We start from the raw sequence: 115,343 nt of genomic DNA on the forward strand, positions 1-115,343 counted from the left end.
GATGTGTATAAGAGACAGGCGGGGCGGCGCGGCGCGCGCGTCAGCGCAGGGTGCTGTGGCGGCGGCCGTAGGCCAGGTAGAGCAGGGCGCCGGCGACCATCCAGATGCCGAAGGCGATCCAGGTGGTGGTGCCGAGGAACACCGCGAGCAGCACGCAGCTCAGGGTGCCGAGGATCGGCACGACGGGGAACAGCGGCACCCGGTACGAGCGCTCCAGGTCGGGCTGCGAGCGGCGGAGCACGATGACGGACACGTTCACCAGGGCGAAGGCGACGAGGGTGCCGATGCTCGTGGCGTCGGCGAGTTCCCCGAGGGGCACGAGCGCGGCGACGATCGTCACGGCGATCCCGATGATGAGCGTGTTCGCGATCGGGGTGCCGGTGCGTCGGGAGACCCGGCCGAAGACCTTCGGCACCAGACCGTCGCGGGACATCGTGAGCAGGATGCGGGTCTGGCCGTACAGGACGGTGAGCACGACGCTGGCGATGGCGACGACGGCGCCGATCGAGAACACGAGGGCGACGAGCGGCTGCCCCGTGACGTCGACGACGATGCGGACGAGCGACGCCTCGGACGACGAGAACGCGGTCCACGAGCGGGCCCCGACGGCAGCGATCGCGACGAGGATGTACAGCGCGGTGATGAGCGCGATCGAGCCGATGATCGCCCGGGGCAGGTCGCGGCGGGGGTTCTTCGCCTCTTCACCGGCGGTCGAGGCGGCGTCGAAGCCGATGTACGAGAAGAAGAGCCGTGACGCGGCGGCGGTGACCCCGGCGGCGCCCATCGGGGCCAGCGGCTCGAAGTTCTGCGCCCGGAACGCCGTGAACGCCACGACGACGAAGAAGACCAGCAGGGCGATCTTCACGATCACCATGACGGTGTTCACCCAGGCGCTCTCGCGGGCACCGGGCAGCAGCACGGCGGTGGCGAGCAGGACCAGGACCGCCGCGGGCAGGTTGACCACGCCGCCGTCGACCGGGGGAGCCGAGAGCGCGGTGGGCAGATGCAGTCCGAACACGCGCAGGGTCTCGTCGACGTACTCGCTGGCACCGACGGCGACCGCGGCCACCGAGACGGCGTACTCGAGCACGAGGCACCATCCGCAGATCCAGGCGATGCCCTCGCCCATCGTGGCGTAGGTGTACGAGTAGCTGGACCCCGAGGTCGGGACGGCGCCCGCCATCTCGGCGTACGACAGCGCGGACAGCAGCGCGGCGATCCCCGCGACGACGAACGAGATCCAGACGGCGGGACCGGCGAGCGGGACCGCGGTGCCGAGGACGACCAGGATGCCGGTGCCGAGCGTGGCCCCGACGCTGATCATCGTCAGCTGCCAGACCCCGAGCGACCGACGGAGCGGTTCCCCGTTCACACCGCGGGAGGCTTCGGCCTGCAGCTGCTCGATCGGCTTGCGGCGGGCGAGCTGCGCCCCCAGGGACGTGGGACGTGACGGCGCGGACGACATGGGACCTCGGTGGTGCGGGGACGGGGACGGCACATGCTCGCACGCCCCCTGAACGGGGTCAAATACTGCGGGGCTGTGGACAGGGCGGTCGATGTCCGAGCGCGGGGCTACGGTGGCTCCATGAGCATGGGACACGGCGGGCGAGGCGGCGGTCCGCGCGGGGGTGGGCGCATCTCGAGCGGCGACTTCCGCGCGCAGAAGGCCGCCAACGCCGAGGCGCCGAGGATCCCGCACCTGGTCCGGCGCATCGCCGCGCTGTTCGAGCCGCACCGCCGGGCGATCATGCTCACGGTCGTCCTCGTGCTGATCGGTGCGGCCATCTCGGTCGTGCCGCCGCTGCTCACCCAGCAGGCGTTCGACCGCGGGCTGTTCCCGCCGTCGGGTCGCCCGGACGTGCCGGTGCTGATCGAGCTCGTGTCCGCGATGGTCCTGCTCTGGATCGCGAGCGCCGGGGTCGGCGTCTGGCAGACGTACCTGACCGCGACGGTCGGCAACAAGGTCATGGGTGCGATGCGGATGCGCCTGTTCGCGCACCTGCAGCGGATGGAGCTCGCGTTCTTCACCCGAACCAAGACCGGCGTCATCCAGTCGCGCCTGCAGAACGACGTCGGCGGCGTGGCGAGCGTGCTGAACAACACGATCTCGTCGGTGCTCGGCAACACCGTGACCGTGATCGCCGCTGTGGTCGCGATGCTCCTGCTGAGCTGGCAGATGACGCTGGTCGCCGTGGTCCTGCTGCCGCTCCTCGTGATCGCGCAGCGCCGCGTCGGCCAGGTCCGCGCCCGCATCGCCGCGCAGACGCAGGAGTCGCTGTCCGACATGACGGCCATCACCCAAGAGGCGCTGAGCGTCTCGGGCATCCTGCTGGCGAAGAGCTTCAACCAGCAGGCCAGTGAGACCCGCCGCTACGGGGACGAGAACCGCAACCAGATCACCCTGCAGGTGCGCCAGCAGATGTCCGGGCAGTGGTTCTTCGCGATCGTGCAGATCTTCCTGTCGATCATCCCGGCGATAATCTACGTCGTCGCCGCGTACCTGATCATCGGGGACGTCCCGATCACGGCCGGCACGATCGTCGCGTTCACGACGGTGCAGTCCCGGCTGCTGTTCCCGACGGTCGGGCTGCTGCGCGTGGTCCTCGACCTGCAGACCTCCGGTGCGCTCTTCGCCCGCATCTTCGAGTACTTCGACCTCAAGCCGGCCATCACGGACTCGCCGACCGCCCGGCCCGTGGACGAGTCGAAGGTCGGCCACGTCGCCTTCGACGACGTCGTCTTCACCTACCCCGACGGCGAAGCCGACAAGCCGACCCTGCGCGGGGTGTCGTTCGAGCTCCGCCCCGGGCAGTTCGCGGCCTTCGTCGGTCCCTCCGGCGCGGGCAAGACGACGGTGTCCTACCTGGTGCCCCGGCTGTACGAGGCGACCGAGGGATCGGTGCGGTTCGCCGGGCAGGACGTCCGCGACCTGGTGCACGAGGACCTGATGCGGCACGTCGGCATCGTCAGCCAGGAGACGTACCTGTTCCACGCCACGATCGGCGAGAACCTGCGGTACGCCAAGCCCGACGCCACCGACGACGAGCTCGAGCGTGCGGCCCGTGCGGCGAACATCCACGACACGATCGCGTCGTTCCCGGACGGCTACGACACCGTCGTGGGGGAGCGCGGCTACCGCCTGTCCGGTGGCGAGAAGCAGCGCATCGCCATCGCGCGGGTCATGCTGAAGGACCCGCCGGTGCTCGTCCTCGACGAGGCCACCAGTGCACTCGACTCCATCTCGGAACACGTCGTGCAGACGGCGCTCGACACTGCGGCGGCCGGCCGGACCACCATCTCGATCGCGCACCGGTTGTCGACGATCCGCGACGCCGACGTCATCTTCGTCCTGGACCACGGGCAGATCGTCGAGCAGGGCACGCACGACGAACTCCTCGCCCTCGACGGCACGTACGCCCAGCTGCACCGGCAGCAGAACACGTCGGCGGACGTCGTCCGGCCCTGACCGGTCGTGGTCGCGACCGGGCGCCGGACAGGAGGCCCGTGGCGGCGTCCGCACGGGCCTCCCGTCCGGCGCGCAGCGCGACCAGGGCACGTCGCCCGCCGCGGGATCACGGTGCGTTGTCCGCGCACGACACATCCCAGCGGGACGCGGGGACCGCGTCCTAGACTCGACGCCGTGCGTTACGCGAACTCCGTCGTCGACCTCGTCGGCGACACCCCGCTCGTCAAGCTCAACCGGGTGACCGAGGGGGTGCGGGCGACCATCCTGGTGAAGGTCGAGTACCTGAACCCCGGTGGGTCGTCCAAGGACCGCATCGCCACCCGGATCATCGACGCGGCCGAGGCCTCCGGTGACCTGCGCCCCGGCGGCACCATCGTCGAACCGACCTCCGGCAACACCGGCGTCGGTCTGGCCCTGGTCGCACAGCAGCGCGGCTACCGGTGCGTCTTCGTGCTGCCCGACAAGGTCGGCGAGGACAAGCGCAACGTGCTGACGGCGTACGGCGCCGAGATCGTCGTGACCCCGACCGCGGTCGCGCCGGAGCACCCCGAGTCCTACTACTCGGTGTCGGACCGGCTCGTGCAGGAGATCCCCGGCGCCTACAAGCCGAACCAGTACGCGAACCCGAACGGTCCCCGCAGCCACTACGAGACCACCGGTCCGGAGATCTGGCGCGACACCGAGGGGCAGATCACCCACTTCGTCGCGGGCGTCGGGACCGGCGGCACGATCTCGGGCACCGGACGGTACCTGAAGGAGGCGTCCGACGGCGGCGTCCGCATCGTCGGGGCCGACCCCGAGGGCTCCGTGTACTCCGGCGGCACCGGTCGCCCGTACCTGGTCGAGGGCGTCGGCGAGGACTTCTGGCCGAGCGCGTACGACGCCGGCGTGCCGGACGAGATCATCGCGGTGTCGGACGCCGACTCCTTCGCGATGACCCGGCGCCTGGCGCGCGAAGAAGGACTGCTCGTCGGCGGATCGAGCGGCATGGCCGTCGTCGCGGCGCTCCGCGCGGCCCGTGACCTGACCGAGGACGACGTCGTCGTCGTGCTGCTGCCGGACGGCGGCCGCGGGTACCTCGGCAAGATCTTCAACGACCGGTGGATGCGCTCCTACGGCTTCGCCGAGACCGACGACGAGCGCACCGTCGGCTCGCTCATCGCCGGCAAGGACGGCCGCCTGCCCGACCTCGTGCACGCGCACCCGGCGGACACCGTGCGCGACGTCGTCGACATCATGACCAAGTACGGCGTCTCGCAGATGCCCGTGCTCAGCGCGGAGCCGCCCGTCGTCATCGGCGAGGTCGTCGGCGCCGTCGAGGAGAAGGCGCTGCTCGAGCAGGTCTTCACCGGCACCGCGAAGATGTCGGACGCGCTCACCGGCTTCGTCGGCGACCCGCTGCCGCTCATCGGGGTCGGCGAGTCGGTCTCCGCGGCGCGTCGTGCGCTCGAGTCGGCCGACGCGCTCCTCGTCGTCGCGGACGGCAAGCCCGTCACCGTGCTGACCCGGCACGACCTCCTCACCTACCTCTCCGAGTAAGGAACCACCGAGCATGACCGAGTTCAGCACCCGGGCCGTCCACGCCGGCCAGGAGCCCGACGAGACCACCGGCGCCGTCATCCCGCCGATCCACCTGACGTCGACGTACGTGCAGGACGGCGTCGGCGGCATGCGCAACGGCTACGAGTACTCGCGCGCCGGCAACCCGACGCGTGACTCGCTGCAGGTGCTCCTGGCCGACCTCGACGGCGGCGTCGCGGCGTCGTCGTTCGCGTCCGGGCTCGCCGCCGAGGACGCCCTGCTCCGTGCCGCGCTGGTCCCCGGTGGCCGCGTCGTGATGGGCAACGACGTGTACGGCGGCACCCACCGCCTGGTGAGCCGGCTGCACGTGCCGTGGGGCGTCGAGCTCGTCGTCGTCGACATGAGCGACCTCGACCAGGTCCGTGCAGCCCTGCAGGGCGCACCGGCCACCACCGTGCTGTGGGTCGAGACGCCGACGAACCCGCTCATGAAGATCGCCGACATCGCCGCGCTCGCGACCCTCGGGCACGAGTCGGGCGCACTGGTGGTCGTCGACAACACGTTCGCGTCGCCGTACCTGCAGCAGCCGCTGTCGCTCGGCGCCGACGTCGTCGTGTACTCGACCACGAAGTACCTCGGCGGACACTCCGACGTCGTCGGCGGAGCCGTCGTGCTGGCGGACGAGGAGCTCGCGGCGAAGGTGCAGTTCCTGCAGTTCGGCGCGGGTGCGATCTCGTCGCCGTTCGACGCCTACCTGACCACCCGCGGCATCAAGACGCTCGCGGTGCGCATGGAGCGGCACTCGCGGAACGCGCAGGCCGTCGCCGAGGCGCTCGTCGTCGCGCCCGGTGTCGAGCGCGTCTACTACCCGGGCCTGCCCGACCACCCGGGGCACGACGTCGCCGCACGCCAGATGCGCGGCTTCGGCGGGATGCTCTCGGTCGCGCTTTCCGGCGGCGCCGAGGCGGCGAAGCGGTTCGCGGAGTCGACGGAGCTGTTCGCCCTGGCCGAGTCGCTCGGAGGAGTGGAGTCGCTCATCGGGTACCCGAGCGAGATGACCCACGCGTCGGTGAAGGGCACCGAGCTGGCCGTGCCGGAGAACGTGGTCCGCCTGTCGGTGGGCATCGAGGACGCCGGCGACCTGGTGGCGGACCTGGAGCAGGCGCTGGCGCGCTGAAGCGGGCCCTGCTGCCGCGGGACTCGGGGCGCGGGACGGGGGTCGCGGGACGCGGGACGCGGGACGCGCCACCGTGTCGTCGGCGCCCGCCCCTACGATGATCGGGTGAGCACAACGGCGTCGCGGACCAGCCTGCTGAGCGGGCCGTACGCCCTCGCGACGATCGGCATGGTCGCGATCGTCGGCGTCGCGGCGTTCCAGAACCTGGCGATGACGACGATCATGCCGGTGATCAGCCGCGACCTCGACGGCGAGACCCTGTACGCGCTCGCCTTCGCCGCGCCACTCGCCGCCGGGGTGCCCGGCATGGTCCTCGCCGGCAACTGGGCAGACCGCGCTGGCGGACGGATCGTGGCCTGGGTGTCGGCGGTGTTCTTCGCCGTGGGGACCGCCGTGGTGATGCTCGCGCCGACCATGGAGGTGTTCCTGGCCGGGCGGCTCATCGAGGGGTTCGGCGCCGGGGCGATCGACGTGGTGCTGTACGTGCTGGTCGCCCGGATCTTCCCCGCCGAGCTGCACGGACCGGTGTTCGCCGGGTTCGCTGCTGCCTGGGTCGTCCCAGCGCTGATCGGTCCCGCCCTGGCCGGCATCGTCACCGACACCTGGAACTGGCACTGGGTGTTCGCCGGGGCCCTGGTGATCGCGCTGGCCGCGTTCGTCCTGCTCGTGCCGACGCTCGGCCGGTTGCACGCCCCGGCCGCATCACTCCGCCCGCCGTGGCAGCGGGTCCGGATCGGGTGGTCGGTGGCGGCGGCCGTGTCGATCCTGCTGCTCAACGTGGCGCCGGACCTGACCCCGTGGGGCATGGTCGCGGCGGTCGTCGTCGGGCTGGTCGGCACCTGGTTCGCCCTGCGGCCGCTCCTGCCGACCGGCACGTTCCGGGCCGCGGCCGGGCTGCCGTCGGTCGTGCTGCTGCGCGGGCTCGTCGCCGCGTCGTTCTTCGGGAGCGAGGCGTACGTGCCGTTCCTGCTGCAGGCCGAACACGGGTTGTCGCCGTCGGCCGCCGGGCTCGCCCTGACGGTGGCGGCACTCAGCTGGGCCGCGTCGAGCTGGGCGCACGGCCGTCTGGGGGAGCGGCGGCTCACTGCCCGGCGCACCTTCGGGGTGGGGCTCACGCTGGTGCTCGTCAGCCTGGTGACCGCGCTCGCGGTCGCGACGTTCGACCTGTCGTGGTGGGTGCTGGTCGCCGGCTGGTTCGTCGGCGGTGCAGGCATGGGCGCGATCTACCCGCGCGCCTCGATGCTGACGCTGCGGTTCTCCGGCGAGGGCGACGACGGGTTCGCGAGCTCGGCCCTGACGATCGCTGATGCCGCGGGCAGCGTGATCGGCCTGGCGGTGACCGGCCTGCTCTTCACCGCGACCGGTGGCGCCGACGGCACGGTGTCGTTCCCCCTGGTGTTCGCGGCGATGGTCGGGTTCGCTGCGCTGGCGATCGCGGCCGTCCGACGGCTCGGCCCCGTGCCCGCGCCGGTGACGACCGCCCCGGCAGGCCCGGGCGGATCCGTCCCGTCGCGGACTCCGTCGTCGCACGGCCCGGCCGCCGGGTAGCGTGGCAGACCGGACCGAAGAGGAGACCACCGTGCTGCGCATCGTCGCCGTGACCGTCGCCCTGGCGGCGGCCCTGACCCTGGCCGGGTGCCAGGGCACGACGTCGGCTGCCCCCACACCCGTGCAGAGCACCGACCTGACGAGCTCCGACGGCGGTTTCGACCAGCAGGCCGTGATCGGTGTCGTCCTGGTCCACGACGACGCGGCCCTCGCCGACCGGCTCCGCACCGACCTGACCGACGCCGGGTTCCGGCCGGACGTCCGGGTCGCTCCGGCGTCGGGGGCAGCGGCGTCCCAGCGGACCGCGGTCGCCCAGCTCGTGCGGAAGGGGGCCAAGGCCCTGCTCGTGCACGCCGCCCGACCGTCCGCACTGACCGGCGTGATCCAGACCGCCCACGACGCCGGGGTCGTCGTGGTGTCCCTCGGTGATCCGCTGCCCGCGACCGGCACCGGCGGCGACGGGGTGTCCGCCGACTACCGCGTGCCGTCGGAGGGCGACGACGCCGACACCGCGGCGACGGCGGTCGACGTCGTGCAGTCCCTGCAGCGCGGCGAGAAGCCGGAGACCGACCCGACGGACGGCGACACGACGGACGCCGAGTAGGAACGGTCCGCTCAGCTCCACCACGCCGGGAACGACAGCGTGATCGTCTCGACCAGCGCCTTCCGCGACCGTCGGGGCCCGGCGAGCCAGGCCTCGATCGCCCCGACGAAGCCCTGCGCCACGAACCCCGCGGCGACGTCGTCGAGCAGGTCGGGCCGGTTTGCGGGGTCGAGCTCGCGGATGTGCAGGGCGCTCGACACCGTGAAGTGCTCGACGAGCAGCCGGTGCAGCGAGGCGTCGTTCGGGTCCGGCAGCGCCTTGCCGTAGATGTCGCGATGCGTCGTCACGTGCTCGACGACGGCGTTGATGCCGTGCCGGGTGATGGCCACGAGCTCATCGGCCCCGGCGCCCCGGTCGGCGGCGGCCCGGCGCTCGTCGGCGTCGTCCTGCCGGATGCGGTCGAGTTCCGGCGTCAGGACGTCGGCGAGCAGCGACCCGGGGGAGACGGCGTGCGAGTAGAACGTGGCCCGGTTGATGCCGGCGGCACGCGTGACGTCGGCGACGGTGATCTCCGAGACCGGTCGGTCCGCGGCGAGCCGCAGGATCGCCTCGCGCAGCGCTGCAGTGGTGTGCAGGATCCGGGCATCCACCATGACGCCCACCCCCTTCTGATCCGCTTCACCCGGAAGGCCCCCGAGCAACCCGACGCTACCGCATGGTCCGCGCCGGGCCGAGGGGCAGCACCAGCCGCTTCACGCGGGCGGCCCGCACCGGCGGCGCCGAGCACGCACCGGCGACCGTAGGATGGTTCCGCGGACGAATCGATTCGATCGACCCGCGATCACCCCCCGCCCCCTCATCGTCGAAGGACTCCTGTCTCGTGACCGCGCCCGCCACCACCGGTTCGCTCCGGGTCGTCCTGCACCCGGGAGACTCGCTCTCCCGCGGGCAGCGGCTCGTCTACGTCTTCGTCCTGGGCGCCCTCACGGCGCTCGGTCCGTTCACGATCGACCTGTACCTGCCGGCGTTCCCGGCGATCAAGGACCAGTTCAGCGTCACCGACGGCGCGGTCCAGCTGACGCTCACCGCGACGACGCTCGGCTTCGCCATCGGGCAGCTCCTGGTCGGCCCGTGGAGCGACAAGGTGGGCCGTCGACTGCCGCTGATCATCGCGACGACGGTGCACATCGCCGCGTCGATCGGCGCCGCGACCGCGCCGGACATCGAGCTGCTCGCGGTGTTCCGCGTGCTGCAGGGCATGGGCGCCGCAGCCGGCGGTGTCGTCGCGATGGCGACGGTGCGTGACCTGTTCGGCGGCAAGCCGCTGGTGCGCATGTTGTCCCGCCTGGCGATGGTGAACGGCCTCGCGCCGATCCTCGCGCCGCTCATCGGTTCGCAGATGCTGCAGTTCACCAGCTGGCGCGGCATCTTCGTCTTCCTCGCCTGTTACGGCCTGGCGGTGGTCATCGCCTCGATCCTGCTCATCGTCGAGACCCTGCCGCCGGCCCGCCGGCACGAGGCCGGGCACTCCACCATCGGCCAGCGCTACAAGGCGCTGTTCTCCGACCGGATCTTCGTCGGCGTCGCGCTCATCGGCGCCATGGTGTTCAGCGGACTGTTCTCGTACCTCAGCGCGTCACCGTTCCTGTTCCAACAGGTCTACGGGCTCGACGCGCAGCAGTACGGGCTGCTCTTCGCCGTCAACTCCGTCGGGGTCGTCCTCGGCGTGCAGATCTCGTCGCGGCTCGCCCAGCGGGTCGGTCCGCAGTGGATCCTGGCGTGCTCGACCGCGACCCTGCTGCTGGCGTCGCTCGCGATCATCGTCCTCGACCAGCTCGGGGCCGGTCTGGTCGGCGTGCTCGTCCCGCTGTGGTTCTTCATCGCCGCGTGCGGGTTCTCGTTCCCGCTCGTGCAGGTCATCGGTCTCGCCGCCCACGGGAAAGAGGCGGGAACAGCCGCCTCGGTGCTCGGCGCCCTGAACTTCGGCGTCGCCGGGCTCATCTCGCCGGTGGTCGGCTGGCTCGGCATCACGACGGCCACCCCGATGGCGATGGTGATGGCGTCGACCGCCGCCGTCGCGATCCTGATGCTCTGGTTCGTGGTCCGCCCGCGGACGGTCCCCGCGCTGACGCACTGACGACCCGGGCCGCCGCGGGCTCCGGTCCCTAGGCTGTGCCCATGAGCGACGCGACGGAGCGGGCACGGGCGGCTGCCGAGGCAGCGAGACAGGCCGCCGACGAGGCACGTCGGCTCGCCGACGAAGCGGCGCGGCGAGCCGAGGAGCTCGCCGCCGCACTGGCGGCGGAGGAGCAGGCGGTCCTCACCGCGGACGCGGAACCCGCGGTCGTCGGGTCCCCACCACCCACCGGCCTGGAGGCGCGGCTCGCGCCCGACGCGGAGCCCGCCCCTGCGGCCGCACCGGCTCCCACCACCCCTGCCGCGGCGGTCGACGCGACCGCCCCGGATCCGGTGGCGACGGCGGCGACCGGCACCGTGCCTCCCGTCCGTGCAGAAGCCGGCCCGCTCGGACCGGACGCGGTCGCGGCGATCCGTGACGGATACGCCGTCGACGGCGGTGCGATCGAACTCGGTTCCCTGGTCAACGGCGCAGCGGTGCCCGAGGTGCAGGTCCGGATCCCGCTCGCGATGCTGAACCGGCACGGGCTGGTGGCCGGGGCGACCGGCACCGGCAAGACCCGCACGCTGCAGGTGCTCGCCGAGCAGATCGCGGCGAACGGGGTGCCGGTGTTCGCCGCCGACATCAAGGGCGACCTGTCGGGTCTGGCCGTCGCGGGGCAGGCGAACGACAAGCTGCTCGACCGCGCCGCGGGCATCGGCCAGCAGTGGCAGGGTGTCGCGAGCCAGGCCGAGCTGTTCTCACTGGGCGGGCAGGGCACCGGCGTGCCGATCCGTGCCACCGTCTCCGGGTTCGGGCCGCTGCTGCTGTCGAAGGTGCTCGGCCTGAACGACACGCAGGAGTCCTCGCTCGGGCTGGTGTTCCACTACGCCACGCAGCAGGGCCTGGCGCTGGTGGACCTCGACGACCTGCGGAGCGTGCTGACGTTCCTGGTGAGCGAGCAGGGCAAGGGCGAGCTCGCCGAGCTCGGGGGCCTGTCGAAGCAGACCGCCGGGGTGATCCTGCGGGAGCTCGTCACCTTCGCCGACCAGGGGGCCGACCAGTTCTTCGGCGAGCCCGAGATCGACACGCAGGTGTTCCTGCGGACGGCGGCGGACGGGCGCGGGATCGTCAGCCTGCTCGAGGTGCCCGGGGTGCAGGACCGCCCGGAGGTCTTCTCGACGTTCCTGATGTGGCTGCTGGCGGACCTGTTCAACGAGCTGCCGGAGGTCGGCGACCAGGACGAGCCCAAGCTCGTGTTCTTCCTGGACGAGGCGCACCTGCTGTTCACCGGGGCGTCGAAGGACTTCACCGAGCAGATCGTGCGGACCGTGCGGCTCATCCGGTCGAAGGGCGTCGGGGTCTTCTTCGTGACGCAGACCCCGAAGGACGTGCCGAACGACGTGCTGGCGCAGCTCGGGTCGCGCATCCAGCACCAGCTGCGCGCCCACACCCCGGACGACGCGAAGGCGCTCCGGGCGACGGTGTCGACCTACCCGACGAGCGACTACGACCTGGGCGAGGTGCTCACGTCGCTCGCGACCGGCGAGGCGATCGTCACGGTGATGAACGAGCGGGGCGCGCCGACCCCCGTCGCGTGGACCCGGCTGCGCGCACCCCAGGGGTCGATGGACCCGATGCCGGCCGACGAGATGGCCGCACGGGTGCAGGCCTCACCGCTCCTGGCGACCTACGGCACCCGCGTCGATCCGGACTCGGCCCGCGAGGTGCTCGCGCGCCGGATGGAGTCGGCGGCCGCTGCGGCCGACGCCGCCGCTGCAGCCGACGAGGCCGCTGCTGCCGCGGCGGACGCGTCGGCGGACGCCCAGCAGGAGTACGAGCGGCAGCAGCGGGAGTTCGAGCGGGCCGAGCGAGCGTCGGAGGCGCGACGGTCCGGTCGGTCCGGTCGGTCCGGCGGCTCCGGTCGGTCGGGCGGGACGCAGCGGTCCGGGACGCGGCGATCCGCGGGGGACCCGCTGTCGGACCTGCTCGGCTCCGGGCTGGGCGGGACCATCGCGAAGGAAGTGGTGCGCGGGATCTTCTCGACGCTGCGGCGGCGGCGCTGAACGGTGCCGTGCGGTGGCCGCTGACCGGCCAGCCGGTGGGTCAGCGGGCGTTGAGACCGGCGAACTCGACGGCGAGCAGCCCGCCGACGACCAGCACGACGAGGCCGCCGACGAGCAGGAACGCCGACCGCTGCTCGTACCAGGCGCGGCTCGTCGGGTAGCGCTTCGCGAAGGTGCGGGCCGAGACCGGTCGAGCATCCTCGACGACCTGCACGCCGAGCGCGTCGACGACCCGGTCGAGCCCGTCGTCGCCCCACACATCGGCGCGGAGCCGGAAGAGGTGGGTGCCGGTCCGGTCGAAGGCGACGAGTTCCCGGACGGTCCGGTCCACCGACGAGCCGAAGGTCGTGGCGAGCACCAGGCTGTGCACGCGCTCGCGGGGGATCCGCCGGTGCGCCGTGAGGACCCCGCGGATCGTCAGGCCGTCGTCGTCGATCCCGATGAACGCGGTGTGCAGTCGGACGAACACGATGCCGACGGCCGCGGCCATCGCGACGACGATCCCGGCGAACACGGCCCACGTGCGGAACGGGAACGAGACCCAGACCAGGGCGACGGCGAGCGGTACGGCCGAGAAGGCGATGCTCAGCGCGGTGGAGCGGACGAGGGACCGGCGCGGACGGAGGACCGTGTCGAAGACGGCGGGCCGCACGGGTACTGCGGGCACGGTGGTGTCCCCCATGGCGCGTCTCCTCGTCCCCTCGGGTGTTCCGGGCACGCTGATCAGCACGCCCTCCGAGCGACGCCCCTGCCGCTCGATGCACCGCGGTCGGCTCGTCCCGGAGCCGTTCGCTCGGCCAGCATAGGCGACCGACGGGTACCGGGGACAGCCCGTTCCACCCCTGGTCAGCGTTTCCCGGCCAACCGAGGGGGAACAGGGCACGCGCTCGTCCGCAGGGTGGGGGACCGCACGGTCGTGGAACGACGAAGGACCCGCACCGATCGGTGCGGGTCCTTCGTGGTTGTTCGGCCTTGCTCGCTGCGGAGAATGGGGGATTCGAACCCCCGAGGGCTTGCACCCAACACGCTTTCCAAGCGTGCGCCATAGGCCACTAGGCGAATTCTCCTGACACCGTCTCGCGACGGCGACACCCAATGGTACAGGTTCTGCGCGGTGCTCACGACCGCATGTCGTCGGCGCCGGTGCTCCCAGATGTCGTGACATGTCCGGCGACTACCCTGGGCCTCGTGTCGACCCGCATCTACATCACGTCAGCAGAAGGGCACACGGGCAAGAGCACCGTCGCCCTCGGTGTCCTCGAGACCCTCGCCCGGTCCGTCGGCCGCGTCGGCGTGTTCCGGCCCGTCGCCAGATCGGTCGTCGAACCCGACTACGTGCTCGAGCTGCTGCTGCAGCACACGGCTGTCGGCATCTCGTACGACGACGCGGTCGGGGTCACCTACGACGACGTGCACGCCGACCCCGAGGCGGCGCTCGGCACCATCGTCACCCGGTTCGCCCAGGTCGAGCGGCAGTGCGACGCCGTCGTGGTGCTCGGGTCCGACTACACCGACGTGGGCAGCCCCACCGAGCTGTCCTTCAACGCGAAGGTCGCCGCGAACCTCGGCGCTCCGGTGCTCCTCGTGCTCGGTGGCCGCGACGCCGCCGAACGAGCGGCCCGCACCCCCGAGGGCATGGCGCAGGTGGCGGACGTCACGACGAGCGAGCTGCGGGCGGCACACGCGCAGCTGTTCGGCGTCGTGGTGAACCGTGCCGACCCGGACGCCCTCGCCGCCATCGTGACGAGCGTCGAGCAGGCCGTGCACGACGACCACCCCGACGTGCCGGTGTGGGCGATCCCCGAGGACCGCGTGCTCGTCGCCCCGACCGTCCGTGCCCTGCTGCAGGCCACCGGCGCCACCCTGGTCCGCGGTGACGACGCCCTGCTCGACCGCGAGGCCCTCGGTACCGTCGTCGCGGGCATGAGCATGGAGAACGTGCTGCCCCGGCTGATCGAGGGTGGCATCGTCGTCGTCCCCGGTGACCGGAGCGACGTCCTCATCGCCACGCTGCTCGCCAACCAGTCCGAGACGTTCCCGAGCCTGGCCGGCGTCATCCTGAACGGCGGGTTCGAGATCGCCCCGCAGGTGTCGCGGCTGCTCGAGGGCCTGTCGAGCTCGCTGCCGATCGCGCAGAACGACCTCGGCACGTACGACACCGCCCTCCGGATCACCCAGACCCGTGGCCGCCTGGCCGCCGACTCACCCCGGAAGGCCGACCTCGCGCTCGCCCTGTTCGAGCAGCACGTCGACGCCGAGGCCCTGCGCGACCGCCTGCAGCTCGCCCCGTCCGGGGTCGTCACCCCGCTCATGTTCGAGCACGGCCTGCTCGACCGGGCGCGCAGCTACGGCAAGCGCATCGTCCTGCCCGAGGGCGAGGACGACCGCATCCTCCGTGCCGCCTCCACCCTGCTGCAGCGTCAGGTCTGCGAGCTCACGATCCTCGGCGACCCCGCCGCGATCCGCACGCGGGCGACCGAGCTCGGCCTCGACCTCGAGGCCGCGCAGCTCGTGTCGCCGTTCGACCCCGAGCTGCGTGAGCGCTTCGCCGAGGAGTACACCCGGCTCCGCGCCCACAAGGGGATGTCGATCGAGCTCGCCCGCGACACCGTCACCGACGTCTCGTACTTCGGCACGATGATGGTGCAGCTCGGGCTCGCCGACGGCATGGTCTCCGGCGCGAAGCACACCACCGCGCACACCATCCGGCCGTCGTTCGAGATCATCAAGACCCGTCCGGACACCTCGATCGTGTCGAGCGTGTTCCTGATGGCGCTCGCCGACCGCGTGCTCGTCTACGGCGACTGCGCGGTGATCCCGGACCCGACGAGCGAGCAGCTCGCCGACATCGCGATCTCGTCCGCCGAGACCGCGACCCAGTTCGGCATCGACCCCCGCGTCGCGATGCTCAGCTACTCCACCGGCGACAGCGGCTCCGGCGCCGACGTCGACAAGGTGCGCGCCGGCACCGCGTTCGTGCGGGAACGCCGGCCCGACCTGCTCGTGGAGGGCCCGATCCAGTACGACGCCGCAGCCGACCCCACGGTCGCGTCGACGAAGATGCCGGACTCCCCGGTCGCCGGCCGCGCGACGGTGTTCATCTTCCCGGACCTCAACACCGGCAACAACACGTACAAGGCCGTGCAGCGCTCGGCCGGCGCCGTGGCGATCGGCCCGGTCCTGCAGGGCCTGCGCAAGCCGATCAACGACCTGTCGCGCGGCGCCCTGGTGGGCGACATCGTGAACACCGTCGCGATCACCGCGATCCAGGCCGGCACCGCGACCGACGCGGCCTGACCGCCCGACCCGCACCGCGCCTCCAGGCCCGACAGAAAGTGACCACCCCGTGACCGCAGCCCTCGTCGTCAACTCCGGCTCGAGTTCGTTCAAGTACCAGCTCATCGAGCTCGAGGACGAGCGCACGCTCGCCTCCGGGCTCGTGGAGCGCATCGGCGAGTCCGCCGGGGCCTGGAAGCACACCAACGCGCTGACGGGGGAGTCGTCGTCCAACGACGCCGCGTCGGTGCCCGACCACGCGGCCGGGTTCCAGGCGATGATCGACGCGTTCGCGAAGGTCGGGCCGTCGTTCGACGAGCACCCGCCCGCCGTCGTCGGCCACCGTGTCGTGCACGGCGGCACCACCTTCGACCGTGCGACGGTCGTCACGGATCAGGTCGAGCAGCAGATCGAGGACCTCAACAGCCTCGCGCCGCTGCACAACCCTGCGAACCTCGAGGGGATCCGCGCCGCGAAGCAGGTCTTCTCGGACGTCCCCCACGTCGCCGTGTTCGACACCGCGTTCCACCAGACGATGCCGCCGCACGCGTACACGTACGCAATCCCCGCCGACCTGGCCGCCGAGTACGGGATCCGCCGATACGGCATGCACGGCACCAGCCACAAGTACGTCTCCGAGCAGGCCGCGGAGTTCCTCGACCGGCCACTCGCCGAGCTCAAGACGATCGTGCTGCACCTGGGCAACGGCGCCTCGGTCGCGGCGATCGACGGCGGCAAGTCCATCGAGACCTCGATGGGGCTCACCCCGCTCGAGGGGCTCGTCATGGGCACCCGCTCCGGCGACCTCGACCCCGCGGTGCTCATCCACCTGCACCGCGAGGCCGGGATGACCTTCGACGAGCTCGACACCATGCTCAACAAGCGGTCCGGCCTGCTCGGCCTGACCGGCAACGGTGACATGCGCGACGTGCAGGACGCCGCCACCAAGGGCGACGAGCAGGCGGAGGCGGCGCTCGCCGTGTACCGCCACCGCATCCGTCGCTACGTGGGCGCCTACACGGCGCAGCTCGGTGGGCTCGACGCGGTCGTGTTCACCGCGGGGGTCGGCGAGAACAACGCGCTGCTGCGGCGGCGCGTGCTCGCGGGGCTCGAGCACCTGGGCATCGAGATCGATCCGGACCGGAACGAGCTGGCATCGCGGGACGCCCGCCGCATCTCCACCGACGGCTCACGGGTCGCGGTGCTCGTGATCCCGACGAACGAGGAGCTCGAGATCGCCCGGCAGTCGGCTGCGGTCGCGCTCTGACGCGTGGCGCCGCGGCGCCGCGCGGCGCGGCGTCGGGGCGTTGCGGCGGCACGGTGCGGTGTTAGTGGGCTGGTGCGGGGTTGCCTGCTGGGTGCGCGCTTGCAGCGCGGCACGGGGCGTGGAAGTCCGCACGGGGTGAGTAGGTGCGCACGGTGCGGACGGGAGGCGCGGGGCGGGCAGGTTCCGTGCCTCCCGTCCGTCGGTGGGTCGCGTCCGGTGCACGGTGCGGGGTTGCCTGGTGGGTGCGCGCTTGCAGCGCGGCACGGGGCGTGGAAGTCCGCACGGGGTGCGCAGGTGCGCACGGTGCGGACGGGAGGCGCGGGGCGGGCTGGCGCCGTGCCTCCCGTCCGGTGCACGGTGCGGTGTTTGTCGGTGGGTGCGGGGGTGCCTGCTGGGTGCGCGCTTGCAGCGCGGCACGGGGCGTGGAAGTCCGCACGGGGTGCGCAGGTGCGCACGGTGCGGACGGGAGGCGCGGGGCGGGCTGGCGCTGTGCCTCCCGTCCGCCGGTGGGTCGCGTCGCGGCGGCACGGTGCAGCATTCGTCGGTGGGTGCGGGGCTGACTGGTGGGTGCGCGCTTGCAGCGCGGCACGGGGCGTGGAAGTGCGCACGGGGTGAGCAGGGGCGCACGGTGCGCGGCCCGGCACCTTCGGCGAGGAGCCCGCACGGGGTGACGAAGCGCGCACGGTGCGCGCCGCGCGGACCGGTCAGGTGAGCGCGTTCAGCGCCGCCGGGATCGGGGTGTCGCCGCTGGTGACCTCGAACTGCACGCCGACTGCGGCGTCGTCGAGCAGTGCGTGCAGGACGACGGTCGCGACGTCCGCGCGGGGGATCGAGCCGCGCGGGACCGTCCGGCCGACGTGGACCGTGCCCTGCGGCGGCGTGTCGAGCAGGCCGCCGGGACGCACGATCGTCCAGCGGAGGCGTCGGGCCCGCAGGTTCGCGTCCGCCTCGGCCTTCGCCCGCAGGTAGACCTGGAACACCGCGGCGTCGTCCTGTGCGGGCACGACGGCGAGCTCGGGGTCGTAGGTGTCGGCCGCCATCGCGGAGATCATCACGTACCGCTCGATGCCGGCACGCTCGGCGGCGTCGGCGAGCAGGATCGCACCGTCACGATCGACGGTGAGCTTCCGTTCGGCGCCGCTGTTCGGCCCGGCACCGGCGGCGAAGACCACGGCATCGACACCGCGCAGGCGGAGCGCGAGGTCGTCGTCGCCGAGCTGCTCCAGGTCGGCGACGATCGCACGCGCCCCCTGTTGCTCGACGTCGGCCACGTGCGCGGGGTTGCGGACGATCGCGACGGCGTCGTGGCCGGCGTCGGTGATCTGGCGGGCGAGGAGCAGGGCGATCTGGCCGTGTCCTCCGGCGATGGCGATCTTCATGTGTTCGAGTCTGCCCGTTGCGTCCGGTAGACTTCTCGGCGGCTCCTCACGTGACGCCATCCAGGCCAACTCCCCCAGGGCGGAAACGCAGCAAGGGTAACCAGGCTCTGGCGGGTGCGTGAGGAGTCTTCTTCATTCCGGGTCGAGTCAGCTCCCCGGTGTCCGCCCCCCGTTCGGGAGGTCTCGCGTCCTTTTTCGTCGATGCTTGCGGACAGCTTCCTGATCATGTGTAAAGATCTGCCTCAGGAATCCCCAACCAGGGTTCCGACCCTCCACCGCCTCACCAGCGGAGGAGCCTCCGCCGCCTCACCAGCGGTGGATTCCGAGGATCAGGTGGCGGGCGCGCCCGCCAGGAAAAGAGACACGCATGCGCAGGCACGCGTCGCTGCCCGGTACCCCCGTACCCTCCGCAGCGGACGAACGGACACGACGGATCACCCGCGCCGACGGCCGAGCTCGAGGACGAGCGACGGACGGTCGGCGGTTCCTCCTGCGCGGCGGCGTCGTCGCCACGGTGACGGCGCTCATCGCCGCCACCGTGGCGATCCAACCCGCTGCGGCCGCCCAGAACGACGTCGCCGAGGCCGAGGGGCTGCTGCTCAGCGGCTCCGGCATCGTCGACGCCGACGCGGTCGCCCAGCTCGGCGGCGCGTACTCCGCGCGGGGTGCGACCTCGGGCGGCGGCACCACGAACCAGCCGCTCAACCTCACGGCGCTCAACGCCATCGGGGTGGACCTCGGCAACGACATCAACTTGCTCGGCCCGAACGGCATCCTGACCCTCGGCGTCGACGGCCAGTACGCCACGACCTCGGCCACGGGCGCGACGGCGTCGTCGGGGCTCCTGACGAACGACGGCGGCATCGGGGTCGGCACGGGGTCGGGCACCGGCGCCGCGACGGTCGACCTCAACCCGCTGTTCTCGCGCGTCGGCGCCGACACCACGGTGCTGTCGGACGCGCAGCTGGAGATCGGTGCCCTGGCCTCCCGGATCCAGGCGACGCGCGGCACCGCGGTCGAGACGACGACCGACTACCGCATCGCCGGTGCGGAGCTGGACCTGACGAGCCCGGCGGTCGCCGGACTCAGCACCGCGCTCCGGAACGACCTGCGCACCTTCTCGGGCACGGTCAACTCCGCGGTCGGCGCGGACGGGGCCCTCTCCGGCACCACGACCGCCCTGACCGCCGACATCCAGCGGCTGCTCCGTGGCACGAGCCTCGGCCTGGTGAACGTCAACGGCACGAACGTCACCGCGGCCGTGGACCTGAACCTCGACGACACCCTGACCCGGGTCCTGCAGGAACCCCTGACCGACGGCGCCGTGACGATCACACCGGCGACGGGCGCGATCACGGTCGACCTCGACCAGCTGACCACGCTGAACGGCCAGCCGGCGAACACGTCGGTGCTGACCGAGGCGGCGGTGAGCTCGATCAACCGGAGCATCACGACGATCCTCGGCACCCAGCTGCCGACCGCACTGCAGACGGCGGTCGTCAACACGATCAACTCGACCGCGGTCCGGGTGAACGTCACCGCGAACGTCAACCTCGCGGGCATCCCGCTCACCGCACTGGCCCTCCGCGCGGACACCATGCTCGGCGCCCTCGCCGGCACGTCTCCGGCCACCGCCACGGTGACGGCGACCGGTGGCCCCCTGGGGCTGAACGTGCTCGGCACCCTGCTCGCCCCGGCGGTCAACACCGTCGTCATCCCGGCACTGCAGACCATCGTGCGTCCCCTGGTGACGGGCACGGCCCTGACGAACCTCGGCACGACGCTCACGGCCACGACCTCGGCCGTCTCCACCCTGCTGAGCCCCGTCGTGCTGCTGCTCCGTCAGGTCGTCGACCTCACCGTGAACGCGCAGGACACCACCGGCTTCCGCGACCCCCGCGGGTACGACACCGGATCGCGGAGCGTGCACGCCCTGCGGCTCTCCGTGCTCCCCGGGGTGAACGTCGCCACCGTTGATCTCGCCACCTCGACCGTGCGCGCCACGGCGTTCGCGGCTCCGAGCATCACGGCGCCCACGGCCGGACAGCAGTTCACCGTGCCGTCGGCGAACTCGACCCGTAGCGTCGTCGTGAGCGGGGCCGGCGAGCCCGGCGCCGCCGTGGCCGTCAGCCTCGGCGGAGACCTGACCGGCACCGCGACCGTCGCTGCCGACGGGACCTGGACGACGACCATCGCCGACGTCCCCACCGGTGCGTACACCGCGACCGCGACCCAGACGGTCGGCGGCACCGCAGCAGGCACCGCGACGCAGGAGTTCTCCGTCGTCGCCCAGCGCGCCCTGACGATCACCACCCCCACGGCCGGTCAGACCTTCACCACCACGGGGGAGACCGCCCCGGTCACCCTGACGGGCACCGCGACGGCGAACGCGCGCATCGACGTCGACCTCGGCGGCGGCGTGACCGCGACGGGCACGGCGGACGACGCCGGCGCCTGGAGCGTCACCGTCCCCGAGGTCCCGGTCGGCGAGCAGACGGCGAGCGTCACGCAGACCGTGGGCGACACGACCTCGGCACCCGTGACCCGGTCCTTCCGGGTCGTGGCCGCAGCCGGCCTGACCGTCGACACCCCCACGGCGGACCAGGACTTCCCGCTCGCCGGCGACACCCGGTCCGTCCCGTTCTCCGGCAGCGCACAGGCCGGTGCCCGCGTCGACGTCGACCTCGGTGACGGCCTGACCGCCACCACCCGCGCGAACGCCGACGGCACCTGGTCGACGAGCGTCACGGACGTCCCGGCCGGGGAGTACTCGGCCGAGGTCACCCAGACCGTCGGCGGCACCACGAGCGCCGCGGTCACACGGGACTTCACCGTGACGGCGGCCCCCGCGCTCACCATCGACGAGCCGGCCGACGGCAGCACCATCACCGTCGCCGACGACAGCTCGACCACCCCGGTGACGGTGTCCGGCTCGGCGGCCCCGAACGCCCGGGTCACCGTCGGCATCGGTGGTTCCTTCACCGCCGCGGTCACCGCGGACGAGGACGGCGCCTGGACGACGACCTTCGCCGACGTCCCGGTCGGGGAGCGCACCGTCACGGCGCGTCAGAGCGTCGACGGCACCACGTCCGGCCCGGTGGAGACCACCTTCACCGTCGAGGCGGGCGACCCGCTCGCGATCACCGCGCCCGCGGACGGCGACGTGGTCACGGTCCTCGACGCCGACACCACCACCGACCTCGACCTGGCCGGCACGGCCGAGGCCGGCGCCGAGGTGCGGGTCTCGCTCGGCAACGGACTGACCGCCACCACGACGGCCGACGACGACGGCACCTGGACGCTGACCGTCACCGACGTCCCGGTCGGTCGGTACACGATCTCGGCGACGCAGACCGTCGGCGGGACCACCTCGCCGGCCGTCCGCCAGGTCGTCACGGTGCAGGCGGGCGCTCCGCTCGCCGTCACCGCTCCGGCGCAGGACGCCACCGTCACGGTCGCCACCGACGACTCCGTCGTCGACGTCACCGTGCGGGGCACCGCGCAGCCCGGCGCCCGCATCGAGGTCGTCCTGGACGACGGCGACGCGGTGTCCACCACCGCGAACCCGCAGGGGGCCTGGTCGGTGGTCCTCACCGACGTCGGCACCGGCGACCACACCGCGACGGTCACGCAAACCGTCGACGGTGCGACCTCGGCACCGGTCGACCGTGACTTCGCGGTCGAGGCCGGCGACGAGCTCGTCATCGTGGCACCGGGTGACGCCCAGGAGGTCCCCGCCGGCACCGGCGGGCAGGCCAACGTGGTCGTCCGCGGCACCGCGGAGCCCGGCGCGACCGTCGCCGTCACGATCGACGAGGGCGACCCCGTCGAGGTCGTCACGGACACGGCCGGCAACTGGGAGCTCCCGACCACGCAGCTCGGCATCGGCGAGCACACCGTCGAGGCCGTGCAGACCGTGAACGGCACCGACGGCCCGGTGGTCACGCGTGACTTCACCGTGGTCCCCGGCAACGCCATCGTCATCGACACCCCGGCGAGCGGCGCACGCTTCGTCGTGGTCGACGCCGACGCCACCGCGACCGTCCGGATCACCGGCACGGCCGAGCCCGGCGCCGCGGTGACCGTCTCGGTCGGCCCCGGCACCCGGTTCACCACCACGGCTGACGACGACGGGCGGTGGGCGGTCGACGCCACCGGTCTCGCCCCGACCGGCGTGTACACGGCGTCCGCCAGCCAGGAGGTCGAGGACGTCGTGACGAGCGCCGTCCCGATCACCTTCGAGGTCGTCACGGCCAACGCGCTGACGATCACCGGTCCGGCCACGGACCCGATCACGGTCGCCGGTCCGGACGTCGTGCGCGACGTCACGGTCACCGGCACCGGCCAGCCCGGTGCCGCCGTCACGGCGACCCTCGCCGGCTCCGAGGACCAGGAGACGACGGTCGGTGCCGACGGCACGTGGTCGGTCACGTTCCCCGACCTCGGCGTCGACGAGCACCAGGTCGCGGTCACCCAGACCCTGCCCGGCACCGTCTCCGACCCGCGCACCTCCGACCCGGTCGAGCGCACGGTGACGATCGAGGCCGCCGACGCCGTCACGATCACCGCGCCGGGGACCGACGTGGTCCTCCTCGTGCCGGACGCCGATGCGACGCGCGACGTCGTCGTCACGGGTTCGGCGGAGCCGGGCGCGCCGGTGACGGTGCGACTCGGCGACGACGAGGCGACCACCACCGCGGACGCGGACGGCGACTGGACGGTCACGTTCGGTGGGGTCGGTGTCGGCACACCGACGCTCACCGCCAGCCAGACGGTCGGCGGGACCACCGCCTCCAGTCCGGACCAGACCGTCACGGTGCGGGCCGGGACCGCGCTCGCCATCGTGACCCCGGAGGACGGCGACGTCCTGACGGTCGCCGACACGTCCGGCACCGCCGACGTCGAGGTGACCGGTCGGGCGCAGCCCGACGCCGAGGTGACGCTCCGGATCTCGACCGGCGAGACCGAGACGGTGACCGCGGACGAGGACGGCCGGTGGGAGACCACCTTCCAGGACGTCCCGGTCGGTGACCACCGCGTCACCGCGACGCAGGTCGTCGGCGGGCAGACCTCGACGCCGGTGACTGCGGCGGTGTCGGTCCGTGCCGGAGCCCCGCTCGTCGTGTCCACCCCGCGCGGTGCCACCACCGTCACGGTGGCGGACGACGAGGCCACCACCGGGGTCGACTTCGCGGGCACCGGTGAGCCGGGCGCGACCGTCACGGTCGACCTCGGCGACGGTGGGACCGCCACGGCGACCGTGGACGAGGACGGCCGCTGGACGACCACGGTCGAGGACGTGCCGACCGGCTCGTTCACGGCCTCGGTCACGCAGGCCCTGAACGGCACCACGAGCGCGGCGGTCGAACGACCGGTGTCCGTGGTCGCCGCCGCGGACCTCACCATCCGTGAGCCCGGCGACGACCCGGTCATGGTGGCCGACGGCGACGCGACGACGACCGTGACGGTCGCCGGTGACGCCCAGCCCGGCGCCACGGTGACGGTCACCGTCGACGACCGCGACCCCGTCGAGGTCACCGCCGGTGACGACGGCTCGTGGAGCGTCGACGTGCCGGACCTCGGTGTCGGCGAGCACACCGTCGAGGTGACGCAGACCGTGGACGGCTCGACCTCGACCACGCCGGTCGAGACGACCTTCGAGATCGAGGCGGGCGCGCCCGTCGTCATCACCGAGCCGACGGCCGACCAGGAGTACACGGTCGCCGACGGGGACGGCACGACGACGGTCGACGTCGCCGGCACCGCCGAGCCGGGCGCGACCATCGTGGTCGACCTGGGCGACGGTCGCACCGAGTCGACCACCGCGGACGACGACGGCGCGTGGAGCGTCTCGGTCCCCGGTGTGCCGGCCGGCACGACGACCGTGAGCGTCACGCAGCGCATCGACGGCACCGAGTCCGCGCCGGTGACGGTGGACGTCCGCGTCCTCGTCGCCGACCCGATCACGATCGCCACCCCGGCGGACGGCACCACGATCCGGGTCGCCCAGCGTGACTCCGTCGCGACCCTCACCGCCGTGGGGGCTGCCGAGCCCGGTGCCGAGGTCCGTGTCACGATCGACGGCGGCGACGCCCGGACCGTGGCCGCGACCGACGCCGGTACCTGGAGCGTCGAACTGCCGGACACCACCGTCGGCGAGCACACGATCCGGGCGACCCAGACGGTCGACGGCTCGACGTCCGCGGCGGTGCGCAGCACCTTCACCGTGGCACCCGGTGCCGCGCTGACGGTCACCGCACCGGCCGACGACACCACGTTCACCGTGCCGAGCACCGACCCCACCGCGACCGTCCCGGTCGGCGGCGAGGGCCAGCCCGGCGCGTCGGTCCGCGTCGTCCTCGACGACGCCGACCCGGTCGTGGTCCGTGTCGGCACCGACGGACGGTGGGAGACCACGCTGGCCGACGTGCCGGCGGGGGACCACACGCTCGTCGTCACCCAGGTCGTGAACGGCACGACGTCCGATGCGATCGAGCGCGACGTGACCGTCGTGGTCGCCGCCGCGGACGCGATCGTCGTGACCAGCCCGGCCGACGGCACCGACTACCGGGTGCTCGGCGGTTCGACCGACGTGCGGGTGACCGGTACCTCCGCACCGAACGCCGCTGTCTCGGTCCGCATCGACGACGGCACCGCGGTCGCCACGACCGCGGACGACGACGGTACGTGGTCCGTGACGGTGCGGGACGTCGCCGAGGGATCCCACACGGTCGCCGCCAGCCAGACGGTCGACGGTGCCACCACCGACGCTCCGCAGGTCGGCTTCACCGTGACGGCCGCGACGCCGGTCGTCATCTCGAGCCCGACCGACGGCCAGGCATTCCCGACCACGGGGTCGACGACGTCGGTCCCGGTGAGCGGCACCGCCGAGCCCGGCGCGACCGTCACGGTCGACGTCGACGGCCGGACCGCCACGACGACCGCCGGCGACGACGGTTCGTGGACGGTCACGATCGGTGGCGTCCCCCTCGGGGACCACACGGTGTCGGTGACGCAGACGGTCGGCGATCGGACCTCCGACCCGGTGACCGCCGACGTCACGGTCGTGGCTGCGCAGGAGACGGGCATCGTCATCACGAGCCCCGACGCCGGGCAGCTCATCCAGGCGGACGGCTTCGGTGACACCGGCTCGTTCACGGTGACCGGTCAGGCCACCCCCGGCGCCGCGGTGACGGTGACCCTGTCCACCGGGCAGGTCCGTACCACCACCGCCGACGACGAGGGGGCGTGGAGCGTCGTGTTCGAGCGTGTCCCCGAGGGGGAGTGGACGATCAGCGCCACGCAGTCGGTGAACGGCACGACCTCGGCGGCGCCGCAGGTGCCGATCGTGGTCGACACCCTGGAGCCGCTCGCGGTCACCTCGCCGACACCGGGTTCGCAGTACATGGCCGACGAGGACGGTGACCACGACCTGATGGTCACGGGCACCGCCGAGCCCGGCGCGACCGTCACCGTGCAGCCGATGGGCCGCGACGCGGTCGCCACGACGGCCGACGAGGACGGCGAGTGGTGGGTCATGGTGGCGCTGCCGGTCGGCGGGCACATGCTGCGCGTCACCCAGTCGGTCGGCGGGTTCACCTCGCAGGCGCAGATGCTCCGCGTCATGGTGATGGACGACGCCGTCGACCCGGAGGAGCCGGGCACGCCCGGCACCCCGGGGACGCCTGGGACGCCTGGGACGCCCGGGGCCCCCGGAACGCCGGGTGCGCCCGGTCTGCCCGGGACGCCGGGGACCGGCGGCGGCTCCGGCACCGGGACCGGAAACGGCTCCGGGAACGGCTCCGGCGCCGGGATCGGTGGCTCCGGCAACGGCACCGGTGCCCTCGCCTGGACCGGCGCGGACGTCGTCCCGATCGCCGGCACCGCGGCGGGCCTGGTGGCCCTCGGGTTCCTGCTGCTGGGGCTCTCCCGCCTCGCCGGCAGGCTCCGTCGCCGCACCCGCGGCTGAGTCCGCACCAGCGTCACACACCGCGCCTCCCGCCCGTCGACCAGACGGACGGGAGGCGCGGTGCCGTCCGGGCGCTCGGCCCACCGCCGACGGGTGGTCCGGCCCGGCAGGACGACCTGTGGACGGGCACGCGGGTTGTCGGTCGTGACGGCTACCCTTGTCGCGTGGTCACCGCCCTGTATCGCCGTTACCGGCCCGAGAACTTCGCCGAGCTGATCGGGCAGTCGCAGGTCACCGACCCGCTCCGCACGGCGCTCCGCACGAACCGCGTCAACCACGCCTACCTGTTCAGCGGGCCCCGTGGTTGCGGCAAGACGACGTCGGCCCGCATCCTGGCGCGCTGCCTGAACTGCGCCGAGGGCCCGACCGACACCCCGTGCGGCGTCTGCCCGAGCTGCGTGGAACTCGCCCGCGACGGCAGCGGTTCGCTCGACGTCATCGAGATCGACGCCGCGAGCCACAACGGCGTCGACGACGCGCGTGACCTGCGCGACCGTGCCGTGTTCGCGCCGGCTCGCGACCGCTACAAGATCTTCATCCTCGACGAAGCGCACATGGTGACGCCGCAGGGCTTCAACGCACTGCTCAAGCTGGTCGAGGAACCGCCGGAGCACGTCAAGTTCATCTTCGCGACGACCGAGCCCGAGAAGGTCATCGGCACCATCCGGTCGCGCACCCACCACTACCCGTTCCGGCTCGTCCCGCCCGCGGTGATGCTCGAGTACATCGAGCAGCTCTGCACGCAGGAGTCCGTGTCGGTGGCCCCCGGCGTCCTGCCCCTGGTGGTGCGTGCCGGCGGTGGATCCGTCCGTGACACCCTGTCGCTGCTCGACCAGCTGATGGCCGGCAGCGAAGACGGTGCGATCGCCTACGAGCGTGCCGTGGCCCTGCTCGGCTACACCGACGCCGCCCTGCTCGACGACGTCGTCGACGCCCTGGCCGTCGCCGACCCGGCGTCCGCGTTCGCCGCGATCGACCGCGTCGTGCAGACCGGACAGGACCCCCGCCGCTTCGTCGAGGACCTGCTCGAGCGCCTGCGCGACCTGATCGTCGTCGCGGCGACGAACGAGAGCGCTGCCGCCGTCCTGCGCGGGGTCTCGCCGGAAGAACTCGACACCATGAGCCGCCAGGCCGGGGTCTTCGGCGCGACCGGGCTCTCCCGTTCCGCCGACATCGCGAACCGGGCCCTCACCGAGATGACCGGCGCGACCTCGCCCCGGTTGCACCTCGAGCTCATGACGGCCCGGATGCTCGTGCCCGAGGCCGACGACACCCAGCGCGGAGCCCTCGCCCGGGTGGAGCGACTGGAACGTCGTGTCGGGGTGGGCGATGTCGGTGGACACCAGGCCGACGCCGGCGAGCAGTCCGCTCCCGCCGTCGCCGCTGCACCGCGTCGTGAGCAGCCGGCAGCCGCGGCTCCCGCAGCGCCTGCTCCCTCCCTCGCCCCGACGCCCGCTCCGGCAGCGGCTCGTGCGACGCCCGAGCGTGCCGTCGAGCAGCCCGCCGCGCCGCAGGCCGACTCCGGAGCCGTGGCTCGCGACGCCGCAGCGTCGTGGGCAGCGGTCGCTCCGAGCACCCCTGGAGCGCCCGGACAGACCTCGGCCGAGCCCGCGAAGTCCGAGCCCTCGAAGCCGGATCCCTCGAAGCCGGAGCCCTCGAAGCCCGCGGCCGAGCCGGTCAGCCCGTCGTCCACCGGTCAGGGCACGACGATCGGTGACGAGCCCGCCGTCCGGACCGTCGGCGCGGTCGGCTTCCAGCAGATGCGCGACTCCTGGCCGCAGATCGTCGAGCACGTGCAGCACGCCAAGCGTTCGGCGTGGTCCGTGGTCGTCACGGCGCAGGTCACCGCGCTCCGCGACGACGTGCTGACGCTGACGTTCCCGAGCCAGCAGGACGTCGCCTCGTTCAAGGAGATGTCCGACCCCTCGGCGAGCGTCAGCGAACTGCTCCGTGCCGCCATCGTGGACGTCCTCGGGCTCCGGGTGAAGTTCGTCGCCCGCGGGCCCGGACAGCAGCAGCGTCCCCAGCAGCAGCAGCAGCAGCAGCAGTCGGCTCCGGCACAGCAGGCCGCACCGGCCCAGCGTCCGGCGCCCGCTGCCCAGGCGCCCGCCGCCGCCGCGACCCCGGCTCCGGCTCCGGCTCCGGAGCCCACCGCACCGGAAGCCCCGGCGCCGGCGTCCGCTGCCGCCTCCACGGCGACGGCCGCCCCCGCCACGGAGCCGAAGGCCGCGTCGGCAGCACCCGAGCCGAAGGCAGCCCCGGCGCCGACGGCAGCGCCCGCGCCGAAGTCCGCGGCGGGGCCGAAGGCAGCTCCCGAGCCGGAGGCAGCGCCGACCGCGTCCGCCCCGCAGCGCGACCAGGCACCGGCCGAACCGGCCCCCGCTCCCTCCGGTGCGCCGGTGACGGACTGGGCGGTCGTGACCATCCCCGCCAGCGATCCCACCGCCGACGCCGTCCCGGAGTCCGTCGAGCCCAGCTGGGCAGCACCCTTCGGCACCGTGCCGGCGTCCGCGCCGGTCGCCCCCGCCGAGACGAGCACGCCCCAGCCGGCCGAGTCGGCACCGTCGGCCGCACCCGCGCGACCGGGCGCTGCCACGGCCGGGCAGCCCGACCAGCCGACCACTCCGGGGCCGCAGCCGGCGTCCGGAGCGGGAGCCGTGCCTCCCGGCGGTCCCGTCGTGCCGGGCGTCCCGGTCGACGACTACCCACTCGACGACGAACCGTACGACGACGGTGCCCCGTTCCCCGACCCGGGAATCGGACGCGGCGCAGCGCCCGCAGCCGCCGGGCCGGCAGCCCCGGCGCAGCAGCCCGCACCGCAGCGCGCGGCCCAGCCGACCGCCGCACCCGCGCGCACCGCACCGCCCGCACGCCGGGCCCCGGTCGCCGGCCGGTACGGCGAGGCCGTTGTGCGTGAGATCCTCAACGCCCAGTTCATCGAGGAGACCGCTCTCCACCAGGACGGTGCCTGATGTACGACGGGATCGTCCAGGACCTCATCGACGAGTTCGGTCGCCTGCCCGGTATCGGCCCGAAGTCGGCGCAGCGCATCGCCTTCCACATCCTGCAGACCGAGTCGTTCGACCCGAGCCGACTGTCCGAGTTGCTCGCCGACGTCAAGGAGCGGGTCCGCTTCTGCGAGATCTGCGGCAACGTCACCGAGAACGTCCAGTGCAGCATCTGCCGCGACCCGCGCCGCTCGCCGGCGACGATCTGCGTGGTGGAAGAGGCGAAGGACGTCGCGGCGATCGAGCGCACCCGGGAGTTCCGCGGGCTGTACCACGTGCTCGGCGGGGCGATCAGCCCGATCGACGGCATCGGTCCGGACGACCTCCGCATCCAGCAGCTCATGACACGTCTGGCCGACGGCACCGTGGCCGAGGTCATCATCGCGACCGATCCCAACCTCGAGGGCGAGGCGACGGCGACCTACCTCAGTCGGCTGCTCGTCCCCATGGGCATCCGCACCACCCGGCTCGCGTCGGGGCTGCCCGTCGGCGGCGACCTGGAGTACGCCGACGAGGTCACGCTCGGTCGTGCCTTCGAAGGGCGCCGCGTCGTCGGCGGCTGACCGCCACGCAGGATCCTTGCGTCGGGGCCCGCTCGCACGCAACATCCCCGAAACACCGACTACCATTGTGAGACCGCGAGACCTCGCGGTGTCGCCGTCTCCGGGAGTACCAGCCAGTGGCCTTGATCGTGCAGAAGTTCGGTGGTTCATCCGTCGCGGACGCCGAGAGCATCAAGCGCGTGGCGAAGCGGATCGTCGAGACGAAGAAGGCCGGCAACGACGTGGTCGTGGCGGTGTCGGCGATGGGCGACACCACCGACGAACTCGTCGACCTGGCGCACTCCGTCACGCCGATCCCCGCCGGCCGTGAGCTCGACATGCTCCTGACCGCGGGGGAGCGCATCTCGATGGCGCTGCTCGCGATGGCGATCAAGAGCCTCGGGGTCGAAGCGTCCTCCTACACCGGCAGCCAAGCCGGCATGCTCACCGACGCCCAGCACGGCAAGGCCCGCATCGTCGACGTCACCCCGAAGCGCGTGCGCGAGGCGCTCGACTCCGGCCACGTCGCGATCGTCGCCGGGTTCCAGGGCTTCAACCGCACCACGGGCGAGATCACCACGCTCGGCCGCGGCGGCTCGGACACCACGGCCGTCGCCCTCGCCGCAGCACTCGACGCCGACGTCTGCGAGATCTACACCGACGTCGACGGCATCTTCACCGCCGACCCCCGCGTCGTGCCGAAGGCCCGCAAGGTCGACCGCGTCACCAGTGAAGAGATGCTCGAGCTCGCAGCCTCGGGTGCCAAGGTCCTGTACATCCGCGCCGTCGAGTACGCCCGGCGGCACGGCGTCACCCTGCACGTCCGGTCCTCGTTCAACAACAACGAGGGCACCATCGTCTACAACCCTGCCGAGGGGGAAACCGTGGAAGAACCGATCATCACCGGGATCGCCGGAGACCTCTCCGAGGGCAAGATCACCGTCGTGGGGGTCCCGGACCAGCCGGGCAAGGCCGCCGAGATCTTCACCAACGTGGCACGCGCCGGGGCGAACATCGACATGATCGTCCAGAACGTGTCGGCAGCGTCGACCGGGCGGACGGACATCTCGTTCACCCTGCCGAAGGACCAGGGCCAGACCGTACTGACGGCGCTCGAGGTCGCGAAGGCCGACATCGGCTACGAGAGCATCCAGTACGACGACCAGATCGGCAAGCTCGCCCTGGTCGGCGCCGGCATGCGCACGAACGCCGGCGTCTCGGCACAGCTGTTCCGCGCCCTGCACGACGCGTCGATCAACATCGAGATGATCTCCACCTCCGAGATCCGCATCTCGGTCGTGACCCGCGCCGACACCCTGAACGAGGCGATGCGCGTCGTGCACAGCGCGTTCGGCCTCGACGCCGACGCCGAGGCCGTCGTCTACGCCGGCACCGGCCGCTGACGCCCGCCGACCCGTCGATCCGCTGAACCACCAGGAGCACCGCATGAGCACCCTCACCGTCGCCGTCGTCGGCGCCACCGGCCAGGTCGGCGCCGTGATGCGTCGCCTGCTCGAAGAGCGCGCGTTCCCGGCCGACCGGGTCCGCTTCTTCGCGAGCGCCCGTTCCGCCGGCACGACGCTGCCGTTCCGGGGCGAGCAGATCGTGGTCGAGGACTCCGAGCTCGCCGACCCGTCCGGCATCGACATCGCGCTGTTCTCCGCCGGGGCCACCGCCTCGCGGGCCCTCGCGCCGAAGTTCGCCGCCGCCGGGGCACTCGTCGTCGACAACTCGAGCGCCTGGCGTATGGACCCCGACGTCCCGCTCGTGGTGAGCGAGGTGAACCCGCACGCCATCGACCAGGCGCCGAAGGGGATCATCGCGAACCCGAACTGCACGACCATGGCGATCATGCCGGTGCTCAAGGTGCTCGACACCGAGTCCGGGCTCCGCCGACTCGTCGCCACGACCTACCAGGCGGTCTCGGGTTCCGGGCTCGCCGGGGTCGAGGAACTCCTGGGCCAGGCGAAGGCCGCGCTCGAGCAGGACACCGCTGCGCTGACGCACGACGGATCCGCCGTGACGTTCCCCGAGCCCGTCAAGTACGTCCGTCCGATCGCCTTCGACGTCGTGCCGCTCGCCGGCAGCATCGTCGAGGACGGCCTGGGTGAGACCGACGAGGAGAAGAAGCTCCGCAACGAGAGCCGGAAGATCCTCGAGCTGCCCGACCTGCTCGTCGCCGGCACCTGCGTGCGCGTCCCCGTGTTCACCGGGCACTCCATCTCGGTGCACGCCGAGTTCGAGCGTCCGCTGTCGCCCGAGCGTGCGACCGAGATCCTGTCGAGCGCGCCCGGTGTCGAGCTCTCCGACGTCCCGACCCCGTTGCAGGCCGCCGGCCAGGACCCGGCGTTCGTCGGCCGCATCCGCGCCGACCAGTCCGCGCCCGAGGGCCGCGGCCTCGTGCTGTTCGTCAGCAACGACAACCTGCGGAAGGGCGCCGCGCTCAACGCGGTGCAGATCGCCGAGACGATCGTCGCGCGCCGCTCCGTCGACGCGTAGCGCGCCCCGGGCGCGACCAGCAGACGGACAGGAGGCCCGTGGCGACACCGCCACGGGCCTCCTGTCCGTCTGTCGGGTGCCGCCGGTAGGATCGACGGGTGGCAGAGCAGCAGGTGGACCCCATCGACGTCGTCCTGATCGGCGGAGGCATCATGAGTGCCACGCTCGGGGCCATCATCCACAAGCTCGAGCCCAGCTGGAAGATCCGCGTGTACGAGCGGCTCGGCACGGTGGCGCAGGAGTCCTCGAACCCGTGGAACAACGCGGGCACCGGGCACTCGGCACTGTGCGAGCTGAACTACACGCCGGAACTGCCGGACGGCCGCGTCGACATCGCGAAGGCCGTCACGGTCAACGAGCAGTTCCAGGTCTCGCGGCAGTTCTGGGCGCACCTGGTCGAGACCGGCGTGCTGCCCGAACCCACGAACTTCATCAACCCCACGCCGCACATCTCCTTCGTGTGGGGCGAGGCCAACGTCGCGTACATGCGCGCCCGGTACGAGGCCATGCGTGACCACCCGCTCTTCGCGGGCATCGAGTTCTCGGACGACCCGGCGCAGATCCGGAAGTGGGCACCGGCGCTCATCCCCGGCCGCAAGAAGGACCAGCCGATCGCGGCGACCTACTCGGCAGCCGGCTCGGACGTCGACTTCGGGTCGCTCACCCGCCAGCTCTTCGACCAGCTCGAGATCGACGGTGTCGAGTTCGAACCCTCGCACCAGGTCACCAACCTGACCCGCTCGAAGGTGTCCGAGGGCTGGGTGCTCAACGTGCGCAACGAGATCGGCCGGTCGACGCAGCGCATCGCCGCGAAGTTCGTCTTCGTCGGCGCCGGCGGCGGAGCCCTGCACCTGCTGCAGAAGTCCGGCATCCCGGAGATCCGCGGCTACGGCGGCTTCCCGGTGTCGGGCGAGTTCCTGCGCACCGACGACCCCGAGGTGGTGCAGAAGCACTCCGCCAAGGTCTACGGCAAGGCCAGTGTCGGTGCCCCGCCGATGTCGGTGCCGCACCTCGACACCCGCATCGTCGACGGTGGGTCGTCGCTGATGTTCGGGCCGTACGCCGGGTTCAGCCCGAAGTTCCTGAAGCAGGGCTCGGTCCTCGACCTGTTCCGTTCGATCCGACCGCACAACCTCCGCCCGATGCTGAGCGTCGCGTTCTCGAACTTCGACCTGGTCCGCTACCTGGTCGGCCAGCTCCTCGCGTCGAAGCACACCAAGTTCGAGGCGCTCCGCGACTTCATGCCGAGCGCCGAGCCCGAGAACTGGCACCGCATCACCGCGGGGCAGCGCGTCCAGGTGATCAAGCCCGACAAGGACAAGGGCGGTGTGCTGCAGTTCGGCACCGAGGTCATCACCGCCGCCGACGGCTCGATCGCCGGCCTGCTCGGGGCGTCGCCGGGTGCCTCGACCGCCGTGCCGATCATGCTCACGATGCTGCGCCGGTGCTTCCCGGACCGGTGGGACGGCTGGCAGGACGACGTCCGCGCGATGGTGCCGACCTACGGGCAGGACCTCGGGGACGACCCGGCTCTGGCCGACGCCACGCTCGAGCGCACCGCGAAGGTGCTCGGCCTGCACCACTGAGGCCTGTCGTGGTCCGCGCCGGTTTGCGGTCTGTTCGAACGTGTGTTCGAATGACGACATGCGGTGGAGTGGACAGGCGATCGACGCCGAGCAGAGCGACGCGCTGCCCGGGATGGAATCGAACAGCGGGTTCGTCCGGAGCGTGACGACGCCCGAGTTCGCCGGGGTGACCTTCCACGAGGTCCTCGCGAAGAGCGCCCTGAACCGGGTTCCGAGTGCGGACGGGTCGGGCACGTACGGCTGGACGATCAACCCGTACCGCGGGTGCAGCCACGCCTGCGTGTACTGCTTCGCCCGCCCGACCCACACGTACCTGGAGTTCGACGGCGGCGCCGACTTCGACCAGCAGATCGTGGTGAAGACGAACGTCGCCGACGTGCTGCGTCGTGAGCTCGGCAAGCCCTCGTGGGACCGCCACCCGGTGGCGCTCGGCACGAACACCGACCCGTACCAGCGGGCCGAGGGGCGGTACCGGCTGATGCCCGGTGTGATCGAGGCGCTGGCGGAGTCGCGCACCCCGTTCAGCATCCTGACGAAGGGCACGCTGCTGCGCCGAGACCTCCCGCTGCTGGCCGAGGCGGCGAAGGTGGTGCCGGTCGACCTCGCGATGTCGATCGCCGTGTACGACGACTCGCTGCAGCAGTCGGTCGAGTCCGGCACCCCGACGACGTCGGCCCGGCTGGCGACCGTGCGGGCCATCCGCGACGCGGGGCTCGACTGCGCCGTGTTCCTGATGCCGGTGCTGCCGTACATCACCGACACCCGGGCGCACCTCGACGATGCCATCGGTCGGGCGACCGCGGCCGGCGCGACGAGCATCATGTACTCGGCGCTGCACCTGCGGCCGGGCGTCAAGCCGTGGTGGTTCGAGTGGCTCGGCCGCGAGCGACCCGACCTGGTGCAGCGGTACCGCGCGATGTACCTCGACAACACGTACGCGCCGAAGGACTACCGACGGTGGCTGTCGGAGCGCATCCGCCCGATCCTGGCGGCGCACGGGGTCGGACTGGGGCGAGTGGACCCGGCGACGGGGTCGATGGGCTTCTCGGAACCGCGGACGCTGCAGCCGGGCGTGCCGCAGGGGCTGGGCACGGGCGGGCCGCAGGCGCTGCCGCAGGAGCAGTCGGTGCCGACGGTGTCACCGCTGAAGCGCGCCGACCCCGGGTTCGACCAGCGGCTGCTCCGGCCGGCTCCGGCGCAGACGCTGTTCTGAGGAGCGTCCGTCCGGGTCGTGTCCGGTCCACGTTCGGGGGACAGCAAGACCCCGGTCCGGGCCGCTATCATCGTGCGGGTCGCCGCACGGCCCCGGATTCGGGGTACACGGCCGCTGCTCCGGTGGTTGGATCGTGGACGGCGCCCTCGCCACCCGGAAGGATCCACCTCGTGCTCGGCATCCCCACGCACCTCGCACCGCGAGTGAACGCGTGGTCGACCGTGCGCGCATTCCACGCCGGCGCCATCGGGTCCCTGTTGGCCGCGGCCATCACGCTCGTGCTCTACGGCCTGTCCGAGCCCGGGGTGCAGGTCGTCGGCACCGCGCTGGCGGTCGTCCCGATGCTCGCCATGATCGGCGTGCACGTGCAGTTCGGCACCCGGGTCTCGGCGATCGCGTTCCTGGCCGTCGGCGGTGTCTGCGCCTGGTGGTTCGCCGTCGGGGTCCAGCAGCAGGTGCCGACCGGGTGGGTGACCTCGTACCTGATGTCCCTCGTCGTGATCCCGCTCATCCTGGTCGGGGGAGCGGGGGCCGTGCCGAGCCGCGTCGTGCTGTGGTCCTTCGTGGGCTTCCTGACCGGACGACTCGCCACCTGGGTCGCCATCGTGCAGGCCGACCAGTCGCCCCGTCCGCTCATCCTGGCCTGGGTCACCCTGGGCTTCGTGGTCGCGCTCGTGCTCTTCACCACCCGCAGCACGGGCCGGAGCGAACGGGTGCAGCCCGAACTCCTGCGCTCCGCGCGCGAAGAACACGTGTCCGCCTACCGCGCGGGGGTCGAGGCCGAGGCGTCCGCGATCCTGCACGACACCGTGCTCAACCACCTCGGCGCGATCGCCCTCGCGCCGGACGGCCCGATGGACCCGCACCTCGCCGAGACGGTCGACGCCGACGTCGCGGTGCTCACCGGCAAGGGGTGGCTCGCGCCGGCCGCCCGCCCGCGTCCCGGGGCCGCGGCCGAGGCGTTCGGCACCATGGTCGACGAGCACCGGACGCTCGGACTCGACGTGACCGTCTCGGGTGACACCTCCGCGCTCGAACGCCTGGACCAGCGTGCGCTGTCGGCGGTCGTCCGGGCCGTCGGCCAGTGCCTGGCCAACGTGCGGAAGCACGCGGGGACCGACGCCGCCGAGGTCAGCGTGTTCGACGACAGCGCATCCTGCACCGTCATGGTCGTCGACGACGGTCGTGGGTTCGACGAGGACGCCACCGGAGCCGACCGGATGGGCCTCCGCGGTTCGGTGCGAGAGCGGATCGGCCGGGTCGGCGGTGACGTCCAGATCTGGTCGTCGCCCGGTTCCGGCACGAGCGTGATGATGACCGTGCCGTACGGACCGGTCACCGGCGCGGTCACCGTGCCGGCGGTCAGCGACGGCCGGGGGACCGAGCGATGACGGCGGCTCGGCAGCGCGGGCCCCGCCGCACCGCCCAGCAGTACGACCCGCTCGGCGCGATGGGGTCGCGGCCACTGGCCGTCGTGCTCGGTGCCGGCAGCGTCGTCTGGGCACTGCTCGTGTCGATCTTCGACCGCGACGTCGTGGGCAGCCCCACCCTCAGTGCCCTCACCGTGCTGCTCGTCGCGGCCTCGGCGGTGGTGGTGCTCGCTGCCTCGAGCCCGTTCCGAGCGCCGTTCCCGCGGTCGGCGTTCGTCGCGCACGTCGGGTTGCTCGGCCTGGCGTCGGTGGCGAGCGTCGCGGCGCAGTGGGGACCGGACCGCAGCGCCCTGAACGACTTCATGTCCCTGATCACCGCGACCGGCATCGTCATGGTCGCGCCGTACCGCCCGTGGACCGACCTGACGATCGGCGGGTTCGTGCTGGCCGCGGTGAACGCCGTGACCTGGGGCGCGGGCGCCGCGGAGTTCCCGCACGAGGTGCCGGTCGCCGTCGCGGCGTTCCTGGCCGCGGCCCCGACGCTCGTGCTGACCGCCGCGTCCGCGGTGTTCGCCTGGACCTTCGCGGGGCTCGCCGAACGGGTGCAGATCCGTGCTGGGTCGTACTCCGTCGCACGTGCCGAGCGGGACGGCATCGCGGCGAGCGTGCAGCAGGACCGCTCGACGATCCTGTCCCGCGACGTCGCCCCGTTCTTCGCCGAGCTCCGCACGCGCGACGTCATCACCGACGCCGACCGTGCCCGTGCCCGCGCGATCGCCGACGGCATCCGCGCGTCCATGGTCGCCGACGCCGACCGCACCTGGTTCGAGCACGCCGTCCGGGTCGACGGCGGCCAGGCGCCGGTGGTCGACGACCCCGACGGCCTCATCGCGACGCTCGACACCGACCAGCGGGCGGTCGTCCGCACGTTCGTCCGCGCGGCCCTCCGTGCCTCGACCGTCGACCCGGCCGGCTTCCGCGCGACGGTGCGACGAGCGGACACTCTGGCGGACCCGGCACCCCGGGCCCGCCCGGCGGCCCACGCGGCCCCCGCGGCCCCCGCGGCCCCCGCGGCTCGCGCAGCCCTGGCGGCCCGACCCGCGCAGGCACCCGCACCCGGCCGTGTGTCCGTCGACATGGAGCTCGCCGTCGCGGACTCCGACATCGGCATCCACCGCACCTTCGACCCCTACTTCGCCGTCCTCCGCGTGACGTTCCCCGACCTCGACGTCGCGGTCCGCCCTTCCGCCCTCGCACTAAGGTTCTCCTATGACCAGCACTGACCCGAACAGGCTCTCGGAGGGGTCGCCGTCCCTCCCGAACCCGGGAGCGCGACGTGTGCGGCTGGCCATCCTCGACGACCACGAGGTGCTGCTGGACAGCCTGTCGAGCTGGATCGCGGTGAACGCGTTCGACTTCGACCTGGCCCTGACCGCGCACACCTGGCTCGAGATGGTCCACAGCGACAGTTTCCCGACCGACCTGGTGTTCCTCGACTTCCAGCTCAAGGAACCGGTGTCCATCGAGGCCCGTGTCCGCACCTGCCGCGCCGCCGGGGCGAAGGTCATCGTGCTCTCGAGCGTCGACAGCCGCGAGTCCCGCGACCGCGCCCTGGCCGCCGGCGCCGCGGCGTTCCTGTCGAAGTCGCTGCCGATGCGCGAGGTCATGGACGTCGCCCGCGAGATCATGGGCGTCGCCCGCGAGACCCCGCAGCCCCGTGAGTGGCGTCCGCTGCCGACGGGTGCCGCCGCGCACCAGCGGCCGAAGCTCAGCGCCGGTGAGGAAGAGGCGCTGCGGCTCTACGTGTCCGGCTACTCGACGAACGAGGTCGCCGCGCAGATGAACGTGCAGTACGAGACCGCCAAGACCTACCTGCGTCGCGTGCGCGAGAAGTACAGCAAGGTGGGCCGCCCCGCCTCGAAGAAGTCCGACCTCATCCGTCGGGCCGCCGAGGACGGGTTCCTCGCGTAGTGGCGAAGCTCTACTTCCGCTACGGCGCGATGAACAGCGGCAAGAGCACGGGCTTGCTGCAGGCGGCCTACAACTACGAGGAGCGCGGGCACCGGGTGCTGCTCGCCAAGCCCGCGGTGGACACCAAGGGCGACCGTGAGATCGTCTCCCGCCTCGGCGTCACCCGGACCGTCGACATCGTGTTCTCCCCGGACGCCGACGTGCGCGAGGCGGTGACCGCCGCCGGGGCGGTCGACCCCGAGTCGGACCGGCTGGACGGCATGGTGCGGCCCGTCAGCTGCGTGCTCGTCGACGAGGCGCAGTTCCTCACCCCGCGACAGGTCGACGACCTGCTGCGCATCGCGGTGCTCGACGAGATCCCGGTCATCACCTACGGCATCCGCACGGACTTCCGCACCGAGGCGTTCCCCGGCAGCGCCCGCCTGCTCGAGGTCGCGCACTCCCTCGAAGAGCTGAAGACCATCTGCCGCTGCGGCCGCAAGGCGGTCTTCAACGCCCGCACGGTCGACGGCCGGTTCGTCTTCGACGGATCCCAGGTCGCGATCGACGGCGTCGACGTCGCCTACGAGTCGCTCTGCGCCAACTGCTACCTGACGGAGTCCGGCGGCCGCCTCGACGGCGCCTGACCGCTCGCGCCGGCGTGCGTCCGGTACGCACCCAGCAGACGGACCGGAGGCCCGTGGCGGCGCCGCCACGGGCCTCCAGTCCGTCGCGTGCACAGGAATGCACGTGCGTCGACGCGCGTTGGTGACCACATGACCGACGACACCCTGCACCTGTCCGTCCTCGACCTGGCCACCCGCGAGTACGGCCAGTCCAACACCGAGGCCCTGCAGGGGTCCATCGACATGGCCGTGCACGCCGAGCAGCTCGGGTACGAGCGGTTCTGGGTCGCCGAACACCACGGGATGCCGGGCATCACGTCCTCGGCCCCGGCGGTGCTGCTGAGCGCCGTGGGCGCGGCCACCTCGACCATCCGCATCGGATCCGGTGGCGTCATGCTGCCGAACCACGCGCCCCTCGTCGTCGCCGAGCAGTTCGGCACCCTCCGTGCCCTGTACGGCGACCGGGTCGACCTCGGGCTCGGGCGCGCTCCCGGCACCGACGGCGCGACGGCGATGGCCCTCCGCCGCACGGACCGACTCGACGTCGACGACTTCCCGGACCGCCTGGCCGACCTGATCGGGTTCTTCACCGGCATGGGCGCGGAGAACCCGCTCGCCGGCATCCGCGCCGTTCCGGGCTACGGCGACGTGCCGGAGTTCTGGCTGCTCGGGTCCTCCGGCTACAGCGCCCAGGTCGCCGGTGCGCTCGGCATCTCGTTCGCCTTCGCCCACCACTTCGCGTCGGACAACACCGAGGCGGCACTCGCCCTGTACCGCGATTCGTTCCGTCCGTCACGCTTCCGCCAGACGCCGAACGCGCTGATCGGTGTGCAGGTCGTCACCGACGAGGACCCCGCCGTCATCGACGAGCAGAGCGCCCCGGGCATGATCTCGTTCATCCGGATGCGCTCGGGCCGGAAGCCCGAGCCGGTCTCGATGGACGAGGCGCGTGCGTACGAGTTCAACGACCTCGAGCGTCGGTTCATCGCAGCCCGCACCGAGCGTCAGGCCTACGGCAATGCCGAGCAGGTCGCGGAGAAGATCAACGCACTCGTGGCGTCGACCGGGGCGAACGGCGTGATCGTGTCGCCCGGTGCCGCGCAGGCGCGGTACCGGCACCAGGCGCTCGACGTCGTGGCCGGGCTGCACGCCGCCGGCAAGCTCGTGCCCGCGGGTGCGTCAGCTGGCGCCGGGGCGTCGTCCGTCGGCTAGTCCGGGTCGCTTCGTCGAGTTCGTTCGCTTCGTGAGCAGGAATGGTCGGGTGTCCGGTGGGCACCCGACCATTGCTGCTCACGAAGTTGCGTGGTGCCTCAGCTGAGCAGGCCCAGGCGCGTGGCTGCGGCGACCGCCCCGACGCGGGAACCGACGTCCAGCTTGCGGAAGACGTTGTAGACGTGCCGCTTGACGGTGCCGATCGCGAGCTGCAGGTCGGCGGCGATCTCGGCGTTGGTGCGCGCGGCGGCGAGGAGTCGCAGGACCTCGAGCTCGCGGTCGCTCAACGGTGAGCCGGCTCGGGCCTCGGTCACCAGGTCGACCGGGAACGTGACCGGTGCCGCATCGGCGTGGGCTGCGCGGGCGATCCGGTCGACGAGTTCACGGCTCGGGGTGTCCTTCGTGACGAAGTCGACCGCGCCGGCATCGAGCAGGGTCCGGCGGAGGACGGCGTCCCGGTGCATCGTGAGCACCACCACCCGGATGTCCGGGCGGGTCCGGCGGACCGTGGCGATCGTCGTCCGTGCCGGCGGGCCGTCCAGTTCGACGTCGAGCAGCAGGACGTCGATCGCGGCGGCCTCCGGGGAGTCGAGCACCTCTGACGGTCGTTCGCCGTGCGCCACGACGCGGATCGTGGGGACCGCGGCCAGGATCGTGGCGAGTCCTTCGCGGAAGAGCCGGTGGTCGTCGACGATGGCGACGTGGGTGACGGTCACAGGGTCCCCCTCGGGATGGTCAGGCGGACGGTGGTGCCGTGGTCTCGGCTGCCGCGGACGCTGTCGACGTCGAGCCGGGCCCCGATCACCGCCGCACGCTCGCGCATGGTCTGCTGGCCGAGGCGGCCGTCGGCGTCGCTCTCCACGTCGAACCCCGGGCCGTCATCGGCGACCGTCACCACCAGCGCTGCGGGTGACCAGAGGAAGCGCACCGAAGCCGTCGATCCACGCGCGTGCTTGCTGCGGTTCGTGAGCGCCTCGAGCAGGATCGTCAGCGCTTCCTCGGCCTGCCAGTTCGGCAGGGGACCGGCCACACCCGTCGACTCGATGGACAGGAGGTCGTCGTCGGGGAACAGATCGCGCACGTGCCGTCGGAGCGCGTCGTCGAGCAGGGCATCCCCGACCCGGGCGTGCAGGCTCACTGCGAGGTCCTGGACGTCGCCGAGTGCGCTCCGGAGCAACCGCGCTGCGTCGTCGAGCTGATCGGCTCGTTCGTCCGCCGGCGGGTCCGTCAGCAGGACGAGGTCGAGGCGCTGCAGCCCGGCGAGGATGCCGTGGGCGACGCGGTCGTGCAGGTCCCGCGCGATCTGCGTGCGGGAGTCCAGGTGCGCCGTGGTGAGGCGTTGGCGCAGTGCCTCCGTGTACGCGACCGCCCCGGCCGGGAACCGGCTCCAGACGCCGGCGTGCAGGGCCCTGGTGGCGCGCAGGACCTCGGCGGTGGACGCCGCGCCGACCTCGTCGACGAAGACCGGCAGGTAGGCGTCGAACAGCATCTCCGCCGCGAGCATGGCGCCAGCCGGGTGCTGGGCGTGCTCGGCGTGCAGACTGCCGGTCGCCAGGTGCTCGGGGTCGAGGAACGCGTGGCTCACGACGCTGCCGTCGGTTCCCGCGGCGTAGCGCTCGTGGGCCTCGGCGATCATCGATGAGACGTTCTCGGTGAGGCTCTGCGCCAGCGCCGGGTCGTCCGCGATGTCGGGGAACTCGGCGGCGATCGCGGCGAGCACGGCGGCGAGGGGATGGTCGTTCTGCATGGCGCTTGCGAGCGTAGCGGGAGGGGCTGCTCGCGATGGGGCGGCTGACGGCTGACTGGGTCGTGCGACCCATCGGGCAGCCGAGATGCACCCGGGGGAAGCAGAAGGCCCCGGTTCCGGAGAACCAGGGCCTTCTTCGTACTGTCTCAACACAGTGTCGGGGTGACAGGATTTGAACCTGCGACCTCCTCGTCCCGAACGAGGCGCGCTACCAAGCTGCGCCACACCCCGCGGTGCGGCTACCTCTACGAGGCAACCCGACCAGCATAGCTGATAGGGCCGAGAGGTGGCGATTTTGAGATGATGCCCGGGCGAGTCGGCCAAGCAAAGGGCTGGAGTGGGTGCGTCAGCAGGTTGTGGACTTGCCTCCGACCTTGTACCAGGGGCCCGTGAAGGAAGCGGGTGACCCAGAGTCCCGGGAGTACACCATCCGAGCGCTGACGACACCCGATTTGTACGCAGTGATGTGCGACGCGGTGCCACCTACGCTACTGATAACCCTTGATTCGCCGTTATACTTCTTGCCGCACGCGTTTTGGTACTGAAACTTGATTGTTCCCCCGCCGTCGACCTTCGTCGCTGTCGGATTCCATCGGAGCCAAGCCGTGCCGTTGCAATTGCTAGACCCGCGGAGCTCCACATACTTGTTCAGCATTGTGACTCCGTGATAAGTGCGCCCACCGTCGGTGCAAGCGGCGGCGTGAGCGGACCCATTGCTCCCGACAAGAGGGAGAATTGGCGCGAGGGCTCCAAGTGTGACTGCTACCGCGAGTATCCCGAACGACCTGCTCATCAGGTTCCGGGTCTTGTTCTCGTGCGTTTTCATAGTTCGGTCTCTTCCGTTGAGCTACGGTGAGCTCATTCGCCCCCCGATCGACGATAGGCCAGCACGGAGCATTCGGTCAACTAGTCTTTGCTCTCGAGAAGGTCCCCCAAAGTGCGGACTGTGGACTCATTGCCCCCATGACATGGTGAGATCGGGGACCGGAGGCCAGTGCTACGCAGCTTCCTCTGCGGTAGACTTTTTGCGAATTCGACGTGGTCTTCTTTTGCGAGTTCGTGTGTCGAACTGTTGTGACCCGACGTTGTCAGCGGCAACGCGCTCGATCGCCAGAGGACTTAGTGCGAATTGCGGCGCTCGAAGCCCTGTTGAGAATATCGAACGAACTCCTCACGGCGTTGCTGCTGTATCTCGAAGGCTTGTCGACGGTCCGGTGTCGGGCGCTAGTGGCGACGCAAGCTATGAACCAAAGGCGCAACTGAGGGAACTCGAGACACAACCCCTTGGTCAGGTATCAGCATGTCTCCGGGCTTGTTCGAGTCGACCTCAAGTCGTGAACGCCCTGCGGTACAGTGTTTGTCGACTCCGAGTCATTTGCGGTATTCGCGTCTGAGGGTGGCGTGGGTGCCATAACGCCGACGTAGGGGGGCTGCACGCTCGGGCAATCGAGCAATGTGTAAGTGCACATTGCCCGAACAAAGTTATGCCAAATTACAGGCGTGCGGTCAGGGTGACCACGACGGCCTCGGGCCGGCAGGCGAACCGGACGGGCGCGTAGATCGAGGTGCCGAGACCGGCCGAGACCTCGAGCCACGACCAGTGGTTGCGGTGCTCCCACTTGTGCAATCCGCTCGCGTACCGGCGGGGGAGGTCGCTGTTCGTGACGAGCGCGCCGACCCCGGGGACCGCCACCTGACCGCCGTGGGTGTGCCCGGCGAAGATGATGTCGGCACCCTGGGTCACGAAGGCATCGAGCACGCGACGGTACGGCGCGTGCGTGACACCGATCGCGACCGGAGCGGGGCCGTCCTCGTCCTCGGACCACGGCACGTCGCTGCGCATCTCGTCGACGTTGGTGGGGAGCAGGTCGAGGCGGTCCCAGTCGCGGTGCGCGTCCGACGTGCCGAACAGCTCGAACCGGGAGCCGCGGAGTTCGATCGCGTGCGCCTGGTCGTTGAGGTCGAGCCAGCCGAGCGACTCGAAGAACGCCGTCTGCCGATCGATGTCGAGACCGACGGGCTCCGCAGCCTTGTGCATCCGGCTCGGCCCCGAGAAGTACTTGAGCGGGTTGCGCGGGGAGGGCCCGAAGAAGTCGTTCGACCCGTAGGCGAACACACCGGGTACCCCGCGGAACGGCTCGAGCGCGTACTCAACAGCAGCGTTCGCGGTCGCGTGGCCGAGGTTGTCCCCGGTGTTCACGATGAAGTCCGGTTCGACCAGGCTCAGGTCGCGCAGCCACTGCTGCTTGTCGGCCTGCCACGGGGCCATGTGGATGTCGGAGAGGTGCAGGACAGTGACGTCACGGGATCCCGGCGGGAGCACCGGGACGGTCTCCCACCGGATCCCGAAGCGACGCCGCTCGACGAGCGAGCCCCACGCTGCCGAAGCAGCTCCGACGGCCGCGCCGGCAGCGAGGACGCCGAGTGCGGTGCGACCGCGGGTCACTTGCAGTCCTTGGGCGCCTTGCCGTTCTTGTCGCCGTAGAGCTGGATCGTCACGTTGTCGTTCTTGTTCGCCGTGGCGTTGATCGCCGGCTCGACCGCGGCGACCTTGCAGGTCTTGCCACCGCCGCCCTTGGCGTAGCTGTCGGCGAGGTTGACGCTCGTGAACCCGGCATCGTTCAGGGCCGAGCGGGCGTCCCCGAGGGAGTCGCCGCCGATCTCCGGAACGGTCGCCTGGGTGCCGTCGGACGTGTAGACGGTGACGCTCGAACCCGAGGAAAGGAGCGCACCCGCCGCCGGGGACGTCGAGGTAACGGAACCGGGGTTCCCCGGGCCGGGACGCGCACCGCCGTCGACGTAGGTGAACCCGGCGCCCGAGATCGCCGCGCGGGCCTCGTCCGCCGTCTTGCCCTGCAGGTTCGGCAGTGCCTTGGCGTTGCCGCGGATCGCGTTCTGCTGCGGGTCCGTGAACGGGCCAGCGGGGTAGATCGCGTTGATCGGGGTCATCGCCTCGCGCCAGACCTTGGCGCGGTCTCCGGCGTACGTTCCGCCGACACCGTTGCTGAAGTGACGGAGGTTGATCTTGCGACCGTCGGTGTTGCCCTGCCAGTAGGCGGTGGCCACGCGCGAACTCGCACCAACGAGCCAGATCTGGTCAGCCTCGTCGGTGGTACCCGTCTTGCCGAACAGCTGGGTGCCGTCAGGCGTCTGCGCGCCCACTGCCGTTCCGCTCCTGATTGTGCCCTTCATCGCGTAGATCGCTGCCTGGGCGAAGGCCGGATCGACGGCCTGCTGGCAGTCCTTGGTCTGGCCGCCGAGCTTCTTGCCGGACGGCGACGTGATCTCGTCGATCGCGATCGGCTTGCAGTAGATGCCGTTGTTCGCAACGGCCGCGTACGCCGCAGCCATCGTCATCGGGGCGATCTCGTTCGTGCCCAGGATCGCGGAAGGGTTCTGGTACTGCAGCTCTGCGCCGTCCGCACGGTGGACACCGAGCGACTGCGCGATGTCGCGGATGTCGCAGAGGTCGAGCTTCTGCGCCATCGAGGCGAACGCACCGTTGATCGAGCCGGCGGTGGCGCCCAGCACACTCCAGTTGCCGCCTTCACCGGGAGCGTCGTTCGAGACGTCGAACTTCGTGTAGTCGGTCTGACCGCAGATCGTCCACGGCGTGACCACTCGTTCAGCACCGCTGACGGTCTCGTTCAACCCGTGTCCGGCCTTCACCCAGTCCAGCAGCGTGAACAACTTGTAGGTCGAGCCGGTCTGGAAGCCCTTCGAGCTGCCGTACTTCTCGTCGACGCTGTAGTTCAGCGAGGTCGATGTCGGCGCCGACTTCAAGGACTCGTCGAAGTCCTTGTTCTGTGCCATCGTGATGATTCGGCCGGAGCCAGCCTCGATCGAGTTGAGCGTCGAACCCAGGGCCAGGTTCGTCTCGGCCTTGTTGTCGTAGGTGTTCAGCAGACGCTTCTGCTCGGCGTTCAGGTCGATGTTCAGCGTCGTCTGGATCTTGTAGCCGCCGTTCCGCCACGCGGTGTCGCGAGCCTTCTGCGACGAGCCGAGCTGCGACATCTCGAGCACGACCTTCTTGGCGTAGTCGCAGAAGAACTGCGACCCGTCGCCGACCGAGGCACGGCAGCCCTGCGACGGCTGCGTCAGGTGCACGTAGTCCGCCGGCTTCGACTGACGAGCCGTTCGGTACTCGGCCTCGGTGAGGTTCTTCTGGTCGTACATCGAACGGAGGACGACGTTGCGTCGGGCGACGTTGGCGTCGTACTTCTTCGGGCTCGACAGGTTGCGCGCCTCGGGGTACTGCACGATCGCGATGAGCGACGCGGCCTCGGCCGGGGTCAGGTCGGTCGCGCTCTTGTTGTAGTAGTGCTGCGCCGCGGCCTGCACGCCGTAGGTCTGGTCGCCGAAGTAGGCGATGTTCAGGTAGGCGGTGAGTATCTCCTTCTTGGAGTACTTCTTCGCCAGCCCGATCGCGAGCTTCATCTCCTCCAGCTTGCGGGGGATGGTCTGCTCGACGGCCTCGTTGTAGGCCTTCTCCTGCTCCTTCTTGGTGGGGAGGTTCAGGGCTTCGTTCATCTTGATGTTGCGGACGAGCTGCATGGTCAGCGTCGACCCACCGCCCGAGTCGCCGAGGCCGCCCGCGATGCTGCCCACACCGGCGCGGATGAGGGACGTCATGTCGACGCCACCGTGGTCGTAGAAGCGCTTGTCCTCGCCGTCGATCGCCGCGTTCTTCAGCTGGTCGCTGATCTGGTCGAACTTCAGCTCTTGGCGGTTCTGGTCGTACAGGGTGGCGAAGTGCACGGACTTGCCGCCGGAGTACGCGTACAGCTCGTTGCGCTGCGGCAGGTCACCGATCTCGATGTACTCCGGCAGGGACTCGAACACACCGATCGTGGACGTCGTCGTGACACCGGCGACGGCGATGGCCGGGGTGACCCCGATCGTGACGAGCAGGCCGGCGAGGGCACTGAACCCGACGAATCCGATGAAGGCGCCGACTGCTGAGACGGGCTTGGTCCGCGATGCAGACGTCTTCTGGGCAGACATAGGATGCAGCCTAAACGACACCCCCGACTGAAAGGCTGGCAAGGAACCGCATGACTCGCTGGGAGTACTTCACCACGCCGCTGATGATCCACAACACCACCGCGATCCTCAACAACTACGGGGACGAGGGCTGGGAGCTGGTCCAGATCGTCACCGGGCCCGAGGGCGGTCTCGTCGCCTACCTGAAGCGCCCCAAGGCCGACGCATGAGCGTCTCCGACCGGCTCGCCGAACTCGGCCTGACGATCCCCGCGGTCGCCGCGCCCGTCGCCGCCTACGTGCCCGCCGTCGTGACGGGCCAGTACGTCTACACGGCGGGCCAGCTGCCCTTCGTCGACGGCGCCCTGCCCGTGACCGGCAAGGTCGGTACCGACGTCGACGCGGGGACCGCTGCCGCGCAGGCTCGCGTGGCCGCGCTGAACGCCCTGGCCGCCGTGCAGTCGGTCGCTGGTTCGCTCGACCGCGTGGCCCGTGTCGTCAAGGTCACGGTCTTCGTCGCGTCGGACCCGTCGTTCACCGGCCAGCCCGGTGTCGCGAACGGCGCGTCGACCCTGGTCGGCGAGGTCTTCGGCGACGCCGGCGTCCACGCGCGGAGCGCGGTGGGCGTCGCCGTGCTCCCGCTGGACGCGCCGGTGGAGGTCGAGCTGGTGGTGGAGCTCACCGCCTGACGGCAGCGACCGACGGAACGAACGTGAGCAGGGCCTCCAGTCTGTATCTGACTGGAGGCCCTGCTTCCGTCTGGCGGGACTACATGAGTTCCGCGATGGTCGCCATGATCGTCGGGTCGGCGAGCGTCGTCGTGTCGCCGATGCGGCGGCCCTCGGCCGCGTCGCGGAGGAGCCGCCGCATGATCTTGCCGGAGCGTGTCTTCGGCAGCTCCGGCACGATGACGACCTGTCGCGGCTTCGCGATCGCGCCGATCCGCTTGCCGACCCAGTTGCGGAGCTCCGCGGAGGCGGTCTCGCGGTCGACGTCGGCGGCGGCCTCGGCCGTCAGGATGACGAAGGCGACGACGGCCTGCCCGGTGGTCTCGTCGGCGGCCCCGACCACGGCGGCCTCGGCGACGCCCTCGTGGCCGACCAGGGCGGACTCGATCTCGGCCGTCGACAGGCGGTGTCCCGAGACGTTCATGACGTCGTCGACGCGTCCCTGCACCCAGATGTCGCCCTGCCCGTCGAGCCGCGCGCCGTCGCCGGCGAAGTAGCGACCGGGGAACCGCGACCAGTACGTCTCGACGAACCGGTCCGGGTCGTTCCAGATCCCGCGGGCCATCGACGGCCACGGCTCGGTGATCGTGAGGTATCCGCTCTCGCCGGGTTCGGCACGGTTGCCGTCGTCGTCGACGATCTCGGCGACGATGCCCGGCAGGGGCGTCTGCGCGGCGCCGGGCTTGAGCTTCGTGACGCCGGGCAGCGCGGAGATCATGATCGCGCCGGTCTCGGTCTGCCACCACGTGTCGACGATCGGCGTGCGGTCGTGGCCGATGACCTGGCGGTACCACTGCCACGCCTCGGGGTTGATCGGTTCGCCGACGCTGCCGAGCAGGCGGAGGGTCTCGAGGCTGCGCGCCTCCGGGATCTCGCGGCCGGCCTTCATCGCCGCGCGGACCGCCGTGGGTGCGGTATAGAGGACCGTGACGCCGTACGCGTCGACGAGGTCCCACCAGCGGCCGGGCTTCGGCTCGTCGGGGGTGCCCTCGTAGAGCACCTGGGTGACGCCGTTGGCGAGCGGGCCGTAGACGACGTAGGAGTGGCCGGTGATCCAGCCGATGTCGGCGGTGCACCAGTAGACGTCCTTCTCCGGGTGCATGTCGAAGACGTTCTTGTGCGTGTACGCCGCCTGGGTCAGGTAGCCGCCGGAGGTGTGCACGATGCCCTTCGGCTTCCCGGTCGTGCCCGAGGTGTACAGGATGAACAGCGGGGTCTCGGCGGGGAACGCCTGGGCCTCGTGGGTCGGCGCCGCCTTCGCCAGCTCGTCGTGCCACCAGACGTCGCGGTCGTTCCAGGCGATGTCGTTGCCGCCGCGCTTGACGACCAGGACGTGCTCGACCGTGTCCGTGCCCTCGCCGGTCAGCGCCTCGTCGACTGCGGGCTTGAGCGGTGAGACGGCACCGCGCCGCCACCCGCCGTCCGCGGTGACGACGAGCTTCGCGCCGGCGTCCTCGATCCGGGCACGGAGGCTCTCCGCGCTGAACCCGCCGAAGACGACCGAGTGCACGGCACCGATGCGGGCGACGGCGAGCATCGTCACGACGGCCTCGGGGATGAGCGGCAGGTACACGACCACCCGGTCGCCCTGGCCCACGCCGAGGTCGGTGAGCATGTTCGCGGCGCGCTGCACCTCGGCGGTCAGCTCGGCGTAGGTGATCCGGCGCGTGTCGCCGGGAGCGCCCTCGAAGTGGATCGCGACCCGGTCGCCGTTGCCCGCGCGGACGTGTCGGTCGAGGCAGTTCTCGGCGACGTTGAGCGTGCCGTCGGCGAACCACTTCGCGAACGGGGCGCCCGACCAGTCCAGGGTCTGCGTGAACGGGGTGCGCCAGTCGAGCAGGGAGCGGGACTGCTCGGCCCAGAACGCCTCGCGGTCGGCTGCTGCTGCGCGGTGGAGGTCCTCGCCGGCGACCGCGTCGGCCACGAACTCGGGCGGCGGTGCGAAGGTCGCTCCGTCGTCGCCTCGGGGGTCGGTCTGGGTCGGAGTGGACATCGATGTCCTTTCGCGTCGTTGCGGCCTCTGGTGGCATCCGTCGTGGATGCGTGCGAGCATCCGTCGCCGGTGCCTGCGTGCATCCGGAGACTACCCCTCGGCCGGGTCGGGGCGCGGCACGCCCGGAGGTCGTGTCCGGGGTTGCCCTGGAGGGCCGATCGTGGGGTACAGTAGATCCCGCTGGACTCGTTTCCGGCGGCATCGAATCGGATTCCCCCCAATCCCTCGATGTCAAGGCGGCACCTGTTCCCCCCAACCGGTGCCGCCTCTTCTGTTTCCCGGGGTCCGACTCGAGCGATGGTGGCTCGTCGGGCTCCGCCGTGTGCCCCGATCCGCGCAGGGACGCCGGTCGCGTGGACAGACCGGTCCATGCTCGTGCATGCATTCTGCATGTTCTTGCGTAGCAGGTGCTACGCACAGTCCGGCCGGGGGAAGCGGGGGTGGTGGGTAGCCCCGAGCGCGTCGGTGTCGCATCATCGACCGGGGTACGGCTTTCCGTTTCGGGGGACAAACCGGTCCGTTGGTGGGGCACTCCGACGTTGTCCACAGAAGTGGGGACCGTCTCGGCTGAAGGCCGACGTGCTCCCTACCGTCGGCGGCATGCCCCTGCACCGTGCTCCACTGCTTCCCCACGCCTCGGCGCCGTCCGCGTCGACATCGCCTGCGTTCTCGGCGCCGGCGCGGGCGCGTGCTCCGTCGGCGCCGTTCCTGCCCGGGGCAGCGCCGCCGGCTCGTCGCCGGGCGTCCGTGGTCGTCGAGTTCGAGGAACTGGCCGCCCTGGTGGCTGATGCCACCGTGACGGACGTCCTGGTGCTCGGTGGCGTGGGGACGTGGGTCGACCGCGGCACCGGCCTCGAAGCCGTCCAGCCGCGACTGACCGAAGCACGTGCCCGCGAACTCGCGACCCGGCTCGTCGCGCTCGGCGGCCGCCACGTCGACGAGACCACCCCGTGCGCGGACGTCCGGCACGGCGACGGCGTCCGGGTCCACGTCGTCCTCGCCCCGGTGTCCGTCGGGGGCACCGCGGTGTCGATACGACTGCCACAGGTCCATCGACCCTCCCTCGCCACCCTCGAACACGGCGGGACCTTCGCGTTCGTCCCGCGGTCGGTCGTCGAGGACGCCGTCGCCGCGCGCCGGAACGTCCTGGTCACCGGCGCCACCGGCAGCGGCAAGACCACCCTGCTCGCGGCGATGCTCGGGAACGTCCCCGTCGACGAGCGCATCGTGACGGTGGAGGACGTCGCCGAGCTCCGGATCGCCCATCCGCACGTCGTCGCGCTCGAGGCGCGGCAGGCGAACGCCGAGGGGGTCGGCGCACTCGGCCTCGACCGACTCGTGCGCGAGGCGCTGCGGATGCGACCCGACCGGATCGTCGTGGGGGAGTGCCGCGGCGCCGAGGTCCGCGAACTCCTCTCCGCCCTGAACACCGGGCACGACGGGGGAGCCGGCACCGTGCACGCCAACGGCATCGCCGACGTGGCCGCTCGCCTCGAAGCACTCGGGGCGCTCGCCGGCCTCGGTGCCGAGGCGCTGGCCCGGCAGGCCGTCAGCGCGTTCGACCTGATCCTGCACGTGGAGCGACGAGCAGGCCAGCGGCGGCTCGGTGGCGTGGGCACGTTGTGCGTCGGCCCGGACGGGAGGCTCGAGGTGCGCCCGGTGGACGGGCTGCGGTGAGACGACCCACACCCGACGGCCCGGCGCGGGTGGCCGGGGTGCTCGACCGGGTGGCGACGCTGGTCGCGGCAGGCGTCCCGCCGCCGCGGGCCTGGCGGCTCGTCGGCGGGCTGCGCGGGGTCGGAGGACCCGCCCAGCAGGACATCCTCGTCGTCCTCCGCGTGGCGGACCGGACGGGTGCTCCCGTCGCGGAGACCCTCCGCGGGCTCGCCGGCGCGCTCCGACGAGCCGCGGCGTCGGACCGGGCGATCCGGGTCGCCCTGGCGGGCCCGCGGACGAGCGCCCGGGTCGTGCTCGCGCTGCCGCTCTTCGGGTTGGGGCTCGGTGCGGCCTGGGGTGCCGGTGCCGTCGAGGTCCTGGTCGGTTCACCGGCCGGTTGGGCGTGCTCGTGCACCGCGGCCGCCCTCGTCCTGGCAGGGCGACGGTGGACCGCCCGGCTGGTCCGTTCCGCGACCCCCGACGGCCGGGTCCCCGGGGTGCTCCTCGACGCCTGGGCCGTGGCGGTCGCCGGAGGCGGGTCGTGGACCACCGCCGGGCAGGCAGTCGCCGAGGCGTCCGCGGGAGCCGCTCCGCCCGCCGGGGACGTGCACCGGCTGCGGGAGGTCCTCGACCTCGCCCGGCGTGCGGGGGTGCCCGCCGCGGGGTTGCTCCGCCGCGCCGCCGAGGACGTGCGTGACGAGGCCGCTGCCGACGGGCTCGTGGCGGCGGAACGACTGGCCGTCCGACTGGTGCTGCCACTCGGGGTCTGCATCCTGCCGGCGTTCGTGCTCGTGGGGGTGGTGCCCGTCGTGGTCGGGGTCCTCTCCTCCACGGTGGGCGGGGCCGCGTGACCTCTCCACAGATGGCGCCGAGGCCTCGTCGTCGACACCCCGGTCAGGACACGCTGGTCCCACCGAACAGAAAGGACGGACTCCATGAGCACCACGTCATCCCCCGACCGCCGCACCCGTCGGGCCATCCGCCACCACCGTCGCCCGCGTCGCCTCGTCGCCCGGTGGTCGTCCCGGCTGCGGGACGACCGGGGATCGGCCACCGCCGAGTACGCGGTCGTCATCCTCGCCGCCGTGGCGTTCGCCGGTGTGCTCGTCGCGGTCATGCGCTCCGGCGAGGTCCAGACCATCCTTACCGACCTCGTCCGTGGCGCGCTCTCGCTGTGAGCGCGGCTCGGTGACCGTCGAGTTCGCGGTGGCGCTCCCCGTGGTGGCGATCGTGTTGACCGCCCTCGTCGCAGCCGTCCTCGTCGTCGACGCGCAGGGCCGTCTGCAACTCGCCGCAGCCACCGCCGCCCGGGCGATCGGGCGTGACGACGAGCACCAGGGCCGGTCCGCGGCCGACCGGATCGCTCCGGGGGTCTCGGTCGTCGTCCGGTCGGACGGTGACCTGGTCTGCGTCGACGCCACGCGCGGCGGGACCGGTCCCTTCGCGGCGCTCCCACTGACCGCGACGGGGTGTGCCGCGGCCCGAGGGGGCTGACGTGACGATCCCCGACGGCCAACGCGGCTCGGCGACCGTGCTGCTCGTGGCGGTCCTCGGCATGGGGGTCCTCGTCGGGTCGACGGCGCTCGCCGCCGCCGGTCACCGCACGCAGGCCCTCCGCGCCCAGGGCGCCGCCGACGCCGCCGCCGTGGGCACCGCGGCGGCCGCCACCGGGCTGGTACCGGGGGAGCCGTGTGCGGTCGCGACCCGGATCGCCACGGCGAACGGGGCCGCCCTCGACGCCTGCGAACTCGTCGCCACCACGGCCCGCGTCCGCGTGGTCGTGGGCACCGGACCGTTCGTCGTCGGCGCACTCGCGGTGGCCGGTCCGGCAGGCGACCCGCCCGAACACTATGTGTATGGTGTGCCTGTCGGCCCGCGGTCACCGATGTCCCGGTCGACCCGGACACGCTCGTGGCCAGGGCCGATCAGCACCATCGATCAAGGAGACACGTGCCAGGCACGAAGAAGCTCGTGATCGTCGAGAGCCCTGCGAAGGCGAAGACGATCGCGCAATACCTCGGTGACGGATACGAAGTCCAGGCCTCGGTCGGACACATCCGCGACCTCGTCGAGCCGAAGAACCTGCCGCCCGAGCTCAAGAAGGGCTCCCTCGGCAAGTTCTCGGTGGACGTCGACAACGGCTTCGAGCCGTACTACGTCGTGTCCGACGCCAAGAAGAAGACCGTCTCCGAGCTGAAACGCGCCCTCAAGGACGCCGACGAGCTCTACCTCGCAACAGATGAAGACCGCGAGGGTGAAGCGATCGCGTGGCACCTGCTGCAGGTCCTGAAGCCGAAGGTCCCCGTCAAGCGGATGGTCTTCCACGAGATCACGAAGGAGGCGATCCAGCGCGCGCAGGAAGCCACCCGTGAGCTCGACACCGCCCTCGTCGACGCGCAGGAGACCCGCCGCATCCTCGACCGGCTGTACGGGTACGAGGTCTCCCCGGTCCTGTGGCGCAAGGTCGCCCCCGGTCTGTCCGCCGGCCGTGTGCAGTCCGCCGCCACCCGTCTCGTCGTCGACCGCGAGCGCGAGCGCCTGGCCTTCGTGTCCGCCAACTACTGGGACCTCTCCGCCCGGTTCGAGAAGGCCGGCGAGTCCTCCTTCTCGGCGCGACTCGCCCGGATCCACGGCACCCGCGTCGCCTCCGGCCGTGACTTCGACGACCGCGGCACGCTCAGCGGTGACGTCGTCCGGCTCGACGAGGCCGCTGCCGCGTCGCTGACGACGGTCCTCGAGCGCGCCGGTGACGCCACCGTCCGCAGCGTCGACTCGAAGCCGTACACGCGACGCCCGGCCGCGCCGTTCACCACGTCGACGCTCCAGCAGGAAGCCGCGCGCAAGCTCCGTCTGTCCCCGCGACAGACCGCTCGCGCTGCGCAGACCCTGTATGAGAACGGCTACATCACCTACATCCGTACCGACTCGGTCTCGCTCTCGAAGCAGGCCATCGACGCGGCCCGCAAGCAGGCAGCGGACCTGTACGGCTCGGCCACCGTGCCCGACAAGCCCCGCCTGTACGCGAGCAAGAGCAAGAACGCGCAAGAGGCGCACGAGGCGATCCGTCCCGCCGGCGACTCCTTCCGCACCCCGCAGGACCTGCAGGGCACCCTGACCGGTGTCGAGTGGCGCCTCTACGACCTCATCTGGAAGCGCACCATCGCGTCCCAGATGGCGGACGCCAAGGGTTCGACCGCGTCGATCGTGCTCGGCATCTCCTCCACCGAGTCGGTCGAGGGCATCGCGTCGACCGCGAACGGCACGGACGCCGAGTTCACCGCATCCGGCACCGTCATCACGTTCCGCGGCTTCCTCAGCGCCTACGAAGAAGGCCGTGACGAGGACCGCCACGAGTCGTCCGAGCGTGCGGGCCAGGACGTCGCCCTGCCGAACGTGGCCCAGGGCGAGCACCTCGCGGTCACCGACGTCGAGGCGAAGGGGCACGACACCACCCCGCCGCCGCGCTTCACCGAGGCGAGCCTCATCAAGACGCTGGAAGAGCTGGGGATCGGGCGTCCGTCGACCTACCCCACGATCAGCCCGACGATCATCGACCGCGGCTACGTCTCGCTCCGCGGCACGCAGCTGGTGCCGAACTGGATCGCGTTCAGCGTCGTGCGCCTGCTCGAGGAGTACTTCGGCGAGCTCGTGGAGTACGACTTCACCGCCGAGATGGAAGAAGACCTCGACCGCATCGCCCGCGGCGACGCCGACCGGGTGGACTGGCTCAAGGGCTTCTACTTCGGTGGCGGCGACGACGACCAGCGCGGCCTGCGGACGGTCATCGACAACCTCGGTGAGATCGACGCCCGCGAGATCAACTCGGTCGAGCTCGCTCCGGGCCTCACACTCCGTATCGGTCGGTACGGCCCTTACATCGAGGTGCCGAGCGACGACCCCGAGAAGCCGCGGCGCGTGAACGTGCCCGAGGACCTCGCTCCCGACGAACTGACCGTCGAGAAGGCGAAGGAACTCGTCGACGCCCCGGTGATCGGCGACCGTGTCGTCGGGATCAACCCGGAGACCGGAAAAGAGGTCCTGGCGAAGGACGGCCGCTTCGGCCCCTACGTCACGGAGCGTACCCCGGAGCCCGAACCCACCGTGGACCCGAAGACCGGCGAGGTCGTCGAAGCGCCCGCAGCGGCAGAGGCCCCCGTGGCCGAAGCGGCTGCTGCAACCGCGACGAGCGAGACGGCGACGGCGACGGCGACGGCGAAGAAGGCCCCCGCCAAGAAGGCGCCTGCGAAGAAGACGACGAAGAAGGCCGCGGCGCCGAAGGAACGCACCGCTTCGCTCTTCAAGTCGATGGACCCGCAGACCGTCGACCTCGAGACCGCGCTGAAGCTCCTCGACCTGCCCCGCGTCGTGGGCCAGGACCCGGAGACGGGCAACGACATCACGGCGCAGAACGGCCGGTACGGGCCGTACCTGAAGAAGGGGACCGACACCCGGACCCTGCCCGGCGAGGACGCGATCTTCGACATCGACCTGCCCGGCGCACTCGAGCTGTTCGCGCAGCCGAAGTACGGCGGCAACCGCACCGCGAGCGCCGCCCTCAAGGAGTTCGACGCCGACCCGGTGTCCGGCAAGCCGATCAAGATGAAGGACGGCCGGTTCGGCCCGTACGTCACCGACGGCGAGACGAACGCGACCATCCCGAAGGGCGAGGACGTCGAGGCCGTCGACCACGCCCGCGCGGTGCAGCTCATCGCCGACAAGCGTGCCAAGGGGCCGGTCAAGAAGAAGACCCCGGCCCGTCGGACGGCGGCCAAGAAGAAGTGACCGGTCGCTTCATCACGCTCGAGGGCGGCGACGGCGCGGGCAAGACGACCCAGGCGGAGCTGCTCTCGGCGTGGCTCGGTGCGCACGGTCGGACCGTTGTCCGCACCCGCGAGCCCGGCGGCACCGACCTCGGCGTCCAGATCCGGCAGATGGTCCTGCACGAGCGGGGCCACGTCGCACCCCGGGCCGAGGCGCTCCTGTACGCGGCCGACCGAGCCCAGCACGTCGAGACGGTCGTCCGTCCGGCGATCGCACGCGGCGAGGTCGTCCTGCAGGACCGCTACATCGACTCGTCCGTCGCCTACCAGGGCGTCGCGCGCGGGCTCGGCGCCGAGCAGGTCCGGTCCGTCTCGGAGTGGGCGGCGGACGGCCTGGCACCGGACCTCACGATCCTGCTCGACCTCGACGTCACCGTCGGACGCGCCCGGGTGGCCGCGGCGCGGGGCGACACGTTCGACCGTCTCGAGTCCGAGGCTGCGGCGTTCCACGAGTCCGTCCGTCAGGCCTTCCTCGCGATGGCCGAGGCCGAGCCGGTGCGCTTCCTGGTGGTCGACGCCTCGGCCCCGACCGACACCGTGCAGGACGCGGTCCGTCGAGCGGTCGCCCCGCTCGTCGGGATCGACCCGGCATGACGGTGGTCACTGACAGGATGGTCCCGTGAGCGTGTGGGACGGCCTGACCGGGCAGGAAGAAGCGGTCGCGTCGCTGCGCAACGCGGCCGAGTCCACCGACGGCACCGGCGGCATGACGCACTCGTGGCTCATCACCGGCCCGCCCGGGTCGGGACGGTCGAACGTGGCGACCGCCTTCGCGGCGGCGCTCGTGGGCAACGGCCCCGACGACGACCACACCCTGCGGCAGATCACCGCGAAGACCCACCCCGACGTCTCGGTGCTCACGACCCAGCGCGTGATCATCACGATCGACGAGATCCGGCAGCTCGTCACCTCGTCGTACTACTCGCCGTCGGTCGGCCGCTACCGGGTCGTCATCATCGAAGACGCCGACCGCATGACCGAGCGCACCTCGAACCTGCTGCTCAAGGCGCTCGAGGAACCCCCGGAGCGCACGGTGTGGATCCTCTGCGCCCCGAGTGAGGCCGACCTGCTGCCGACGATCCGGTCGCGCGTCCGCTCGGTCCGCCTGCGCGTGCCCGGCATCGAGTCCGTCGCCGACCTGCTCGTCGCCCGCACCGGTGTCGACCGTGCCCTCGCGATGGATGCTGCTCGTCAGGCGCAGAGCCACATCGGCATGGCGCAGCGTCTCGCCACGAGCGAGCCGGCCCGTGACCGTCGCCGCCGGACCCTGACGACCGTGCTCGGTGTGCGGAGCGTGGGTGACGCCGTCATGGCGGCCGCTGAACTCCTCGCCGTCGCCGACGAGGACGCCAAGTCGATCACCGAGCAGCGCGACTCCGAAGAGCGCGACGCGGCCCTGCGTTCGCTCGGGGTCGAACCCGGCGGGACGATCCCGCCGGCGCTCCGGTCGCAGCTCCGCGCCCTCGAGGACGACCAGAAGCGCCGGGCGACCCGGAGCCTGCGCGACGGCCTCGACCGGATCCTGGTCGACGTCTCGTCCCTGTACCGCGACCTGCTCCTGCTGGGGCTCGGAGCCCCGGCGGAACCGGTCAACCTGGCCATGCAGGACCAGCTCGAACACGCGTTGCCGACGACACCGCCGGCTGCCGCGCTCGAGGTCCTCGACGCCGTGGCCCTGGCGCGCCAGCGCATCGCGGCGAACGTGGCGGCACTCCTGGCGCTCGAAGCACTGCTCGTCACGATCGCCCGCGCCCGCCGCTGAGGCCCGGCGTGCGACAATCACGGCATGCCCGACGCTGAACCCGGCCTGCGCGAACGGAAGCGCCGCGCTACCCGGCGCGCCATCCAGCAGGCTGCGCTCCGGATCGCCATCGAGGACGGCCTCGGCGCGGTGACGGTGGACGAGATCTCCCGGCGGGCCGACGTCTCGCCCCGGACGTTCTTCAACTACTTCCCGAGCAAGGAGCAGGCGATCCTCGGGGACGACCCGCAGCTGCCCGACGACGCGGCGTTGCAGGCGTTCGTCGACGGTGGTCCGAGCGGTGACCTGCTCGCCGACATCGGCACGCTGCTCGTGCACTCCACGCGGGAACTGATCGAGGAGCGCGGGCTCATCGAGGAGCGGCAGCAGGTCCTCCGCGCGAACCCGGAGCTGTTCAGCCGTCGCATGGCGTCCATGAAGGAGTTCCAGGCGGAGCTGCAGACGGCCGTCGCGCGCCGGCTCGAACACGCCGACCCGGAGCTCGCCGCCGACGCCGAGGCACTCCGCCGTCGCGCGGGTCTCGCGGCCATCGTCGCCCTCGCCGCCCTGCGCCACGCGTGGTGGGAGTGGTCGGGTTCCGAGGCCGGAACACACCTGGTCGACGAGCTCGAACGGTCCTTCTCGGAGCTCGGCGTGCTGGTTTCGCGTTCACTCGTCTGAACCTGTATAGTCATTGCTCGTGCCACTCCGGACATGGAGTGTGCGCCGCCTTAGCTCAGTCGGTAGAGCGATTCACTCGTAATGAATAGGTCGTCGGTTCGATTCCGACAGGCGGCTCCGTGAACACCCCGGTCAGACCCACTCGAAGTGGCTCTGACCGGGGTTTTCGTATTCCGGACGAAACCCGTGTCCCTCGCCCGAGGGACAGACGTCGGGCGCGTTCGCGGGCTACCCTTGTCCGCGAAACGGGGGACACGATGACCGACCACCAGCCCAGCGCTCCACCGGCGGTGCCGCCGTGCTGAAGCGTGTCCTGGTCATCGTCGTGGTCGCTGCCACCGCCGGAGCCCTCGCGGTCACCGCGGCAGCCGTGCCCGAGTCCCGTGCCACGTCCGCCTCGACCTCGTCGCCGAGCACCGGTCCGTCCGCGACCCCGACGGCGTCCGCGACCGGTCCCGCGTACCTCGCGGACCGCGAGCCGACCTTCTCCGAGGACTTCGACACCCCCGCCGCAGCGGGCGGCCCCTTCGCCGAGACGTACCGGAACTCGTGGCAGCCGTACCCCGACGGTACGGGCGGCAAGTACTACTCGGACAAGCTCATCAGCGCCCACGACGGCTACCTGGACGTCGCGATGGACGGAGAGCACGGCGCCGCCGGGACGTTCGGCACGCCCACCGGCGCCTGGTCGCACGTCGGCGGCACCTTCAGCATCCGTGCACGGGCGACCGGTGGCGACGGCAACGGGATCGCGGTCATGCTCTGGCCGACGTCGAACGCCTGGGCGGACGGCGAGCTGAACTACCCGGAGGGGCAGTTCAACGGCTCACCGCGCGTCTTCCACCACTCGATGCTCGAGGGGCTCGAGAAGCGGACCGAGCACTACAACACCCGGGTGTCCTGGAACGACTGGCACACCTACACGACCGAGTGGGTGCCGGGGAAGATCATCCGGTACTACCTCGACGGCAAGCTCGTGTTCACGGTGCCGCGCAACGTGCCCACCACGCCGCACCGCTACATGTTCCAGATCGGCAACTGGGGCGACCCCGGGCACGTGCAGATCGACTGGGTCCGCACCTACGACACGGAGTGACCAATCCCCCCGGACGGGGGCTCCGAATCAGTCCGGTCGTACGACCCGACACCCGTGTGCTCGCGTCGATGACCCGAACCTCGACGCGGGTGCGCGGGCGGGAACGATCCCCGTTCTGGGGCTGCCCGACGGCGTCGGTGCGGTCCACGATGAGAGTGAACCCGTTCCGTCGTCACCGAGAGGTCGTCATGCTGCTGTCCCTGGTCTACATGAGCGCAGCGAACGAGGTGTTCGACCAGGAGCGGCTCGACGCACTGCTCGAGCACGCACGGGTCCGCAACACCGCGTCCGGCCTGTCCGGTCTGCTCGTCTACAAGGACGGCCGGTTCATGCAGCTGCTCGAGGGCCCCGAGGCAGCCGTGCTCGAGACGTACCAGCGCATCATCGACGACCCGCGGCACACCGACGTCGGCCTGCTCGTCGAGGAACGCATCCACACCCGGCGTTTCGGCGAGTGGAAGATGGCGTTCCACCGCGAACCGGACGTCGACCTGCCCGACGGCTTCGACTCGTTCCTCGCCGAGGGCGATGCGAGCGCCGACACGAGCCGTGCCCGTGAGCTCCTGCGCTGGTTCCGGAACCACCCGATGGCCGCCCCGGACGCCGCGCTCGGCAAGCACCGCCGCTGACGACCCGAGGCGGGGCCCGCCGCAGCCCACCCCGCGCTGGTAGACAGGACCCATGACGGTTCGCTGGGGAGTCATCGGCACAGGCGGCATCGCACGGTCCTTCGTGGGTGACTGCACCGCGGCCGGCGTCGTGTTCACGGCCGTGGGCAGCCGCACCCGGCAACACGCCGAGGCCTTCGCCGCCGAGTTCGGCATCGAGCGAGCCCACGGTTCCTACGAGGACCTGGTGGCGGACGACGATGTCGACGCGGTCTACGTCGCGACCCCGCACGTCCGGCACGCCGAGGACGCCCTGCTCGCGATCCGGGCGGGCAAGCACGTCCTGGTCGAGAAGGCCTTCACGATGACCGCGGCCGAGGCCCGGACGGTCGTCGACGCGGCTCGGCAGGCGGGTGTCGCGGTGATGGAGGCGATGTGGACCCGGTTCCTGCCGCAGATGGCGATGATCCGCGAGGTCGTCGCCGAGGGACGGATCGGCCGCCCGCTGGTGGTCGAGGCGACCCACCACCAGGCGCTCCCGACGGACCCCGGCCACCGGTTGCGCGACCCGGCACTCGGCGGGGGAGCGATGCTCGACCTCGGGATCTACCCGGTGTCCTTCGCGGTGGACGTGCTCGGGGTGCCGACCGCGTTGGTCGCAGCCGGGACGCTGAGCGAGCAGGGCGTCGACGAGCAGATGGGCCTGGTCATGACGCACGAGGGCGGTGCGCAGTCGATGATCCACTTCGGGATGGACCTGCGGAGCCCGAATACCGCGTCGATCATCGGCGAGACCGGCCGCATCGACCTCGACTCCACCTGGTACACGCCGACCACCTGGCGGATCCGCGATCGCGACGGAGCCGTCGTCGAGGAGTTCGACGGTCGCGAGGAACTCGCCGGCTACGAGCACGAGGCCCGCGCCTTCGAGACGATGATCACGTCGGGACGCCACGACGGCGGCCCGATGGACCCGGACGAGACCGTCGCGATCATGGCGGTGCTGGACGAGGCACGACGCCAGGTCGGGGTCCGGTACCCGGCCGACGGTCCCGTCACGGCTCCCTGATCCGGCTCCCGTCCGCCACGGATCCCGGATCCGGCCTGGAGGCTCCTGCCGCAGTTCCGTAGGATCGGTCGCGATGTCCGAGCAGCAGCCCACCCCGCGTTCCGTCCCGGAGCGGTTCCACGCCGCCGTCACCGCAGTGCGCGCCTCCGCCGCGCGACGCCCGGTCCCGTGGATCGCCGGTGGTCTCGCGGCGCTGCTCGTGGTCGGTTCCGGTGGGGCCGTCGCCGTCGCGGCGGCCACGACCCCGGACTCCCGGACCGCTGCGGCGCCGAGCCCGACCCGGACCGCGTCCTCGGCTCCGGACCGGACGACCACCACGAAGCGCCCGACCACGAAGCCGTCTCCCACCCCGACCGCCGATGCCCGCGCGGTGCCGGACGACCTCGCCGGTCCGTCTGCCCTCCGGACCTGCTCGATCGCGACGGCTGCGTCGGCGAGCGGCCTCGGCGACTTCGAGGGGTACGTGATGGACGCGAAGACGGGCAAGGTCCTGTTCTCCAAGCACGGCGAGCGAGCCGCCCAGACCGGCAGCGTGATGAAGACCCTGACCTCGGCGACCGCGCTCTCGGTGCTCGGGGGCGACCACCGCATCCCGACGACCGTCGCACGGGAGTCCGCGAACACCGTCGCCCTGGTCGGCCACGGCGACGCGACGCTGTCCGCCGGCGGCGGCACCGTGTACCCGGGCGCCCCGACCCTCGCGCAGCTCGCGCAGCAGGTGAAGGCGAAGGTCGGCGACACCCCGGTCACGACGATCGTCACCGACGACTCCTACTGGAGCGACGCCGACGCCTGGGACCCCACGTGGCCGGTGTCCGAACGCACCATCGGGTACCAGCCGAAGGTCACGGCGCTCATGGTCGACGGTGACCGGGCGAACCCCGCAGCGGCGACCTCGCCCCGGTCGGAGGACCCGGTCGGACGCGCCGGCATCGCCTTCCGGACGGCACTGGCGAACGCTGGTGTCGCTGGCGCCGGGTCCGCGCAGATCGTCAAGCGGGCGACCACCGGCACCGAGACGATCGCCACGGTGTCGTCGCAGCCGGTGTCGACGCTCATCGGGCAGATGATCCCGAACTCGGACAACACCCTGGCCGAGATGCTCGCCCGGGTGTCCTCGAAGGAGTCCGGCTCGAACGGCTCGGCGGCGTCGCTGTCGTCCGTGTACCAGTCGGCACTGCGCTCCTACGGCCTCGACCCGGCCGGCATCGTGATCAAGGACGGCTCGGGCGAGAGCGCCTCGAACGCCGTGTCGCCGGAGTTCGTCGCACACCTCATGGTGCAGGTCGCCTCCGGCGCGAAGGGCCTCGGCACGCTCGCGAACGCCCTGCCGGTGTCCGGCCAGTCCGGCACCCTGGCCAGCCGGTTCACCGGCGCGAACGCGGTCGCCCGCGGCAAGGTGCACGCGAAGACGGGCTGGATCGACAGCGCCAACACCCTCGGCGGCTACATCGACGCCGCCGACGGGTCGCGGCTGACCTTCGCCTTCTACGCCATCGGATCACCGCGTGCAGCGGCACTGCCGGCACTCGACGCGGTGACCGCCGCGACCTACTCGTGCGGGAGCAAGCTCACCGGCTCCTGAGCCGACGGGTGTTGGATGGACCCATGGCAAGAGCACTGCTCGTCGTGGACGTCCAGAACGACTTCACCGAGGGCGGTGCGCTCGCGGTCACCGGGGGAGCGGCGCTCGCGAAGCGCATCACCGCGTTCCTCGGTCGGCACGGGGACGAGTACGACCTGATCGTGGCGTCCCGCGACTGGCACCACGGCGACGACGACAACGGCGGACACTTCGCCGGACCCGACGGACCCGACTTCGTCGACACGTGGCCGGTGCACTGCGTCGCCGGCACGCCCGGCGCCGATTACCACCCCGATCTCGACACCGCACTGATCGACGTCGACGTCCGCAAGGGGCAGGGCACGCCGGACTACTCGGCGTTCCAGGCCCGGACCGAGGCGGGCGTCCCGCTGGCCGAGGTGCTCGCCGAGCGCCGCGTGCACACGATCGACGTCGTCGGCATCGCCACCGACCACTGCGTCCGTGCCTCGGCGCTCGACGCCCGTGCCGCGGGCCTCGACGTCGCCGTGTACGAGGACCTGGTGGCCGGCGTCGACGTCGAGCGCAGCGCCCGGGCGCTCGACGAGATCCGGGCGGCCGGCGGACACGTCGACCGCAGCGACATGGACGAGGGCCTCGCGAACCCAGGAGGAGCACGACTGTGACCGACACCACCACGAACGAAACCACCACCACCACCGTCGCCGACGAGCACGTCCGCGTCGAGAACGTCCCCACCGGACTCTTCATCGGCGGCACCTGGCGCGCCTCGTCGAGTGGGTCCACCTTCGCCGTGCACGACCCGTCGACCGGTGCCGTCCTGGCCGAGGTCGCCGACGCCACCCCCGAGGACGGCCTCGCGGCCCTCGACGCAGCCGCCGCGGCGCAGGAGTCGTGGGCGGCGACGGCCCCGCGCACGCGCTCGGACATCCTGCGCCGGGCCTTCGACCTGGTGCACGAGCACGCCGACGACCTCGCGGCCCTGATGTCGCTCGAGATGGGCAAGCCCTTGGCCGAGGCCCGCGGTGAGGTCGTCTACGGCGGCGAGTTCCTGCGGTGGTTCTCGGAGGAAGCCGTCCGCATCACCGGCGACTACCGCACGAACCCCGAGGGCACCGGCCGCGCGATCGTGCTGAAGCGTCCGGTCGGCCCCGTGTACGCGATCACCCCGTGGAACTTCCCGCTCGCCATGGCGACGCGGAAGATCGGCCCGGCCCTGGCCGCCGGCTGCACGGTGGTCGCGAAGCCGGCCGACCTCACCCCGCTGACGACCCTGTTCCTGGTCGAGCTGTTCCGCCGTGCCGGGCTGCCGGACGGCGTGCTCAACGTGATCCCGTCGAGTGACGCCAAGGGACTGTCCGAGCCGATCATCGCCGACCCGCGCCTGCGGAAGCTGACCTTCACCGGTTCGACCCCGGTCGGTTCGGCGTTGCTCAAGCAGGCGGCGGACAACGTGCTCAAGACGAGCATGGAGCTCGGCGGCAACGCTCCGCTGCTCGTGTTCGACGACGCCGATCTCGACGAGGCGGTGGACGCGGCGATGCTCGCGAAGTTCCGCAACACGGGCGAGGCCTGCACCGCCGCGAACCGGTTCTTCGTGCAGGACGGCATCGCCGACGCGTTCGTCGCGGCCCTCACCGCGAAGGTGGACGCCCTGCGCGTCGGCCGGGGCACCGAGGACGGCACGACGCTCGGACCGCTCATCGACGACCGGGCCGTGGACAAGGCCGCCTCGCTCGTCGACGACGCACTCGGCCGCGGCGCCCGGCTCGTCACCGGCGGACACCGGATCGAACGCGCGGGCACGTTCTACGAGGCGACGGTGATCGACGACGTGCAACCCGGCTCGGAGATCATGACGACGGAGATCTTCGGACCGGTCGCCTCGGTCACGCGCTTCAGCACCGAGGACGAGGGGATCCGGCTCGCGAACGACACCGAGTACGGGCTCATCGCCTACGCCTTCACGACCGACTTCCGGCGCGGTCAGCGGCTCGCCGAGCGCCTGGAGACGGGGATGCTCGGGCTGAACACGGGCGTCGTCTCGAACGCGGCGTTCCCGTTCGGCGGCGTGAAGTCCTCGGGCCTGGGCCGCGAGGGGTCGCACGAGGGCATCGAGGAGTACCTCGAGACCGTCTACGTGCTGACCCCGGACCCCTTCGCCGCCTGAGCCAGAGCCCGAGCCTGAGCCTGAGCCTGAGCCTGAGCCAGAGCCCGAGCCCGGATCGCCGGGACGGCCGCGGTGCACGCGGCCGTCCCGGCACTCACACCAGCAGCTGGTGCTTCGCCAGGTCGCGGTAGAGCGGTGTCGACTCCACGAGCTCCGAGTGCGTGCCGCTGCCGACGACGCGGCCGTGCTCGAGCACGACGATCACGTCGGAGTCGACCACCGTCGACAACCGGTGGGCGATCACGAGCAGGGTGCGGTCCTCGGCGACGGCGTCGATCGCGAGCCGCATCTTCTGCTCGTTGACCCCGTCGAGTGACGACGTCGACTCGTCGAGCAGCAGGATCGGGGGAGCGGCGAGCAGCGCGCGGGCGATGGCCAGGCGCTGTCGTTCGCCACCGGAGAGCATCACGCCGTCCTCACCGACCTGCGCGTCGAGACCGCGGGGATCGCGGTGCAGGACCTCGCCGAGGTTGACCGCCTCGAGCACCCGGACGCAGTCGTCCTCAGTGGCGCTCGGCGACCCGAGCAGCAGGTTGGCGCGGATCGTGCCGGCGAGCACGGGGGCATCCTGCTCGACGTAGCCGATCTGGGCCCGGAGCTCGTCGCGGTCCATGCCGCGCACATCGATGCCACCCAGGCGGATGACGCCGGCGGTGGGATCGTAGAACCGCTCGATCAGCGCCAGGGTCGTCGACTTGCCGGCACCGGACGGGCCCACGAGTGCGACGCGTGAGCCGCGGGGCACCCGGAACGACACGTCGTGGAGCACCACGTCGTCGGCCGGGCGCTCGTCGTCGACGCGATCCGGGCCTCCTGGACGGTCCGCGGGGTCGGACGCGACCGCGCCGTCGGCACCCGAGGCGTCCGCCTGGGCGCGGTACCCGAACGAGACGTGCTCGAACGCGATGGCGTCGTCGGTGGCGACCGCTGCGGCGGGCCGGACCGACTCGTCGTCCTGGGACTCGGTCGGCAGGTGCAGGATCTCCTCGATCCGGCCGAGCGCGCCGAGCGCCTGGGCGACGGCGACGGCCGCGCCCATCGCCTGGCCGAGCGGCATGATCATCATGAAGAGCAGCAGGATGAACGTGATGAGCGTCGCGATGGTGATGGTGCCGGCTGCGACCTGTGCCCCGCCGACGCCCAGGACGGCGATGAACGCGACCTGCATGACGATGCTCGCGACGGGGACGACGAAGGCGGACATCTTGGCGATGTCGAGGCCGCGCTTGTAGGCCTCGGTCGCGTGGCCGTCGACCTCGCGCACCTCGCGTTCGGTGGCGCCGGCCGCACGGATCGTGCGGACCGCACCGATGCCGCGTTCGACGGCGGCGGTGAGGTCGCCGACCTTCTCCTGCGCACGCTTCGAGGCGACCCGGATGCGACGGCTCAGCCCGCCGACGACGACGATCGCGATCAGGACGATCACGATCACGATGCCGAGCAGCAGCGGGTCGATGATGGCCATCGCGACGATGGCGCCGATGAACGTGAGCGCGCCGCCGATCGACTCGATCAGCCCCTGGGTCAGGACGGCCCGCAGGAGCGTGGTGTCGCTGCCGACGCGGGACACCAGGTCACCGGTGCGCCGCGTGTCGAACTCCGAGATCGGCAGGTTGAGGATGCGGGTGATGAGCTTGCGGCGGGTGGAGAGCACGACGCCCTCGCCCGCACGCTGCAGCAGGAAGTGCTGGACGCCGTTCAGCACCCCCGCGACGATGACGAGTCCGACCAGCAGCCACACGAGCGTGCTGAGGGTGTTGCCCTGCTGCACCGCGGTGATGACCTGGTTGACCAGGAGCGGCTGCGCGAGCGAGGCCCCTGCCCCGAGGACGCTCAGCACGATGATCACGACCATCGCGGGCTTGTTCTCGAACAGGTAGGACAGCAGGCGACCGAACGTGGCGCGGGGGCCGTCGGAGGTCTTCGGGCGTGCGAAGGGGAAGCTCATCGTGTTCCTAGTTTCTGCCGTACTTCTTGTGCACTGCCTGTCGGCTGACACCGAGCAGCGTCGCGATCTCCTGCCACGAGGCGCCGGCGGTGCGGGCACGTCGCGCAGCGAGCTCTTCGGTCCGGTCGAGCTCACGGCGCAGCTCCCGCACGTTGGCGAGGGCGGAGAACGGGTCGTCCCCTGATGCTCCGGCCGCGAGGCTCGTGATGGTCGGTCGGTCCATGTCTGTCAACCTACATTGACGCACCGACATCCGTCAACCTGCGTTGACGGCGACTCGCACCGGGCAGTGGGGTCGCAGACGCCGGCGTCTTCGTTCGACGCCGCCACGCGCGCGAGACGCCGCCGAATCCGGCGGCGTCTCGGCGGGCATGCGGCGTCCCGCTGACACGACGGCGTGTTGCGCGGGGGGCGAGGCGCGCACACGACGGACGGGAGGCCCGGTGCCAGCTGGCACCCCTCCCTCGCAGGCTCGGTCGGCGCACCCCGCGCAACGCTTCGCGTCGCTGCTGAGCGGGGTGCGCCCGTCCGGCGGATGCGTCGCCGATCAGGCGTCGGCGATGTCCTTCGACTTCGTCTCGCGCACGAAGAGCAGCGCGACCAGCGTCACGACCGCGGCGATCGTCAGGTACAGGCCGACCAGGAAGATGTCGCCGTCCGGCTTCCAGAGCGCCAGTGCAATGGTCGGGGCGAGCGACGCACCGAGGATCGACGCGACGTTGTACGCGATGGCCGAGCCGGTGTACCGGACGTTCGTCGGGAACAGCTCGGGCAGCAGCGCACCCATCGGACCGAAGGTCAGCCCCATCAGCGAGAGCCCGACGATGAGGAACGTCACCACGGTGATCGGGCCGCTCGACGCCGCGAACCAGAACTGGAACGTCAGGCCGAACAGCGCGATGCCGATCGTGGTCGGGATGAGGGTCTTGCGGCGGCCGAACTTGTCGGCGAGCAGCCCTGCGATCGGGGTGAAGATGCCGAAGAACACGACGCCGATCATGAGCAGGGTCAGGAACTCGCCACGGGTGTACCCGAGGCCGACCTTCGGGACGAGTGCGCTCGCCTCGGAGCCGGTCGTGCCGTACGACAGGGTGAACGTCGTCATGAAGTAGAAGAGCACGTACGTGGCGACCATGCCGAACGTGCCGACGATGACGGCCCGCCACGAGGTGCGGAACACGCGGCCGAGCGGGACCTTCGCGACCGTGCCGGATTCCTGCACGCCCCGGAACACCGGCGACTCGACGAGCTTGAAGCGCACGTACAGACCGATGATGACGAGCACGGCGGAGAGCAGGAACGGGATGCGCCAGCCCCAGGCCTGGAAGTCGGCGTTCGGGGTGCCGTCGGCACCGGCGGGCATCGCTGCGTTGATCGCGATGAACAGGCCGTTCGCGAGCAGGAAGCCGATCGGGGCACCGAGCTGCGGCATCGAGCCGAACACGCCGCGCTTGCCCTTCGGTGCGTTCTCGGTCGCGAGCAGGGCCGCACCGGACCACTCGCCGCCGAGCCCGACGCCCTGGGCGAAGCGCATCACGGCGAGCAGGACCGGGGCCCAGACCCCGATGGTGTCGAACGTCGGCAGGCAGCCGATCAGGAACGTGGCGGTGCCCATCACGAGCAGCGACGCGACGAGGGTGGTCTTGCGGCCGATCCGGTCACCGAAGTGCCCGAAGATGATCGACCCGACCGGCCGGGCGAAGAACGCCAGGGCGAAGGTGACGAAGGACGACAGCTGCGAGGCCGTCGGGTCCTCGTTCGGGAAGAACAGCGTCGGGAAGACGAGCACCGCGGCGGTCGCGTAGACGTAGAAGTCGTAGAACTCGATCGACGTGCCGACGAGGCTCGCGATGACGACGCGGGAGCGCGGGTTGCCGGCGGGTGCCGGAGCGGAGGTGGGCGTTGCGGGTGCCGGGGCGGCGGTCATGACAGTGCGGGGTCTTCCGTGCTGCGTGCTCCCGACGGGGAGCACGAGGATCCGAAACGGCGGACACCGATCGGTTCGCGCGGGGTGGCGCGGGCACCGATCGGGTGCGTTCGGCTGAAGGGGGGACCGCTTGTGACGGAAGCCCGATCATACGACAGATGTCGTCTGCCTGCGAATCAGCCCAGAGTCAGCTGGCGGAAGCGTCGGCCGCCTGCGCGCTCAGGCGCCCGCGCCGGCACCCGCTTCGAGGTGCTCGGGCAGCTGGTGGCCCATCCGGTCGCGCTTCGTGTCGAGGTACCCGGCGTTCTGCGCCGAGATGCCGACGACGAGCGGCACGAGGGAGTCGACGGTGATGCCGTGCTCCTCGAGCTGGCGGCGCTTCTCCGGGTTGTTCGACAGCAGCCGGACGCGGGTGATGCCGAGGTCGGCGAGGATGCCCGCGGCGCCGCCGTAGGCACGGGAGTCGGCGGGCAGGCCGAGCGCGAGGTTGGCGTCGAGGGTGTCGAGACCGTCCTCTTGCAGGCGGTAGGCCTTGAGCTTGTTGATGAGGCCGATGCCACGGCCCTCCTGCCCGCGCAGGTAGATGACCACGCCGCCCTCGGCCGCGATCGTGTCGAGCGCAGCGTCGAGCTGGGGACCGCACTCGCACTTGAGCGAGCCGAAGGCCTCACCGGTCAGGCACTCGGAGTGCACCCGGACGAGCGCGCCGTCGGTGGGCATCGAGCCGTCCGGCAGGGTGCCGATGATCGCGACGTGCTCCGCGCTCGTCACGAGGTCGCGGTAGGCGCGCATCTGGAAGGTGCCGTGGGTGGTCGGCACGTTCGTCGACACCTCGAACTTGACCGGGCTCCCCGGCGTGGGGGAGGTCAGCGCATCGGTCATGGGGTGCTCCGGTCGTTCGTGGGCCCGTCGTTCCCGAGCCCGGGTGTCGCGTGCTGCTGCTGGCGGTCGTGCTGGTGCTGGTGCTGGTTCTCGTGCTGCGGACGGTGCGGTCGGGCTCGGACCAGCAGGTCGGGGCCGAGGCTGGTGGTCGATAGTACGTCCAACCGCCGACGGTCGGAGATGCTTCCCACGCCCAGGTCGTCGAGGGCGACCCGGGGTCCGCCGAGCAGCACCGGGGCGATGTACACCAGGTACTCGTCGACGAGTCCGGCGGCGATGAGCGCCGAGGCGACCGTGGGACCACCCTCGACGAACACCGAGTGCACCCCGTGCCCGCGCAGTGCACCGAGCGAGGTGGCCAGGTCGTGTCCGGGCAGGGTGACGAGCCCCCGCGGGTGCCGACGGACCGCGGCGTCGGCCGGCACCGGGCGGTCGCCGAGCACCACGGCGAGCGGCTGGTCGGCGAGCAGTTCGCCGGCGTCCCCGCGCGCGGTCAGGCTCGGGTCGTCGGCCAGGACGGTGCCGGTGCCGACGAGGATCGCGTCGTGGGCTGCGCGCTGTTCGTGGACGTGCTGGCGTGCGGCGGCGCCGGTGATCCACTTGCTCGTGCCGTCGGCAGCGGCGGCGCGCCCGTCCAGACTGGACGCCCACTTCACGGTGACCCACGGTCGGCCGAGACGGACCGAGAGCAGCCAGCGTTCGAGGAACGCCTCGGCCTGGTCGGCCAGGACGCCGGAGACGACCTGGACCCCGGCGGCACGGAGACGGTCGGCGCCGCCGTGCACGTCGGCTCCGGGGTCGTCGATCGCGTACACGACCCGGGCGATCCCGGCGTCGAGCAGGGCCACGGCGCACGGCCCCGTGCGGCCGACGTGGTTGCAGGGTTCGAGGGTGACGACCGCCGTCGCGCCGCGCAGCAGTGCCGGATCGACCTTGGCCATCGCGTCGACCTCGGCGTGCGGGGTGCCGGCGCCCTTGTGCCACCCCTCGGCGAGGACCTCGCCGGTGGGGGAGAGGATCACGGCGCCGACGCGGGCGTGGTCGCCGACGACGGGCCCGAGGGCCGCGAGTTCGAGCCCGCGGCGCATCGCCCGGACCTCGGTGGGTCGTGCCGTGTCGCTCACGGGCCGAGCCTACCGGCGGCGGTTGGGTGACACGTCACCACTGATGTGAGCGCGTTCAGGCGACGGGCCAGGGGAGCTCGGAGGCGGGAGTGCCATCGGCGCGTCGCAGTGCGGTCCACGCCGCGGTCGGGCCGCCGTCCCGGTCCGGCACCCGTGCTGCGCCGAGGCCCGTGAACGAGAACCCGGCCGCACGGGCGACCGCTGCCGACGCTGCGTTGCCCTCGTAGCACTCCCAGTAGACGTCCGGCGCGCCCTGCTCGAACGCCCAGTCGACGACGAGCCGGACGGCGTCGTGCATGAGTCCGGCACCGCGCGCGGAGGGTGCGAGCCAGAACCCGAGGTCACGACGGGCGGTGCGGTAGCTGATGATGCCCGCGAGCCACGTCGACCCGGCCGGTCGGATCGCCCACGTGTACTCGCGGTCCGAGGCCCACCCCGGTCCGACCAGGGCGTCGACGAAGGTCCGTGCGTCCTGCTCGCGGTACGGCGTCGGCACCGTCGTCCACCGGACGATCTCCGGGTCCTGGCAGGCCTCGGTGATCGCCGCGGTGTCGGCGCGGGTGGGCAGGTCGAGCCGGACCCGCGCCGACTCGAGCGTGACGGGCTGCACGGTCAGCCGCGCGACCGCGGGACGAAGCCGATGCGGTCGTAGACGCGGGCCAGGGTCTCCTGCGCGATCGACTCGGCGCGGTCGGCGCCGACGGCGAGCAGCCGGTCGAGCTCCGCCGGGTCGTCGAGCAGTTCGAGGGTGCGGGCGCGGACCGGTTCGAGCTCGGCCACGACGGCGTCGGCGACCTCGCCCTTCAGGTCGCCGTAGCCCTTGCCGGCGAACGACTCCTCGAGCGCAGTGATCGAGGTGCCGGTGAACGCCGACAGGATCGACAGCAGGTTCGTCACACCGGGCTTCGTCTGGCGGTCGGCCCGGATCTCCCGCTCGGCGTCGGTGACGGCCGACTTGATCTTCTTCGCGGTGCGCTTCGGGTCGTCGAGCAGGCGGATGAGGCCGTTGTCCGACGCTGCGGACTTGCTCATCTTGCTGGTCGGGTCCTGCAGGTCGTAGATGCGCGCGGTCTCGGTCAGGATCCGTGCCTCGGGCGTGACGAAGGTGTCACCGAACCGCGAGTTGAAGCGCCCGGCCAGGTCGCGCGTGAGCTCGACGTGCTGTCGCTGGTCGTCCCCGACCGGCACGACCCTGGTGTCGTAGAGCAGGATGTCCGCGGCCATCAGGATCGGGTAGGTGAAGAGCCCGACCGACGCGGCCTCGGCGCCCTGGCGTGCCGACTTGTCCTTGAACTGGGTCATCCGGCTCGCCTCGCCGAAGCCGGTCAGGGTGTTCAGCACCCAGGCGAGCTCGGCGTGGGCGGGCACGTGCGACTGCACGAACAGCGTCGCCTTGGACGGGTCGATGCCCGACGCGATGTACTGCGCAGCGGTGGCCCGGGTGTTCGCGCGGAGCTCGGCCGGGTCCTGCGGCGAGGTGATGGCGTGCATGTCGACGACGCAGTAGATGGCCTCGTAGTCGTCGAGCAGGGTCCTCCACTGCATGAGCGCCCCGACGTAGTTGCCGAGGTGCAGCGATCCGGCGGACGGCTGGATGCCCGAGAAGATGCGGGTCTTGGTCATGGTGGTGCTCCGGTGCGTCAGGTGAAGCGAGAGAAGAGGGGTCAGAGTTCGTAGTCGACGACCACGGGGGCGTGGTCGGACCATCGCTGGTCGTACGCCGCGGCGCGGTCGACCGTGTACTCCGTGACCTTGGCGGCCAGGTCGGGCGTCGCCATCTGGTAGTCGATGCGCCAGCCGGTGTCGTTGTCGAAGGCCTGACCGCGCCACGACCACCACGTGTACGGGCCGTCGACGTCGCCGGCCTGGGCACGACCCACGTCGACCCATCCGAGGCCGGGGCCCGTGGAGCCGTCGGCGCCCTCGACCGGTTCGCCGTCGGCGCCGAAGAACCGCGAGAAGTAGGCGCGCTCGCGCGGCAGGAAGCCGGCTCGCTTGACGTTGCCCTTCCAGTTCTTGATGTCGCGCTCGTCGTGCCCGACGTTCAGGTCCCCGACGACGACGGCGAGCGGGTTGTGCGCCCGGAGTGCCGGCAGCCGCTCGGTCATGGCGTCGAGGAACTTCCACTTCTCGTCCTGCTTCGGGGTGTCGACCTCGCCCGAGTGCACGTAGGTGGAGACGACGGTGACGGTCGTCCCGCCGATCTCGTAGTCGGCCTCGAGCCAGCGGCCGGCCGAGTCGAAGTCGTCCGGGCCGAGCGCGACGCGGTGGATCTGGGCGGAGTGTCGGGATGCGATCGCGACGCCGGCCCGGCCCTTCGCGGTCGCCGGGTCGTGCACGATGTCCCACTCGTCGCCGAGCAGCGCCGCCAGGTCGTCGCTCGACGCGCGCACCTCCTGCAGGGCCAGCACGTCGACGTCGCGGGTGGCGAGCCAGTCGCCCATGCCCTTGCGGAAGGCGGCGCGGACGCCGTTCACGTTGACGGATGCGAGGCGCAGGCGTGTCATGCAGAACACCTTATCGGCGGGTGCCGACAGCCCTCGGTCGTACGATCTGCCCATGACCGTCGTGATGACCGTCGGCGAGCTGCTCGCCGCGTTCCGACCCGTGGCAGCGCAGATGCTCCGTCCGGACGAGTTCCGCTCCGCCCGCTTCTGGGTGAGCCCGCACGGGGACTGGGAACTCGACCACGAGGAGGACGAACTCATCGACGGCTCGATGAGCGTCGTCTGGAAGATCGGGGGCGAGACCCAGGGGACGAGGAGCCTCGTCGAGGACGTCGACGACCTGCCCGGACTCCTCCAGGACCTCGCCGACGACCTGCAGGACTTCATCGCCGAGAGCTCCTTCGCCTGGGGCGAGCTGCGCGCGATCCCGCCCATCGCGCCGTAGCGGCGACCGGACGACGGACGGGAGGCCCGTGGCTGCGCAGCCACGGGCCTCCCGTCCGTCTGGTGGTCGCGTGCAGGACGCGACCTGCGCGATCAGGCCGCGTCGTGGTCCGTCTTGAGGAACTCGACCAGGCTGTCGGCGGTGGTCTCGGCGTCGTCGCCCGAGACGGTGAGGGTGACCTCGTCGCCGTTCTCGATGCCGAGCCCGAGCAGGGCGAGGATGCTGCCGGCGTTCCCGGACTTGTCGCCCTTGGCGATCGTGACCTGGTGCCCCGACGCCGTCACGGTCTGGACGAAGAGGGATGCGGGGCGAGCGTGCAGGCCGGATGCGCTGGCGACGGTCACGGTGCGGGTGGCTTCGGACATCGATGTACTCCTGTCGATGGGTGGTTGGCTCATGCTAGCGAGCACTGGGTGGGCGGGGACGGGGCACGGTCAGGGTCGGCCGGGCCAGAAGACCTCGGTGCCGGCGGCCTCGACCTCGCGGACCAGGTCGAGGTTGACGGCGGGGTCGGTGATGATCGTGTCGATCGCGGCGAGCGGGGCGACGCGACCGAACTCCTCGCGGCCGAACTTGGTGTGGTCGGCGAGCAGGATGCTCCGTCGTGCGGACTTGATCATCGCGCTCTTCACGGCGGCCTCGGCCATGTTGTGGGTCGTCAGGCCGCGCTCCGGCGTGATGCCGTTGATGCTGATGAAGGCGACGTCGACGCTGACCATGCCGATGAGCTGGTGCGTCCAGGTGCCGACGCCGGCCAGGGAGTCGCTGCGGATGTTGCCGCCGAGCAGGTGCAGGTCGATGCCCGGGCGGTTCGCGACGGCGGTGGCGACGGGGAGCGAGTGCGTGACGACGGTCAGCCCGCGGTCGGTCGGCAGCAGCTCGGCCAGGCAGATGGTCGAGGTGCCGGCGTCGATCATGATCGAGCCGTTCTCGGGCAGTTCCGCCAGGGCGGCCTCGGCGATGACCATCTTCTCGGTCTGGTTGATGCCGCCGCGGTCCCCGACGCCGGGGTGCAGGGTGATGCGCTCGACGGGGATCGCGCCGCCGTGCGCGCGCCGGACGAGGCCGCGGCGCTCGAGGCTCGTCAGGTCGCGGCGGATGGTCTCGGGCGTGACGGCGAGCAGCTCGGCCAGGTCCTTGACGTCCACCCGGCCCTGCGCGCGCGCCTGCTCGACGATGCGCTGGTGGCGTTCTGGTGCGTACATCGGACCTCGTCGTCTCGGGTCGGAACGGAACGGACATGCTCGGGCACGACATCCGCGATGTCGTCCCGTGCGTTCGATCCGCCAGACGCAAACGGGCATCTGTTTCTGCATTTTTATCCCCGGATGTGTTTGTTTGTCAACGCGAAGCGGGGTAGTGTGCTGATCAGCCGCACGGGCGTGGTCTGTTCCCGTGTCGTGTGCACCGAACGATCCACCCCACCGCAAGCGCGTGTGAGATGAAGGAGTCTCGAATGTCCGAACTGCTCGGCACCGGCGTCGGCCGTGGCGTTGCCCACGGCCCCGTGCTCCGGATGGCTGACCCGCTCGGCGAACCGTCGAAGGACGCCCTGGTGGGCTCGGCGGACGACGCGAAGCAGGCCGTGCACGACGCACTGGCCGCCGTGGCGGACGACCTCAACAAGCGCGGACAGCTCGCCGGTGGCGACGCCCAGGCCGTGCTCGAGGCCCAGGCGCTCATGGCGCAGGACCCGACGCTCCTCGACGACGTGCACACCCGCATCGACGGTGGCACCAACGCCGAGCGTGCCGTGTACGAGGCGTTCGCCCAGTTCCGCGACCTGCTCGTCGGCATGGGCGGCTACATGGGGGAGCGCGCGGCCGACCTCGACGACGTCGCCCAGCGCATCATCGCCAAGCTCCGCGGCGTGCACGCCCCCGGCGTCCCCGAGTCGGACACCCCCTTCGTCCTCGTCGCCCGCGACCTCGCCCCGGCGGACACCGCGCTGCTCGACCTCGAGAAGGTCCTGGCGCTCGTCACCCGTGACGGCGGCCCGACCTCGCACACCGCGATCCTCGCCCGCGCCAAGGGCATCACCGCCATCGTCGGCGTGACCGGTGCCGACGACCTGACCGACGGTCAGTCCGTCGTCGTGGACGCCATCGCCGGCACGGTCGTCACCGACCCCGACGCCGCACTGGTCGCGGACGTCGAGCGCCGCATCGCCGACCGTCTCGCCGCCGCAGCGGCACCGCTCACCGCCGGTGCCCTCGCCGACGGTCACGTCGTGCCCCTGCTCGCGAACCTCGGCAGCCCCGCCGACGCCGCCGGCGCCGTTGCTCTCGGTGCGGAGGGCGTGGGGCTCTTCCGCACCGAGTTCCTCTTCCTCGACTCGCCGAAGGCCCCCACGGTCGACGAGCAGACGGAGTCGTACCGTCAGCTGCTCGCGGCGTTCCCCGGCAAGAAGGTCGTCGTGCGCGCGCTCGACGCCGGCGCCGACAAGCCCCTGCCGTTCCTCACCGACAAGGACGAGGAGAACCCGGCCCTCGGGCGCCGCGGTCTCCGTGCACTGCGGAACCACCCCGAGGTCCTGCGCGACCAGCTCACCGCGCTCGCCCAGGCCGACGCCGCGACCGAGGCCGACCTGTGGGTCATGGCCCCGATGGTCGCCGACGCCGAGGAGACCGAGTACTTCGTCACCCTGGCCCGCGAACTCGGCATCCGCACCGCGGGTGTCATGGCCGAGGTGCCGTCGCTCGCGCTGATGGCCGAGCAGGTGTTCCAGAACGCCGACTTCGTGTCGATCGGCACGAACGACCTGACCCAGTACACGATGGCCGCCGACCGCATGCTCGGCACCGTCGCGTCCTACCAGGACCCGTGGCACCCCGCCGTCCTGCGCCTCGTCGCGCAGCTCGGTTCCGCGGGCGCCACCGCCGGCAAGGCCGTCGGGATCTGCGGTGAGGCAGCAGCCGACCCGCTGCTCGCCGTCGTCCTGGTCGGTCTCGGTGCCACGACACTCTCCATGACCCCCGCGGCCCTGGCCGACGTGCGCGCCGAACTCGGTCGGTACACGCTCGAACAGGCCCGCGAGATGGCGACGGCGGCACTCGCCGCGAGCACGGCGGCGGCCGCGAAGTCCGCTGCCGCGTCCGCGGTGCACGCCGCCTGACCCACCACCCCCAGCACCACCCCTCCCAGCACCACGCAGCAGCTCCACCACACAGAAAGTCACCGCACATGACAACGTCGTCCGTTGCAGCGCCCGACGCACCCGCGAAGTCGCGGGGCGGCGCACGCGTCGCCGTTCAGAAGTTCGGCACGTTCCTCTCCGGCATGGTCATGCCCAACATCGCGATCTTCATCGCGTGGGGCATCATCACGGCCTTCTTCATCGAGACCGGGTGGACGCCCGTCGGCGTCCTCGGTGGGTTCGGTGAGACGGCCGGCGTCGCCAACCCCGGCCTCGTCGGCCCGATCCTGACCTACCTGATCCCGCTCGCGATCGCCATCCAGGGCGGCCGGATGATCTACGACACCCGCGGTGCCGTCGTCGGGTCGATCATGACCATGGGTGTGATCATCGGTGCCTCCGGCACCACGATGATCCTCGGCGCGATGATCTGTGGCCCGCTCGGTGCCTACCTGATCAAGCAGATCGACCGGATCTGGGACGGCAAGATCAAGCCCGGCTTCGAGATGCTCGTCAACAACTACGCAGCCGGGATCCTGGGCTTCGTCCTCGCGATGATCGGGTTCTTCTGGCTCGCGCCGCTGTTCAAGCTCATCGCCGAGGGCCTCGGCTCCGCGGTGGACTTCCTCGTGCAGCACTCGCTCCTGCCGCTCGCCAGCGTCATCATCGAGCCGGCGAAGGTGTTCTTCCTGAACAACGCCATCAACCACGGTGTGCTCGACCAGCTCGGTGCGGCGCAGGTCGCCGAGTCGGGCAAGTCGATCCTGTTCCTGCTCGAGGCGAACCCCGGCCCCGGCCTCGGTCTGCTGCTCGCCTTCACCTTCTTCGGTGTCGGCATCGCCCGCTCGACCGCTCCCGGCGCGATCATCATCCAGTTCTTCGGTGGCATCCACGAGATCTACTTCCCGTACGTGCTGCAGAAGCCGATCCTGTTCATCGCCGTCATCCTCGGCGGTGCCACGGGTGTCGCCACGAACGTCGCGTTCCAGTCCGGCCTCGTCGCCCCGGCGTCGCCCGGCTCGATCTTCGCGGTGCTCGGTGCCACGGAGCGCAACAGCTTCCTCGGCGTGATCCTGTCGGTCATCCTGTCCGCCGCGGTGTCGTTCGCGGTCTCGTCCTTCTTCCTCCTCGCCAGCCGCAAGCGCGACCTGGCGAACGGTGGCGGTGACATGAGCGCCGCCATGGCGAAGCTCCAGGCCAACAAGGGCCGCGACGTCAACTCGGCGACCGCCGGCCTGCTCGGCAACAACTCCCCGGCCAACGAGGAAGAGGCCGAGGCCTCCCTCGGCGGCGTGGGCTCGGCCAGCACGGCGACGGCGACGAAGGTCCAGAACCTGGTCTTCGCCTGCGACGCCGGCATGGGCTCGAGTGCGATGGGCGCCAGCGTCCTGCGCAACAAGATCAAGAAGGCGGGCATCGAAGGGGTCACGGTCTCCAACAAGGCGATCGCGAACCTGTCCGGTGACGAGGACCTGATCATCACGCAGGAAGAACTGACGGACCGCGCGAAGCAGAAGAACCCGAACGCGCAGCACGTGTCGGTCGGCAACTTCATGAACGCTCCGCAGTACGACCAGGTCGTCGAGCAGCTGAAGAACCAGTAACGCCACAACCAGTAACGAAGTGCAGTATCGGAGGGGACGGGGCTGACCCGTCCCCTCCATCTCGTCCTCAACACAAGGAGAACCCCCGATGCCCGTCCTGCAGGAGAGCCAGATCCGCATCCACACCGAGGACACCGCGCCGACCAAGTCGGAAGCGATGAAGGAGGCGGCCGAGATCCTCGAGGCTGCGGGCGCGGTCACGGCCGACTACTACCCGGCCATGCTCGAGCGTGAGAAGAGCGTGTCCACCTACATGGGCAACTTCCTCGCCATCCCGCACGGCACCAACGACGCGAAGGACGCCATCAAGTCGTCCGCCCTGTCGTTCATCCGCTACGCCAGCCCGATCGACTGGGACGGCAACCCCGTGCGCTTCGTCGTCGGCATCGCCGGCGTGAACAACGAGCACCTCGACATCCTGTCGAAGATCGCGATCGTGTTCTCCGACGAGGACGAGGTCCAGAAGCTCACCGACGCCGCCGACACCGCCGCGATCCTGTCGATCCTCGGCGAGGTCAACGAGTGAGCACCAGCACCGCCGTCCACTTCGGCGCCGGCAACATCGGCCGCGGCTTCGTCGGGCTCCTGCTCCACGAGGCCGGGTACGAGGTCGTCTTCGCCGACGTCGCCGCCCCGCTCATCGATGCCCTGGCCGCAGCCGACTCGTACACCGTGCACGAGGTCGGGGCCGGGGCCCAGGACCACGAGGTCACGAACTTCCGCGCACTGAACAGCGCACAGGACGAGGACGGCGTGGTCGCCGAGATCGCGACCGCAGCGATCGTGACGTGCGCCGTCGGCCCGAACGTCCTGAAGTTCATCGCCCCGGTCATCGCCCGTGCGCTCGTCGCCCGCGACGCGGACGCCGCACCGATCGCCGTCATGGCGTGCGAGAACGCCCTCAACGCCACCGACCGCCTGCGCGAGTTCATCGTCGCGGCCCTGCCCGAGGACGGCCGCGACGCCGCCCTGGCCAAGGCCGTCTTCGCGAACACCGCCGTCGACCGCATCGTGCCCGCGCAGCCCGAGGGCGGCGGACTCGACGTCACCGTGGAGACCTACTTCGAGTGGGCCATCGACCGCACGCCGTTCGGTGGGAACGAGCCGGAGATCCCCGGCGCGCACTACGTCGACGGCCTCGCGGCGTCGATCGAGCGCAAGCTCTTCACCGTCAACACCGGGCACGCCACCGTCGCGTACCACGGCTTCGTCGCCGGGGCCGACAAGATCTCGGACGCCATCGCGATCCCCGCCGTGCGCTCCGAGCTCGAGTCCGTGCTCGCCGAGACGAGTGACCTGCTCATCCGCCGGCACGAGCTCGACCCTGAGGTGCACCGCGCGTACGTGCAGGCGATCATCGGCCGGTTCGAGAACCCGCACCTGCCCGACACGGTGACCCGCGTCGGCCGCCAGCCGCTCCGCAAGCTGTCGCGCGACGAGCGGTTCGTCTCGCCCGCTGCCGCGCTGGCCGAGGACGGCACCGAGCCGACCGCGCTCCTCGACGCGATGGCCGCGGCGCTCCGCTTCGACGTCGCGGACGACGAGCAGAGCGTCGAACTGCAGGCGCTGTTGGCGTCGGACGCGTCCGACGCGGACGTCGCCACGCAGATCACCGGTCTCACCGCGGAGCACCCGCTGCACGCCGCGTTCACCGAGCGGATCCGGTCCGCGCGCGCCTGACGACGTCAGCACCGACGAACGGGAGGCCCGTCACCAGCTGGTGACGGGCCTCCCGTCCGTTCCGCGGTCGCGACGCGTACCGTCGCCCGCATGACGAAGCACTGGGTGGCCCCACGGTTCGGCGGCAGCGAAGTCCTGGAGTACGTCGAGGCGGAGGTGCCGGTACCCGGCCCCGGCGAGGTCACCATCACCGTCCGCGCCGCCGGCATGAACCCCGCAGACACCAAGCACACCCGCCAGGGCGGCCCCGCGGACCTGCCCATCGCCGTCGGCTACGAGGTCGCCGGCGTCCTGTCCGCCGTCGGCCCCGACACCGAGATCGCGTCGGGTGGTGGAACGGTCGGCGACGAGGTCCTCGCGTTCCGCGTCATCGGCGGCTGGGCCGAGTCGGTCACGGTGCCTGCGGTCGACGTCTTCGCGAAGCCCGCTTCGCTCGGCTTCCCGGAGGCCGCCAACCTGCTCCTCGCCGGCTCGACTGCCGCCGACATGCTCCGCGTCACCCGCGCCGAGGGGCGCGACACCGTCCTGGTGCACGGCGCCTCGGGCGCGGTCGGCGTCAGCCTGCTCCAGCAGCTGCGGCTGCTCGGCACCCGCGTCATCGGCACCGCGTCGGAGCGTGGTGCGGACGTCGTGCGACGCTTCGGTGGCGAGTGGGTCGCGTACGGCGACGGCCTGGAGGCGCGTGTCCGTGATCTCGCACCCTCCGGCATCGACGTGGCACTGGACTGCGTCGGTACCGACGAGGCCGTCGACGTCTCGCTCGCGTTGGTCGCGGACCGGTCACGGATCGTGACGATCGCCGCGCAGGCGCGGGCCGCATCGGACGGCATCGCCGCGGTGGGCGGCGCGCAGCCGGCGAGCAAGGCCTTCCGTGACTCGGTGCGGCAGCGGCTCATCGATCTGGCTGGTGCCGGACAGCTCGAGGTACCTGTGGCGCGGACCTTCCCGCTGGCGGAGGCGAAGGCGGCGGCGGAGCTGCTGGAGTCCGGGCACCCCGGGGGCAAGCTCGCGCTCCTGCCCTGACAGCATCGTCGCGCCAGGTCCTCGGTCGGGTCAGGTGTCGTCCGGGCGGATGACGCTCACCGGGGCGGGGGAGTGCCACACTCTGTGTGGACCGACAGCCGCGCCGGAAGGAACCGACCGATGAGCGACCAGTACCCGCCCCGTGACCCGTACGGCCAGCAGCAGGGCCCGTACGGACAGCAACCGTGGGGGCAGCAGCCTCCGGGGCAGTACGGTCAGCCCGGTCCGGGTCGGCCGAGTGGTGGGAGGTCCGAGCCGCCGCTCTGGGCACCCTGGTACGGCATCCCCTTCCCGCAGGCGTTCTTGCGCTTCTGGAAGAAGTACGTGCGCTTCGACGGTCGGGCCAGTCAGTCGGAGTACTGGTTCTGGGCGCTCTGGTACCTGATCGGTTCGGCTGCCGCCGGCATCATCGGGAGCGGGTTCGACGTGCTGCCGTTCGTCGACGACGGTTCGGACGGACTCGGCAGTCTCTGGAGCCTGGCCTGCGCACTCGGCTTCATCGCGTTGACCGTGCGACGGCTGCACGACGTCAACCTCAGTGGCCTGCTCGCCCTGTTGTTCATCATCCCGCCGATCGGCATCCTGTTCTCGTTGATCATCGGCCTGATGTCGTCGAACCCGCAGGGGCAGCAGTACGACCGTCCGATGCAGGGGTGACGCGCGGAACCGGTTCTGACCGCCGCTCAGGAGTTCTGGTTGACTCAGACGCGAACATCAGCCAACACTCGAGGGGGACCACGTGAGCGACCAGTACCCGCAGGATCCGAACAACCAGCCGAACGCCCAGTTCGGCGGCGCACCGCAGTACGGCGGCGCACCGCAGTACGGCCAGCAGCCGGCGACCGGACCGAACGGCGAACCGCCGCTCTGGGCACCGTGGTACGGGATCTCGTTCGGCAAGGCCGTCGGCCGCTTCTTCAAGAAGTACGCCACGTTCAGCGGTCGTGCCAGCCGGAGCGAGTTCTGGTGGTGGTACCTCGCCAACGCGATCGTCGGCATCGTCCTCGGCATCCTGTACGCCATCGGTTTCGCGACCTCCGAGCGCTCGACCGTGTCGATGTCGTCCTCGACGTCGACCAGCGTCCAGTCCACCGTCACCGAGCCGTCCGCACTCTTCGTCATCTCGGGCATCCTGTTCCTGCTCTGGGGACTCGCGATCATCATCCCGACGCTCGCCCTCGGCTGGCGCCGCCTGCACGACGCGAACCTGACGGGCGCGCTGTGGATCATCGCGATCTTCGTCGGCATCGTCGGCATCGTGTTCGGCCTGCTGCCCTCGAACCCGCAGGGCGCGCGCTTTGACCGTCCGCAGGGCGCCCGATGACCGAGAGCACGCAGCAGTGGGCGCCCCCGCAGCAGCCCGGTCAGCAGACCGACGCCGCAGGGACGCCGCCGCGATGGGCACCGTGGTACGGGATCTCGTTCCCGAAGGCAGTTGCGCGCTTCTTCGCGAAGTACGCCATGTTCAGCGGCCGTGCGAGCCGGAGTGAGTTCTGGTGGTGGTTCCTGGCGAACACGATCGTCACCGGGGCACTCGTGGCCATCGGGACGGTCATCCGCCTCACCACGCTCAACAGCCGGACCGTCGACTACTACGGCAACGAGATCACCGTCGTCGACCCGGTCCCGCCGGTCTTCTGGGTCGTGCTCGTCCTGCTGGCGCTCTGGGGTCTCGCGACCCTGGTGCCGTCGCTCGCCCTCGGCTGGCGGCGCCTGCACGACGCGAACCTGTCCGGGGCGCTCTGGATCATCGCGCTGTTCGTCGGCGTCGTCGGCATCGTCTTCGGGTTGCTGCCGTCGAACTCGCAGGGCGCGCGGTACGACCGGCCCGGGGTCGGTCGATGAGCAACGACGGGACGCCGCAGTGGGGTCAGCCGGGTGGCGGTCAGCCTCAGGGGCAGCCGGGCTCCGGTGACCAGCCTGCTCACGGGCAGCCGGGCGCCGGCGAGCCGCCTCTCTACGGGCGGCAGCCCGGCTACGGCGAGCAGCCTGGGTACGGGCAGCAGCCTGGGTACGGGCAGCAGCCTGGGTACGGGCAGCAGCCTGGTTACGGGCAGCAGCCTGGTTACGGGCAGCAGCCTGGTTACGGGCAGCAGCCCGGCTACGGACAGCAGCCGTACCAGCAGTACGCCCAGCCGTACGTCGGTGGGTACCCGCAGCTGGCGGAGCCGATACCGGTCGGCCCGGACGGCGTTCCGCCGCTGTGGGCCCCCTGGTACGGCATCGGGTTCCTCGACGCCTTCCTCCGGTTCTTCAAGAAGTACGCCCGCTTCGACGGTCGTGCCGGTCGCAGTGAGTACTGGTACTGGTTCCTGGCCAACGCCATCGTCACGATCGTGCTCTACGGGGGCTTCATCGCCCTGCTGATCGCCACCAGCCCGTCCACCACCGTCGTGGACGACTACGGGTACTCGCGCGACGTGTCGGGGGCGCCTTCACCGTTCGCCTTCGTGCTGCTCGGGCTCTTCGGACTGTGGTGGCTCGCCACCCTCGTGCCGAACCTGGCACTCGCGTGGCGCCGACTCCACGACGCGAACCTGCCGGGCCCGCTCTGGCTCGTGTCGCTCATCGCGAGCCCCGCAGCCATCGTGTTCGGCTGCCTGCCGTCGAACCCGGCCGGTGCGCGGTACGACCGCCCCGACCTGCGATAGCTCCACGAACGAGAACAGCCCGCCCCACGCATCGAGCGCGGGGCGGACTGTTCGTGTAACGGTGGGGTCAGACGACCCGGAGGCGGACGAGCGCGCCGTCGACCACCAGGTCACGCACGGTGGCCGACGGGTCGGCGATCTGGAAGCGCAGGGCGCCGCCCGGCTGCTCGAACCACGGCTGGACGAAGCGGACGTTCACCAGGAACGGCCGGTCGACGACGTAGCGGTGGGTCTCCGGCGAGGAGGTCACGTGCGGGGGCAGTGACCGGCTGGGCAGCGGGGTGTCGAGCGGGTGCAGCAGGTAGCCGTCCGGGCCCCCGATGCGGTCGACGGGGACACCGGCCGGGATCTGGATGGTCAGCCCCTGCTCGCCGGCCTGTGCGACCTGCTGCGCGAGCTGCGGGTAGGTCGACGCTGCGCGGTCGCGGAGCCCCTCGAGCTCATGACGGGGGATGTCGCGCGGCTCCGGGAACGGACGGTTCAGGAAGCGGCGCAGCATCTCGACCGCGTCGTCCTCGCCCGTGGCCTGCGCGAGACGACGAGCCGTTCCGTAGTCGACGACCTCGAGCGCGTAGCCGGAAGCGTCGGTCTGGACGATGCGGAGCGCCCCCTCGACCGGCGGTTCGTGCAGGGTCTCGCCGGGGAGCTGCACGTACCGGGTCGTGTAGCCGAGCTGGTCGAGGATGGGGCGGGTGTCCGCGAACGTCATGGTCGGGAGCCTATCGGTCGACGTGGTGCTGGGCCTTGGACGGAGCCGGGACTACGCGCGGCCGCGCATGATCGCCTGCTTGACCTCGGAGATCGCCTTCGTCACCTGGATGCCACGGGGGCACGCGTCGGTGCAGTTGAAGGTCGTGCGGCAGCGCCAGACGCCTTCCTTGTCGTTGAGGATGTCGAGACGGACGTTCGCGGCGTCGTCGCGGGAGTCGAAGATGAACCGGTGTGCGTTCACGATCGCAGCGGGGCCGAAGTACTGCCCGTCGGTCCAGAACACCGGGCAGGACGACGTGCACGCGGCGCAGAGGATGCACTTCGTGGTGTCGTCGAAGCGGGCGCGGTCGGCGACGGACTGCACACGCTCCTTGCCGGGCGTCGGGGCCGACGAGGACTGCAGGAACGGCTGCACCTCGCGGTAGCTCTGGAAGAAGGGCTCCATGTCGACGACGAGGTCCTTCTCGAGCGGCAGTCCCTTGATCGCCTCGACGTAGATCGGCTTCGAGACGTCGAGGTCCTTGATCAGGGTCTTGCACGCCAGGCGGTTGCGACCGTTGATGCGCATCGCGTCGGAACCACACACGCCGTGCGCGCACGAGCGGCGGAAGGTCAGGGACCCGTCCTGCTCCCACTTGATCTTGTGCAGGGCGTCGAGGATGCGGTCGGTCGGCAGCATCATGACGTCGAAGTCCTGCCAGCGCGGCTCGTCGTCGACGTCGGGGTCGAAGCGACGGACGATGACCGTGACGGAGAAGGATCCGGGAGGGGCGTCCTGCACGGTGTCGGTGCGGGGTGCTTCGGAGACCAGGGTGTCGGTCATCTCAGTACTTCCTCTCCATCGGCTGGTACCGCGTGATGACGACGGGCTTCCAGTCGAGCGTGATGTGGTCGTCGGCGAGTGACGAGTGCGGGTCGCCCGTCAGGTACGCCATGGTGTGCTGCATGTAGTTCTCGTCGTCGCGCTTCGGGTAGTCGTCGCGCATGTGGCCGCCGCGGCTCTCCTTGCGGTTGCGCGCGGAGTAGACGACGACCTCGGCCAGGTCGAGCAGGAACCCGAGCTCGACGGCCTCGAGCAGGTCGGTGTTGAACCGCTTGCCCTTGTCCTGCACGGAGACCTGCATGAAGCGGTTGCGGAGCGTGTGCAGCGTCTCGGTGACGCGGGCGAGCGACTCGTCCGTGCGGAACACCTGGGCGTTCTTGTCCATCTCCTCCTGCAGTTCCTTGCGGAGGGCGGAGACGCGCTCGGTGCCGGTCGAGGCACGGAGCTGGTCGAGCATGCCGCGGACGCCGGCCGCCGGGTCTTCTGGCAGGGGGAGGAACTCGGCGGTCTGGACCCACTCAGCGGCGTTGTTGCCCGAGCGCTTGCCGAACACGTTGATGTCGAGCAGCGAGTTGGTGCCGAGGCGGTTGGAGCCGTGCACGGAGACGCAGGCGCACTCGCCGGCGGCGTACAGGCCGGGGACGACGGTGGTGTTGTCGTACAGGACCTCGGCCTTGACGTTCGTCGGGATCCCGCCCATCGCGTAGTGCGCGGTCGGCATGACGGGCACCGGCTCGACGACCGGGTCGACGCCGAGGTACGTGCGGGCGAACTCGGTGATGTCCGGCAGCTTCGTCTCGAGGACCTCGGCGCCCAGGTGCGTGCAGTCGAGCAGCACGTAGTCCTTGTTCGGACCGGCGCCGCGACCTTCGGCCACTTCCTGCACCATGCAGCGCGCGACGATGTCACGCGGTGCGAGGTCCTTGATGGTGGGGGCGTACCGCTCCATGAAGCGCTCACCCGAGGCGTTCCGGAGGATCGCGCCCTCGCCGCGGGCACCCTCGGTCAGCAGGATGCCGAGCCCGGCGAGCCCGGTCGGGTGGAACTGGAAGAACTCCATGTCCTCGAGCGGCAGGCCCTTGCGCCAGACGATGCCGACGCCGTCGCCGGTCAGGGTGTGCGCGTTCGAGGTGGTCTTGTACATCTTGCCGAAGCCGCCGGTCGCGAAGATCATCGCCTTGGCGTGGAAGACGTGCAGCTCACCGGTCGCGAGCTCGAACGCGACGACGCCGGCCGGCTGCTGGCGGGTGACACCGTCGTCACCGACGACGTCGACCATGATGAGGTCGAGCGCGTAGAACTCGTTGTAGAACTCGACGCCGAGCTTCACGCAGTTCTGGAACAGCGTCTGCAGGATCATGTGCCCGGTGCGGTCGGCGGCGTAGCAGGCCCGGCGGACCGGGGACTTGCCGTGGTCGCGGGTGTGCCCACCGAATCGGCGCTGGTCGATCTTGCCCTCGGGCGTGCGGTTGAACGGCAGGCCCATGTTCTCGAGGTCGATGACGGCGTCGATCGCCTCTTTCGCGAGGATCTCGGCGGCGTCCTGGTCGACCAGGTAGTCGCCGCCCTTGATCGTGTCGAAGGTGTGCCACTCCCACGAGTCCTCTTCGACGTTCGCGAGGGCCGCGGCCATCCCGCCCTGCGCCGCACCGGTGTGCGACCGCGTGGGGTAGAGCTTCGAGATGACGGCCGTCTTCGCCTTCGGGCCGGCTTCGATCGCGGCTCGCATGCCCGCGCCTCCGGCGCCGATGATGACGATGTCGAACTGGTGGTGGTGGACGGTGGTCTCGGTCACAGGGGTCTTTCCGTAGACGGTGGGAACGCGGGCAGCAACGGTGGTGGTGCTACTGCGCCGGGCAGAAGGACGGCAGGTCGGCGGCAGCGGCGCCGGCGGGGCACGGGTCGAAGGTCCAGCAGACGAGGAGCCCGAGGACGATCAGCACGACGCAGGCGGCCAGGATCGCGACGAGGAGCGTCTTCCGGATGCCCGGCTTCGACACGTAGTCGTTGACGATCGTGCGCATGCCGTTCGAGCCGTGGATGAGCGCGAGGACCAGCATGAGCGAGTCCCAGACCTGCCAGAAGGGGTTGGCCCACTTGCCGGCGACGAAGGCGAAGTCGATCTGCTTGACGCCCTCGCCGGCCACCATGTTGACGAAGAGGTGGCCGAAGATCAGCACGACGAGCAGCACGCCCGAGGCGCGCATGTAGATCCAGCCCCACTTCTCCCAGTTGGTGGTGCTGCGGGCGGCTGCGGCCGAGCGGGGAGGTTCGACGATCTGTGTGGTCATCTTCGTGCCCCTCAGTTGAAGTCCGCGACGAGGTTCATGAGCTGGCGGGGCAGGAAGCCCGCGATCGCCACCGCCCACAGGACCATGACGATCCAGAACATGGCCCGCTGGTACTTCGGGCCCTTCGACCAGAAGTCGATCAGGATGATCCGCAGGCCGTTGAAGGCGTGGAACACGATGGCCATGACGAGCGCGATCTCGCCGAGGTTCATGATCGGTGTCTTGTACGTGCCGATGACCGCGTTGTACGCCTCTGGGGAGAGCCGCACGAGCGCCGTGTCGAGGATGTGCACGAGCAGGAAGAAGTAGATCGCGACGCCGGTGATGCGGTGGAGGACCCACGACCACATCCCGATCGATCCGCGGTAGAGCGTGCCCTGTGGCGTCCGAGAAGCCCGCGGGGCTTCGATCGAGACGTCGGGCACCGCGGTCGCCGTACCCCCGCCGGTGTGCTCAGCCATGAGCTCGTCCTTCCATAGGACGGGCTCGCCCGATCGGCGAGCCCTTGCCGTTCGTGTTCGTGTGGAACACGACCCATCCTATGCGCGGGCGCTGACCTTCTCGTCCCGACCTGCCCGGAGGCCCCGTCCGACGGGCGGCGCGCCGATGGTGCGGGCCGTGTCGTGGTGGTCGAGGAGCTGGTCGCCGACGGCCTCCCAGGTGGTGCCCTCGACACGGAGCCGACCGGCGGAACCCATCCGCTCCGCCAGCGCGCGGTCGTGGTGCAGCCGCAGGACCGCGTGCCGCAGGGCCTGCGGCACATCGGCGTCGTAGAGCTCGCCGTCGAGCCCCGGGGCGACCAGGTCGAGCGGGCCGCCGGACGCCGGTGCGATCACCGGCAGGCCGGAGGCGTGGGCCTCCTGCAGGGTCTGTCCGAAGGTCTCGGCCGGACCGGTGTGCACGAACAAGTCGAGCGACGCGTACGCGTCGGCGAGTGCGTCGCCGCGCAGGGGGCCAGTGAAGGTGACGTCGAGGTGCCGGAGCCGACGTTCGAGCATCGCCCGCGACGGACCCCCTCCGGCCACGACGACCCGGATGCCGGGGACGCCGCCGAGTTCGGCGAGCCGCTCGACCTCCTTCTCCGGGGCCAGGCGTCCGACGTACCCGACGATGGTCTCGCCGTTCGGGGCCAGGCGGCGGCGGAGTGCCCGCACGTGTCCGGTCGACCGGCGCGCGGGGTGGAACAGCTCGGTGTCGACGCCGCGACCCCATCGGGCGACGCGGGGCACGCCCTCCTCGGCGAGCATCGCGGCCGTCGCGCTCGACGGGGCGAGCGTCAGCGAGGCGCCGGCGTGGATGCGTCCGAGGATCTTCCGCACCAACGGGACGGTCGCGGTCAGGCCGTTGCGGCGGGCGAACCCGGCCACGTCGGTCTGGAAGACGGCGACGGAGGGGATGCCGAGCCTCCCGGCTGCCGTGATCGCGCGCCCACCCAGCAGGAACGGACTGGCGGCGTGGAGCACGTCGGCGCCGGAGGCGGCGAGGATCGTGTCGAGCACCGGGTGGGGGAGGGCCACCGGGAACTGGCGGTAGGCGACGGCGGGGATGCGGTGGACGTCGAAGGAGCGGTAGCGCTCGACGGCGCTGCGCGACCGGAACTGCGCCAGGCCGGGGGTGTCCGGGGCGATCACGACCGCGCGGTGACCCCGTCGTTCCAGGTGGTCGAGGACCGCCAGGACACTGGTGGTCACGCCGTTGAGGGTGGGCAGGAAGCTCTCGGTCACGACGGCGACGGTCCGGGGGGACGTGCCGCGCTCCACGCTGCGTGCGCTCATGGTGCTGCCCATGCTCCGGGCGTGACGTGACCCGGCGGGGCCGACGACGTGAACGGGACGCGCGCGCCGGGTGAACAACGCGACGGCCGACGCTGCGGGAGCCCGCATGCGGGAATCGTGCGGAGACCACCCAGGATCCGCCCGGTGGGACCGGTACGGTGAGCGCGTGGCTGACGCTCTCGAAGACTTCTACGCGATCATCCCCGCAGGGGGCATCGGATCGCGCCTGTGGCCGTTGTCGCGCGCGGACGCACCCAAGTTCCTGCACGACCTGACGGGTTCCGGCACCTCGCTGCTGCGGCAGACCTGGGACCGCCTGGCGCCGCTCGCCGGCGACCAGCGGATCATGGTCGTCACCGGCCGTGCGCACCGGGTCGCGGTGGAGTCGCAGCTGCCCGGCGTCGAGGACCACAACGTGGTGCTCGAGAGCGAACCGAAGGACTCCACGGCGGCCATCGGCCTGGCCGCGGCGATCCTGGTGCGCCGCGAGCCCGATGTCGTCATCGGCTCGTTCGCCGCCGACCACGTCATCGGTGACGCCCGCGGTTTCCGCCGCTCGGTCCGCGAAGCCGTCGCCGTCGCCCGTGCCGGCTACGTCACCACCATCGGCATCACCCCGACGGAACCCGCGATCGGCTTCGGCTACATCAACGCCGACACCGCCGGGCTCGACATCGAGGGTGCTCCGACCGCACACGCGGTGAAGTCATTCGTCGAGAAGCCGGACCTCGACACCGCCCGCTCGTACGTCGAGCAGGGCAACTACCTCTGGAACGCCGGCATGTTCATCGCGCGCGCCGACGTGCTGCTCGCCGAGATCGGCCGGACGAAGCCCGAGCTGCTGGCGGGCATCAACGAACTCGCCGACGCCTGGGACACCTCGGCCCGCGGCGCCGTCGTCGACGCCGTGTGGCCGATGCTCGAGAAGATCGCGATCGACTACACGGTCGCCGAGCCCGCCGCCGCTGCCGGACGCATGGCGGTCGTCCCCGGTGACTTCGACTGGGACGACGTGGGCGACTTCGCCTCGCTCGCCAAGCTGCAGTCCGGCGGCCGGCCGAACAACCTCGCCGTGCTCGGGGACGGCGCCCGCATCCTGGCGGACTCGTCGAGCGGCATCGTGATCTCGCACAGCCAGCGGCTCATCTCGCTCATCGGCGTCGAGGACATCGTCGTCGTGGACACCCCGGACGCGCTGCTCGTCACCACCAGTGCGAACGCGCAGCGGGTCAAGGGCGTCGTGGATGCCCTGAAGATCAGCGGCCGCGGCGACGTCCTGTAGCGCTCCATCGACAAACCCCTCGAACTGGGGGTGAATGAGTGGCCCCGCGTTACGGGCGCGTTTCGGCGGGGTCGCGATCCCGTAACCGATCCGCAGGACCCCCGCAACGGGTCCTGTACCGACCCGACGGTCGTGTACTGTCGCCACGATCGCCCGGAACGCACGTGGTCCGGGCACGCTCCCCGGAGGAACCAACCCGTGACATCTCGTACCCGACAGGTCGTCCTCAGCGGCCTCGCGCTCGCCGGCACCGTCGCCGTCCTGGCCGGCTGCGCCTCGGCGCCGTCCACCACCGACTCGGCGAAGAAGACCGACTTCCGCCCCTGCATGGTCTCCGACGCCGGTGGGTTCGACGACAAGTCGTTCAACCAGCTCGGCTACGAGGGCATGAAGGACGCCGCCAAGGACCTCGGTGCCACCTACAAGGAGGCCGAGTCGAAGGACGCCACCGTCTACGACTCGAACATCGAGCAGCTCATCGGCCAGAACTGCAACCTCGTCGTGACCGTCGGCTTCAACCTGGCCGACGCCACGAAGAAGCAGGCCGCTGCGAACCCCGACACCGACTTCGCGATCATCGACGACAACTCGATCGACGCGAAGAACGTCAAGCCGATCACGTTCGACACCTCGCAGGCGGCGTTCCTCGCCGGCTACGCGGCGGCGTCCTACTCGAAGACCGGCGTCGTCGGCACCTTCGGTGGCATGCAGATCCCGACCGTCACCATCTTCATGGACGGCTTCGCGGACGGCGTGAAGTACTACAACGAGCAGAAGGACAAGGACGTCAAGGTCGTCGGCTGGAACGTCGACACCGGCAAGGGTTCCTTCACCGGTGGCTTCGAGGCCGGCACGCAGGCCAAGTCGGTCGCGCAGACGCTCCTCGACCAGGACGCCGACGTGATCCTGCCCGTGGGTGGCCCGATCTACCAGTCCGCTGCCGAGGCCATCAAGGACGCCGACAACGGCTCCGTCCTGATCGGTGCGGACAGCGACCTCTACGAGGCCGACCCCCGCTACAAGGACATCGCCTTCACCTCGGTCGAGAAGGGCATGCGCCCGGCCGTGAAGGACGTCGTCGAGCAGGCGGCTGACGACAAGTTCTCGAAGGACCCGTACGTGGGCACCCTCGAGAACGACGGCGTCGGCATCGCGCCGTTCCACGACTTCGAGTCCAAGGTCGACAAGGGCCTGCAGGGCGAGCTCGACGACGTGAAGGCCGGCATCATCGACGGCTCGATCAAGGTCAAGACCCAGTCCTGACCCGGTGAACGCGGGCGGGGGAGCATCCCTCGCCCGCGTTCTCGTGCGCCCGGGTGGCGCACACCACATCGTGCATCCGCGGGCTGCACGCGACACCGTGCGCCCGCGTGGCGCGCGCGAGACAGAAATAGACTCCCGAACATGAAGCTCGAACTCCGCGGCATCACCAAGCGGTTCGGCGCCCTGGTCGCCAACGACCACATCTCGCTCACCGTCGAGCCGGGTGAGGTCCACTGCCTCCTGGGTGAGAACGGCGCCGGCAAGTCCACCCTGATGAACGTCCTGTACGGCCTGTACGACGCCGACGAGGGCGAGATCCTGCTCGACGACGTGGTGCAGGACTTCGACGGCCCCGGTGACGCCATGCGCGCCGGCATCGGCATGGTGCACCAGCACTTCATGCTCGTGCCCGTGTTCACCGTCGCCGAGAACGTCATGCTGGGGCAGGAGCAGACCACCTTCGGCGGGCGGCTCGACCTGGCCGGTGCCCGCAAGCGCGTGCAGGAGATCTCCGACCGCTTCGGGTTCGACGTCGACCCCGACGCCAAGGTCGAAGACCTGCCCGTCGGTGTGCAGCAGCGCGTCGAGATCATCAAGGCGCTGTCCCGCGACGCCTCCGTGCTGGTGTTCGACGAGCCGACGGCCGTCCTCACCCCGCAGGAGACCGACGAGCTGATGGGCATCATGCGCCAGCTCCGCGAAGCCGGCACCGCGATCGTCTTCATCACCCACAAGCTCCGCGAGGTACGCGAGGTCGCCGACCGCATCACGGTCATCCGTCTCGGCAAGGTCGTCGGCGAGGCATCGCCGACCGCCACGAACAACGAGTTGGCCGCGCTGATGGTCGGCCGTGCCGTCTCGCTCGTGGTCGACAAGGCTCCTGCGACCGGTGGCGCCGACGCCCTGGTCGTCGAGAACCTGACCGTGACCGACCCGTCCGGCATCGTGCTCGTCGACGACGTCTCCTTCACGGTGCGCCGCGGCGAGGTCCTGGCGATCGCCGGGGTGCAGGGCAACGGGCAGACCGAGCTCACCGAGGCGATCATCGGCCTCGAGCCCGCCCACGCCGGCCGCATCACCCTCGACGGCAAGGAACTCACCGGGCGGAGCGTCAAGCAGGTGCTCGACGCCGGCGTCGGCTTCGTCCCCGAGGACCGCAAGGAGGACGGCCTGGTCGGTGAGTTCACGATCGCCGAGAACCTGATGCTCGACCGGGCCGACCACGCCGAGTTCGTCCGCGCCGGCACGATCCGCTCGGCCGAGCGCGACGCCTTCGCCGACGAGAAGATCGCCGAGTTCGACATCCGGACGCCGGGCCGCACCACCGCGGCCGGTCGGCTCTCCGGTGGCAACCAGCAGAAGATCGTCCTGGCGCGCGAACTGAGCCGTGAGCTGCGGCTGTTCGTCGCCGCGCAGCCCACCCGCGGCATCGACGTCGGCTCGATCGAGTTCGTCCACAAGCGCATCGTCGCCACCCGGGACACCGGTGTGCCGGTCATCGTCGTCTCCACCGAGCTCGACGAGGTCGTGGCCCTGGCCGACCGGATCGCCGTGATGTACCGCGGCGGCATCGTCGGCATCGTCCCCGCGACCACCCCCCGTGACGTCCTCGGCCTCATGATGGCCGGGGAACTCCCCGAAGGAACGGAGCTGGCCGCGTGACCGCGCAGGAACCAGACAACACGCAGCAGCCGACCCCGGCTGCGCACGGCACCGCGGACGCCCCGCTCACCGACGACCGTCTGCAGGAGGTCGAGTCGACCCCGCACCTGATGACGGACTCGGCAGAGGACACCGAGCGCCGCAACGGTGCCGGTGGCGACCGCTGGCACGCCGCCCTGCAGGGGATCCTGAACGGCTCCGTGCTCGTCACGGTGCTCGCCGTCGTCCTCGCGCTGGTCGCGTGCGGCATCCTCATCGCGGTGACGGACGAGAACGTCCGTGCCACGGCCGGCTACTTCTTCGCCCGCCCCACCGACATGCTCCAGGCGATCGGCACCGCGGTCGGCGGCGCCTACGCCTCGCTGTTCCAGGGCTCGGTGTTCAACTTCGGCGCGGACTCCTTCCAGCAGGCGATCGGGCCGCTCACGCGCTCCGTCGACTACTCGGTGCCGCTCATCGCCGCCGGGCTCGGGATCGCGCTGTCCTTCCGCGCCGGACTGTTCAACATCGGCGGCCAGGGCCAGATCCTGCTGGGCGCCGCTGCCGCCGGGTGGGTCGGGTTCTCGTTCGACGGGCCCGCCGCGATCCACATCCCGCTCACGATCCTCGCCGGCATCGTCGGCGGCGCGGTCTGGGGCGGCATCGTCGGGGTGCTCAAGGCCCGGACGGGTGCGAACGAGGTGGTCGTCACGATCATGCTCAACTACGTCGCGCTCTACCTGGTCAGCTACCTGCTCCGCACCCCGGGCCTGCTGCAGGCCCCGGGCAGCAGCAACCCGATCTCGCCCGCCACGAAGGACAGCGCGCTCCTGCCGCAGCTCTTCGGTGTGCGGTACGGCGTGGACCTCGGGTTCATCGTCGCGATCATCGCGGTCGTCGTCGTCTGGTGGCTCGTCAACAAGTCGTCGCTCGGCTTCCGGTTCCGCACCATCGGTGAGAACCCCCGTGCCGCCCGCGTGGCCGGCATGAGCGTCCCGTCGCTGACCATCTGGGTCATGGTCATCTCCGGTGCCCTGGTCGGCATCGCCGGCGCCTACCAGGTGCAGGGCGCCGTCACCACGGGCTTCACCTCGGGCATCGACGCCGGCATCGGCTTCGACGCCATCACCGTGGCACTGCTCGGCCGTTCGAAGCCGTGGGGCGTGTTCTGGGCGGCGATCCTGTTCGGCGTCCTGAAGAACGGTGGCTACGCCATGCAGGCCGCCAACGGCATCCCGATCGACATCGTCGGCGTCATCCAGGCCCTCATCGTCCTCTTCATCGCGGCGCCGCCGCTCGTCCGCGCGATCTTCCGGATCCCGCAGCCGGGTGCACGCAAGCGCACGAAGACGAGCAAGAACAGCAAGAAGGCGGTCGCCGCATGAGCACCCTCAGCCCCACCGCGGCCGCGCCGCGCATGCCCCTGGACGACCGCCCGGTCGAGACGACCCGCAGCTGGAAGCTCCCGATCGGGTACGGCGTGTTCACGCTGCTCGCGCTCGTGCTGTTCGGCTTCGGACACCGCCCCGGAACGGCGACGCTCCGCCTGGCGTCGAAGGGCGACTTCTTCGCGCTGCCGAACCTCCCGCTGCCGGCGACGGCCACCGGGATCGTCGTCACCGTGCTGCTCGCGCTCGCCACGGTGTACGCGATCGTCGAGACCCGTGCCTCGCGACGTGTGCCGCTCTGGGTGACCTCGGTGTTCGCGATCGTCTTCGTGGTCGGTTTCCTCGCATGGGCGGTCGCTGGCGACTCGATCACCATCCCCGGCATGCTCTTCGGTGCGCTCGGCCTCGCGGTCCCGCTCGTCTTCGGTGCACTCGGCGGCGTCATCTCCGAGCGGGTCGGCGTGGTGAACATCGCGATCGAGGGTCAGTTCCTCGCCGGTGCGTTCACCTCGGCGCTCATCGCCTCACTCACCGGGTCGCCCTGGGTCGGCCTCGTCGGTGCCCTCGTCGCGGGTGTGCTCGTGTCGTTCGTCCTCGCGGCGTTCAGCATCAAGTACCTGGTCGACCAGGTCATCGTCGGTGTCGTCATCAACGCCTTCATCTCGGGCCTGACCGGCTTCCTGTACTCGCAGGTGCTGTCCCCGAACCAGCAGACGCTCAACATCGGCATCCGGTTCCCGAAGTTCGAGGTCCCGGTGCTCCACCAGATCCCGATCATCGGACCGATCTTCTTCGAGCAGTCGGTCGTCGTCTACCTGGCCTACGTCGCCGTCGCGGTCGTCACCTTCGGCCTGTTCAAGACCCGTTGGGGTCTGCGACTCCGCGCCGTCGGCGAGCACCCGCAGGCCGCCGACACAGTGGGCATCAACGTCACGAGCACCCGGTTCTGGAACGTCTCGCTCGCCGGTGCGATCGCGGGCCTCGGCGGTGCGTACTTCACGCTCGACGCCACCGGCGGGTTCACGAAGGACATGACCGCGGGCGCGGGCTACATCGCCCTGGCCGCCGTGATCTTCGGCCGCTGGGACCCGATCAAGGCCACGCTCGCCGCCCTGCTGTTCGGCTTCGCGTCGAACCTGCAGAACACGCTCAGCGCGGTCGGCTCGCCCGTGCCGAGCGAGTTCCTGCTGATGCTGCCGTACGTGGTGACGATCTTCGCCGTGGCCGGCCTGGTCGGGCAGTCGCGCGGCCCCGCCGCGTCCGGCAAGCCATACATCAAGAGCTGACGGCCTGGAGGCACGACACATGACCGACACGCAGCAACCCGGTGACCAGGCGGTCACCGCCACCGACCCGGCGGACGCCGCCACGGGCCTCCCGGTCGACGACGTGGACTGGGGCGCCCTGCGGGACGCCGCCACGGCCGCGATGCGGCGCGCCTACGCGCCGTACTCGTCGTTCCCGGTGGGCGCCGCTGCGCTCACCGACGACGGCCGGATCGTCTCCGGCTGCAACATCGAGAACGCGAGCTACGGGGTGACGCTCTGCGCGGAGTGCTCCCTCGTGTCGCAGCTGCACATGACCGGCGGCGGCAAGCTCGTCGCGTTCACGTGCGTCGACGGCGACGGGGCGACCCTGATGCCGTGCGGCCGCTGCCGCCAGCTGCTGTTCGAGCACTCGACCGAGGGCATGCTCCTCGAGACGCTCTCCGGCATCCGCACCATCGACGAGGTCCTGCCGGACGCCTTCGGGCCGCGGACCCTCGCCACCTACCAGCAGGAGCACTGATCCACATGGCCGTCGAGCCGTTCGACACCGTCGACCTCATCCGCACGAAGCGCTCCGGCGGGGCCCTGAGCACCGCCGAGGTGGACTGGCTCGTCGACGCGTACACCCGCGGCTACGTCGAGGACCCGCAGATGGCCGCGATGGCGATGGCGATCTTCCTGAACGGGATGGAGCGGCGCGAGATCAAGGACCTCACGCTCGCGATGATCGCGTCGGGGGAGCGGATGTCGTTCTCGTCGCTCGGCAAGACGACCGTGGACAAGCACTCCACCGGTGGTGTCGGCGACAAGATCACGCTGCCGCTCGCGCCCCTGGTGGCGTCGTTCGGCGTCGCCGTGCCGCAGCTGTCCGGTCGCGGACTCGGGCACACCGGCGGCACGCTCGACAAGCTCGAGTCGATCCCCGGGTGGCAGGCGTCCATCTCGAACGACCGCATGATGCAGGTGCTGCAGGACGTCGGCGCGGTCATCTGCGCTGCCGGGTCCGGCCTGGCACCAGCGGACAAGAAGCTCTACGCGCTCCGCGACATCACCGGCACGGTCGAGTGCATCCCGCTCATCGCGTCGAGCATCATGTCGAAGAAGATCGCCGAGGGCACCGGGGCGCTCGTGCTCGACGTCAAGTTCGGGTCCGGCGCGTTCATGCCGACGTACGAGGCGTCCCGGGAGCTCGCGCAGACCATGGTCGACCTCGGCAACGACGCCGGGGTCGCGACCTCGGCGCTGCTGACCGACATGGAGGTCCCGCTCGGGCTGACGATCGGCAACGCGCTCGAGGTGCGGGAGTCGGTCGAGGTGCTCGCCGGCGGCGGCCCCGCCGACGTCGTCGAGCTGACGGTTGCGCTCGCGACCGAGATGCTCACCCTGGCGGGACTGCCCGACGCCGACCCGGCCGCGGCGCTCGCGGACGGCCGCGCCATGGACACCTGGCGTCGGATGATCGAGGCGCAGGGCGGGGACCCGTCCGCCGCGTTGCCCGTGGCCCGCGAACAGCACGTCGTCACCGCTCCGACGTCCGGGGTCCTCACGCAGCAGGACGCGCTGCCGTTCGGCGTCTCGGCCTGGCGGCTCGGGGCCGGTCGTGCCCGCGCGCAGGACCCGGTGCAGGCCGGTGCGGGCATCGAGCTCCACGTCAAGCCGGGGGACAGCGTGACCGAGGGCCAGCCGCTCTGGACGCTGCACTCCGACGACGCGTCGCGGATCCCGCGCGCACTCGAGTCGCTCGAGGGTGCGTGGACCATCGGCCCGGAGGGCTCCGCTGCCGCGGCACGTGGGCCGATCGTGCGCGAGCGCATCGGGTCCTGAACCGGGCCACCCGACCGACCGGAGGCTCCCTGCACACCTGTGGGGAGCCTCCAGTGTCTTCGGTCGTGGGTTGTGCACAGGTGCCTGCGCGGCGGCGGTGACCACCGATAGCCTGGGGGCATGAGCGCCGACGCCCCGACCTACCGCCTGCCCGACGCCGGGGCGGTCATCAACGACCTGCCGAAGGTCTCGCTGCACGACCACCTCGACGGCGGCCTGCGTCCCGCGACCATCATCGAGCTCGCGGCCTCGGCGGGTGTGTCGCTCCCCACCACCGACCCGGCCGAGCTGGGGCAGTGGTTCGCCGACCAGTCGAACTCCGGCTCCCTGGTCGAGTACCTGAAGACGTTCGACGTCACCACGTCGGTGATGCAGACCGCACCGCAGCTCACCCGGATCGCCCGCGAGTTCGTCGAGGACCTGGTCGCCGACGGCGTCGTCTACGGCGAGGTCCGCTGGGCGCCGGAGCAGCACCTGCAGGGCGGACTGACCCTCGACCAGACGGTCGAGGCGGTACAGGCCGGCATCGAGGAAGCCGTCGACGCCGCCGGTGGGCGCATCCGCGTCGGCCAGCTCGTCACCGCGATGCGGCACGCCGACCGGTCGCTCGAGATCGCCGAGCTCGCCGTCCGGCACCGTGACGCCGGGGTCGTCGGCTTCGACATCGCCGGTGCCGAAGCCGGGTTCCCCGCCTCGAACCACCGCGCCGCCTTCGACTACCTGGCGTCCGAACTGTTCCCCGTCACCGTGCACGCGGGCGAGGCCGACGGGCTCGCCTCCATCCGGTCCGCGCTGGTCGACGGCCGGGCGCTCCGCCTCGGGCACGGCGTCCGCATCTTCGAGGACGTCGCCCTGTCCGACGCCGGGGACGGCTCGACGCTGGCCTCCCTGGGCGAGGTCGCCTCGTGGGTCCGTGACCGCGAGATCCCGCTCGAGGTCTCGCCGTCGTCCAACCTGCAGACCGGGGCGATCGCCGCGTGGGGCGACGACCTCGCCGACCACCCGTTCGACGTGCTCTACCAGCTCGGCTTCCGCGTCACGGTGAACACCGACAACCGCCTGATGAGCGGCACCTCGCTGTCGAAGGAGCTCGCACTGCTCGCCGGCACGTTCGGGTACGACCTCGACGACCTGGCGGCGTTCCAGATCAACGCCGCGCTCGGGTCGTTCCTGCCGCTGGAGGACCGCGAGGAGATCATCGCCACCATCACGGCCGGGTACCAGGAGGCCTGACGCATGGGACTGCCACCGCTGCCGGACACCGCCGTCCTCCTCGGTGCGGACGCGCCCGCGTGGCGTGACGCGATGCGCCTGGTCGGCGGTGCGCTCGTCGCGTCGGGCGCCACCACCGACGAGTACACCGACGCCATGATCGGCATGGTCGAGGAGCACGGGCCGTACATCGTCATCTCGCCGGGGCTCGCGTTCGCGCACGCCCGGCCGGGTGGTGCCGTCGTGCGGGACGGACTCGCGATCGTGACGCTCGCGACGCCGGTGGCGTTCGGCCACCCGCACAACGACCCCGTCCGTGTGGTGCTCGGGCTCGCGGTGGCCGAGGTCGGCACCCACCTGGAGTCGATCGGCGAGATCGCGAACCTGTTCAACGACGCCACCGTGACCGGACGGATCGCGGCGGCGACCACCGCGGACGAGGTCCGCGCGATCATGGGGGTCTCCGCGTGAAGATCGTGACCATCTGCGGCGCCGGCATCGGGTCGAGCGGCATCCTCAAGGTGAACGCCGAGAAGGCGCTCGACGCCCTCGGGCTGTCGGCGTCGGTCGTCGCGGCGGACGTCGCGTCTGTGCGGGACGTCTCCGACGACGCCAACGTGATCCTGACGAGTCAGGAGTTCGTCGAGGCGATCGGTGACACCTACGCCGAGGTCATCGTCATCGCGAACCACTTCGACCAGGGCGAGATCACGGCGGCTGTGGACCGGGCGCTCGGCGAGCACTGAGGCGGGTGCGGTGGCGGCCGCTGCGGCGGCTGCTGCGGCGGCGCTGCGGCGGGCGTCCGCCCTTTAGAGTTGGGGCATGAGCACCGAGAACCCGCTGAACGACCCCGCTGCCGACCCGTTCGAGGTCGCGCGGGCCGCCGCCGCCGCCATCGCCGAACAGTCCGGCATCGAGCGGCACGACATCGCCCTGACCCTCGGGTCGGGCTGGGGCAAGGCCGCCGACATCATCGGTGAGACCGTGTCCGAGATCCCGGCCGAGCAGGTCCCCGGGTTCAGCGCCTCGGCCGTCCCCGGCCACTCCGGCACCATCCGGTCGATCCGGCTCGCCGACGGCCGCCACGCGCTCGTCATCGGTGCCCGCACCCACTACTACGAGGGCCACGGGGTCCGTCGGGTCGTGCACAGCGTCCGCACGGCCGCTGCGACCGGTGCCTCGATCATGGTGCTGACCAACGGCGCCGGCGGCATCAAGGAGCACTGGACCCCGGGCACCCCGGTGCTCATCAGCGACCACATCAACCTGACCGCGGACAGCCCGCTCGAGGGCGCGACGTTCATCGACCTGACCGACCTGTACTCGGCGCGTCTGCGCGAGCTGGCCCGGACGGTCGACCCGTCGCTCGACGAGGGCGTGTACACGCAGTTCCGCGGCCCGCACTACGAGACCCCGGCCGAGGTCCAGATGGCGAAGACCATCGGCGGACACATCGTCGGCATGTCGACCGCGCTCGAGGCCATCGCCGCCCGTCAGGCCGGCATGGAGGTCCTCGGGTTCTCGCTCATCACGAACCTCGCCGCGGGCATCCAGAAGACCCCGCTGTCGCACACCGAGGTGCTCGAGGCCGGCAAGCAGGCCGAGCCGGTGATCGCCGACCTGCTCGCACGCGTGGTCGCCGCACTCGGGCAGCCGGCATCGTGAAGCTCGACCTCGACCAGGTGCTCGGCACCGCGCGGGCGTGGCTGGCGCAGGACCCCGACCCGGAGACCCGTGACGAGCTGGCCGCGGCGATCGACGCGGCGGCCGACGGTGACGGTCCCGCTGTCCGGGCGCTCGCCGAGCGGTTCGACGGCCGGCTGCAGTTCGGCACCGCCGGACTCCGCGCGGAGCTCGGCTGGGGCCCGCTGCGCATGAACCGGGTCGTCGTGACCCAGGCCGCTGCGGGGCTCGCACGGTTCCTCATCGGCACCGGGCGCTCGCGCAGCGTCGTGATCGGGTACGACGGCCGGGTGAACTCGGACGTCTTCGCACGTGACTCGGCCGAGGTCATGCGCGGCCTCGGGCTCGAGGTCACCCTGCTGCCCTCGGCCCTGCCGACGCCGGTGCTCGCGTTCGCCGTCCGGCACCTGGACGTCGGTGCTGGCGTCATGGTCACCGCGAGCCACAACCCGCCGCGGGACAACGGGTACAAGGTCTACCTCGGTCAGGACGACGACGGCTCGCAGATCGTGCCGCCCGTCGACGGTGAGATCGCGGCCGCCATCGACGCCGTGGCCGCGGGCTCCGTCACCGACCTGCCGCGCGGCACGGACTACACCGTCGCGACGTCGGCCCTGGTCGACGCCTACGTGGCCGCCACGGCCGCGATCGTGCCCGCTCCGGCACGCGGGGTCGACGAGCAGCCGAAGGTCGTCTACACGGCCATGCACGGCGTCGGGTGGGAGACCGCTCGCGCGGTGTTCGCCGCGGCCGGGTTCGCCGAACCAGCGGTGGTGCCGGAGCAGATCGAGCCAGACGGTGCATTCCCGACGGTCTCGTTCCCGAACCCGGAAGAGCCCGGCGCGATGGACCTGGCGATCGCCCGTGGTCTCGCCGTCGGCGCCGACCTGGTGATCGCGAACGACCCCGACGCCGACCGGCTCGCACTCGCGATCCCGACGGCCTCGGACGCCGGTGCGCCGTCCTACCGCCGGCTGTCGGGCAACGAGGTCGGCTGGCTGCTCGGGTGGCGTGCCGCTGCACGGGCGTCCGAGTCGGGCGCGACCGGCACGCTCGCCGCGTCGATCGTCTCGTCGCCGGCGTTGGCCCGGGTGGCTGCGCGCCACGGGCTGGAGTACCGCGACACCCTGACCGGCTTCAAGTGGGTCTCACGGGTGCCCGAGCTGCTGTTCGGCTACGAAGAGGCCCTGGGCTACCTGGTCGACCCGTCGGTCGTGCGCGACAAGGACGGCATCTCGGCGGCGCTCGAACTGCTGTCCCTCGCCGACGAGCTCGCCGCGTCCGGCTCGACCATCGCCGACCACCTCGAGGCCTTCGCCGCCGAGTTCGGGGCGTTCGCGTCGGGGCAGGTGGCGACCCGCGTCGACGACCTGTCACGCATCGGCGAGATCATGGCGTCGCTCCGGTCCACGCCGCCGTCGACGCTCGGCGGGCTCGACGTGCACACGGTGACGGACTACGCCGACGGGGTGGCGGGCTTCCCGCCCTCGGACATCCTGCGCTACGACCTGTCCGGCGACGCCCGGGTGATCGTCCGCCCGAGCGGGACCGAGCCCAAGGTGAAGGTCTACATCGACACCGTCGCGGACACTCCCGCCGAGGCCCAGCGCCTGGTCGACGCCCTCGCCGAGTCGGTGCGCCCCCTGGTGTCGTAGGGCGCGGTCCGCAAAACACCGGTGTTCGCGCTCTGAACACCCGCACAACGCGGTGCAGAGCGCGAACACCGGTGTTTTGCTGTTCCTCCACAGGGGGTGGGGGAGCGAGGGCTGATCACAAGCAGAGGGTCGTCGTGGTGTGGGCCGCGCGGGAGCCGTGACCGTTGGGCCATGGCTCACATCACGGTGTTCGGCGCGGCTCCGGGCGATCCCGATCCGAGAGCGCACCGACGGCTCGCGGATGCCGCTCGCCGCGGGACCCTCATCCGCCTGACGGCGGGTCGGTACGTCGAACGTGGCGCGTTCGAAGCAGCGAGCGCAGCGGAGCGCCATCGAGCACGGGTCGAAGCGGTCGCGCCGAACATCCACACAGCCCTCGTGATCTCCCACGAGTCGGCTGTGGCGATGCTCGGACTTCCGTGGCTCGGGGAGTTCCCCGAGCACGTCGTCGCCACCGATCCGCGTCGAGCCACCGGGCAACGTCGCGCACACCTGCAGAAGGTCGGAGGGGCGGGTCGCACCATCGCCTGTGCGAGCGTCGGCGGCCTGCCCGTCACGACCCTCGTGGTCACCGGGGTCGACGTCGCGCTCCGAGCATCGTTCCGCACGGCGGTGGTCGTGTTGGACGCGGTGCTAGCCCGAGGAGTGTCGCAGGACGCGCTGCTCGCCGAACTGCGCAGCCGGGAGCCGCGTCCGCGCGCGTCCACCCGCGCGCGACGGGCGATCGAGTTCGCGGACGCGGCTGCCGACTCGCCGGGCGAGTCAGTGGCGCGGCTGTGCTGGGCAGAAGCGGGGTTCCCGGCGCCGGTGCTGCAGCAGGAGTTCCGTGATGCGGCAGGCCTGATCGGCCGGGTGGACTTCTGGTTCGAGGACGCCGGCGTCGTGGTGGAGTTCGACGGGCTGGTCAAGTACCGCGACCGGACGACGCGCGCTGGTCGCTCGCCCGAGCGCGTCGTCATCGACGAGAAGCTCCGGGAGGACCGGCTCCGTGCCCACCGCCACGTCCGGAGGGTCGTCCGCGTCACGTGGCCGGACGTGCAGCCGGGCGGCAACGGCCCCGTGGCACTCGAGGCGGCCGGAGTGCGCCGTGTTCGATGAAGCAAAACACCGGTGTTCACGAGTCGAACCGCGGGTTGCGCGTGTTCAACCGGCGAACACCGGTGTTTTGCGAGACGGAACCCGCGCGCTACGCGAGCTCGAGCAGCACGTGACCGGACGAGACCGTCTGGCCGACCGGGGCGTTCAGCCCGGTGACGACGCCGTCCTTGTGGGCCTGCACGGGCTGCTCCATCTTCATGGCCTCGAGCACGACGAGCAGGTCGCCCTTCACCACGGTGTCACCCTCGGCGACCGCGAGCTTCACTACGGTGGCCTGCATCGGCGACGCGACGGACGACCCGGACTTCGCCAGACCCCCGCGGACGGCCGACGAGCGGCGCTTCGGGGGAGCGGTGGGGCCGGCCGGACGACGACCGGCGACACCGCCGGCAGCACCGCCACCGACGATCGACGGCATGGTGACCTCGATGCGCTTGCCCTGCACCTCGACCACGACGCTGTCGCGCGCAGCCGGGGCCGGCAGTTCCTCGGGGGAGCCGCTCCACGCCGGGATGTCGTTGACGAAGTCGGTCTCGATCCACTGCGTGTAGATGCTGAACGGCTCGTCGTCGGCCGTCGCGAACGCCGGGTCGGACACCACGGCGCGGTGGAAGGGGAGCACGGTCGGCAGGCCGGTGACCTCGAACTCGGCGAGTGCACGACGCGAACGCTCCAGCGCCTCGGCACGGGTGGCGCCGGTGACGATCAGCTTCGCGAGCATCGAGTCGAACGACCCGGACACGACGTCACCGGAGACGACACCCGAGTCGACACGGACGCCGGGGCCGGACGGTGCGTTGAACGCGTGCACGGGGCCGGGCGCGGGGAAGAAGTTGCGACCCGGGTCCTCGCCGTTGATGCGGAACTCGAACGAGTGTCCCCGCGGCGTGGGGTCCGAGTAGTCGAGCACGCCACCCTCGGCGATGCGGAACTGCTCGCGCACCAGGTCGATGCCGGTGACCTCTTCGGAGACGCAGTGCTCGACCTGCAGGCGGGTGTTGACCTCGAGGAACGACACGGTGCCGTCGGCACCGATGAGGAACTCGCAGGTGCCGGCGCCGACGTAGCCGACCTCGCGCAGGATCGCCTTCGACGACTCGTACAGCGCGGTCTGCTGCTCGGACGTCAGGTAGGGCGCCGGGGCTTCCTCGACGAGCTTCTGGTGGCGTCGCTGCAGCGAGCAGTCGCGGGTGGAGACCACGACGACGTTGCCGTGCTCGTCCGCCAGGCACTGGGTCTCGACGTGGCGCGGCTTGTCCAGGTACTTCTCGACGAAGCACTCGCCCCGACCGAACGCGGCGATCGCCTCACGCGTGGCGGACTCGAAGAGCTCCTCGACCGAGGCACGGTCGCGGACGACCTTCAGACCACGACCGCCACCGCCGAACGCCGCCTTGATCGCGACGGGCAGACCGACCTGGTCGACGAAGTCGAAGACCTCGGAGACGTCCTGCACGGGCTCGATGGTGCCGGGGGCGAGCGGTGCGCCGACCTTCTCGGCGACGTGGCGCGCGGAGACCTTGTCGCCGAGGCGCTCGATCGACTCCGGCGACGGGCCGATCCAGACGAGCCCGGCGTCGATGACGGCGCGGGCGAAGTCGGCGTTCTCGGCGAGGAACCCGTAGCCCGGGTGCACGGCGTCCGCGCCGGAGCGGCGGGCGACCGAGATGATCTTGTCGATGACGAGGTACGTGTCGGCGCTCGTGGTGCCGTTCAGCGCGTAGGCCTCGTCGGCGAGGCGGGCGTGCAGGGCATCGCGGTCCTGGTCGGCGTAGACCGCGACCGATGCCTTGCCCGCGTCGCGGGCCGCGCGGATGATGCGGACGGCGATCTCGCCGCGGTTCGCGATGAGGACCTTGCTGATACGGGGCATGACACAGCAGCGTATTCGTGCGGCGGGAGTGCGTTTTGACTGGCACCCACAAAGAACCACCCGGAAGAGGTGCGGATGTCTACAGTGCCCACAGGTCGTGCCAGGCGATGCCGAAGCCCCGGAGGAGCATCGACCGCAGCACCGGCAGCGACATCCCGATCACGGCGGACGGTGCTCCGTCGATCCGCGTGATGTACGCCGCGGCCCGACCGTCGATGGTGAAGGCACCCGCCACCTCGAGCGGCTCGCCCGTCGCGACGTACGCGTCGATCTCGTCGACGGACACGTCGTCGGCGAAGGTCAGCACCGCGCTGTCGACCGCGACCACGCGGTCGCCGGCGGCGGCCAGCGCCGACCCGCCGGGCGCGACGTCACCCAGCTGCGGGACGCCGGCGGTGGACGCGACCAGGGACCGGACGGGAGGCACGGTGCGGGCCGGTGCCGCGCCTCCAGGCCGTCCCGTGGCCGGTTCCGGGTCCCGGTGTCGGTCGTCGCGCCGTCGATCGATCACGCAGTGTCCGCTCCACAGGGTCCCGCCGCCGGCGGCGAGCATCTGCCGCCAGCGCTCCCGGGCGACCGCGGGGTCGTGCGGCTTGCCGTACAGCTGTCCGTCGACCTCGAACGCGGAGTCGCCGCCGAACACCACCCCGTCGACCGGTGACCCGGCGACCGCGGAGTCGGCGACCGCGGACGCCTTCGCGACGGCGAGGAGCGAGACGAGCTCCGGACCGGTCAGGTCGCGGCCGAGGGATGCCGCTGCTGCGGCGCCGACGGCGTCCTCGTCGACCCCGGGGGACACGAGCACGGGTTCGATCCCGGACTGGGCGAGGAGTGCTCGGCGGGCGGGGGATGTACTCGCGAGGTACAGACGCATGGGACCATCTCACCATGGGTGAATCCGTCGGCACGCTGCTCGAACTCGACGTCACCGGGATCGCCCACGGCGGCATCTCGGTGGCACGGCACGAAGGACGGGTGGTCTTCGTCTCGGACGCGATCCCCGGGGAGCGCGTCGTCGCCCGGGTGACCGAGGACCGCAAGAAGTCGTTCTGGCGCGCCGACACGGTCAGCGTCATCACGCCGAGCGAGCACCGCGTCGACCACGTCTGGCCCGAGGCCGCGCTCGAGCGTGACCCCGAGACGCGCCCGGGTGGTGCCGAGTTCGGTCACATCGCCCTCGCACACCAGCGCACGCTGAAGCACGACGTCCTCGTCGACTCGTTCGCGCGGTTCGCGCGGATGGACCTCGCCGAGGTGCTCGGCCACGACGTCGTCGTCGAGGCCGCGCCCGGGGACGACGCGGCGAACGGCCTCGGCTGGCGCACCCGCGTCCGGCTGCACGTCGACGAGCAGGGCACCGCCGGCCCGTTCGCGGCCCGCTCCCACTCCGTCATCCCGGTGACCGGCCTGCCGCTCGCGACCGCCGTCGTGCAGCAGAGCGCCCCGCTCGGCCGTGGTGCACTGCCGGGGTCCTCGGTCATCGACGTCCTCGCACCGAGCGGCTCCGAGGGCGCGCGGCTCGTCATCGACGACCAGAAGCCCACCGTGGTGGTCGAGGTCGTGGGGGAGCGCACGTTCCAGGTCGACGACAACGGGTTCTGGCAGGTGCACCGCGCTGCGGCGACCGTGCTCACCGAGGCCGTGCAGGACCTGGTCGACCGCGATCGCCTCGACCCCGAGGGCACACACCTGGACCTGTACGGCGGTGTCGGCCTGCTCGCCGCCGCCCTCGGTGACCTGGTCGGCCCCAAGGCACGCATCACGAGCGTCGAGAGCGCCGCCCGTGCCACCGAGCACGCGCAGGAGAACCTGTCCGAGTGGCTCGGCGCCCGCGCGGAGACCGGCCGCGTGGACCGCTGGCTGACGAACACCGTGGCGAACGCCTCGCGCGCCGAGAAGGACCGCTTCCGCGCCGGCACGATCGTGCTCGACCCGCCCCGCGCCGGTGCCGGTCGTGACGTGGTCGTGCAGATCGCCGCGCTCCAGCCGGAGCAGGTCGTCTACGTGGCGTGCGACCCGGTGGCACTGGCCCGCGACGTCGCGACGTTCGCCGACCTCGGCTACCGACTCGAAGCACTGCGGGCCTTCGACCTGTTCCCGCACACGCACCACTTGGAAGCCGTCGCACGCCTGGTCCCCGCGCGCTGAGGTCCGGGGGTCGCTCGACCGCGGGTCCTTGCGTGTCGGGGTGTCCACCAATCGGCGGACCGGCCAGCGTGGCGCAGCGGAGAAGCCCCGCACCTGAGTCCGGGCTGGGTATCCTGGGTCGTTGATGGCACTCCGGTTTCAGGGGCCGGCGTCGCGCATCGGAACGAGAGGCCACTGTGGCAGCAGGAACGACAACCACCAGCACCGAGACGTCAGGGGCGGCCACCAGGCCGGTCCGGGTCGCGATCGTCGACGACCACGAGTCCGTCCGACTCGGGATCCAGGCGGCGTGCCAGAACGAGGGGTTCGAGGTGGTGCTCACCGCCGCCAGCGTCCCCGAGTACGTCCAGAACCTCGACGGGCGAGAGGTCGACGTCGTCGTCCTCGACCTGTCCCTCGGTGACGGTTCGACCGTGACCGAGAACGTCAAGGGCGTGCAGGGGACGGGATCGGCGGTGCTCGTGCACTCCATCGCGGACCGTGTCGCCAACGTGCGTGAGGCGCTCGCAGCAGGGGCTGCAGGCGTCATCCCGAAGTCCTCGGCCACCAAGACCGTGATGGCGGCGGTCGCCACCGTCGCACGCGGTGACGTGCTCAACAACCTCGAGTGGGCGAGCGCCATCGACGCCGACCGCGACTTCGCGAAGGCACAGCTCGGCCGTCGCGAGCGCGAGATCCTGCACCTCTACGCCTCGGGTCTCCCGCTCAAGCTCGCCGCCCAGCAGCTCGGCATCGGCTACTCGACGGCCCGTGAGTACCTCGACCGGATCCGTGTGAAGTACGTCGAGGTCGGTCGCCCGGCCCCGACGAAGGTCGACCTGCTGCGTCGAGCCGTCGAGGACGGGATCCTCCCCGGGCTCGACTCGGGCATCGACCCCGACGGCGACGGTCGCTGACACGGATGGCGACCGCGGCTGAGTCGGCGCGGACGGTCGTCGAACCGGCGCCCTTCGGCGCCGATCCGGCGCGCAGCGTGCGCGCCTCGATCACGCAGGCGTCGGTCGAGCGCGCGTTCGCGATCCTCCTCGCGATGGCGGCGATCGGCCTCGGCATCGTCGACGCGCCCGCGGTCCTGCAGCAGCTGCCGTACCTCGACCCGTTCTGGGGTCCGACGCTGATGCTCGCCCTCGCGGCGTCGTTCGTGTTCATCGGGGTCTCGGCCTTCGTGCAGCGGGTCGCGCAGCTGGCGCAGATCGTCTGCGCGCTGCTGTTCCTCGTCGTGCTCGTGACGTGGACGGCGACCGTGCAGGAGCCCATCCCGTCGGCGCAGCAGCCGTGGCCGTGGTGGTTCTGCACGGTCGGCTGCACGGCGGCGGCGATGGGCTTCGCCACGTGGCGTGCGACGGTCTACACCGCGCTCGTGCCGGCGGTGTACGTCGTCATCCGGCTCAGCCCGCTCGGCGGCGACGTCGGGGTCCTCGCCGTCCTGCTCGACGGCGTCTACACGGCGCTGCTCAGCGGCGCGGTGCTCGTCATCGCCGTGGTGCTGCGGCGTGCGGCCACGTCGGTCGACACGGCGCAGTCCACGGCCGTGCGGCGGTACTCGCTCGCCATCCGGGAACACGCCACCGAGGTCGAGCGGGTCCAGGTGGACGCCATCGTGCACGACAGCGTGCTCACGACCCTGCTCTCCGCCGCCCGCGCCGACACGCTCGAGGCCAAGACCCTCGCCGCGCGGATGGCCCGGAACGCGATCGACCACCTCGAGGCCGCCGCCACCGACGGTCCCGGTGACGTCGCGCCGGTCGCCCTCGGGGAACTCAGGGCGCGCATCCGCGAGGGGGTCGGTGCGTTGCCCGCTCCGGTCCGCCTCGTCCCGACGCCGACCGGGTCGGTCCGTCTGCCCGCGTCGGTCGCCGACGCGCTGGCCTCGGCGGCGCTGCAGGCCGCGGTGAACAGCGTGCAGCACGCCGGCGACGCTGACGTCTCCCGCTGGGTCCGCGTCGAGCAGCAGGGCCAGGGGGTGCTCGTCGAGGTCGGTGACGAGGGCCGCGGGTTCGACGTCGCGGCCATCCCCGCCGAACGGCTCGGTGTCCGCCGCTCCATCGTCGAGCGCGTCGCGACCGTCGACGGTCGGGCCGAGGTGCACACCGCCCCCGGCGAGGGCACCCGCATCGTGCTGACGTGGTCGCCGGCCGCGAGGACGACCGCATGAAGGTCTCCCTGCCGGCGAGCATCGCCCTCGGCCTGGCGTCGCTGTTCTCCCTCTACCACCTGGTCCTCGCCGCGGCCACGTTGCCGCGCGTCGACCAGGTCGCCCCGATCATCGCCTGCATGGTCCTGTACGCCGCGGCCACCGGCCTCGCACTGTTCGTCCCCGGCAGGGTCCTGCCGGTCTGGACGTCTTGCTTCTCCCTCGCCACCGCCATCGTGATGCCGGTGATCGCCGCCCCCGTCCTCGTCGATGGTCGTGGTCCCGGCTCCGCCACCTGGTGGATCGCGGCCATCGGCACGCTCATGGTGGTGCTCGTCGTGCGCGGCCGGGGCCCCTTCGCGTGGGCCGGCGTGCTGTTCCTGACCGTGTACACCGTCGCCTGGGCCGGTCTCGGCTCGCTCGGTGGGCTCGGCGTGGTCGGCAGCGTCGCCTGGGTCGCGATCGCCACGGTCTTCGCCGCCGCGATGAGCCGCGCCATCCGGAACACCCGTGAACTCGTCCTCGCCGAGCAGGAGACCGCCGACTGGCAGGCCGCGCAGGACGCCCACGTGTTCGAGCGGCAGTTCCGCCTGAGCCAGACCACCCGGATGGCCCTGCCGATGCTGCAGCGCATCATCGACTCCTGCGGCGACCTCGACGACGCCGACCGCGCCGAGTGCCTGCACCTCGAGCAGGCCATCCGGGACGAGATCCGGGGCCGGTCCCTGTTGTCCGACGACGTCCGCGACGAGGTGATGCGCCTGCGTCGCCGCGGAGCGACCGTCCAGCTGCACGACGACGGCGGGCTCGACGACCTGGACGCCCCGGACATCCGCCGCATCCACGCCCGCGTCGCCGAGGCGCTCCGGCAGGCCCGCGACGCCGACAACGTCATCGTGCGGACGGTCGGTGAGGGCTCCGACTCCGCGGTGACCGTCGTCGGACTCCGCCTCGACGGCGCGGCCAGTGAGTCCGCGGCGCTCGGAGCGGGGATGGACGACGACGACGGGGACGAGGACGACTCCGTCGCGCTCTGGCTGGAGATCCCGCGGCACGAGCCGGCATAGCGCGCGGCACGCCCGGTACAGCACGCGGCACGCGTTCCGCGACGATGCACCACGTGATCGACGCGTGGATCGTCGCGAACGTGGTGCGGACGGCGCTGCGGACGCGCGTGGTGCGCCGGGCGTGCGGGCGGCGGTGCACGCGATGGGGGACAGCCGGGAGGCCCGTGGCGGCGCCGCCACGGGCCTCCAGACCGTCACGTGGGTGCGCCGGGCTGGCGCGCGCGTGGAAGCGACCATGTCGCTGTCGTACGACGTCGACGGTGTCGTTCCGCATCGCCCCGCCAACCGCACCGACGCCCGCCCGCACCCGCGACAGACCCCCGGAAACGGGGAACGGGCCGGTCGGATACCGACCGGCCCGTTCACGACCCGAGGCTGAGCGACAACCCGAATGTCGCCCTGCCTCGCAGCGGGCGGTGGCTTCGTACCCTAGTCGGCCACCGTCCTGCGATGTCTTTCGTTGAAGGACACCGAACACCAACTACTATGCCGACGCACGAGCCGCATGTCAGTCGTCATTATGGGGGACAATTCCGGCATTTCCGGTCCGTATCCGCTGAACGTGTCCCCCGAGTGAGGGGATACCGACCGGGAAGTGCGCCCTGCAACCGTCCCGGCCGCCAGCGCACCAGGGGTACATCAGCGGAGCGATCGGCCCCAGGCACCCGGTCCGTGATCGAGCGGGCGGCGGAGTCCGCGGGCCGCGGCGTCCCACCCGGTGCGGGGCTCGACGACCACGGCGGCTCGTCCGGCGGCAGCGGCCTCGTCGGCCTGGCGCTGCAGGACGGCCACGACGGCGGCGAGTTCCTCGGGGGTGGGGTCGCCGGCGACCACCCGGACGTCCGCCACCGAGGCGGGTTCGTCCGAGGGCACGGCTGCTGCGTGTCGGCCCATCAGAGGGGGATGTTCCCGTGCTTCTTCGGGGGCAGCGTGGCGCGCTTGCCCCGCAACGACCGGAGGGCCTTGATGACCGACACGCGCGTCGCGTGCGGCTGGATGATGCCGTCGAGCTCTCCGCGCTCGGCCGCCAGGTACGGCGACGCGACGTTGTACGTGTACTCGTTCGCGAGCTTCGTGCGGACCGCGGCGACGTCCTCGCCGGACTCCTCGGCGCGCTTGATCTCGGCGCGGTACAGGATGTTCACGGCGCCCTGGCCGCCCATGACGGCGATCTCGGCGGTCGGCCACGCCAGGTTGATGTCGGCGCCGAGCTGCTTCGAGCCCATCACGATGTACGCGCCGCCGTAGGCCTTGCGGGTGATGACGGTGACGAGCGGGACGGTGGCCTCGGCGTAGGCGTACAGCAGCTTCGCGCCGCGGCGGATGACGCCGGTCCACTCCTGGTCGGTGCCGGGCAGGTAGCCGGGCACGTCCACCAGGGTCAGGATCGGGATGCCGAACGCGTCGCAGAACCGCACGAAGCGGGCGGCCTTCTCGCCGGCGTCGATGTTCAGCGTGCCGGCCATCGCCTGCGGCTGGTTCGCGATGATGCCGACCGTGCGGCCCTCGACCCGGCCGAAGCCGATCAGGATGTTCGGCGCGAAGAGCGGCTGGACCTCGAGGAACTCACCGTCGTCGACGATGTGCTCGATGATCGTGGTGACGTCGTACGGCTGGTTCGTCGAGTCCGGGATCACGAGGTCGAGCTCGTGGTCGGCGTCGGTGGTCTCGAGCTCCGGGGCGACGTCGTAGGCCGGCGGGTCGGACAGGTTGTTGTCCGGCAGGAACCCGATGAGCGAGCGCGCGTAGTCGAGCGCGTCGGTCTCGTCCTCGGCCAGGTAGTGGGCCACGCCGGAGACCGCGTTGTGCGTCTGGGCGCCGCCGAGCTCCTCGAAGCCGACGTCCTCGCCCGTGACGGTCTTGATGACGTCGGGGCCGGTGACGAACATGTGGCTGGTCTTGTCGACCATGATGACGAAGTCGGTCAGGGCGGGGGAGTACACCGCACCGCCGGCCGCCGGACCCATCACGATCGACAGCTGCGGGATGACGCCTGAGGCCTGGGTGTTCAGGCGGAAGATCTCGCCGTACTTGCCGAGCGCGACGACGCCTTCCTGGATGCGGGCGCCGCCGGAGTCGAGGATGCCGATGATCGGCACGCCCGTCTTGAGCGCGTGCTGCATGACCTTGATGATCTTCTCGCCGGCGACCTCGCCGAGCGACCCGCCGAAGACCGTGAAGTCCTGCGCGTAGACGGCGACGTTGCGGCCGTGGATCGTGCCGACGCCGGTGACGACCGCGTCACCGTAGGGGCGCTTGGCGTCCATGCCGAACGACGTGGTGCGGTGCCGCACGAACTCGTCGAACTCCACGAAGGAGTTCTCGTCGAGCAGCTGCTCGATGCGTTCGCGCGCGGTGCCCTTGCCCTTCGCGTGCTGCTTGGCGATGGCGGATTCGCCCGCGGCGGTCACGGCCTCGTGGTACCGGTCGCGGAGGTCGGCCAGTCGGCCGGCCGTCGTCGACAGATCGGGGGTGTCTCCTGAAGTCACCCGCTCACCCTACCGGCGGGTGCCACGCTGCCGGTTGGAGGACCCCCACGGTTCCTGCCCGTACATTTGCGTGCATGTCCACATCCCCGTCGCCGTCGTTCCCCGCCACCAGCGAGGCTGTCCGGTCGGCGGGCGCGACGATCACCACCCCCGCCGAGACCGGGTCCACGAACGCGGACCTGCTCGCCGCCGCCCCCGGGCAGCAGCACGGCAGCGTCGTCGCGACCCTGCACCAGACCGCGGGCCGGGGTCGGCTCGACCGCACCTGGACCGCTCCGGCCGGTGAGACGCTGGCCGCCAGCGTGCTCGTCCGTGCGGACCTGGACGACCACGACCGCGGCTGGTTGCCGCTGGTCGCCGGGGCGGCGATGCGCGACGCGATCGCGTCGGTGCTCCCCGCCGGCGCCGACGTCGTCGTGAAGTGGCCGAACGACGTGCAGGTCGCCGGGGACAAGGTGTGCGGGATCCTCTGCCAGGTCGCCGCCGACGGCAGCGTCGTGGTCGGGGTCGGCGTGAACCTGACGATCCCGGCGGACCGGCTGCCCACCCCGACGTCCACCTCGCTCCTGCTCGCCGGCGCGGTCGACGACGCACCCGCCCTGGCCGACGCGGTCCTGTCCGCCTTCCTGCGGTCCGTCCTGGAGGCGGTGGCCGGCCTGGTCACGGGGGGTCCCGCCGCCGAGACGGTCCGGTTCCACGTCCGCGCCGCGTGCGGCACCATCGGTCGCCGCATCCGCCTCGAGCTGCCGGACGGCACCGTCGAGGAGGCCGACGCCACCGGCATCGACGACGCCGGTCGCATCACGATCCGGGACCAGGCGGGCGGCACCAGGGGCGTCGCGGTGGGGGACGTCACCCACCTGCGGTATGCATGACGGCATGACCGCCGAGCCCCCGCCCGAACGTGTCGTCGCACGCCTGCGACCGCACGCCCGTCGGCTGGTGCGCCCGGCGGTGTTCGTCGTGCTCGTCACCGCGGCCGGCGGGTTCGGCTTCGGCGTGTTCCAGGCGCAGCTGGCGTGGCTGAACGCCGTCGTCGCGCTCGTCGTCGTGGTGCTCGTCGTGTTCGGCGGCGCCGTCCCGCTGTTCCGCTGGATGTCGGAGCGGTACGTCGTCACCACGCGTCGCCTGGTCGTGGTCAACGGACTCGGCACGCGGACCCGACGGGAGCTCCTGCACTCCCGCGGCTACGACGTGACCGTGCGGCGCCGCGGGCTGCAGGGGCTGTTCCGCTCCGGTGACGTGCTCGTGTTCCCCGGCGACGACCCCGCGGTGGTCCTCGCCGACGTGCCGCACGCCGACCTCGTCGTCGCCGTGCTGCACGACCTGGTGGAGGCGTACGAGGCCAGGCGTCGGCACCGTGAGCCGGACTGGGACGAGATCGTCGGCGGTCCGGACCGTCCGCCGTGGGGAGACGTGCGGGCCTGACCCGGCCGCTCCGAGCCTCGCCGTGGGCGTCGTGATGAGACTTCGGCGAGAAACCGGTACCTTCTTCGACGTGCGTATCTCTGTGATCGGCTGCGGCTACCTCGGTGCCGTGCACGCCGCCTCCATGGCCAAACTCGGACACGAGGTCGTCGCCGTGGACGTCGACCCCACCAAGATCGAGCGGCTCGCCGCGGGCGAGGCCCCCTTCTTCGAGCCCGGCCTGCCCGAGATCC

General features: G+C 71.3%; 96 protein-coding genes, 3 tRNA genes, 1 other RNA gene and 1 pseudogene (1 of these 101 running past the window's edge). 70 read left to right on the top strand and 31 right to left on the bottom strand.

The genetic code is table 11. The features are described 5' to 3' along the window. Positions 1 to 40 precede the first annotated feature (40 nt). On the bottom strand, positions 41 to 1,465 hold the full coding sequence (locus DEJ04_RS08470; protein ID WP_111046802.1) for an amino acid permease: 1,425 nt from the start codon (positions 1,463 to 1,465) through the stop codon (positions 41 to 43). Between the two features lie 126 nt (positions 1,466 to 1,591). Between DEJ04_RS08470 and DEJ04_RS08475 the strand changes: the two genes are divergently transcribed. The 5 genes from DEJ04_RS08475 (at position 1,592) to DEJ04_RS08495 (ending at position 8,316) form a co-directional block, all read left to right on the top strand. Beyond that, complete coding sequence (locus DEJ04_RS08475) at positions 1,592 to 3,466, top strand: ABC transporter ATP-binding protein (RefSeq protein WP_071405027.1); 1,875 nt, start codon at positions 1,592 to 1,594, stop codon at positions 3,464 to 3,466. 174 nt (positions 3,467 to 3,640) lie between these two features. After that, positions 3,641 to 5,005, top strand: a complete 1,365-nt coding sequence (locus tag DEJ04_RS08480) for a cystathionine beta-synthase (protein ID WP_110863383.1) — start codon at positions 3,641 to 3,643, stop codon at positions 5,003 to 5,005. Between the two features lie 13 nt (positions 5,006 to 5,018). Continuing rightward, the gene (locus tag DEJ04_RS08485; protein ID WP_056070707.1) at positions 5,019 to 6,164 is read left to right on the top strand and encodes a cystathionine gamma-synthase; all 1,146 of its coding nucleotides are present in this window, start codon (positions 5,019 to 5,021) and stop codon (positions 6,162 to 6,164) included. Between the two features lie 105 nt (positions 6,165 to 6,269). After that, entirely contained in the window at positions 6,270 to 7,712 is a 1,443-nt protein-coding gene (locus DEJ04_RS08490) for an MFS transporter (protein WP_111046803.1), read from the top strand. Between the two features lies 1 nt (position 7,713). Then, entirely contained in the window at positions 7,714 to 8,316 is a 603-nt protein-coding gene (locus DEJ04_RS08495) for a substrate-binding domain-containing protein (RefSeq protein WP_111022264.1), read from the top strand. Positions 8,317 to 8,327: 11 nt separating this feature from the next. Here the strand turns inward: DEJ04_RS08495 and DEJ04_RS08500 are convergent, their stop codons facing one another. Continuing rightward, entirely contained in the window at positions 8,328 to 8,909 is a 582-nt protein-coding gene (locus tag DEJ04_RS08500; RefSeq protein ID WP_146248676.1) for a TetR/AcrR family transcriptional regulator, read from the bottom strand. A gap of 227 nt (positions 8,910 to 9,136) precedes the next feature. On the opposite strand from DEJ04_RS08500, the gene DEJ04_RS08510 reads away from it, so the two are divergent. Both DEJ04_RS08510 and DEJ04_RS08515 read left to right on the top strand, forming a co-directional pair. Continuing rightward, positions 9,137 to 10,393, top strand: a complete 1,257-nt coding sequence (locus tag DEJ04_RS08510; RefSeq protein WP_051596893.1) for a multidrug effflux MFS transporter — start codon at positions 9,137 to 9,139, stop codon at positions 10,391 to 10,393. 41 nt (positions 10,394 to 10,434) lie between these two features. After that, complete coding sequence (locus DEJ04_RS08515; RefSeq protein WP_111046806.1) at positions 10,435 to 12,438, top strand: helicase HerA-like domain-containing protein; 2,004 nt, start codon at positions 10,435 to 10,437, stop codon at positions 12,436 to 12,438. Between the two features lie 40 nt (positions 12,439 to 12,478). Here DEJ04_RS08515 and DEJ04_RS08520 read toward each other — a convergent pair whose 3' ends face one another. Both DEJ04_RS08520 and DEJ04_RS08525 read right to left on the bottom strand, forming a co-directional pair. Continuing rightward, complete coding sequence (locus DEJ04_RS08520; protein ID WP_111038074.1) at positions 12,479 to 13,120, bottom strand: hypothetical protein; 642 nt, start codon at positions 13,118 to 13,120, stop codon at positions 12,479 to 12,481. A gap of 300 nt (positions 13,121 to 13,420) precedes the next feature. After that, a tRNA-Ser gene (locus DEJ04_RS08525) sits at positions 13,421 to 13,505 on the bottom strand. Positions 13,506 to 13,626: 121 nt separating this feature from the next. On the opposite strand from DEJ04_RS08525, the gene pta reads away from it, so the two are divergent. Next, positions 13,627 to 15,735: a phosphate acetyltransferase gene (gene pta / locus DEJ04_RS08530; RefSeq protein ID WP_071405020.1), complete on the top strand. Its 2,109-nt coding sequence runs from the start codon at positions 13,627 to 13,629 to the stop codon at positions 15,733 to 15,735. Between the two features lie 49 nt (positions 15,736 to 15,784). Continuing rightward, complete coding sequence (locus DEJ04_RS08535) at positions 15,785 to 16,981, top strand: acetate/propionate family kinase (RefSeq protein WP_027466390.1); 1,197 nt, start codon at positions 15,785 to 15,787, stop codon at positions 16,979 to 16,981. A 704-nt stretch (positions 16,982 to 17,685) separates the two neighbouring features. On the opposite strand, the gene DEJ04_RS08540 is transcribed toward DEJ04_RS08535, so the two are convergent. Beyond that, the gene (locus tag DEJ04_RS08540; RefSeq protein ID WP_071405018.1) at positions 17,686 to 18,360 is read right to left on the bottom strand and encodes an SDR family oxidoreductase; all 675 of its coding nucleotides are present in this window, start codon (positions 18,358 to 18,360) and stop codon (positions 17,686 to 17,688) included. Between the two features lie 37 nt (positions 18,361 to 18,397). Here DEJ04_RS08540 and ffs point away from each other — a divergent pair. The 13 genes from ffs (at position 18,398) to DEJ04_RS08605 (ending at position 40,335) form a co-directional block, all read left to right on the top strand. Beyond that, positions 18,398 to 18,494: signal recognition particle sRNA small type (ffs, locus tag DEJ04_RS08545), an RNA gene on the top strand. A 233-nt stretch (positions 18,495 to 18,727) separates the two neighbouring features. Continuing rightward, positions 18,728 to 26,329: a choice-of-anchor G family protein gene (locus tag DEJ04_RS08550; RefSeq protein ID WP_111046807.1), complete on the top strand. Its 7,602-nt coding sequence runs from the start codon at positions 18,728 to 18,730 to the stop codon at positions 26,327 to 26,329. Positions 26,330 to 26,493: 164 nt separating this feature from the next. Next, positions 26,494 to 29,301: a DNA polymerase III subunit gamma and tau gene (locus DEJ04_RS08555; protein ID WP_111046808.1), complete on the top strand. Its 2,808-nt coding sequence runs from the start codon at positions 26,494 to 26,496 to the stop codon at positions 29,299 to 29,301. After that, positions 29,301 to 29,900 carry a recombination mediator RecR gene (recR, locus tag DEJ04_RS08560; RefSeq protein ID WP_017888680.1) on the top strand — a complete coding sequence of 200 codons (600 nt, stop codon included), beginning with the start codon at positions 29,301 to 29,303 and terminating at the stop codon, positions 29,898 to 29,900. Before DEJ04_RS08555 ends, recR begins: the two co-directional genes overlap by 1 nt. A 116-nt stretch (positions 29,901 to 30,016) precedes the next feature. Further along, positions 30,017 to 31,282, top strand: a complete 1,266-nt coding sequence (locus DEJ04_RS08565) for an aspartate kinase (protein ID WP_017888681.1) — start codon at positions 30,017 to 30,019, stop codon at positions 31,280 to 31,282. 43 nt (positions 31,283 to 31,325) lie between these two features. After that, positions 31,326 to 32,378: an aspartate-semialdehyde dehydrogenase gene (locus DEJ04_RS08570; RefSeq protein WP_071405015.1), complete on the top strand. Its 1,053-nt coding sequence runs from the start codon at positions 31,326 to 31,328 to the stop codon at positions 32,376 to 32,378. A gap of 98 nt (positions 32,379 to 32,476) precedes the next feature. After that, entirely contained in the window at positions 32,477 to 33,964 is a 1,488-nt protein-coding gene (locus DEJ04_RS08575) for a malate:quinone oxidoreductase (protein WP_111029411.1), read from the top strand. Positions 33,965 to 34,022: 58 nt separating this feature from the next. After that, entirely contained in the window at positions 34,023 to 35,177 is a 1,155-nt protein-coding gene (locus DEJ04_RS08580) for an Rv2578c family radical SAM protein (protein WP_111046809.1), read from the top strand. A gap of 170 nt (positions 35,178 to 35,347) precedes the next feature. Beyond that, positions 35,348 to 36,568 (top strand): sensor histidine kinase, encoded by a 1,221-nt coding sequence (locus DEJ04_RS08585; protein WP_111046810.1) that lies wholly within the window; start codon positions 35,348 to 35,350, stop codon positions 36,566 to 36,568. Next, complete coding sequence (locus tag DEJ04_RS08590) at positions 36,565 to 37,830, top strand: hypothetical protein (protein WP_111046811.1); 1,266 nt, start codon at positions 36,565 to 36,567, stop codon at positions 37,828 to 37,830. Before DEJ04_RS08585 ends, DEJ04_RS08590 begins: the two co-directional genes overlap by 4 nt. Continuing rightward, entirely contained in the window at positions 37,817 to 38,518 is a 702-nt protein-coding gene (locus DEJ04_RS08595) for a response regulator transcription factor (RefSeq protein WP_035808846.1), read from the top strand. Before DEJ04_RS08590 ends, DEJ04_RS08595 begins: the two co-directional genes overlap by 14 nt. Further along, positions 38,518 to 39,144, top strand: a complete 627-nt coding sequence (locus tag DEJ04_RS08600) for a thymidine kinase (RefSeq protein ID WP_111046812.1) — start codon at positions 38,518 to 38,520, stop codon at positions 39,142 to 39,144. The genes DEJ04_RS08595 and DEJ04_RS08600 overlap by 1 nt, the downstream gene beginning before the upstream one ends. 129 nt (positions 39,145 to 39,273) lie before the next feature. Beyond that, positions 39,274 to 40,335, top strand: coding sequence for an LLM class flavin-dependent oxidoreductase (locus DEJ04_RS08605; RefSeq protein WP_111046813.1), 1,062 nt, complete (start codon positions 39,274 to 39,276; stop codon positions 40,333 to 40,335). Positions 40,336 to 40,433: 98 nt separating this feature from the next. On the opposite strand, the gene DEJ04_RS08610 is transcribed toward DEJ04_RS08605, so the two are convergent. The 5 genes from DEJ04_RS08610 to DEJ04_RS08630 all read right to left on the bottom strand — a co-directional run bounded on the left by DEJ04_RS08610 (position 40,434) and on the right by DEJ04_RS08630 (position 47,086). After that, the gene (locus tag DEJ04_RS08610) at positions 40,434 to 41,051 is read right to left on the bottom strand and encodes a response regulator (RefSeq protein ID WP_111046814.1); all 618 of its coding nucleotides are present in this window, start codon (positions 41,049 to 41,051) and stop codon (positions 40,434 to 40,436) included. Beyond that, positions 41,048 to 42,082, bottom strand: a complete 1,035-nt coding sequence (locus DEJ04_RS08615; RefSeq protein ID WP_111046815.1) for a sensor histidine kinase — start codon at positions 42,080 to 42,082, stop codon at positions 41,048 to 41,050. Before DEJ04_RS08615 ends, DEJ04_RS08610 begins: the two co-directional genes overlap by 4 nt. A 157-nt stretch (positions 42,083 to 42,239) precedes the next feature. Next, positions 42,240 to 42,313, bottom strand: a tRNA-Pro gene (locus DEJ04_RS08620). A 1,261-nt stretch (positions 42,314 to 43,574) separates the two neighbouring features. Further along, a complete protein-coding gene (locus tag DEJ04_RS08625; protein WP_111046816.1) occupies positions 43,575 to 44,528 on the bottom strand; it encodes a metallophosphoesterase in 954 nt (317 codons plus the stop codon). Further along, positions 44,525 to 47,086 (bottom strand): transglycosylase domain-containing protein, encoded by a 2,562-nt coding sequence (locus DEJ04_RS08630; RefSeq protein WP_111046817.1) that lies wholly within the window; start codon positions 47,084 to 47,086, stop codon positions 44,525 to 44,527. Before DEJ04_RS08630 ends, DEJ04_RS08625 begins: the two co-directional genes overlap by 4 nt. A gap of 50 nt (positions 47,087 to 47,136) precedes the next feature. Here DEJ04_RS08630 and DEJ04_RS08635 point away from each other — a divergent pair, with 50 nt between their 5' ends. Together DEJ04_RS08635 and DEJ04_RS08640 are read left to right on the top strand one after the other, a co-directional pair. After that, entirely contained in the window at positions 47,137 to 47,295 is a 159-nt protein-coding gene (locus DEJ04_RS08635) for a DUF4177 domain-containing protein (protein ID WP_017888699.1), read from the top strand. Further along, positions 47,292 to 47,753 (top strand): RidA family protein, encoded by a 462-nt coding sequence (locus DEJ04_RS08640; RefSeq protein ID WP_111046818.1) that lies wholly within the window; start codon positions 47,292 to 47,294, stop codon positions 47,751 to 47,753. The genes DEJ04_RS08635 and DEJ04_RS08640 overlap by 4 nt, the downstream gene beginning before the upstream one ends. 79 nt (positions 47,754 to 47,832) lie before the next feature. Here the strand turns inward: DEJ04_RS08640 and acs are convergent, their stop codons facing one another. Then, the gene (gene acs / locus DEJ04_RS08645; protein WP_111022279.1) at positions 47,833 to 49,785 is read right to left on the bottom strand and encodes an acetate--CoA ligase; all 1,953 of its coding nucleotides are present in this window, start codon (positions 49,783 to 49,785) and stop codon (positions 47,833 to 47,835) included. 600 nt (positions 49,786 to 50,385) lie between these two features. Here acs and DEJ04_RS08650 point away from each other — a divergent pair. The 16 genes from DEJ04_RS08650 to DEJ04_RS08725 all read left to right on the top strand — a co-directional run bounded on the left by DEJ04_RS08650 (position 50,386) and on the right by DEJ04_RS08725 (position 65,190). Further along, a complete protein-coding gene (locus DEJ04_RS08650) occupies positions 50,386 to 51,462 on the top strand; it encodes a CpaF family protein (protein WP_375334729.1) in 1,077 nt (358 codons plus the stop codon). After that, complete coding sequence (locus DEJ04_RS08655) at positions 51,459 to 52,292, top strand: type II secretion system F family protein (protein WP_181437772.1); 834 nt, start codon at positions 51,459 to 51,461, stop codon at positions 52,290 to 52,292. Before DEJ04_RS08650 ends, DEJ04_RS08655 begins: the two co-directional genes overlap by 4 nt. 84 nt (positions 52,293 to 52,376) lie before the next feature. Beyond that, complete coding sequence (locus DEJ04_RS08660; RefSeq protein ID WP_175330804.1) at positions 52,377 to 52,619, top strand: DUF4244 domain-containing protein; 243 nt, start codon at positions 52,377 to 52,379, stop codon at positions 52,617 to 52,619. 10 nt (positions 52,620 to 52,629) lie between these two features. After that, entirely contained in the window at positions 52,630 to 52,935 is a 306-nt protein-coding gene (locus DEJ04_RS08665; protein WP_181431568.1) for a TadE family type IV pilus minor pilin, read from the top strand. A 1-nt stretch (position 52,936) separates the two neighbouring features. Next, entirely contained in the window at positions 52,937 to 53,416 is a 480-nt protein-coding gene (locus tag DEJ04_RS08670) for a flp pilus-assembly TadE/G-like family protein (protein WP_146248677.1), read from the top strand. Further along, on the top strand, positions 53,392 to 56,223 hold the full coding sequence (gene topA / locus DEJ04_RS08675; RefSeq protein WP_111046822.1) for a type I DNA topoisomerase: 2,832 nt from the start codon (positions 53,392 to 53,394) through the stop codon (positions 56,221 to 56,223). The genes DEJ04_RS08670 and topA overlap by 25 nt, the downstream gene beginning before the upstream one ends. After that, positions 56,220 to 56,855 (top strand): dTMP kinase, encoded by a 636-nt coding sequence (gene tmk, locus DEJ04_RS08680; protein ID WP_111046823.1) that lies wholly within the window; start codon positions 56,220 to 56,222, stop codon positions 56,853 to 56,855. Before topA ends, tmk begins: the two co-directional genes overlap by 4 nt. A gap of 25 nt (positions 56,856 to 56,880) precedes the next feature. Then, on the top strand, positions 56,881 to 58,023 hold the full coding sequence (locus DEJ04_RS08685) for a DNA polymerase III subunit delta' (RefSeq protein ID WP_071404998.1): 1,143 nt from the start codon (positions 56,881 to 56,883) through the stop codon (positions 58,021 to 58,023). 24 nt (positions 58,024 to 58,047) lie between these two features. Continuing rightward, the gene (locus DEJ04_RS08690) at positions 58,048 to 58,683 is read left to right on the top strand and encodes a TetR/AcrR family transcriptional regulator (protein ID WP_110863359.1); all 636 of its coding nucleotides are present in this window, start codon (positions 58,048 to 58,050) and stop codon (positions 58,681 to 58,683) included. Between the two features lie 44 nt (positions 58,684 to 58,727). After that, positions 58,728 to 58,800, top strand: a tRNA-Thr gene (locus DEJ04_RS08695). Positions 58,801 to 58,981: 181 nt separating this feature from the next. Next, positions 58,982 to 59,779 (top strand): glycoside hydrolase family 16 protein, encoded by a 798-nt coding sequence (locus tag DEJ04_RS08700; protein ID WP_111046824.1) that lies wholly within the window; start codon positions 58,982 to 58,984, stop codon positions 59,777 to 59,779. Between the two features lie 188 nt (positions 59,780 to 59,967). Beyond that, positions 59,968 to 60,408, top strand: coding sequence for a BLUF domain-containing protein (locus DEJ04_RS08705; protein WP_111046865.1), 441 nt, complete (start codon positions 59,968 to 59,970; stop codon positions 60,406 to 60,408). A 52-nt stretch (positions 60,409 to 60,460) separates the two neighbouring features. Then, positions 60,461 to 61,456, top strand: a complete 996-nt coding sequence (locus DEJ04_RS08710; protein ID WP_111046825.1) for a Gfo/Idh/MocA family protein — start codon at positions 60,461 to 60,463, stop codon at positions 61,454 to 61,456. 73 nt (positions 61,457 to 61,529) lie between these two features. Next, the gene (dacB, locus tag DEJ04_RS08715; RefSeq protein ID WP_111029427.1) at positions 61,530 to 63,041 is read left to right on the top strand and encodes a D-alanyl-D-alanine carboxypeptidase/D-alanyl-D-alanine-endopeptidase; all 1,512 of its coding nucleotides are present in this window, start codon (positions 61,530 to 61,532) and stop codon (positions 63,039 to 63,041) included. Between the two features lie 23 nt (positions 63,042 to 63,064). Further along, entirely contained in the window at positions 63,065 to 63,685 is a 621-nt protein-coding gene (locus tag DEJ04_RS08720; RefSeq protein WP_071404992.1) for an isochorismatase family protein, read from the top strand. After that, positions 63,682 to 65,190 (top strand): NAD-dependent succinate-semialdehyde dehydrogenase, encoded by a 1,509-nt coding sequence (locus DEJ04_RS08725; RefSeq protein ID WP_111046826.1) that lies wholly within the window; start codon positions 63,682 to 63,684, stop codon positions 65,188 to 65,190. Before DEJ04_RS08720 ends, DEJ04_RS08725 begins: the two co-directional genes overlap by 4 nt. 94 nt (positions 65,191 to 65,284) lie before the next feature. Here DEJ04_RS08725 and DEJ04_RS08735 read toward each other — a convergent pair whose 3' ends face one another. The 8 genes and pseudogenes from DEJ04_RS08735 to DEJ04_RS08770 all read right to left on the bottom strand — a co-directional run bounded on the left by DEJ04_RS08735 (position 65,285) and on the right by DEJ04_RS08770 (position 73,578). After that, a complete protein-coding gene (locus DEJ04_RS08735) occupies positions 65,285 to 67,138 on the bottom strand; it encodes an ABC transporter ATP-binding protein (RefSeq protein ID WP_111046827.1) in 1,854 nt (617 codons plus the stop codon). A gap of 7 nt (positions 67,139 to 67,145) precedes the next feature. Next, the gene (locus tag DEJ04_RS08740; RefSeq protein WP_027466417.1) at positions 67,146 to 67,361 is read right to left on the bottom strand and encodes a hypothetical protein; all 216 of its coding nucleotides are present in this window, start codon (positions 67,359 to 67,361) and stop codon (positions 67,146 to 67,148) included. 324 nt (positions 67,362 to 67,685) lie between these two features. After that, positions 67,686 to 69,065: an MFS transporter gene (locus tag DEJ04_RS08745; RefSeq protein ID WP_110863353.1), complete on the bottom strand. Its 1,380-nt coding sequence runs from the start codon at positions 69,063 to 69,065 to the stop codon at positions 67,686 to 67,688. 219 nt (positions 69,066 to 69,284) lie between these two features. After that, a pseudogene (gene ribA / locus DEJ04_RS08750) lies at positions 69,285 to 69,914 on the bottom strand (GTP cyclohydrolase II); the annotation flags it as partial. Between the two features lie 29 nt (positions 69,915 to 69,943). Continuing rightward, positions 69,944 to 71,035, bottom strand: a complete 1,092-nt coding sequence (gene ribD / locus DEJ04_RS08755) for a bifunctional diaminohydroxyphosphoribosylaminopyrimidine deaminase/5-amino-6-(5-phosphoribosylamino)uracil reductase RibD (protein ID WP_258371340.1) — start codon at positions 71,033 to 71,035, stop codon at positions 69,944 to 69,946. 91 nt (positions 71,036 to 71,126) lie between these two features. Further along, positions 71,127 to 71,681: a GNAT family N-acetyltransferase gene (locus DEJ04_RS08760; protein ID WP_181437773.1), complete on the bottom strand. Its 555-nt coding sequence runs from the start codon at positions 71,679 to 71,681 to the stop codon at positions 71,127 to 71,129. A gap of 2 nt (positions 71,682 to 71,683) precedes the next feature. Beyond that, positions 71,684 to 72,694, bottom strand: a complete 1,011-nt coding sequence (gene trpS / locus DEJ04_RS08765; RefSeq protein WP_111046830.1) for a tryptophan--tRNA ligase — start codon at positions 72,692 to 72,694, stop codon at positions 71,684 to 71,686. Between the two features lie 41 nt (positions 72,695 to 72,735). Then, the gene (locus tag DEJ04_RS08770) at positions 72,736 to 73,578 is read right to left on the bottom strand and encodes an exodeoxyribonuclease III (protein ID WP_071406392.1); all 843 of its coding nucleotides are present in this window, start codon (positions 73,576 to 73,578) and stop codon (positions 72,736 to 72,738) included. A gap of 52 nt (positions 73,579 to 73,630) precedes the next feature. On the opposite strand from DEJ04_RS08770, the gene DEJ04_RS08775 reads away from it, so the two are divergent. After that, a complete protein-coding gene (locus DEJ04_RS08775) occupies positions 73,631 to 73,963 on the top strand; it encodes a hypothetical protein (protein ID WP_111046831.1) in 333 nt (110 codons plus the stop codon). A 92-nt stretch (positions 73,964 to 74,055) separates the two neighbouring features. Here DEJ04_RS08775 and DEJ04_RS08780 read toward each other — a convergent pair whose 3' ends face one another. Together DEJ04_RS08780 and DEJ04_RS08785 are read right to left on the bottom strand one after the other, a co-directional pair. Next, positions 74,056 to 74,328: an HPr family phosphocarrier protein gene (locus DEJ04_RS08780; protein WP_022905912.1), complete on the bottom strand. Its 273-nt coding sequence runs from the start codon at positions 74,326 to 74,328 to the stop codon at positions 74,056 to 74,058. Between the two features lie 69 nt (positions 74,329 to 74,397). After that, the gene (locus DEJ04_RS08785; protein WP_027466423.1) at positions 74,398 to 75,168 is read right to left on the bottom strand and encodes a DeoR/GlpR family DNA-binding transcription regulator; all 771 of its coding nucleotides are present in this window, start codon (positions 75,166 to 75,168) and stop codon (positions 74,398 to 74,400) included. A gap of 251 nt (positions 75,169 to 75,419) precedes the next feature. Between DEJ04_RS08785 and ptsP the strand changes: the two genes are divergently transcribed. The 9 genes from ptsP (at position 75,420) to DEJ04_RS18805 (ending at position 84,057) form a co-directional block, all read left to right on the top strand. After that, the gene (gene ptsP, locus DEJ04_RS08790; protein ID WP_111046832.1) at positions 75,420 to 77,078 is read left to right on the top strand and encodes a phosphoenolpyruvate--protein phosphotransferase; all 1,659 of its coding nucleotides are present in this window, start codon (positions 75,420 to 75,422) and stop codon (positions 77,076 to 77,078) included. A 68-nt stretch (positions 77,079 to 77,146) separates the two neighbouring features. Further along, a complete protein-coding gene (locus DEJ04_RS08795; RefSeq protein ID WP_071406396.1) occupies positions 77,147 to 78,703 on the top strand; it encodes a PTS mannitol transporter subunit IICB in 1,557 nt (518 codons plus the stop codon). An 88-nt stretch (positions 78,704 to 78,791) separates the two neighbouring features. Continuing rightward, the gene (locus tag DEJ04_RS08800; RefSeq protein WP_071244331.1) at positions 78,792 to 79,229 is read left to right on the top strand and encodes a PTS sugar transporter subunit IIA; all 438 of its coding nucleotides are present in this window, start codon (positions 78,792 to 78,794) and stop codon (positions 79,227 to 79,229) included. After that, positions 79,226 to 80,383: a mannitol-1-phosphate 5-dehydrogenase gene (locus DEJ04_RS08805; protein WP_111046833.1), complete on the top strand. Its 1,158-nt coding sequence runs from the start codon at positions 79,226 to 79,228 to the stop codon at positions 80,381 to 80,383. The genes DEJ04_RS08800 and DEJ04_RS08805 overlap by 4 nt, the downstream gene beginning before the upstream one ends. A 90-nt stretch (positions 80,384 to 80,473) precedes the next feature. After that, positions 80,474 to 81,406 (top strand): NADP-dependent oxidoreductase, encoded by a 933-nt coding sequence (locus DEJ04_RS08810; RefSeq protein ID WP_111046834.1) that lies wholly within the window; start codon positions 80,474 to 80,476, stop codon positions 81,404 to 81,406. Positions 81,407 to 81,526: 120 nt separating this feature from the next. Then, positions 81,527 to 82,063 carry a DUF805 domain-containing protein gene (locus DEJ04_RS08815; RefSeq protein WP_111046835.1) on the top strand — a complete coding sequence of 179 codons (537 nt, stop codon included), beginning with the start codon at positions 81,527 to 81,529 and terminating at the stop codon, positions 82,061 to 82,063. An 82-nt stretch (positions 82,064 to 82,145) separates the two neighbouring features. After that, the gene (locus DEJ04_RS08820; RefSeq protein ID WP_111046836.1) at positions 82,146 to 82,730 is read left to right on the top strand and encodes a DUF805 domain-containing protein; all 585 of its coding nucleotides are present in this window, start codon (positions 82,146 to 82,148) and stop codon (positions 82,728 to 82,730) included. Continuing rightward, positions 82,727 to 83,251, top strand: a complete 525-nt coding sequence (locus DEJ04_RS08825) for a DUF805 domain-containing protein (protein WP_111046837.1) — start codon at positions 82,727 to 82,729, stop codon at positions 83,249 to 83,251. Before DEJ04_RS08820 ends, DEJ04_RS08825 begins: the two co-directional genes overlap by 4 nt. Next, positions 83,248 to 84,057 (top strand): DUF805 domain-containing protein, encoded by an 810-nt coding sequence (locus DEJ04_RS18805; protein ID WP_111046838.1) that lies wholly within the window; start codon positions 83,248 to 83,250, stop codon positions 84,055 to 84,057. Before DEJ04_RS08825 ends, DEJ04_RS18805 begins: the two co-directional genes overlap by 4 nt. 67 nt (positions 84,058 to 84,124) lie before the next feature. On the opposite strand, the gene DEJ04_RS08835 is transcribed toward DEJ04_RS18805, so the two are convergent. The 6 genes from DEJ04_RS08835 to DEJ04_RS08860 all read right to left on the bottom strand — a co-directional run bounded on the left by DEJ04_RS08835 (position 84,125) and on the right by DEJ04_RS08860 (position 89,657). Next, positions 84,125 to 84,766 (bottom strand): TNT domain-containing protein, encoded by a 642-nt coding sequence (locus tag DEJ04_RS08835; protein WP_071244287.1) that lies wholly within the window; start codon positions 84,764 to 84,766, stop codon positions 84,125 to 84,127. 51 nt (positions 84,767 to 84,817) lie between these two features. Next, complete coding sequence (locus DEJ04_RS08840; RefSeq protein WP_017888736.1) at positions 84,818 to 85,591, bottom strand: succinate dehydrogenase iron-sulfur subunit; 774 nt, start codon at positions 85,589 to 85,591, stop codon at positions 84,818 to 84,820. A 1-nt stretch (position 85,592) separates the two neighbouring features. Further along, complete coding sequence (sdhA, locus tag DEJ04_RS08845; RefSeq protein ID WP_027466445.1) at positions 85,593 to 87,386, bottom strand: succinate dehydrogenase flavoprotein subunit; 1,794 nt, start codon at positions 87,384 to 87,386, stop codon at positions 85,593 to 85,595. Positions 87,387 to 87,435: 49 nt separating this feature from the next. Continuing rightward, positions 87,436 to 87,882 (bottom strand): succinate dehydrogenase, hydrophobic membrane anchor protein, encoded by a 447-nt coding sequence (gene sdhD, locus DEJ04_RS08850; protein ID WP_027466446.1) that lies wholly within the window; start codon positions 87,880 to 87,882, stop codon positions 87,436 to 87,438. Between the two features lie 11 nt (positions 87,883 to 87,893). After that, the gene (gene sdhC, locus DEJ04_RS08855) at positions 87,894 to 88,343 is read right to left on the bottom strand and encodes a succinate dehydrogenase, cytochrome b556 subunit (RefSeq protein WP_017888739.1); all 450 of its coding nucleotides are present in this window, start codon (positions 88,341 to 88,343) and stop codon (positions 87,894 to 87,896) included. Positions 88,344 to 88,421: 78 nt separating this feature from the next. Next, a complete protein-coding gene (locus DEJ04_RS08860; RefSeq protein ID WP_246551950.1) occupies positions 88,422 to 89,657 on the bottom strand; it encodes a glycosyltransferase family 1 protein in 1,236 nt (411 codons plus the stop codon). Between the two features lie 166 nt (positions 89,658 to 89,823). On the opposite strand from DEJ04_RS08860, the gene DEJ04_RS08865 reads away from it, so the two are divergent. The 13 genes from DEJ04_RS08865 (at position 89,824) to DEJ04_RS08925 (ending at position 103,971) form a co-directional block, all read left to right on the top strand. Continuing rightward, positions 89,824 to 90,939, top strand: coding sequence for a mannose-1-phosphate guanylyltransferase (locus DEJ04_RS08865; protein ID WP_027466449.1), 1,116 nt, complete (start codon positions 89,824 to 89,826; stop codon positions 90,937 to 90,939). Between the two features lie 198 nt (positions 90,940 to 91,137). After that, complete coding sequence (locus tag DEJ04_RS08870) at positions 91,138 to 92,202, top strand: BMP family protein (RefSeq protein WP_027466452.1); 1,065 nt, start codon at positions 91,138 to 91,140, stop codon at positions 92,200 to 92,202. Between the two features lie 141 nt (positions 92,203 to 92,343). Further along, a complete protein-coding gene (locus DEJ04_RS08875) occupies positions 92,344 to 93,864 on the top strand; it encodes an ABC transporter ATP-binding protein (protein ID WP_111046840.1) in 1,521 nt (506 codons plus the stop codon). Continuing rightward, positions 93,861 to 95,228, top strand: coding sequence for an ABC transporter permease (locus DEJ04_RS08880; RefSeq protein WP_181437774.1), 1,368 nt, complete (start codon positions 93,861 to 93,863; stop codon positions 95,226 to 95,228). The genes DEJ04_RS08875 and DEJ04_RS08880 overlap by 4 nt, the downstream gene beginning before the upstream one ends. After that, the gene (locus DEJ04_RS08885; protein WP_084741425.1) at positions 95,225 to 96,517 is read left to right on the top strand and encodes an ABC transporter permease; all 1,293 of its coding nucleotides are present in this window, start codon (positions 95,225 to 95,227) and stop codon (positions 96,515 to 96,517) included. Before DEJ04_RS08880 ends, DEJ04_RS08885 begins: the two co-directional genes overlap by 4 nt. Before the next feature lie 19 nt (positions 96,518 to 96,536). Further along, entirely contained in the window at positions 96,537 to 97,019 is a 483-nt protein-coding gene (locus tag DEJ04_RS08890; RefSeq protein ID WP_111038034.1) for a cytidine deaminase, read from the top strand. Positions 97,020 to 97,024: 5 nt separating this feature from the next. Next, positions 97,025 to 98,323, top strand: coding sequence for a thymidine phosphorylase (locus DEJ04_RS08895; RefSeq protein ID WP_111046841.1), 1,299 nt, complete (start codon positions 97,025 to 97,027; stop codon positions 98,321 to 98,323). Between the two features lie 120 nt (positions 98,324 to 98,443). Continuing rightward, the gene (locus tag DEJ04_RS08900) at positions 98,444 to 99,556 is read left to right on the top strand and encodes an adenosine deaminase (protein WP_111022313.1); all 1,113 of its coding nucleotides are present in this window, start codon (positions 98,444 to 98,446) and stop codon (positions 99,554 to 99,556) included. 3 nt (positions 99,557 to 99,559) lie between these two features. Further along, positions 99,560 to 100,006 carry a PTS sugar transporter subunit IIA gene (locus tag DEJ04_RS08905; protein WP_111029446.1) on the top strand — a complete coding sequence of 149 codons (447 nt, stop codon included), beginning with the start codon at positions 99,560 to 99,562 and terminating at the stop codon, positions 100,004 to 100,006. Then, a complete protein-coding gene (locus DEJ04_RS08910) occupies positions 100,003 to 100,281 on the top strand; it encodes a PTS sugar transporter subunit IIB (protein WP_027466460.1) in 279 nt (92 codons plus the stop codon). The genes DEJ04_RS08905 and DEJ04_RS08910 overlap by 4 nt, the downstream gene beginning before the upstream one ends. Positions 100,282 to 100,357: 76 nt before the next feature. After that, a complete protein-coding gene (locus DEJ04_RS08915) occupies positions 100,358 to 101,200 on the top strand; it encodes a purine-nucleoside phosphorylase (protein ID WP_071244261.1) in 843 nt (280 codons plus the stop codon). Next, positions 101,197 to 102,873, top strand: coding sequence for a phospho-sugar mutase (locus DEJ04_RS08920; protein WP_111046842.1), 1,677 nt, complete (start codon positions 101,197 to 101,199; stop codon positions 102,871 to 102,873). The genes DEJ04_RS08915 and DEJ04_RS08920 overlap by 4 nt, the downstream gene beginning before the upstream one ends. A 171-nt stretch (positions 102,874 to 103,044) precedes the next feature. Continuing rightward, positions 103,045 to 103,971 (top strand): hypothetical protein, encoded by a 927-nt coding sequence (locus DEJ04_RS08925; RefSeq protein WP_111046843.1) that lies wholly within the window; start codon positions 103,045 to 103,047, stop codon positions 103,969 to 103,971. A gap of 88 nt (positions 103,972 to 104,059) precedes the next feature. Here the strand turns inward: DEJ04_RS08925 and DEJ04_RS08930 are convergent, their stop codons facing one another. After that, a complete protein-coding gene (locus DEJ04_RS08930) occupies positions 104,060 to 105,844 on the bottom strand; it encodes a biotin carboxylase N-terminal domain-containing protein (RefSeq protein WP_110863334.1) in 1,785 nt (594 codons plus the stop codon). Positions 105,845 to 105,923: 79 nt separating this feature from the next. Further along, positions 105,924 to 106,718, bottom strand: a complete 795-nt coding sequence (locus DEJ04_RS08935) for a nucleoside triphosphate pyrophosphatase (RefSeq protein ID WP_111046844.1) — start codon at positions 106,716 to 106,718, stop codon at positions 105,924 to 105,926. Between the two features lie 14 nt (positions 106,719 to 106,732). Between DEJ04_RS08935 and DEJ04_RS08940 the strand changes: the two genes are divergently transcribed. From DEJ04_RS08940 to DEJ04_RS08955, 4 genes are all read left to right on the top strand, one after another. Then, positions 106,733 to 107,992: a class I SAM-dependent RNA methyltransferase gene (locus DEJ04_RS08940; RefSeq protein WP_111046845.1), complete on the top strand. Its 1,260-nt coding sequence runs from the start codon at positions 106,733 to 106,735 to the stop codon at positions 107,990 to 107,992. Between the two features lie 176 nt (positions 107,993 to 108,168). Beyond that, positions 108,169 to 108,888, top strand: a complete 720-nt coding sequence (locus tag DEJ04_RS08945) for a response regulator transcription factor (RefSeq protein WP_017888757.1) — start codon at positions 108,169 to 108,171, stop codon at positions 108,886 to 108,888. A 5-nt stretch (positions 108,889 to 108,893) separates the two neighbouring features. Continuing rightward, positions 108,894 to 110,147, top strand: coding sequence for a sensor histidine kinase (locus tag DEJ04_RS08950; protein ID WP_071406412.1), 1,254 nt, complete (start codon positions 108,894 to 108,896; stop codon positions 110,145 to 110,147). After that, complete coding sequence (locus DEJ04_RS08955) at positions 110,144 to 111,193, top strand: hypothetical protein (RefSeq protein WP_111046867.1); 1,050 nt, start codon at positions 110,144 to 110,146, stop codon at positions 111,191 to 111,193. Before DEJ04_RS08950 ends, DEJ04_RS08955 begins: the two co-directional genes overlap by 4 nt. Before the next feature lie 639 nt (positions 111,194 to 111,832). On the opposite strand, the gene DEJ04_RS08965 is transcribed toward DEJ04_RS08955, so the two are convergent. Next, positions 111,833 to 112,066 (bottom strand): acyl-CoA carboxylase subunit epsilon, encoded by a 234-nt coding sequence (locus tag DEJ04_RS08965; RefSeq protein WP_220035556.1) that lies wholly within the window; start codon positions 112,064 to 112,066, stop codon positions 111,833 to 111,835. Positions 112,067 to 112,086: 20 nt separating this feature from the next. Beyond that, positions 112,087 to 113,682, bottom strand: coding sequence for an acyl-CoA carboxylase subunit beta (locus DEJ04_RS08970; RefSeq protein WP_071406413.1), 1,596 nt, complete (start codon positions 113,680 to 113,682; stop codon positions 112,087 to 112,089). Positions 113,683 to 113,756: 74 nt separating this feature from the next. Between DEJ04_RS08970 and DEJ04_RS08975 the strand changes: the two genes are divergently transcribed. From DEJ04_RS08975 to DEJ04_RS08985, 3 genes are all read left to right on the top strand, one after another. After that, the gene (locus DEJ04_RS08975; protein ID WP_111046847.1) at positions 113,757 to 114,557 is read left to right on the top strand and encodes a biotin--[acetyl-CoA-carboxylase] ligase; all 801 of its coding nucleotides are present in this window, start codon (positions 113,757 to 113,759) and stop codon (positions 114,555 to 114,557) included. Between the two features lie 4 nt (positions 114,558 to 114,561). Continuing rightward, positions 114,562 to 115,110, top strand: coding sequence for a PH domain-containing protein (locus tag DEJ04_RS08980; RefSeq protein WP_071244247.1), 549 nt, complete (start codon positions 114,562 to 114,564; stop codon positions 115,108 to 115,110). Between the two features lie 70 nt (positions 115,111 to 115,180). Further along, on the top strand, positions 115,181 to 115,343 hold the 5' portion of the coding sequence (locus DEJ04_RS08985; RefSeq protein ID WP_111046848.1) for a UDP-glucose/GDP-mannose dehydrogenase family protein. Its footprint extends 1,145 nt past the window's final position; only the first 163 of its 1,308 coding nucleotides appear in the window; its start codon is at positions 115,181 to 115,183; its stop codon lies off the right edge, out of view.

The organism is Curtobacterium sp. MCLR17_044 (genome assembly GCF_003234435.1).
GTDB classification, from domain to species: Bacteria; Actinomycetota; Actinomycetes; order Actinomycetales; family Microbacteriaceae; genus Curtobacterium; species Curtobacterium flaccumfaciens.

Coding starts and splice junctions, on each gene's coding strand:
- DEJ04_RS08470 (WP_111046802.1), bottom strand. CDS start 1,465: ATGTCGTCCGCGCCGTCACGTCCCACGTCCCTGGGGGCGCAGCTCGCC.
- DEJ04_RS08475 (WP_071405027.1), top strand. CDS start 1,592: ATGGGACACGGCGGGCGAGGCGGCGGTCCGCGCGGGGGTGGGCGCATC.
- DEJ04_RS08485 (WP_056070707.1), top strand. CDS start 5,019: ATGACCGAGTTCAGCACCCGGGCCGTCCACGCCGGCCAGGAGCCCGAC.
- DEJ04_RS08500 (WP_146248676.1), bottom strand. CDS start 8,909: ATGGTGGATGCCCGGATCCTGCACACCACTGCAGCGCTGCGCGAGGCG.
- DEJ04_RS08515 (WP_111046806.1), top strand. CDS start 10,435: ATGAGCGACGCGACGGAGCGGGCACGGGCGGCTGCCGAGGCAGCGAGA.
- DEJ04_RS08520 (WP_111038074.1), bottom strand. CDS start 13,120: ATGGGGGACACCACCGTGCCCGCAGTACCCGTGCGGCCCGCCGTCTTC.
- DEJ04_RS08540 (WP_071405018.1), bottom strand. CDS start 18,360: ATGAAGATCGCCATCGCCGGAGGACACGGCCAGATCGCCCTGCTCCTC.
- DEJ04_RS08550 (WP_111046807.1), top strand. CDS start 18,728: ATGCGCAGGCACGCGTCGCTGCCCGGTACCCCCGTACCCTCCGCAGCG.
- recR (WP_017888680.1), top strand. CDS start 29,301: ATGTACGACGGGATCGTCCAGGACCTCATCGACGAGTTCGGTCGCCTG.
- DEJ04_RS08570 (WP_071405015.1), top strand. CDS start 31,326: ATGAGCACCCTCACCGTCGCCGTCGTCGGCGCCACCGGCCAGGTCGGC.
- DEJ04_RS08580 (WP_111046809.1), top strand. CDS start 34,023: ATGCGGTGGAGTGGACAGGCGATCGACGCCGAGCAGAGCGACGCGCTG.
- DEJ04_RS08590 (WP_111046811.1), top strand. CDS start 36,565: ATGACGGCGGCTCGGCAGCGCGGGCCCCGCCGCACCGCCCAGCAGTAC.
- DEJ04_RS08595 (WP_035808846.1), top strand. CDS start 37,817: ATGACCAGCACTGACCCGAACAGGCTCTCGGAGGGGTCGCCGTCCCTC.
- DEJ04_RS08605 (WP_111046813.1), top strand. CDS start 39,274: ATGACCGACGACACCCTGCACCTGTCCGTCCTCGACCTGGCCACCCGC.
- DEJ04_RS08615 (WP_111046815.1), bottom strand. CDS start 42,082: ATGCAGAACGACCATCCCCTCGCCGCCGTGCTCGCCGCGATCGCCGCC.
- DEJ04_RS08630 (WP_111046817.1), bottom strand. CDS start 47,086: ATGTCTGCCCAGAAGACGTCTGCATCGCGGACCAAGCCCGTCTCAGCA.
- DEJ04_RS08635 (WP_017888699.1), top strand. CDS start 47,137: ATGACTCGCTGGGAGTACTTCACCACGCCGCTGATGATCCACAACACC.
- DEJ04_RS08640 (WP_111046818.1), top strand. CDS start 47,292: ATGAGCGTCTCCGACCGGCTCGCCGAACTCGGCCTGACGATCCCCGCG.
- acs (WP_111022279.1), bottom strand. CDS start 49,785: ATGTCCACTCCGACCCAGACCGACCCCCGAGGCGACGACGGAGCGACC.
- DEJ04_RS08650 (WP_375334729.1), top strand. CDS start 50,386: ATGCCCCTGCACCGTGCTCCACTGCTTCCCCACGCCTCGGCGCCGTCC.
- DEJ04_RS08660 (WP_175330804.1), top strand. CDS start 52,377: ATGAGCACCACGTCATCCCCCGACCGCCGCACCCGTCGGGCCATCCGC.
- DEJ04_RS08690 (WP_110863359.1), top strand. CDS start 58,048: ATGCCCGACGCTGAACCCGGCCTGCGCGAACGGAAGCGCCGCGCTACC.
- DEJ04_RS08705 (WP_111046865.1), top strand. CDS start 59,968: ATGCTGCTGTCCCTGGTCTACATGAGCGCAGCGAACGAGGTGTTCGAC.
- DEJ04_RS08710 (WP_111046825.1), top strand. CDS start 60,461: ATGACGGTTCGCTGGGGAGTCATCGGCACAGGCGGCATCGCACGGTCC.
- dacB (WP_111029427.1), top strand. CDS start 61,530: ATGTCCGAGCAGCAGCCCACCCCGCGTTCCGTCCCGGAGCGGTTCCAC.
- DEJ04_RS08720 (WP_071404992.1), top strand. CDS start 63,065: ATGGCAAGAGCACTGCTCGTCGTGGACGTCCAGAACGACTTCACCGAG.
- DEJ04_RS08735 (WP_111046827.1), bottom strand. CDS start 67,138: ATGAGCTTCCCCTTCGCACGCCCGAAGACCTCCGACGGCCCCCGCGCC.
- DEJ04_RS08740 (WP_027466417.1), bottom strand. CDS start 67,361: ATGGACCGACCGACCATCACGAGCCTCGCGGCCGGAGCATCAGGGGAC.
- DEJ04_RS08745 (WP_110863353.1), bottom strand. CDS start 69,065: ATGACCGCCGCCCCGGCACCCGCAACGCCCACCTCCGCTCCGGCACCC.
- ribD (WP_258371340.1), bottom strand. CDS start 71,035: ATGCGCCGCGGGCTCGAACTCGCGGCCCTCGGGCCCGTCGTCGGCGAC.
- trpS (WP_111046830.1), bottom strand. CDS start 72,694: ATGACCAAGACCCGCATCTTCTCGGGCATCCAGCCGTCCGCCGGATCG.
- DEJ04_RS08770 (WP_071406392.1), bottom strand. CDS start 73,578: ATGACACGCCTGCGCCTCGCATCCGTCAACGTGAACGGCGTCCGCGCC.
- DEJ04_RS08775 (WP_111046831.1), top strand. CDS start 73,631: ATGACCGTCGTGATGACCGTCGGCGAGCTGCTCGCCGCGTTCCGACCC.
- DEJ04_RS08780 (WP_022905912.1), bottom strand. CDS start 74,328: ATGTCCGAAGCCACCCGCACCGTGACCGTCGCCAGCGCATCCGGCCTG.
- DEJ04_RS08785 (WP_027466423.1), bottom strand. CDS start 75,168: ATGTACGCACCAGAACGCCACCAGCGCATCGTCGAGCAGGCGCGCGCG.
- ptsP (WP_111046832.1), top strand. CDS start 75,420: ATGTCCGAACTGCTCGGCACCGGCGTCGGCCGTGGCGTTGCCCACGGC.
- DEJ04_RS08795 (WP_071406396.1), top strand. CDS start 77,147: ATGACAACGTCGTCCGTTGCAGCGCCCGACGCACCCGCGAAGTCGCGG.
- DEJ04_RS08800 (WP_071244331.1), top strand. CDS start 78,792: ATGCCCGTCCTGCAGGAGAGCCAGATCCGCATCCACACCGAGGACACC.
- DEJ04_RS08810 (WP_111046834.1), top strand. CDS start 80,474: ATGACGAAGCACTGGGTGGCCCCACGGTTCGGCGGCAGCGAAGTCCTG.
- DEJ04_RS08815 (WP_111046835.1), top strand. CDS start 81,527: ATGAGCGACCAGTACCCGCCCCGTGACCCGTACGGCCAGCAGCAGGGC.
- DEJ04_RS08825 (WP_111046837.1), top strand. CDS start 82,727: ATGACCGAGAGCACGCAGCAGTGGGCGCCCCCGCAGCAGCCCGGTCAG.
- DEJ04_RS18805 (WP_111046838.1), top strand. CDS start 83,248: ATGAGCAACGACGGGACGCCGCAGTGGGGTCAGCCGGGTGGCGGTCAG.
- DEJ04_RS08835 (WP_071244287.1), bottom strand. CDS start 84,766: ATGACGTTCGCGGACACCCGCCCCATCCTCGACCAGCTCGGCTACACG.
- DEJ04_RS08840 (WP_017888736.1), bottom strand. CDS start 85,591: ATGACCGACACCCTGGTCTCCGAAGCACCCCGCACCGACACCGTGCAG.
- sdhD (WP_027466446.1), bottom strand. CDS start 87,882: ATGACCACACAGATCGTCGAACCTCCCCGCTCGGCCGCAGCCGCCCGC.
- sdhC (WP_017888739.1), bottom strand. CDS start 88,343: ATGGCTGAGCACACCGGCGGGGGTACGGCGACCGCGGTGCCCGACGTC.
- DEJ04_RS08860 (WP_246551950.1), bottom strand. CDS start 89,657: ATGAGCGCACGCAGCGTGGAGCGCGGCACGTCCCCCCGGACCGTCGCC.
- DEJ04_RS08875 (WP_111046840.1), top strand. CDS start 92,344: ATGAAGCTCGAACTCCGCGGCATCACCAAGCGGTTCGGCGCCCTGGTC.
- DEJ04_RS08885 (WP_084741425.1), top strand. CDS start 95,225: ATGAGCACCCTCAGCCCCACCGCGGCCGCGCCGCGCATGCCCCTGGAC.
- DEJ04_RS08890 (WP_111038034.1), top strand. CDS start 96,537: ATGACCGACACGCAGCAACCCGGTGACCAGGCGGTCACCGCCACCGAC.
- DEJ04_RS08895 (WP_111046841.1), top strand. CDS start 97,025: ATGGCCGTCGAGCCGTTCGACACCGTCGACCTCATCCGCACGAAGCGC.
- DEJ04_RS08900 (WP_111022313.1), top strand. CDS start 98,444: ATGAGCGCCGACGCCCCGACCTACCGCCTGCCCGACGCCGGGGCGGTC.
- DEJ04_RS08905 (WP_111029446.1), top strand. CDS start 99,560: ATGGGACTGCCACCGCTGCCGGACACCGCCGTCCTCCTCGGTGCGGAC.
- DEJ04_RS08915 (WP_071244261.1), top strand. CDS start 100,358: ATGAGCACCGAGAACCCGCTGAACGACCCCGCTGCCGACCCGTTCGAG.
- DEJ04_RS08925 (WP_111046843.1), top strand. CDS start 103,045: ATGGCTCACATCACGGTGTTCGGCGCGGCTCCGGGCGATCCCGATCCG.
- DEJ04_RS08930 (WP_110863334.1), bottom strand. CDS start 105,844: ATGCCCCGTATCAGCAAGGTCCTCATCGCGAACCGCGGCGAGATCGCC.
- DEJ04_RS08935 (WP_111046844.1), bottom strand. CDS start 106,718: ATGCGTCTGTACCTCGCGAGTACATCCCCCGCCCGCCGAGCACTCCTC.
- DEJ04_RS08940 (WP_111046845.1), top strand. CDS start 106,733: ATGGGTGAATCCGTCGGCACGCTGCTCGAACTCGACGTCACCGGGATC.
- DEJ04_RS08950 (WP_071406412.1), top strand. CDS start 108,894: ATGGCGACCGCGGCTGAGTCGGCGCGGACGGTCGTCGAACCGGCGCCC.
- DEJ04_RS08955 (WP_111046867.1), top strand. CDS start 110,144: ATGAAGGTCTCCCTGCCGGCGAGCATCGCCCTCGGCCTGGCGTCGCTG.
- DEJ04_RS08975 (WP_111046847.1), top strand. CDS start 113,757: ATGTCCACATCCCCGTCGCCGTCGTTCCCCGCCACCAGCGAGGCTGTC.
- DEJ04_RS08980 (WP_071244247.1), top strand. CDS start 114,562: ATGACCGCCGAGCCCCCGCCCGAACGTGTCGTCGCACGCCTGCGACCG.